The following is a 113848-nucleotide window of genomic DNA, read 5'->3' as shown; positions in this document are numbered from 1 at the left end:
CCTCCTTGTCGGTGCCCCTGTGCGGGTCGTCGCCGCCGAAGGTGCGGTTGCCGACGAGGAGGGCGCCGATGTCGCCGATGAGCTTCTCCACCGTCGGGTTGGGCCCGAGGTGCTCGGTCAGCCAGGACATGTCCCCGCCCGGGCCGGCGATGAAGCCGTCCAGCGACATGGTGACCGAGTACAGCATTCTGCCCATGAATTACCTCCGTCGAGATCGATGCGGTCGCACCTGTTGAGACGACGGACCGCGCCCGAACTCATCGGTGCGTCGGCGGCGATCGCGGGCGCGGGCACCACGGACACCTCCGATCCGGTCCCTCGGTCCGTGTGGCCGCACGCGCTCCCTCCCCGCCGATCGGATGCGTGATCCCAGGTCCGGACGAGGGCGAGGTCGACCACCCGGCGCCCGGCGAGAGGGCCGAGCGTGCGGATCAGCCGGTCGGCGCGCTCCTCGGAGAGCGGGCCGTTGAAGCCGAGGTCGCGGTGCATCGGGGGATCTTGGGCGTGACCATCCGGACAGGGTCTCGCGGCGGCAGGAGCGGTGTCCACGGTTGTTTCGCGGATCGCCGTCCTACCGGACGATCATCAATAGTTGAGAAAACTCTTCATTGACTTATTCAATCGTTGCTGTTTCACTGTGATCTGCGGCATGGTGGCGCATGCGGAGCACCACGCCCCTGCGTCGGCGGGTCGCTATGAGCCAACCGCGCTTGATCGAGTGGACGGCGCGCAGTACGAGAGGACGGCCATGGATTCGGTCTCCCTGCAACGGACGGTCTTCGACGAGGACCACGACGTGTTCCGCCAGACCGCGCGGGCCTTCGCCGAACGCGAGGTCGCCCCGCACCTGGAGAGGTGGGCCGAGCAGGGACACGTCGACCGCGGGGTCTACCGCCGTGCCGGGGAACTGGGCCTGCTCGGCATCAGCGCCGAAGAGGAGTACAACGGCGGCGGGATCGACGACTTCCGGTTCAACGCCGTGCTGATCGAGGAGCTCGCCCGAGTCGGCGCGACCTCGGTGGCGATGAACCTCAGCGGATTCAACGACCTGGTGGCGCCGTACCTGGTCTCCCTGGCCGACGACGGGCAGAAGCGGCGCTGGCTGGCGCCGCTGTGCTCCGGGGAGATCATCAGCGCCATCGCGATGACCGAACCCGGTGCCGGCAGCGACCTCGCGTCCATCACCACCACGGCGACCGCGGACGGCGGCGACCTCGTGCTCAACGGCGCCAAGACGTTCATCAGCAACGGCATGGTCGCCGACGTCTTCCTCGTCGTGGTCCGCACCGACCCTGCGGCCGGACGCCGGGGCATGAGCCTCGTCCTCGTCGACGCCGACACGCCCGGCTTCACCCGCAACGGCCCACTGCGCAAGATCGGCCTGAGCGCGCAGGACACCGCCGAGCTCGTCTTCGACGACGCCCGCGTGCCCAGGGCCAACGTCCTCGGCGTGGAGAACGCGGGATTCGGCTACCTGCGCCACAACCTGTCGCAGGAGCGCCTCAGCGTGGCGGTCACGGCGATGGCGGCCATGCGGCGCACCTTCGAGCAGGCGCTGAGCCATAGCTGCGACCGCACGGCCTTCGGCCGGCGCATCGCCGACTTCCAGGCCAACCGCTTCTACCTCGCCGAGCTCGCCACCGAGATCGAGATCGCCCAGGTCTTCGTCGACCGCTGCGTCCTCGACGCGTCCACCGGAGACCTCGACGAGGCCAACGCGGCGATGGCCAAGTGGTGGGTGACCGAACTGCAGCAGAAGGTCGTCCAGCGATGCCTGCAACTGCACGGCGGCTACGGCTTCATGAAGGAGTACGACGTCGCCCGGGACTACCTCGACTGCCGCGGCGGCACTCTCTACGCGGGCACCACCGAGGTCATGAAGGAGATCATCGGCCGCAGGCTGACGAGGCAGTAGACCGCCCTCTACCTCTAGGAGACACAGGCCATGCTGAACGAAGGCGTGGGGTCGTGGCCCTACCGGCGCGTCCGCCTGGAAGCCGAGAAGACCGCGATCGCGTTCCGCGAAGAGCGCTGGACCTACGTCCGGCTCGACGACCGGGTGACGCGCCTGGCCCACGCGCTGCGCGGACTCGGCGTCGGCAGGGGCGACCGCGTGGCGCTGCTGAGCGCGAACCACCCCGCCTACCTCGAGGCCCTCTTCGCGTCGGGCCTGCTGGGGGCGGTCTTCGTCCCGCTCAATGCGCGCCTGACGGTCCCCGAGGTCGCGTTCTGCCTGGAGGACTCGGGAGCCTCGGTGCTCATCCACTCCGCCGAGACGGCCGAGGTCGCCGTCGCGGCCGCCGAGCGCGCCGGAACGCGTCAGCGGGTCGTGGTCGGCGGTGCGTCCGACGCCGGGGCACCGGACTACGAAGCGGTCATCGCGGGCGCCGACACGGCGCGGATCGACGAGCGGGTCACCCACGACGATCCCTGCTTCATCATGTACACCTCCGGCACCACCGGCCGACCCAAAGGCGTCGTGCTGACCCACGGCAACATCGTGTTCGCCGTCCTGAACCCGGTCATCGACCTCGACCTGGCCGGCGACGAGGTGGCGCTGGTCTGCGCGCCGCTGTTCCACACCGCGGCCCTGGACTTCGTCTCGCTGCCGACCCTGCTCAAGGGCGGCACCGTCCGCATCGAGGAGGGGTTCGACGCCGAGCGCGTCCTGGACGTGATCGAGCGCGAGGGCGTCACCTACATGTTCGGCGTGCCGACGATGTACGACGCCCTCAGCGCCCATCCGGACTGGGAGTCGACGGACCTGTCCTCACTGCGCCGCGTGGTGGTCGCCGCCGCCCCGGTTCCGCGGCGAACGCTGCGCGCCTACGCCGACCGCGGGATCAGGATGTGCCAGGGCTACGGCCTCACCGAGACCGGTCCCGGGGCGCTGATCCTCACCCCCGGCAACGTCGAGCGGAAGCTCGGGACCGCCGGTGTGCCGCACTTCTTCACCGACGTCCGCGTGGTCGACTCGGCCGGCGGTCCGGCCGGCGTCGGGGAACGGGGCGAGATCCAGATCAGCGGCCCCAACGTCATGAAGGAGTACTGGCGGCGTCCGGAGGCCACCGCCGAGGCCTTCGCCGACGGGCGCTGGTTCCGATCCGGCGACGTCGGAGTCGCCGACGAGGACGGTTTCGTCGCCGTCGTCGACCGGACGAAGGACATGATCATCTCCGGTGGCGAGAACATCTACCCGGCCGAGGTCGAGAGCGTGCTGCTCGACCTCCCCGGCATCGCGGGCTGCGCGGTGTTCGGCGTCCCCGATGAGAAATGGGGCGAGGTGGGACGCGCGGCCGTCACCTTCGTCGACGGCGTCTCCCTGTCCGAGGAGGACATGGCGGGCTTTCTGCGGGAGCGCCTCGCCAAGTACAAGATCCCGAAGTCGTTCGTCGTTCTGGACGAAATTCCCCGCAACGCGAGCGGGAAGATCCGCAAGAACGAACTCCGCGACAAATACGCCGACTAGCGCTCCGCGCCCGTTCGCCCCCCCGTGATCCGCCGCACCGGATCCCCGGCGCGCACGAGAGGGAACCACCTCCGCGCCCTCCCGTCCAGCGCTCCGCCGCAGCCGGAGCCATCCCCCTGACCTCTAGGAGCACCGATGACGGCCGCCGAAGCCGCCGCAGAAACGCCGGCCACGCAACGAAGAAGAGAGATACGCCGGGTCATCCTGTCGAGTTACCTCGGCAGCACCATCGAGTACTACGACTTCCTCCTCTACGCCACCGCCGCGTCGCTGGTCTTCGGGCCGGTCTTCTTCTCCGGCCTCGACCCGCTGGCCGCGACGGTCGCATCGTATGGGACGTTCGCCGCGGGCTACATCGCCCGCCCCGTCGGGGGAGCCGTCTTCGGCCATTTCGGTGACCGCATCGGGCGCAAGAAGATGCTGGTCGTCTCGATGACCGTGATGGGCGTCTCCTCCTTCCTCATCGGCCTCATCCCATCGCCGGAGGTCATCGGCTCTTGGGGGGCGATCATCCTCGTCATCCTCAGGATGGGGCAGGGCATCGCCGTCGGCGGCGAATGGGGCGGCGCCGCGCTGATGTCCCTGGAGCACTCCGAGAAGGGACGGCGCGGATTCGCGGCGTCGTTCACCAACGCCGGAGCCCCCTCCGGCGCGGTTCTGGGGACGCTGATCATGGGGATCTTCTCCGCGCTGCCAGAGGAGCAGTTCCTGTCCTGGGGCTGGCGCGTCCCGTTCCTGCTCTCCGTGCTGCTGCTGGTCGTGGGGCTGTTCATCCGCTCCCGCGTGTCGGAGAGCCCGATCTTCAAGGCCGCGATGGCCCGCTCGACCGAGAAGAAGCCGCCGGTGCCGATCCTGCAGGTGCTGCGCCGACCCAAGAACCTGGTCCTCACGGCGTTCGGATGCAGCGGAAGCTTCGCGATGCAGGTCCTGTTCGCGACGTTCGCGATCACCTACGGCGTGGCCCAGGGATCCGACCAGCAACTGCTGCTGCTCTGCTTCAGTCTGGCCTCCTTCAGCCAGATCTTCACCGTCGTCGGGCTGGGGCGCCTGTCCGACACCCTGGGCCGGCGCCCGGTCATGGTCAGCGGCCTGCTCCTCTTCGCCGTCCTGCTGTACCCGATGCTCCAGTGGCTGGCGTCCGGGAGCGCGCTGCTCATCTTCCTGGCCTTCTTCACCGGCCTGACCTGCCACGCCATGACCTATGGCCCGATGGCGGCCTTCATCTCGGAGCAGTTCGGCACCAAGGCCCGCTACACCGGCGCCTCCCTCGGCTACCAGATCGCGACGCTCGTCGGCGCCGGTCTGACCCCGTTGATCCTGGCCTCGCTGTACGCGTCGTCCGGGCGGGACATCATGTCCGTCGTATGGTTCCTGGTCATCGTCAGCGCGGTCAGCGGCGCCTTCATCCTCGCCACGCGCGAGAGCAAGGACAACGACCTCACCGCGGAGAGCCTCTGATCCGGCTCCGGCGGCCCGGAGCTCCGCGGCGCGGCCTCTGGGCCGCCCCGGGGCTCCGGGCCGTCACGGGCCGTCACTCCGGCGCCGTCGAGGGCTCGGACTCGTGTCCGACCGGCAGGTCATCGGGGAAGGCGATCCGTCGCAACGCGTGTCGGAGCTCGTCCAGACTCTCGTGCGGCACCCGGTCGAAGTAGTCGTCGTGCGCCTGGTCCACGCGCTGCTGCGCGTCCTCGCGGACCCGGTGGCCCTCGTCGGTCGCGGTGATCAGTTTGTTGCGGCGGTCGGCCGGGTCGGGGGTGCGGGTGACGAGGCCGCGCGTCTCCAGGTCGTCGACGAGGGCCACGATCTGGCTGGGGTCCAGCCCCATGGTGGCGGCAAGGCGCCGCTGGGTGACGCCGGCGGTCCCCTCACCCGCGAGCATCAGGACCGAGTAGGAGCGGACCCGCAGCCCCAGCGGCGCCAGCGCCTTGCTCGCAGACCGCGCCACCGCACCGCTCGCTCGTGACAGCAGAAAGCCGATGTCGTCGGTCAACAAACGCTTCGCGGCCATCCAACGTCCTTCCGTTCGTGATGCTCAGTAGATTAGCAACCATAAACCATTGACATCGTCAATAGTATATGTTCACATCTGATTTGGACAATTCCCCAGCTCATCAGGGACTCCCATGGATCTCAGCAACAAGGTCGCGATCGTCACCGGCAGCGGCCAGGGCCTCGGTCTGGCCTACGCCCGCGAACTCGCCCGCCGCGGCGCATCGGTCATCGTCAACGACATCAGGCGGGAGACGGCCGACGCCGCCGTCGCCTCGATCACCGAGGCGGGCGGAAGCGCCCACGCGGTGGTCGGCGCCGTCGGGAGCACGGAGACCGCGCAGGCCCTGGTCGACGGCGCGGTCGAGAGGTTCGGCCGCCTCGACGTCCTCGTCACCAACGCCGGCATCCTCCGCGACAGAGTCCTGTGGAAGATGACCGACGACGACTTCGACGAGGTGATCAACGTCCACATGCGCGGCACGTTCACCTGCGTGCGCGCCGCGGCCGTCAGGATGCGCGAGCAGGGCGAGGGCGGCCGCATCATCTGCGTCGGCTCCCCGGCCGGTCAGCGCGGCAACTTCGGCCAGACGAACTACGCCGGCGCGAAGGCCGGCATCCTCGGCATGGTGCGCACCTGGGCCATGGAACTCGGCCGGGCGGACATCACCGTCAACGCGGTCGTCCCGGTCGCGGCCACCTCGATGACCGAGACCGTCCCCTTCCTCAAGCCCTACGTCGAGGCCATGGACAACGGCGACCCGCTGCCGCCGTTCGCCCGCCGCGAGCTCGGCTTCGGCGGTCCGGAGGACGCCGCGGGCGCCGTGGCCTTCCTGGCCGGCGACGCGGCCGCCGGCGTCACCGGCCAGGCCGTCGGCGTCGGGGGCGACCGCCTCGCCCTGTGGTCGCACCCCGACATGACCGTCAAGGCCTACCACGACGGCGGCTGGGACGCCGGGACGATCGCCGACGAATGGCCGTCCACCTTCGCCGACCACCTGGAGTCGGTCGGCGAGGAGCTCCCCGAGGAGGCGACGGCGCGATGAGCCGGTACGAGTACGGCATCGACTTCGACGCCATCACCGCGCTCGACGTCCACGCCCACGCCGAAATCGACGCCTGCGGCCACAGGTCCCTCGACGACGAGCTGATGGCGGCGTCGGAGAAGTACTTCAAGTCCGGCGCGGAGCGCACGCCCTCCCTCGACGCCATCGCCGGGCACTACCGCGACCGCAACATGGCCGCGATCGTGTTCACCGTTGATGCGGGCGCCGCCACCGGCCACCCCGTCAACTCCGTCGAAGAGATCGCCGAGGGCGCCGCCCGGCACAACGACGTGCTGATCCCCTTCGGCTCCGTCGACCCCTGGCAGGGCAGGGCCGCCGCCGGGCGCGTGCGCACGCTGGTCGACGAATACGGCGTCAAGGGCTTCAAGTTCCACCCCAGCCTGCAGGGGTTCGAGCCCAACGACCGCGCCTTCTACCCCGTCTACGAGGCCGTCGCCGAAGCCGGCGTGCCGGCCCTGTTCCACACAGGCCAGACCGGGATCGGAGCCGGGCTCCCCGGCGGGCACGGCATCAAACTGCGCTACTCCGACCCGATGCTGCTCGACGACGTCGCGGCCGACTTCCCCGAGCTGACGATCATCATGGCCCACCCGTCGGTGCCGTGGCAGGACGCCGCGATCTCCAGCGCGACACACAAGTCCAACGTCTACATCGACCTGTCCGGGTGGTCCCCCAAGTACTTCCCGCCGCAGTTGGTCCGCGCCGCCAACTCGATGCTGCGCCACAAGGTCCTCTTCGGCTCGGACTTCCCGGTCATCCAGCCCGACCGCTGGATGCGCGACTTCGACGGCCTGGAGATCAAGGACGAGGTCCGCCCCCTGATCCTCAAGGGCAACGCGCTCGAGGTCCTCGGAATCCGGCGCTGACGCAGCAGGCGGCAGCACCCCAGACCCACCCGCACGCTTGGAGGAACCGTGTCCGCCGACACCACCACGCTCGGCACGCTCGCCGAACTCAAAGAACTCGAGGGCGAGTCCCTCGGCACCAGCTCCTGGATCCGGATCGCCCAGGACCGCGTCGACACCTTCGCCGACGCCACCGGCGACCACCAGTGGATCCACACCGACCCCGAACGGGCCAGGGCCGAGAGTCCCTTCGGCGGCCCCATCGCCCACGGCTACCTGACCCTCTCGCTGATCATCCCCATGTGGAACGAGGTGCTCACCGTCAGGAGTGTGAGCACGGCGGTCAACTACGGGCTCAACAAGGTCCGCTTCACCGCCCCGGTCCCCGTCGACGGCCGCGTCCGCCTCAACGCCGCTCTCAAGAGGTACGAGGAGCTCCCCAAGGGCGGGGTCCAGGTCACGATCGACGCCGTCATCGAGCTGGAGGGCAGCCAGCGCCCGGCCTGCGTCGCCGAGGCCGTGTACCGGATGTTCGAGTGACACCGGCCGCGCGGCCACCGGTGTGAGCGCACCGCCGGCCCCGCGCCGCCCCGCCACCGCCGGGCGGCCGCGGGCCGCCCGGCGGTGGTACGGGGACCGGTGCGCCGGGGGACTCCCGTGCCGGATTCGGCCGCGACCGATGAGTTCGCGGTGCGGGATCGGTCGGTACAGGTGGACATGCTCACCAACGAGGAGGCGGCGATGGCCACCGACGGATTCACCACGTGCCTGTGGTTCGACGACCAGGCCGAGGAGGCGGCCGACCACTACGTCTCGATCTTCAAGGACTCCGGGATCGGAAGGATCGGCCGCTACACCGAAGCCGGGCCGGGCCCCGCCGGGTCGGTCCTGGCCGTGGAGTTCGAGGCCAACGGCCAGAAGTTCGTCGCGTTGAACGGCGGGCCGGCGCCCTTCGCGTTCAACGACTCCATCTCGTTCCAGGTCCGCTGCGCCGACCAGGACGAGGTGGACTACTACTGGAGCAGGCTCTCCGAAGGGGGCCAGGAGGTCCAGTGCGGCTGGCTGAAGGACAAGTACGGCGTGTCCTGGCAGATCGTGCCGGCCGTGCTCTTCGACCTGATCGGCGACCCCGACCAGGAGAAGGCCAAGCGCACCACCGAGGCGATGCTCTCGATGACCAAATTCGACATCGCCGCCCTCGAAAGGGCGCACGCGGGGGAGTAGACGCTAGGAGATCGGCGTCTTCCGCTCATTCCGATGCGCCGAGGACGGGGCGCGGAGCCGTCGGTCGCGCCGCGCCCCGTCGGGCCGGACGCCGTCCACCGGACCCCCTTGGCGCGCGCGGCGGACGATCGGCACGGCGTTCGCCGACGCATCGCTGTGATGCTCGGCCGCACGGCGGGTGCCTCACGCGTCGCAGGTCTGGCAGCGTTTCGTGGCGTAGCGGGCCGTGTTGCCCTCGGTGGCGTGGACGGGGTGCTCTTCGCTGAGGCGGGCCCACAGGTGCGGGTCGGGGTCCGATATCCAGCCCCACACCGGCGGGGTGATGTCGGAGATCGAGAGGTGCGTGCAGCCGGGCCGGTGGGCGTGGCGGGTCGGCGAGATCAGCATCGAGGCCCCGGAGAAGCGCGTCCCCGACGGCCCGACGAACTCCTTCGCCTCCCGCTGTGCGGGCCTTGAGCACGCGCATCCCGCGCCGATGAGCAGATCGCAGTGGTCACAACGTCGCATCTCCATGCCTGGATTATGGCGGCGGGCGGTGACAGGCGGGCCCTTTCGCCGCCCGATGGCCCCATACGGTCCTCGCCCCCACTGCCCACCGGCCTGCAATCGGCGGACCACCGGTTCTCCACTTCCATCGGCGGCCCACCCGCCTCCCGCGCCACCAGGCTCACAGGACAGAACAACTAGGGCCGGGGCTCGGCGTACCAGCGCCATGAGGTGAGGCGGGGACGTCCGGGCAGTTCGGCGCGGCCGGTGGCCCACAGCAGGGCGGGCCAGGGGGCGGTGTCCCGCGGGGCGTCGGGGAACAGCCGGGCGAGCGCGCGCGAGCACAGGTCGGCGGGCGGGGTCCAGGCGAGCCCGAGCCCTTCGGCCAGGTCGTGGGTGTGCACCAGGGTCTCCACGATCCCCATCGCGGCGAAGCCCTCCGGGTCCGACACCCCGTAGACGTGGTGGGCGCGGACCCGCGGCGGCGTCGTGCGCACCATGGCGGCCAGCAGCGCGCCGCAGGCCTCCAGCACCTGCAGCAGCCCGGCGGGCCCCGCCGCGCGGTCGGCGTGGACGGCGCTGGCCGGACCGCCGGACCTGCGGCTCTCCCACGCGAAGGGCACGTCGCCGTCCAGGGGCGGTGTCCTGGGACCGAGTTGGACGGCGTAGGCGAAGAGGTCGTCGCCGAGGTGCTCGGCGGTCTCCCAGCAGTCCCACTCCAGTGAGCCGGCCCTGCGGTCCCAGGCCGCGGAGGGCGCCTCCCGGAGGACGGCGAGGGCAAGCTGGACGGCCCGGTCGAGGTCGTCGGCGGTCACAGGGGACGCGGCGGCGTCGGCTGATCGGGACATGGCAGGACCGTACCGCGAGCACCGGGAGCCGGATCCGCCGGAAGGCGGCGGGGGAGCGCTTCCCGGCGCGGCATGGGAGGGCGTCTGACGAGGGACGCGGTCGGCATCGGTGGGGGACGGGGACGACCGCCCGTGGCGGTCGGGAGCGCGGCGACGTCCCGCGGCCGAGTCGTTCCCTGTGGTTTTCCGCAGCCGATGTGGAGGGCCGCCCCCATGGCGGCGGCCGCCGGGGGCGCGTAGCTTCACGTGGATGCCCACACCTGAGCCCCCGCGTCACCGCATTCGCCGACCGCTGCGCACCGCAGGCCGCCTCGCCGCGGTGTGCACCGCCCTCCTCGCCGCCGCCGTGCAGCCGCCGAGCGCGAGCGCCGACGGCGCGGCACGGGTCACGCCCGCATCCGTCGACGCCGTTGTGCAGGGGTACCGAGAGGCCACCGGACTGCCCGGCGTCGCGGTGGCCGTCACCCGCGGGACCGAGGTCGTGCACGCCGATGGCTATGGCAGCACGCCCTCGGGCGCGGCCGTCACCGCCCGGACCCCGATGGCCGTGGCCTCGGTGAGCAAGTCCTTCACCGCGCTGGCGGTGCTGCAGCTCGTGGAGGCGGGGGAAGTGGAGCTCGACGCGCCCGTGCACGAGCACCTGCCCGAGTTCACGATGGCCGACCCGCGCGCGGCCGACATCACCGTTCGCCAGCTCCTGAACCAGACCTCGGGCATGTCCGACAGCACGTTCCCCGCGTTCAGCCGTCCCCAGCCCGCCACCCTGCGCGAGGCGGTGCGGGGAATGCGCACCGCGGAGCCGGCCGCCGATCCGGGCACGCACTGGGAGTACCACAACCCCAATTTCCAGGTCGCCGCGCGGCTGGTCGAGGTGGTCGGCGGCAGGCCGTTCGCCGACCACCTGGAGGCCCGCGTCTTCGAGCCGCTCGGCATGGAGCACAGCCTCACCGTCGACACCGACCGCGACCTGCCGCCCAGCGCGCACGGTCACCTCAAAGTCCTCGGGCGACCCGTGGCCGTGCCCGAGCCGAGCGCCTTCGGCAACGGCTCCGGCGGCGTGGTCAGCACCGCCGATGACATGGCCGCCTGGCTGATCATGCAGAGCAACGAGGGGCGGGGGGCCGACGGCGCCCGGATCGTCTCGGCCGACAGCATCACGCAGATGCGCACCCCCTCACCGGCCTCCGGCTCCTACGCGCTGGGCTGGTCCGTCGACGAGACCGAATCGGGGGCGCCGATCGTCGAGCACAGCGGGGACCTGTTCACCTCGACCGCCCACCAGGCGCTGCTGCCCCGGTCCGGCTACGGTGTCGCGGTCATGGCCAACACCGGGATGGCCTACGGGGACGCCCAGGCCGTCGCCGAGGCCCTGATCGCCGTGATCGAGGGCCGGGAGCCGCCCGCGCCCTCCCGGAATCCGGTGCTCCCGGCGGTCGACGCGGTCTTCCTGGTCCTTTCCGCGGCCACCGTCCTCCTGGCCGGGCGCGGCGTGCGGCGTTCACGCCGCTGGGCCGCGCCCCGGACCGGGCTGCCGCCGTGGCGCACGGCGGCGCGGCTGCTGCCCTTGGCGGTGCCGCCGGTGCTGTTCGCGACGGTCGACCAGGTGGTCGGCTTCCTCTACCGGGGCCGGGACGTGGCCTGGCCCCAGGTGTCCTATCTCTATCCCGCCTTCATGGTCTTCCTCGGCGCAGCGGCACTGGGCTGCACCGCCGTCGCGGCCGCGCGCATCATCGGACTGGCGCGGGTGGGCCGTGTGGGCTCGGCACCGTCTTCCGCCGACTGACTGTGAGGATGTGTGGCGGCTTCTCCGGTGGATCCGACCCGCCGACTGACCGACGTCGCGACTGCCTTGCTCGGGACTCGTCGGCCCGCCCGGGGAAGCCGCCACACGTGACCGGACGGGTGCTTGCGAGCTCATAGGAGCTTGGTCGAAAAGCCCAGCCACAGTCAGTCGAGGTCGGCGGCCGCGAGGAAGCGGTGCAGCACCGCGCGGTCGCCTTGCACCCGCACCGCGTCGGCGTCGATTCGGCGCCACAACAGCAGCAGCAGGTCCGAGGCGGTGGCCTCGACCGCGGCGTCGCCGGTGCCGGAGGGCGGTGCGGCCCGCCAGGCGCCGTCGTCGCAGCGGGCCGACCAGCGGCCGGTGTGGTCGGTGGCCGCGAGTCGCACCGCCCCGTCCCGCTCGTCCTGCGACGGCGGGCCCGCGGTGAGCATGAACTCCAGGAACTCCTCGATGCCGTCGGCGGCCAGGGATCGCTCGACGGGCTCGGGGCGGCCCGCGGCGGCCAGGGCGTCCCAGCAGTGCACGGCCGTCTCCTGGGCCATCCTGCGCTGGATGAAGGCGGCGTCCTGCTGCGCCGCCCAGGTCCACATCGGCGTGGCGGGGTCGAGGCGCTCCAGCACCGAGGCGGTCTCCTCGACGCCGGCGCCGAACCACTCCACCAGGGCCGAGTCGTGCGGCCGCTGCGGCTCGACGTAGCCGTCGGGCCCGTCGATCTCGCCCGAGGCGATCGACCGCCAGAAGCAGTGCACCTCCCCGGTGTGCCAGACCAGGTCGGCGACGTTCCATTCCGGGCAGCTCGGCACCGGGAGGCTGAGATCGGACGCGGCGCTGTCGGCCAGCTTCGCGCCTTCCCGGCGCAGCGCGGCACTGTAGTGGGCGGGATTCATGGAGTGAGACGCTAGCAGCGCGCACATGCCGGGACGCGGCCGTGGCCACATGCGGAATCCAGGCCGCGGTCTCCGGGGGAGCCGACGGCGCGGCAGCGGACGAGGATCCCGCTCCTCTCCGGACCCGGTCGGCCCGCCGGCGGGCGTCCGGGCTCTTCGGGGGCGTGTTCGGCCGGACCCCGACGGCGGCCGCGGGGAAGCGCTCACGGGCGCAGGGCCCGGGCGAAGGCGGTGGTGATGGCGCCGGGGGCGGTGATGGCGGTTCCCACGACCACGGCGAAGGCGCCGGCGTCCAGGGCGCGGCGGGCCTGGTCCGGCGTTGAGACGCGGCCCTCGGCGAAGACCGGCGCGGACACCCGGTCGGCGATCCGCGCGACCAGGCCGAGGTCGGGCCCGTCGGGGCGCGGGGCGCCGCCGACGTATCCGGACAGCGTCGTGGAGACGACGTCGGCGCCGGCGTCCAGGGAGGCCAGGGCGTCGTCGAGATCGGCCACATCGGCCATGGCGAGGCGCCCTGAGGCGTGGACCGCGCCGATGACCTCCTCCAGCGCGTGGCCCCCGGGGCGGGGGCGGCGGGTGGCGTCGACGGCGACGATGTCGGCGCCGGTGGCGGCGACGGCCGCCGCGTGCTCGGGCGTCGGCGTGATGTAGACGCCCTCGCGCCCGACCTTCCACAGGCCGATCAGCGGCAGCTCCACCTCGGCCCGGATCGCGCGGAGGTCGTCGATCCCCTCGGCCCGGATGCCCACGGCCCCGCCGTTCGCGGCGGCGAGCGCCATCGCGGTCATGAACCGGGGCCCGTGCAGAGGGTCCCCCGGCGGCGCCTGGCACGAGACGACGAGGCCGCCCCGCAGGGCGTCGAGAATGGTCCGGACGGGCATTGCTTCCCCCTAATCGTCCACGGTGTCGTCGAAGGCGAGCGCGGCGGCCCCCACGATGCTCGCCCTCGACCCCAGTTGAGCCGGCACGATCGGCGTGCCGGCGGCGGCGACATGCGGCTCGTCGTGGAACGCCGATCGCAGCGGCTCCCAGTACTGCTCGCCGATCTCGGCCACGCCGCCGCCGACCACGACCGCCTGCGGGTCGAGCACGGCGGCCAGGCCGGCCAGCGAGCGGCCGAGGATCCGCGCGCCCTCGGCGATCGCCCTGCCGGCCGCCGCGTCGCCCTCGCGGGCGCGGGCGGCCACGGCGCGCAGGTCCAGGGGCGCACCGCCGAACCGCCGGTAGCGCTCGGCGATCGCGGGCCCGGCGGCGCCGGCCTCCACGTGGCCGGTGCCGCCGCAGCTGCACCGGAGCCCCTCCGCCCCGGGGGCCGGCAGGTGCCCGATCTCGCCGGCGGTGTGGTGCGGACCGCGTCGCAGCGCTCCGCCGATGGCCAGGGCGCCCCCGACGCCCGTTCCGACCGCGGCGAAGAGGACGTCGTGCAGCGTGCGCGCCGCGCCGAACCGGAGCTCGCCGAGGGCGTGGGTGTTGCCGTCGTTGTCCACCGCCACCGGCAGGCCGGTGCGCCGCCTCAGCCGGGGGCCGACGTGCGTCCCGGCCCAGCCGGGCAGCAGGTCGGTGGCGCTCGCCACGCGTCCGCGGGCGTGGTCGATGACGCCGCCGGTGCCCACGCCCACACCGCATATCGGTGCGGACCCGCTCCTGCGCAGTTCGGCGACCAGGTCGGCGATCGTGTCCAGCAGCGCTTCGGGACCGCCCGTCGTCGGTGTGGGGGCGACCAGGTGCCCGCGCACCTCCCCTTCGCGGTCGACGACCCCTCCCGCGACCTTGGTTCCGCCCACGTCGATGCCGATCGCCTGCGTGCCGGGCGACTCCGACGGCCGGTGGGCGGGGGGCGTCTCGTTCACGTGGCCTCCCGGTGGATGGTGAACCGGATCTCGTAGCGGTCGGCGCGGTAGAGGCTGACCGTGCTCTCCACCGCACTGCCCCGCTCGTCATAGGCGACCCGCTCCATCCGCAGCGCCGGCGCCCTCGGCGCCAGTCCGAGCAGCGCGGCCTGCTCCTCGCCGGCCGCGACGGAGCGCACCGCCTGGTCCGCCCGAACGAGGTTGACGCCGTAGCGCTCGGCGAGCACCTGGTAGATCGAGCCCGTGAGCTCCAGGTCCAGCAGTCCGGGCACCCGTTCGGCCACCAGGTAGGTCGTCTCCAGGCACATCGGGGCGGAATCGGCCAGTCGCACCCGCACCAGGCGGATGAGCGGTGTCCCCGGGCTCAGGCGCAGCCTGCCGCCGCTGTGCTCGTCGGCCGGGGTCTCGTCGGCGACGAGCACGCGCGAGTCGGGAACGAGGCCCTTGCGGCGCATGTCCTCGCTGAACGAGGTGAGGGACAGCGTCTTGGACACCGTCTGCTCCGCGACGAACGTTCCGGCCCCCTGGACGCGGTAGACCAGGCCGGCCGCCTCCAGCGCGTCGAGCGCCTGGCGCACCGTCGCCCGGCTCACGCCGTAGCGGGTGGTGAGCTCGCGCTCGGTGGGCAGCGGTGAGTCGGCGGGCAGCCGATCGATGTGGTCGGTGAGGCGGCGCCGCAGCCTCTCGTACTTGGGGACCCGCTCGGTTCCCGACACGCAGCCCCCTTAGTGGAATATTGGTACGTACCAAAGTCGATATTCGTCCGGTTGACACCGGTACAATAACCGATAAATCTAGCAAGAAGTTGCTCAGATCATACTATTGGTACAGTCCATTTCAAATGGGTGTTCCAGGGAGGGGGACCCATGACCATGCCAGGCGGACCGGCCGGTTCCACCAGGCCGTCCGACCGCGCCGGCTCCGGCGTCATCGTCATCGCCGCGCTCGGTGGCCTGCTCTTCGGCTACGACACCGGTGTCATCTCCGGAGCCCTGCTCTTCATCGAGCAGGACTTCGAGCTGAGTCCGCTGACGTCGGGCATGGTGGTCAGCTCCATCCTGATCGGCGCCATGGCCGGGGCCCTGGGATCGGGCACCCTGGCCGACCGCTGGGGACGCCGACCGCTGCTCATCGCGGCGGCCGTCATCTTCGCCGCCGGTGCGATCGCCGCGGGGGCCGCACCGAGCGCCGGGGCGCTCATCGCGGCGCGCGTCGTGCTGGGCCTGGCCGTCGGCATGGCCTCGACCCTGGTGCCCACGTTCATCTCGGAGATGGCCGCGCCCCGGTCGCGCGGCAGGATGGTCGCCGTCAACCAGCTCATGATCACCATCGGGATCGTGCTGGCCTATGCCGCCAACTACGCCTTCGCCGACTTCGGCGGCTGGCGGGCGATGTTCCTCGCGGCGCTGCTGCCCTCCGCCGCTCTGGGCATCGGCATGCTGTTCGTGTCGGAGACCCCGCGCTTCCTCGTGCGCAGCGGCCGGATCACCGAGGCCCGCGCGGTCCTCGCCCGGCTGCGGCGGGACGAGGACGTCGAGGCCGAGATCGCCCAGATCGCCGAGGTCCGCCCTGAGGAGCAGGGCGGTCGGCTGCGCGAGCTGGTCCGGCCGTGGGTGCGCCCGGCTCTGGTCGCCGGGATCGGGCTGCAGATCCTCGGCCAGGCGAGCGGCGTCAACACGGTCATCTACTACGCGCCGACCATCTTCCAGGAGACCGGGTTGGCGGCCTCCGGCGCCATCCTGGCCACCGTCGGCATCGGCACCGTGAACGTGCTCATGACCTTGGTGGGCATGGCCGTCGTCGACCGGATCGGGCGCAAGCGGCTGCTGCTGGCCGGCGCCACGGTCATGGCCGTCTCGCTGGCGCTGCTGGCCACCGCGCTGAGCCTGACCGGCTCCGGCGCCTCCGTCCTGGCCTTCGCCGCCGTGGTGCTCTACATCGTCGCGGTGGCCACGAGCCTCAACGTCGTGGTCTTCATCATCCCCTCGGAGCTGTATCCGCTGCGGGTGCGGGGAACGGCCATGAGCGCGACCCTGTTCGCCAACTGGGGCATGAACTTCGTGGTCTCACTGACCTTCCTGTCCCTGCTGGAGGCGCTCGGCGGAACGGCCACCTTCTGGATGTACGCGCTGCTGTGCGTCGTCCTGGCGCTCTTCACCGCGCGCTTCATCCCCGAGACCAAGGGCCGCACCCTCGAAGAGATCGAGGCCGACCTGCGAGGGAGCCGCTCCTGAAACAGGGGTCCCGCATCGCGGAGGGCGGCCCGCCTCGCCGGCCTCCCCGTTCGCCTGAGGCGAACGGGGAGGCCGCGCCGATCCCGGGCTCGGGTCAGTTCTCGGCGGGGATCTCCAGGGCCGTTCCGTACAGGCGGGAGACCTCGATCCTGATCACCACGCGCCGCTCCGCCACCATCTGTTCGAGGAAGGCCGCCTCGTCCGAGGAGTCCGGGCGGTCCGGCATCAGGGCCAGCAGCTCCCGCCCGACAGCGTCACCGGGCACGGCCGTCACCTCAGACACCTCCGCCTCGCCCTCGGCGACGGCGAACGACCACACGTCCGGGCCGCTGACGTGCAGGGCGGCGTGCGGGTCGCGCCGCAGTTGGCGCACCTTGAGGCGGCCGGCCGTGCTGGGAACCCGCAGCACGCGCTTCTCGGGGTCCCAGTGGTAGAGCACCGTGGACATGTGCGGGTGTCCGCTGCGCCGGACACCGGCCAGCGTCCCGAACCGCTGCTCGCTCAGCAGGCGGGACAGCTCCTCCTCTGCCAGGGCCCGGGGCGCCGGCCCGGCTCCCGGCCTCTGACGCTCTTCCTCGCTGCTCGGCGCGGCCTTGTTCCCGCCCGCGTTCACCGGACCGTCCTTCTCGATCGCGTCCATCGGGTCGTCCTCTCGCTGGTCGTGCGGAAGCGGACAGCACCGTGACGTCCATGGCCATGCCGATCTACCGGGTGGTGCTGAAAGGTCCGGAGACGAGCCCGGCGCGGAAGGAGCGGAGGCGGCGGACGCGGACACGGCGGTCTCCCCGGTGGATGGGGCGACAAGAGAGACCGTAGCAGATGGTTTTGCAGTAGACGATATTTCTGTTTCCGCTACCTCTCCCGCCGGCGCGCCCGCCGCACCGTCCCGGAGTCCTCGGCCGGCGTGGCCAGGTGCCCGGTGGCCAGGCGGTCCAGGGCCCGCAGGAAGACCTTCCGCTCGTCCTCGGGGAGCGCCGCCAGCGCCTGCTCGTGCACGCGGTCGACGATCTCCTGGCTCCGTTCGGCGACCCGCGCGCCCTCTTCGGTGACGGCGATGATCCGGGCCCGCCGGTCCTTCGTGGAGGGGCGGCGCTCGGCGAGGCCGGCCTTCTCCAGGGCGTCGACCGTCACCACCATCGTGGTCTTGTCCATGTCGCCGATCTCGGCGAGTCGGATCTGGGTGCGCTCCTCCTCCAGGGCGTGGACCAGTACGCAGTGCATGCGCGCCGTGAGCCCGATCTCGGCGAGCGCCGCCGACATCCGGGTCCGCAGGACATGACCGGTGTGGTCCAGCAGGAACGACAGGTCCGGTTCGGTGCGAGCGGGGGCCATGGCGGTCATGCCCGCCAGCATAGCGATCCGGTCCGTTGCGGATCATCCGCAAGAGTGCTCGGAGCGCGCCCTGGGGGAGGGGCGGGCGTTCGGCCTGGCCTCGGCGGCGGGAGGCGGCGGCTCGGCCCCCCGGCGATGATCCCGCTGATCGGATCCCCTTGACAGGAGAAATGTGGGATGTCTTGATTATAACGGTTAACATAAAATGCTCGCATTGTGACGGATGGTCATGAATGTGAGCCCGACGAAGGGACTTTGATGCGTCGACCTCGTCACCTGGCCGCTCTGGCCGTTCCGGCCGCTGCGGCCCTCGTCCTCCCCGTCCTGATGGCCTCACCCGCGTCGGCCGAGCCGACCAACGCGAACTGCGGGACGCAGACCGGTGACACCGGCACCGCGTCCTGGACCGACCACGCCGAGCTGGAGCGTGAGCTCACCGGCCTGGAGAAGCGCTCGGACGGAGTCCTGCAGGTCGACGTCATCGGGCAGTCCAACCAGGGCCGTGAGATCTGGTCGGCCCGGGTGGGGGAAGGCGACAAGGTCATCCTGGTCCAGAGCGAGATCCACGGCAACGAGAAGACCGGCACGGAGGCGCTGCTGAATCTGCTCCGGACGATGTCCGGCCGCACGCCGCAGGCTCAGGAGTGGCGCGAGGCGGTCACCCTGGTCGCCGTCCCGAAGATGAACCCCGACGCCGCCGAGCTCGACCGCCGCGGCAACGACCGCTCGTGGGAGGAGGTCGTCGAGGACTTCCCGCAGCTCGCCGGCTCCCAGCCCGCTTGGAACTACTACGACCGCGCCCGCCAGGGCGATGACTACGCGGCCGACCCCGGCTTCGACGTCAACCGCGACTTCCACCCCGATCTGGACTACGTGCCCCGACCGGCGGACTTCCCCGGCTCCTCCAGCGAGCCGGGCTGGTACATCCACCCCGAGTCGCAGGCCGTCCGCGACCTCTACGTGGACCTGCACGGCGAGTTCGGCTCCGTCGACACATTCGTCGACCTGCACCACCAGGGGCCCTGCTACGAGGTCGAGGGCGGCGACGACCGGGTGACGATGTCGCTGTCGGGCAAGTTCGTCGACATCGGGAACCACGCCGAGTACGCCGAGGACTACGACCTCGACTACTCGAAGCAGCTCACCCTCGCCGCCTACGACGAGCTGCAGCGCGGCGAATCCCCCTTCGGCAACCTGACCCTCTACCCCCAGGACATCGACCTGCCGGGGACGGCGCTGGGCTCCTTCGCGCTCAACGGTTCGGGAACGGTGCTGTTCGAGGTCCGCGGCCAGACGCAGAGCTGGGGGGCCAAGATGCGCGGCCAGCTCGTGTCAACGGTCGAACGCGGCCTGGTCGGGATGGTGGACGCCGTCGCCGACGGCTCGGTCGAGCAGGCCGACCCGGCCCGCTACGACGACATCCCCGAGACGGTCCGGTGAGTCGGAACGGAACGGTCGAGGAGTGATCTCCCGCCCGCACCGGCCCGTTTGAAGTCCTGACGGGATGGCGTGCCCCGCAGCGGGGCACGCCATCCCGTCCACCCCCGCCGCCCCTCAGCAGCGGTGCGGGGAGCCCCGCTCCGACTCACCGTGCCACCAGTACCGGTCGTCGGCGGCCGACGCCAGGGGTTCGCGCACCGACGTTCCTCCCGGACCTCCGGTGGTCCGCGCGCCCCGGGTGGGTGCGGCGCCGCCGCCGAAGGGCTCCATCAGCTCCTCGACCGTGTGCACCTCGCCGTTGGCCACCACCATCCGCACCGCCGCGACCGCCGCGATGTCGGAGAGCGGATCGCCCTCGACCAGCGCGAGGTCGGCGAGCCGCCCCGATTCGACCGTGCCCAGGTCATCGCCCAGCCCCAGCCACCGCGCCGTGGCGCCGGTCGACACCATCAGCGCCTCCCTGGGGGTGAACCCGTGGCGCACCATCGCGCGCATGTTCTGGTGCAGGCTGATCGCGATGTTGTCCAGCGGCGCGTCCGTCCCGCCGATCACCGTCCCCCCGTTGCGGTGGATCTCCAGCAGCATGGCGACGTTGCCCTTCAGCGCCTCCTCGACCCGCCTGGCGGCGGGCGTGCCGCTCCCGGCGGCCTCGACCTTGTCCCGCAGCGACCGGTACTCCCACTCCGGGAAGAACGCGCGCGTGCGCTCGTCGTCGGCCAGCGAGGTGTCCTCGGCGTACATCGCCTGGGAGGTGAAGAGCGTCGGGGTGATGGACATCCCCGACTTCGCGAACAGCCCCGTCGCATCGGCGTAGGACCGCCCCAGCAGGCTGACGGTGTGGGAGTAGCCCAGCCGGTTGGTCGCGCCGGTGTGCTCCATGCCGTCCATGCCCAGCCGCACCGCCGGGTAGAGGTAGTGCGAACTGAGCGGCAGGTCCTCGGCGTGCGACTGGGCGACCGCGCTCCTCTGCAGCGCCACGGGCAGCCGGACATAGGTTTTGACCAGGTCGTAGTCGAGATCGACGGCGCGGCCGAGCTCGAGTCCGAGCTGCTCCTCGTCGCGGGTGGGGCGCATGAAGTTGTAGTAGACGCGGGTGCCGTCGATCGCCTCGCCGGTCGCGAAGTAGCGGGGGCCGCGGACCCTCCCCGCGTCGAGCGCCTCCCGGGTCTCCAGCATCTGGTAAACCGGATCGCCGGGCGAGCGCACGGTGGTGACGCCGTAGGCCAGCCACAGCGGTCCCTGCCGCGAGCCCCATTGGCGGCCGCGCAGGTGCCAGTGCACGTGCCCGTCGATGAGTCCGGGCATCGCCGTCAGGTGCGCGGCGTCGACGACCGTCGTGCCCTCCTCCCCGGTGCGGTCGGCGCGCTTCTCGACGGCCGCGATGCGGTTGCCCTCGATGACGATGTCGACGTCGCGGCGGAGCCTCTTCGCCTCGCCGTCCCACAGCGCGCCGACCTGGACGACGGTCCGCCCGCGCGGGCGGTTCCGCTTCCAGGTGAGCGGAACGGCCACCGTCTCGGGCTCTCCGCCCGCGGCCGCGATCCTGCGCAGCCGCCCGTTGTTCAGATACAGCAGCGCCGCGGAGTCCCCGCTCCAACTGGGGGCGTCCGTGGCCTCGGCGGTCAGCCGCCGGGCCTCGCCCGTGAAGGAGCCGTCGGCGGCCACGTCGACGGTCCACAGCACGCTCTCCATGACGAAGGCCATGCGGGAGCCGTCCGGGGACCACACCGGCCCGTCGTCGCCGCGGGTGGACAGGGACCGGTACGGGGCGGGCTCGATGTAGCGGGTCTCCCCGGATTCGAGGTCCACGGTGAGGATCTGGCTGGTCCCCTCGCGGAACCGGTCCGAGCGCGGTTTCACCGCGGCGAGCGCCAGTACCCTCCCGTCGGGCGACCACGTGGGCCGGCCGGGCTGGAAGAGGGCGGGCAGCACCTGCTGCGCGGAGTCGTCGTCGAGATGGTGGATCCAGGTGGCGCCGTCCTGGTCCTGGTAGGCGATGCGCCGCCCGTCCGGCGCCCATCGGGGCGTGATCTGGGCGCCGTCGAGATCGGTCAGCCGCTCGTCGGTGCCGTCACCGAGACGGTGCCGCCACAGCGCGGGGGCGCCCCCGCGGTCACTGGAGTAGACGAGTGAGCCGCCGTCGGGGTGCCAGTCGGGGTCGGAGGCGAACGAGCCGTCCTCGACGATCGCGCGCGGCCGCCCGCCGATGGGCATGACCCACAGCGCGCCCAGAGCGCGGAAGGCCACCTGCGTGCCGTCCGGGGAGAGCACCGGACCGGCGATTCCGCGCACCGGGTGGCTCGCCGTGTCGTCGGGGTCGCGGCGCGGGCCCCGGACCTCGGGCCGGCGGTAGGGCACGGAGGCCCGGAAGCCGATGTCGGAGGTCCGGCCCGAACCGACCTCGTGGACGCGCACGCGGCCGTCGGCGGTGTAGAGCACCCGGTCGGCGGCGGTCCAGGTCAGAGCGCCGACGAACACGTCCTCATCGCCGCTGACCGCCTCCCCGCCGACCATCAGCCGCACGGTGTCGGCGCGGGCCCGCACGTAGGCCAGGGTCTCGCCGTCCTCGGCCAGCACCGGGGAGAACACGGTGGTGTCCTCCTCCGCGGCGACCAGCTCGCGCGTCGCTCCGTCGAGGGAGGCGGCGTGCACGCTGTTCCCGCCGAGGGTGTGGACGACCTCCGCGCCGTCGGGGGACCAGCTGGGCGCCGCCGCGTCGGCGCCGGTCCCGGTGAGCTCGGTCAGCTTCTCGGATTCGAGGTCGTAGAGCCAGATGCCGTAGCCGTCGCCGCGGTCGGCGGCCAGGGCGATGGTGCCGCCGTCGGGTGAGAACCGCGGTTCGCGGTGGTCGTGGGGGCCGTCGGTCAGCCGGCGCGGCCGCCCGTCGGGGAGGTCGAGGACGTACAGGTGGTAGTTGCCCTCGCGGTAGCCCTGGAAGACCAGGCGCCCGGAGTCGGGCGCGAAGTGGGGCCGGGTGGCGTCCTGCAGGTCGCCGGTCAGCCTCCTGGCCCGGCCGCCGGTCGCCGGAGCCAGCCAGATCGAGGCGTACAGGTCGAAGGCGATCCACCGGCCGTCGGGTGAGGCGGTCGCGGAGATGTTCGTGCCCTCTGAGACGGTGAGTTTCGGCTCGCCCTCCGCCTCGGCGGGCAGCGGTGCGGCCGCCGCGGCGGGGGCGTCGAGAAGCCAGACGGCGCCGCCGGCCAGCGCGGTCCTGCCGGTCGCCGCGAACAGCTCGCGGCGGCCCAGCGGCCGCAGGGCGGCGCCGTGGTCGGCGGCGGGGTCGGCGGCGGGCTCGGGGGAGGGGTCGGGGGAGGGCGAGGTGTCGGGGGAGGGCGAGGTGTCGGGGGAAGGGGCGGGGGACGTCGGACGACGCATTCGGGCTCCGCAGGTTCGCCGGGCGATCCGTTACCCGAAAACCATCACCCAAGAGCGCTCCGTAATCAAGGAGGTCGCGCGCTCCGGCTCACCGACCGGCCCTCGCGCCCGCCGCCGGCCGGTGGGCTCACGGAAGCCGCAGTTCGCCGTTCACCCTCCTCGGGACGTCGAGCGGGTTCCCGTCGCGCAGCACCTCCGGGAGCAGGTGCTGGGGCACCTGCTGGTAGCAGACGGGACGCAGGAACCGCCGGATCGCGGTGCCGCCGACCGAGGTGTGCAGGACCGAGGTCGTCGCGGGGTAGGGGCCGCCGTGGTGCATGGCGTGCGTGACCGAGACGCCCGTGGGCCATCCGTTCCACAGGACGCGCCCCGCGCGCCGGCGCAGCCGGTCGAGCAGCGGCGCCGCCACCCCGTCGGATTCCTCGCCGTGAACGGTCGCGGTGAGCTGGCCCGGCAGGGCGTCGGCGATGCCGAGCAGTTCGGACTCCTCGGAGTAGGTGACCACCAGCGAGACCGGCCCGAAGCGCTCCTCCAGCAGGTCGTCGAGGTGCTCCAGGAACCGCCGCGCCGAGGTGTGCACCAGCGACGGCGTCCACGCGGTGCCGCCGTCGGCGCCGTCGGTGTCGACGGTGTCGTCGGAGGGGCCGCCCTCGACGAGCACCTCGACCGCGGGGTGGTCGGCCAGCGACCGCAGGCCCGCGGTGAAACCGCGCTCGATCCGCTCGTTGAGCAGTGCCGCGGCGGGGCGCCGCCGCACCGCTTCGGCCAGCGGTTCGAGGGCGGCGCCCTCCGGCAGCAGCAGGACGCCGGGCTTGGTGCAGAACTGGCCGGCGCCGAGGGTGAAGGAGTCGGCGTACTCCGCGAAGAGGCTCTCGCCGCGCGCGGCCGCGGCGGCGCGGGTGACGAAGACGGGGTTGGTACTGCCCAGTTCGCCGTAGAACGGGATCGGATCGGGGCGGCCCGCGGCGAGGTCGTGCAGGGCGCGGCCACCGGGGATCGAACCGGTGAAGCCCACGGCGCGGGTGCGCGGGTGCACGACGGCGCGCCGCCCGGTCTCCTCGCCCAGGACCACGGCGAACGTTCCCGTCGGCGCGCCGGCCTCCCGCAGCGCGCCGGCGACGATCTCGCCGGTGCGCACGGACAGCTCCGGGTGGCCCGGGTGCGCCTTGACGACCACGGGGTTGCCCGCGGCCAGCGCCGAGGCGCTGTCGCCGCCGATGACGCTGAAGGCGAAGGGGAAGTTGCTCGCGCCGAACACCACCACGGGGCCGATCGGCTCCAGCACGCGGCGCAGGTCGGGGCGGGGGCCGACGGGCCAGTCGGGGTCGGGTCCGTCGATGGCGGCCTCCAGGTAACCGCCGTCGTCGAGCACGTCGGCGAACAGCCTGAGCTGGAAGCCCGTGCGGGCGAGCTCCCCGCGCAGCCGCGCTTCGGCCAGGCGGGTCTCCTGCTGCGCGATCGGCACGAGTTCGTCGGCGGAGGCGTCGACGGCGCCGCTGACGGCGCGCAGCACGGCCGCCCGGTCGCGCGGGGCCAGTGCGCCGAACGGCTCGGCGGCCTCCGCGGCCGACTCCAGGACGCGGTCCAGTTCCGCCTCGGTCGTGTCCCGAGTGCTGGTCTCCGTCATCGTCGTCTCCCTTCGGGGTGGCGTGCGGTGGTCGCGCGGCGGCCTCACCCGGCGGCCCCGGTGGCCACGGGGAGCTCGAAGCGCGACGCCGCCGGCTGCCCGCGCTCTCCCAGCGGGGACATCTTCGGGGGTGCGGGGGTGCGGGCGAGGACGTCCAGTCCGATCCTGGCCCGGCGCACCCGCTCGCGGGCCGAGGCCACGACGGTGGCGCCGAGGTGCTCGCCCGACGGGTAGACGTCCGGGGCGTTGCGCAGTCCGAATTTCACGTAGACCGGTGCCGCCGCGCGGATGATCTCGGCGATCTCGTGGTGGCGCACGAACCCGCCGATGTTGTCCGGAGCCTCGACGTAGAAGTCCAGCGCCACCGGGCTCGACGCGCGCAGCTCCGCGAGCTGGTGCAGCGTCAGGTCCGATGGGACGTTCACCGTGTCGGCGCCGAGGAGCTCATGGACGCGCAGCGCCGCCGGGTTGGCCGGGGCCGCCATGACCGAGACCTTGAGCTGCAGGTCGGCCGGGAGGTCGCCGCGGCACCGCAGCCGGTGCAGCACCCACAGCAGGCCCTCGTCGGCCACCAGCAGGCTGCGCACGCCCAGGCCCGCGGCGCGCTCGGCCTCGGCCACGCCCGCGGCGAGCTGCGCGCCGCCCCTGCTGCGGGCCGAGACCGACCCGGCGGCGCTGGCGTGCGCGCCGCCGATGTCCCAGTTGGCGCCGGGACGCGCGAACAGGCACAGCTCGATGCCGGTCTCCTCGGCGGTCTGCACCATGGCCGTGATCTCGCCGTCGGTCAGCATGGTCACCCCCGACCCCTGGGAGACCCGGTGCACGGGCACCTCCCACTCGGCGGCGGCCTCGATGACCGCCGCCATCGCCCGGGGGCCTTCGACGCTGGGGATCTCCAGGCGCCAGGCGCCGCCGTCGGGGAAGGAGCGTGCGGACCCGGGCGGGTCGGCGGCGATGCCGGACACGCCGAGCGACTCCAGCGCGGAGCGGCCGGCGACGAAGGGGGAAGAGGCGTCGGTCATGATGTCCTAAATGTCGAACACAGTTCTTTATTTCGGATGTCAGCCTACGGCGACGCGCGGATCAGGGTCAACGCCGAGTGGTGCTCCACTGCCGGGAACCGGCCGGTGCGCACCCGGTCGAAAGGTGGTGATCTGTGCCACTTGTCGGCTTGACCCGCGCCGTGCGGCCGCTCTAGGCTACCGAAATAACAGACATAGTACGAAATATCGAACACATTGAACGCGTCGTGTTCGACCGTCCGCGCGAGCACCGGCGCCGGCCGCGTCGCCGCCCCCTCGGCGCGAACGGCCGGGCCGGCGCCGGGAAGCCCCCTCATCCCCGACCACGCCGCAGCCGCGAGGCGCCGAGCCCGGGCTCCGGACTCCCCCCCGATCGGGCGCGCCGACGCCGCGTCCCCAGCCCCAGACAGGTCCGTATCCATGGCAGACACCGCGAACCTCTCCGTGGGGTGGCTGATCGCCATCGCCGCGATCTCGATAGCCGTCCTGCTCTTTTTGATCATCAGAGTCCGCCTGCACGCCGTTCTGGCACTCATCCTGGTGAGCGCGGGGACGGCGCTGGCCACCGGGGTTCCGCCGGACGAACTGGTCCCCCTGCTCGTCTCGGGACTGGGCGACACGCTCGGGTCCGTCGTGCTGCTGGTCGGCTTCGGGGCCATGCTCGGCCGCCTCGTCGAGGTCTCCGGGGGTGCCAGGGTCCTGGCCGACGGGCTCCTGCGCCTCTTCGGGGAGAAGCGGGCGCCGCTGGCGCTCAGCGTCACCTCGCTGCTCTTCGGGTTCCCGATCTTCCTCGACGCCGCCTTCGTCGTGATGCTCCCGATCATCTTCTCGGTCGCCCGCAGGCTCGGCGGATCGGTCCTGCTCTACGCGCTGCCCGCGACCGGTGCGTTCCTGGTCATGCACTCGCTGCTGCCGCCGCATCCGGGTCCGGTCGCCGCGACCCAACTGGTCGGCGCCGACGTGGGCGTCGTGGTGCTCACCGGCCTGCTGGTGGGGGTGCCGACCTGGTACGTCAGCGGGTACCTGCTCGGCCGGTGGCTGGGGCGGCGCGTCGACCTCCCGGTCCCCGCGATCCTCGGCGGCTCCTCGCCCGAGGAGGACGACGAACTGGGGCCGCCGCCGCGGATCTCGGTGCTGCTGTTCCTGCTGCTGCTGCCGCTGGTGCTGATCTTTCTGAACACCGGCATGTCGACGCTGGCCGTGGCCGGCGCCGTCGACCCCGAGGCGGTGTGGGTCCAGGTCCTGCAGGCGGTCGGGCAGGCCCCGGCCGCGCTGCTGATCACGGTCCTGGCGGCCCTCTGGCTGCTGGGATGGCGCCGGCGGCACGGCGGGGACGTGCTCGAACGGATCATCGACCAGGCGCTCGCGCCCGTCTGCACCATCATCGTGCTGACCGGCGCCGGCGGGATGTTCGGGGCGGTGCTGAGCGAGAGCGGCATCGGCGACGCGCTGGCGCAGAGCCTCGACCGCATGGGCCTGCCGGTGATCCTCGCGGCGTTCCTCATCTCGGTGGCCATGCGCGTGGCCCAGGGGTCGGCCACGGTGGCCGTGACGACCGCGGCGGGGCTCATCGCCCCGGCGATCGAGGCGGCGGGCGGGTTCTCCCAGTTCGAGCTCGCGCTGGTCGTCCTGGCGATGGCGGCCGGGTCCATCATGCTCTCACACGTCAACGACTCCGGGTTCTGGCTGGTGCGCGGCTTCCTGGAGATGGACACCAAGACCACGCTGAAGACCTGGACCGTCCAGGCGACCGCGGTCGGCCTGATGGCCTTCGCCCTGGTCTGCGTGCTCTACCTGCTGTTCTGAGGCCGGAGGGGCTCTGCGCGGGCGCGCTCACCCGCGGGAGCGCCAGCCCAGCGCCGAGGAGAACCGCCGCGCGCCGTCGGCGACGAGTTCCTCCAGCTCCCCCCGGAGCGCGTCGGACCAGCGGTGCAGGGGCACGGAGATGCTGAGGGCCGCGACCACCTGGTCGGTGCGGTCGCGCACGGGCGCGGCCACGCAGCACACGTCGGGGTTGGACTCGCAGATCTCGACGGCGGTCCCCGAGGCGCGGACCCCCTCCAGCTCCTCCAGGAGCCGGGGGAGCCCGGTGATGCTGCGGGAGGTCATGGCCTCCAGGGGCGCGTCGCCGAACCGGTCGCGCAGTTCGCGTTCGGGCAGCGCCGACAGCAGGGCCTTGCCCAGCGCGGTGCAGTGCGCCGGAACGCGCGCGCCCAGGGCCGAGACCATGCGCACCGCGTGCGAGCTCTCGACCTTCGCGATGTAGACCACGTGGACGTGGTCGAGCACGGCGACGTGCACCGTCTCGTTGCACGCCTTGACCAGCTCCTGGGCGACCTGGTGGCCGACCTTGGCGGTGTCCAGCCGCTCGGCGTAGGCGCTGCCCAGCCGGAAGAGCTGCAGGCCCAGCTGGTAGCGCCCGGGGACCTCGGACTGGCGTAGGTAGCGGCGGTCGACGAGCGTGTGCAGGAGCTCGTGCGCCGTGGTCCTGGGCAGGCCGAGCTCCTCCACCACCTCGGGCGCGCTGATCGACTCCCGCCCGTCGGTGAAGAGCTCCAGGATGTCCAGACCCCGCAGGAGGGCGGGTGTGCGGCGGGCCATCTGCTTGCTGTCCTCCCCATGGGCGCGGCGGATCGCTGACCAAGGCTAGCCGGTGCCCCGGCCTGTTGACGCCGGACGTCGCGCGTTCCCAATCTATGCGAAAAATCGAACAGAGCCCGATATTTCGAATCATAACATGGGAGCGCGAATGAAGATCACCGAAGCCGAGACCTTCGTCCTCGGCACCCCGTGGCGGGATCTCACCCACGTCCGCGTCGCCACCGACGAAGGGCTCACCGGCGTCGGTGGGACCCGGACGCCGGGCCACACCCGGGCGCTCCTCGACGTCGGCGGCCGCGACCGACTTCAAGGTCCAGGAGAACTTCGACTTGGGTTTCGACCTCGATCGCCGGGTTTGAGGCTCAGCCCAAGGAGGGGGCGCGGCGGCCGGCCCCCTGCACACCCGATCCTCGAATATCGATGAGGCGCCCGCGGCCCCGCGGCCGGGGCGCGGCCGCATCCGGTGCCCGTACTGCCGGATGCGGCCGCGCCCCGTGCCGCGTCAGTGCGACTCGCGCGGGACCTCGTGGCCGCTCGACCCCACGAGGAAGTCCAGGTCGGCCCCTCGGTCGGCCTGGAGGACGTGGTCGCAGTACAGGCGGGTCCAGCCGCGCTCGGAGTGCGGCCGCGGCGGGGTCCAGGCGGCGCGGCGGCGGTCGAGCTCGGCGTCGTCGACCTCCAGGGTCAGCCGGCGCGCCGGGACGTCGAGGGTGATCTCGTCGCCGTCGCGCACCAGGGCCAGCGGGCCGCCGACCGCGGCCTCCGGCGCCGTGTGCAGCACCACCGTCCCGTAGGCGGTGCCCGACATGCGCCCGTCGCAGATCCGCACCATGTCGGTCACCCCCTGCGAAAGGAGCCGGGACGGCAGCGCGACGTTGCTGACCTCCGGCATCCCCGGGTAGCCGACCGGGCCGCAGTTGCGCAGGACCAGCACGGTGTCGGCGTCGACGTCGAGGTCGGGGTCGTCGGCGACCGCGTAGTACTCCTCCGGTGAGTCGAACACCCGCGCCCGGCCGCGGTGGACGAGCAGGTGCGGGCTCGCGGCGGACTGCTTGACGACGGCCCCGCCCGGAGCGAGGTTGCCACGCAGCACGGCGGTGCCGGTCCCGGCCGGCTGCAGCGGGTCGTCGAAGGGCCTGATGACCTCCCGGTCGTGGCACTCGGCGGCCCCCGCGCGCGCCGCGGCCCCGATGGGCTCGCCGGTGACCGTGGGCGCCTCGGTGTGCAGCAGGTCGCCCAGTTCGGCGACGACGGCGGGCAGGCCGCCCGCGTAGCAGAAGTCCTCCATCAGGAAGCGCCCGCTGGGCATCAGGTCCAGCAGCGTGGGCACCTCCCGCACCAGCGCGTCGAAGTCGTCGAGCGCCAGGTCCACGCCCAGGCGCCCGGCGACGGCCAGCAGGTGGATGACCGCGTTGGTCGACCCGCCGATGGCCGCGTTGATCCGGATGGCGTTCTCGAACGCCTCGCGGGTCATGATGGAGGAGGGCCGCACGTCCTCCTCGACCATCGCGACGATGCGCCGGCCCGCCCGCTGGGCCGCGGCGTAGCGCCGCGCGTCCACCGCGGGCCACGTCGCGGCGAACGCCGGCTGCATCCCCAGCGCCTCGGCCATGCAGGCCATGGTCGAGGCCGTCCCCATCGTCATGCAGTGCCCGTTGGAGCGGGACATGCACGACTCGGCGAACGCGCAGTCGGCCTCCGACATCCGCCCCGCGCGCACCTCCTCCTCGAACTTCCAGACGTGGGTGCCCGAACCGATGTCCTCCCCGCGGAACTTGCCGTTGAGCATCGGCCCGCCGGTGATCATGAGGGAGGGGAGGTCGGTGCTCGCGGCCGCCATCAGCAGCCCCGGAGTCGTCTTGTCGCACCCCGACAGCAGCACCGCACCGTCGAGCGGGTTGGCCCGCATCAGCTCCTCGGCCTCCATCGCCAGCAGGTTGCGGTAGAGCATGGCGGTGGGGCGCAGCACCGTCTCGCCCAGTGCCATCACCGGGAACTCCAGTGGGAAGCCGCCGGCCTGCCACACCCCGCGCTTGACCGACTCGGCCACCCGGGACAGGTGGGCGTTGCACGGCGCCAGCTCCGAGCCCGACACGGCGATGCCGATGACCGGGCGGCCGTCGAAGACCTCGTCGCTGAAGCCCTGGTTGCGCATCCAGGACCGGTAGATCATGCCGGAGCGGCCGCCGGCGCCGAACCAGTGGGCGCTGCGTCGGCCGGAGCCGTTCTCCGGTGCGGTCGTCATCGTTGATCTCCTCTGCGGCATCGCGCCGTGTCGGGACGGGCGCGGGCGTCGGGCCCGCGAGGGGCGTCGGGCCCGCGGCGGCCCGATCTGTTCAGTATGTTGAATCCGGAATGAGGTTCTGAATGGAGAGAGGGGCGATCGTGGAAAGCGAGCGTTCGCTGGCGCCGGCCGTGACCCGGGCGGCGGCCATCCTGGACGTGCTCGCCGAGCAGCGCGGCCAGGCGGTCGGACTGGCCGAACTGGCCCGCAGGCTGGGGGCGGCCAAATCCTCGGTCTCCAACATCTGCAACGCGCTGGTCGACTCCGGGCTGCTGCGCCGCACCCCCGAAGGGTTCGGCCTGGGGCGGCGGCTGGTCGGCTACGCCGAGGCCTACCTGGCGGGCGTCGACATCGTCCGCGAGTTCCAGGACGTCTGCCGCTCCCGCGGCGCTTCGGTGGACGAGACCGTGCAGCTCGCGGTCCTGAGCGAGGCCGGTCTGGAGGTCGTCTACCTGGCGCGGCGGGACGGCCGCCGCCCGGTCGTCCTGGCCTCGCAGATCGGCCGCCCGCTGCCGGCGACGACGACCGCCACCGGCAAGGCGATGCTGGCCGAGCTCTCCGCGCCGGAGCTGGCGGCCCGGCTGGAGGGCGCGGCCCCGCTCCCGCGCCTGACGCAGAGGTCGATCACCGACGCCGGCGAACTGCGGCGCGACCTGGCCGCCGTCCGCGACCGCGGCTACGCCCTCGACGAGGGGGAGACCGTCGAAGGGCTGCTGTGCCTGGCGGCGACCGTGCCCGGCACGGCGTCCCGGGGCCAGGCGGCCGCGGTGAGCTTCACCGGCCTGGCGGCCGGGTTCTCGGCGCGGCGCCAGGAGGAGCGCGCCGCCGAACTGCGGGCGCTGGCCCGTGAGCTGGGCGCCAGGATGGGGGCGCCCGACGCGGGGTGAGGCGGTGCGGCCCCGCCCGTTCACGGGGCCTCCGAGGCCGTGGCGTCGATGGTCGCGGGGATGCTCGGCGTCATCGTCTGGGCACCGTCCTGATCCAAGTCGTTCAGTATGCGGAACGGTAGACAGCATGCTGAAAAGGACGGTAGGCCGGAAACGTGACATGGGTCAAGTTCTCGCGCAATACGGATGTACGCGGGCGCGGCGCGGATGTTACGTTCAGCATCATGGTCGGTGTTCTGCATGTTGTACGCGAAGTGGAGGAGGTGCCCCGGCGCCTCGCCCCGTGCCCCGCACGCATCGGCGGCTCCGCCGCGCCCGGTCCGGCCCGGGCCCGGCTCGGTGGCGCGCCGGCGCGGGCGGCCTCCGCGGCGCCGATGGGGCGGGCCGGCCTTCGACCGGAACAGACGACGGACTTCTCCGGTCCCTCCGGGATCCGGGACGAAAGGTGCTGACCGTGGACGGGATCCTGCGCTTCGCCGACGCCGAAGGACGCGTGCGCGTCGGACTGTGCGACGACGAGGAAGGCGCGCTCCGCGCGGTCACCGGCGTGGACAGCGTGGCCGACCTGCTCAGGTCGCCACTGGCCGAGCTGCGGGAACGGGTCCTGGCCGCGTCCGGGCAGCGGCCTGTCGGGCGCCTGGAGGACGTCGCGGTGCTGCCGCCCGTCGACGGCGACACCGAGGTGTGGGCCGGCGGCGTGACCTACGAGCGCTCCCGTGAGGCCCGGGGGGAGGAGAGCGACAGCGCCGACCTCTACGATCGGGTCTACGCGGCGGAGCGCCCCGAGCTGTTCTTCAAGTCGGTGGCCTGGCGGGTGGTGACCGACGGCGAACCGATCGCGGTCCGTGCCGACTCGGTGCTCGACGTCGCGGAACCGGAACTCGCCCTGGTGGTCAACGCCCACGGAGAGGTCGTCGGCTACTGCGTGTGCGACGACGTCAGCTCGCGGTCCATCGAGGGCGAGAACGCGCTGTACCTGCCGCAGGCCAAGGTGTACGCGGGAGGCTGCGCGCTGGGGCCGGTCATCCGACCGGTGTGGGAGGTGCCCGACGTCCGCGCCGAGCGGGTGCGGATGCGCATCGACCGCGGCGGGGAGAGCGTGTTCTCCGGCGAGGTTCCCCTGACCGCCATGCGCAGGGACCCGGCGGAACTGGTGTCGTACCTGTTCCGCTGCCACCCCTTCCCCGACGGCGCCGTGCTCGCGACGGGCACCGGGATCGTCCCGAGCATGGAGTTCTCCCTGCAGGCCGGCGACGTCGTCGAGATCGGCATCAGCGGGGTGGGCTCCCTGCGCAACCCGGTGGTGCGGGGATCGCAGGCTCTGGACTGGCTGGTCGAGGCCCGGCGGCACCCCGCCCTGCGCCGGCGCGCCGAGCAGACGGCCGGGTGAGGCCACGGCGGTGGCCGGGGCGGTGCGGGCCGTGGCACCGTGAAGGCGCGGGGGTCTTCGGGTCTCTGCGCCACCGCGCGAACGCCGTGCGCGGTCCGGTCCGACGTGGGGAGTCCTGATGCATGCTCGCGCCCGGCGGGGGCGGCCCGATGTCCGCAGGGGCGGCGGGGCCGGGCTCGCGCTCACCGCCCTGTGCGCGCTGACCGCGTGCGGCGCGGCGGCGGGCTCCGGTGTCGGGTGCACCATGCCGGCGGCCGTGGTGGGGGTGTCCCTCGACGTCGAGGAGTCCGACGCCGCCGGGGTGGCCGAGGCCGCCATGGAGGTGTGCTGGGACGGTCGATGCCGGGAGCCCGAGGTCCTGCTCTCCCCGGCCACCTCGGCGCAGCCGGAGGAGTGCGAGGAGGGCCCGGACGGTGCGTGCGGCGCGTCCATGGTGCCCACCGGCGGACTGCACGGCATCGCCCAGGTGCCCGACCTGCCGGCCGAACCGGTCGAGGTGCGGGTCGTGCTCTCCGACCACGGCGGCCGGGATGTGCTGGACGAGCGGATCACGGTGACCCCGGAGATGATCCACAACGGCCCGGACTGCGGCGCGGACGGGCCGCAGGCGGGCGTCGTCGTCGAGGACGGCGGCCTGCGGGAGCGGGAGTAGGGCGCGACGCGGAAGGGGCGGCGAGCGCACTCGCCGCCCCTCCTCCTGCCCGACGCCGCGGTCCCTTATTTCACCGCGCCCATGGACAGGCCGCGCACCAGTTGGCGCTGGGCGATCCAGCCGACGATCACGATCGGCAGGGACGCCAGCGTGGCCGCCGCGCAGAGCTGGGCGAGGAACAGGCCCTCGCTGGTGATGAACCCGACCATGAACACCGGCACCGTCGCCGCCTGCACCGCGGTGAGGTTGACCGCGAAGAAGAACTCGTTCCACGAGAAGATCATGCAGATCAGGGCGGTGGCGGCGACGCCGGGCGCCATGACCGGCAGCATCACCGACCACAGCACCCTTGGCAGGCTCGCGCCCTCCAACTGGGCGGCCTCGATGACGCCCTTGGGGACCTCCAGGAAGAACGAGCGCAGCATCCACACCGCGATCGGCAGGTTCATGGCGGTGTAGAGGACGACGAGCGTCCAGATGTTGTCCAGCATCGCCACCTCGGCGGCAGCGACGTAGAGCGGCACCACCACGGCGACCACCGGCAGCATCTTGGTGGAGATGAAGAAGAACAGCACGTCCTGGGTGCGCTTGACCGGGCGGATCGACAGCGCGTAGGCAGCCGGCACGCCCAGCACCAGCACCAGGGCGGTGGAGGCCAGCGTCGCGATCACCGAGTTGCCCAGGTAGGGCAGGAAGTCGGCGGCCAGCACCGCCTCGAACTGCTCCAGGGTGGGCTCGAAGAACAACTTCGGCGGGGTGGTGGCCGCGTCGCCCTCCTGCTTGAACGCGGTCAGCACCAGCCACAGGGCGGGCGAGACGAACACCAGGCCGATGGCCCAGGTCAGTACGGTCAGCGCGATGCCGCGCGCGCCACCGGAGCGGCGGCCGCGCTCGGGCCGGCGGGGCGCGGGACGGGGCGCCGGCGCGGGGCCGCCGCCCGGGCGCGCGGGGGCTGCGGTGGTCACGAGATCCCCTCCTGGGCGGTCATGAACGAGCGGAAGATGAGCCGCAGCGCCAGCGTGGCCACGACGATGGTGCCGACGACCACGACGACGCCCATGGCGGCGGACTGGCCGATGTCGAAGCCGAGGAAGGTCCGCTGGTAGATGTAGAACGGCAGGTTGGCGCTTGCCGTGCCGGGACCGCCCTGGGTCATCATGTAGATGGTGTCGAAGGTGTTCACCACGTAGATCGATCCCAGCAGCACGCCCAGCTCGATGTAGCGGCGCAGGTGCGGCAGGGTGATGGCGACGAACATCTGCCACCGGCCGGCGCCGTCGACCTGCCCGGCCTCGATGACGTCGCGGCCCTGGCTCTGCAGGCCGGCCAGCACCAGCAGCATCATGAACGGGGTCCACTGCCACACAAGGGCGGTGACGACCGAGACCACCGGGTACTGCGACACCCAGTCGACGCCGCCCAGCCCGAACGGGGTGAGCAGGAAGCCGATCAGCCCGAACACCGGGTCGAACATGGCGTTCTTCCACAGCAGCGCGGTGGCCACCGGCAGCACCAGGAACGGGGTGATGAGCAGGGTGCGCACCACACCGCGGCCGAGGAACCTGCGGTCCAGCAGCAGCGCCAGCCCGATGCCCAGGGCCATGGCCACCAGCACGCACGCCGAGGTGATCAGCACGGTGTTGAGGGCCGCCGTGAGGAACTGGGCGTCGGTGAAGACCGCGGCGTAGTTGGCCAGCCCCACGAACGACTGGGAGCCGGGCCGCAGCAGGTTCCACGACTGCAGCGAGTAGAACACGGTGAACAGGAACGGGAGCTGGGTGACGAGCACCGTGAACACCAGTGCGGGCAGCAGCGGGGCACGGCGGGCCCAGCCCTGGGCGCGCTCCACCGCTTCGGGGCTGCGCCGGCGGGCGGCCGTGGCTGCGGCGCTCATCGGCTCTCCTCCTTGTAGGTGTCGCCCACGCTCTGGGCGTAGCGCTGGCTCTGCTCCAGCGCCTCCTCCACACTGATCTGTCCGGCGATGGCGGCGCTGAGCTGCTGGCTGACCCGGGTGCCCAGGTCCTGGAACTCCGGGATGGCCAGGAAGCCGATGCCGGTGTAGGGGACCGGCTGCAGCGTGGGGTTCCGCGGGTCGGCCTCCTCGATGCCGCGCCGCATGGGCTCGGCGTAGGCCTCGGCGGCCTCCGCGTACTCGGGGATCTCGAACGTCGACCGGCGGCTGCCGGGCGGCACCCGCTCCCAGCCGTAGGTCTCGCCGACGGTGCGGATGTAGTCCTTGTCGGTCATCCAGGAGACGAACCGCCAGGCCTCCTCCTTGTGCGGGGAGGAAGCGGGGACGCCCAGGGACCAGGTGTAGAGCCAGCCGCCGTAGTCGCTCTCGGCGACCGGGGCGGCGACGTAGCCGCTCTCGCCGACGACCGTGCTGGCATCGGGGTTCTCGGTGGTGCTGACCATGGCGGTGGAGTCGTAGAACATGGCCGTCTGGCCCTGGCTGTAGCGGTTCAGGCAGTCGCCGAACCCGCTGTTGGCCGCGCCGGGCTGGCCGTGCTTGCGGACCAGGTCCACGTAGAACTCCGCGGCCTCGCGGAACTCCGGCGAGTCGAGTCGGGCGTTCCACTCCTGGTCGTACCAGCGCCCGCCGAAGGTGTTGAGGACGCTGTTGAAGGGGCTGAGGACCTCGCCCCATCCGGCGAGGCCGCGCAGGCAGATGCCGGCGACCCCCGGCTCGACGCCGTCGAGCTCGGCGGCCAGCGCGGCGATCTCGTCCCAGGTGGGGTCGGCCGGCATCTCGACCCCGGCCTGCTCGAACAGGTCCTTGCGGTAGGCGACGAAGGACGACTCGCCGTAGAACGGCACCGAGTACATGTCGCCCTCGTAGGAGAGGTCCTCGCGGATCGAGGGCATGAAGTCCTCGTCGTCGTAGCCCTCGGTGGCGTCGATGCGCGGCTGCAGGTTCTCCAGCCAGCCGAACTCCGCCCACTGCTTGGTCTCGTAGTTGCTGATCATGACCACGTCGAACTCGCCGCCGCCCGTGGCGATGGACGTGGTGATCTTGGCGCGGGCCTCGTTCTCGGGCAGGGACACGAAGTCCACGTCGATGCCGGGATTGGCCTCCGTGAACCGCGACTGCAGTGATATGGCGTCCTGCATCTGCGGGTTGGAGACGATGGCGACGACCAGGCGGGTGCCTTCGTCGCCGCTCGCCGTCGCTCCGGCCCCGGCGCAGCCGGTGAGCAGCAGCGCCGCTGTGCTGAGCGCGGCGATCGGACGCAGTGGAATGCGCATCGGGTCGGTCCTCCTCGGCGAGGGCTTCGGGGGGCGGATGGTCACCGGCCGGCCCCGTCGGAGGGCGCGACCTGCACCTTCACGCCCGCCCCCGCGCGCATGAGGTCCAGTGCCGCGGGGAACTCGGCGAGCGGCAGGGCGTGGCTGAGCAGGGGCCCGGTCTGCACCGCGTCGGAGGCGAGCAGGTCGAGGGCCGCGCCGTAGCTGTTGAGGACCGCCATGGAGCCGACCACGGTGATCTCGTCGTTGTAGATGCGGAACGGGGACAGGTCGACGCGCGCGTCGTCGGCCGCGACCCCGAAGATGAGCAGCCGTCCGCCGCGCCGCAGCGAGGCGAAGGCGGCCTCGATGGCGGGCGGGGCCCCGGTGACGTCGACGGCGGCGTCGAAGCGCTCGTCGCCGAGGTCGGCGGTGTCGGTGGCGGTGGCGTGCGCGCCGAAGCCGGCGGCGATCTTCAGCCGGTCGGCGTTGCGGTCGACCATGGTGACCCGGGCCCCGCCCTGCTGCAGCAGCTGCTGCAGCAGCAGGCCCATGGTGCCCGCCCCGATGAGCAGGAACCGCTCGCCGGGGAACACCCCGATGCGGCGCACCCCGTGCACCGCGCAGGACAGCGGCTCGACGATGGCGCCCTCCCGGAAGGTCATCCCCTCGGGCATCCGGTGGCAGTTCGCGGCGGGGGCCGCCACGTACTCGGCGAACGCGCCGTCGACGGTGTCGCCGATGGCGCCCCAGTTGGCGCACAGGTTGCCCCGCCCCGCCCGGCAGAAGGAGCAGTGCCCGCAGAACAGTGACGGGTCGACGGCGACCCGGTCGCCCACCCGCAGCCCGCCGGGGGCGGCCGAGCCCACCGCGACGACCTCGCCGGCGAACTCGTGGCCGGGGACCAGGGGGTAGGGGCTGGGCGGGAACTCGCCGTCGGCGATGTGCAGGTCGGTGCCGCAGATGCCGCAGGCCCCGACGCGGAGCACGACCCCGTCGGGGGCCGGGGTCGGATCGGGGCGCTCTCCGATGCTGATCGTCCCTGGCTGCTCGATGATCGCTGCGCGCACGGTCGCTCCTCGCGGTTGGGCTCTCCACCGGCACGCCCATCGTGCTCATCTGAGCGGTGCCGGACACATCTGATTAACCTCATTGAAGACGTATCGGAAACCCGATGTCAACGTATGATTTACAAATGAGCATGGTGGCAATCACATGAGCGAAGCGGTGGACGGGCGTCCGGGCGCCGCCTCGGACGCATCGGCGAACGCCGAGAAGGCACCGGTCAAGGGGCCCGCGGAGCTGGTCCTGGTGTCGGCGATCGCGCGGCGCTTCTACCTGGACGGGCGCTCCAAGGTCGAGATCGGGGAGGAGTTCGGGCTGAGCCGGTTCAAGGTCGCGCGCGCCCTGGAGACCGCGCGCGAGACCGGCATCGTGCGCATCGACATCCGGCTGCCCACCCAACTGGACGCCGAGCTGTCCGACCGGCTGTGCGAGGCCTACGGACTGGACCGCGCCATCGTCGTGTCGACCCCCGAGGATCCCGGCGACACCAGCCGGCAGCTCGGCGCGGTCGCCGCCGACCTGCTCGGCGAGATCGTCGTCCCCGGCGATGTCCTCGGCCTGGCCTGGGGCAGGACGCTGCAGGCCATGGGGGCCGGGCTGACCAGGCTGGCCCGGTGCACCACCGTGCAGCTCAACGGGGTGCTCTCGGCCCGGGCCGACAGCGTGGGCTCGGTCGAGACGGTCCGCCGCGCCGCCCAGCTCTCGGGCGGTCCGGCCTACCCGATCTACGCCCCGCTGATCCTGCCCGACGCCGGCACCGCCCGCACCCTGCGCGCCGACCCCGGCATCGCCGAGGCCTTCGCCCACTTCGACCGGTTGACCAAGGCGGTGGTCGCCATCGGCGGGTGGGACGGGCGGTCGTCGACCGTCTACCAGGCCCTCACCCCGGACAAGCGCGAGCAGTACGCGTCGCTGGGGGTGCGCGCCGAGATGTCGGCGCAGCTCTTCGACGCCGACGGCGAGCAGGTCCGCACCGACCTGGACGACCGGGTGCTCAGTATCAGCGCCGCGCAGCTCCGGCGGGTGCCCGAGGTCATCGCCGTGGCCGGCGGCGAGCACAAGACCGAGGCGATCGGCGTGCTGCTGCGCACCGGGCTGCTCTCCACCCTGGTGACCGACTCCGCGGTGGCGCGCGGCCTGCTGGGGTGAGAGGGGCGGCTCCGCGCCTCCCCGGCGGGCGCAGAGCCCCGATCCGGCACGCACCGCGCGGGCGCGGGCGGCGGGAGCCCGGGTCAGCGCTGCGAGGCGGTGTTCCGGGTGTGCCGCACGACGCCGTCGCGCATCACCAGGCGGAGGTGGTGCTCGGGGTCGGCGAGCACGGAGACGTCGGCGAGCGGGTCGCCCTCGACCGCGATCAGGTCGGCGTGCGCGCCCGGGCGCAGCGTGCCGATCCGGCCCTCCAGGCCCAGCAGCCGGGCGGCGGTGCCGGTGGCGGCGCGCAGAACGTCCGGCGCGGGCTGCACCTGCGCGCGGATCGCGAACTCCTCGTTCTGGTGCGCCTGCATGGCGCCGAGCAGGTCGGTGCCGAAGACCAGGTTCACCCCGGCCTCGTGGGCCAGGCGCAGCGCGTCCAGTCCGCGGGTGAGGACGGTGTCGACCTTGGCCTGGCTCTCCGGCGGGAGCCCGTTGCGCGCGCCCTGCCGGGACAGCTCCCGATAGGTGACCAGGGTGGGGACGAGGTAGGCGTCGTTGTCCACGAACAGCCCGACACTGCTCTCGTCGATGAGGTTGCCGTGTTCGATGCAGCGCACGCCCAGGCGCAGGCCGCGGTTGACCGCCCGCGCGGTGTAGGCGTGCCCGGTGACGTAGCGGTTGGCGGCCTCGGCCTCCTCGACGACGGCGCGGATCTCGTCGTCGGCGGACTGCGTGGAGTCGATGCGGTCGGTGGGGGAGGCGACGCCCCCGGACAGCATGATCTTCACGTGGTGGGCGCCGGTGCGAAGCTGTTCGCGGGCGGCCCGGCGGAACTCGATCGGGCCGTCGCAGACGAGCCCGGCCCCGGGGCAGCACCCGTGCGCGTCGCGGCCGTGCCGGCCGCGGGGCCGGAAGTCGCCGTGGCCGCCGGTCTGGGACAGCGCCTTGCCCCCGAACAGCAGCCGCGGGCCGTCGAACAGGCCGTCGGCGATGGCGTCGGCGAGGCCGTGGTCGCCGCCGCCCACGTCGCGCACGGTGGTGAAGCCGCGGTGCAGCATGTCGGTGAGGGAGCGAGCGGCGTAGGCGGCCACATAGGAGGGGGACCGGTCGGATACGGAGCCGAGGTCGGCGCTGAGCGCGGTGGCGTGCACGTGCGCGTCGACCAGCCCGGGCAGCAGGCTCGCGCCGCCCAGGTCGATCACCTCGGCGTCGGCGCCGGGGGCCTCGCCCCGCCCGTGGTCGGCGATGAGCCCGTCCCTGACCAGGAGCCAGGAGTCGCCCCGGGTGGTCCCGGCCTCGGGGTCGACGAGGTTCGCGTTGGTGAACAGGGCGGATCGGGTGGTCATTGGCATACCTCCGAACGAAGTGCGCGTGGACGGCGCGGTGCGTGAGCGGCGCCTCATTTGCAATATATGTTGCAGGATGTGCGGGCGACCGACCGGGCGGTGGTATCGCTATGGGCGGAGGGCCCGACGAGGGGCCGACGAGGGGCCGAGGAGGAGGTCGGGATGCCGGACTGGATCGAGGAGGCGCTGGCCGGGGGCCGGCTGGGGCGGGCGAGCGAGCGCGTGATCCGGGTGCTGCGCGACGAGCCCAGGTTCGCCTCCTACGCCAGCACCGCCGAGCTGGCCGAGCGCGCCGACGTCAACGTGGCCACGGTGGTCCGGGCGGCGCAGCAGCTCGGCTTCTCCGGCTGGCCCGCGCTGCGCATCGAGCTGCGCTCGCGCTACCTGGCGTCGCTGAGCGCGGGCGAGGTGCTGGCCGAGCACGCCTTCTCCGACGCCGACCCGGTCCAGGCCGCGGTGCGCTCCGACCGCGAGAGCCTGCGCATGCTCTCGGCGACGCTCGACGCAGCGGCGGTGCGCGCCATCGCGGCCGGGATCCACGGCGCCCGGCGCACCATCGTGCTGGGGTCGGGTACGTTCGCAGCGCCCGGCCTGCAGCTCTCGCACGCCGCGGGGATCATGGGCTACGACGTGGAGATGCGCCAGGGCGGCGGGACCGGGCTGGTCAGCGACCTCTCCCGGATGGGAGAACGGGACCTGCTGGTGCTGTGCGACCTGTGGCGGCTGCCCCGGGCGATCCGCTCGGCGGCGCAGATCGCGGCGCAGCGGTCGGTGACGACGGCCGTCGTCACCGACCGCCGGGACTCCCCGCTGGTGGAGGGGGCCGCGCACGTGGTGCTGGTCCCCAGCGAGGGGGTGGGGATGTTCCCGTCGCTGACCGCGGTGATGGCGGTCGTGCACGCGGTGCTTGCGGAGCTGGCCCGCGTGGGCGGGGAGTCCGCCCTGCGCGCGGTCCGGGAGACCGAGCGGCTGTGGGAGCAGGCGGAGCTCTTCTGACCGATGTTCGACGATCGGGTCCGTACAGGGGTCGGCTGTCGAAGTGCGCGCAGCGCCGGCGGCACAGCAGGTCCGATTCCTGGAAGCCCCACCCCGCTCCGCGAACGCGGCGGTCAGAGTTCGATGAAGTGGAGTGATCTCCATCACAGCAAATGCAATAAGTGTTGCATGACGTGGCGCACACCTGCTTTCATCGACCGCGTTCAGCCGCCGTTCCCCTCCGACCCCGTTCCAAGGTGGTCCCCGTGCAAGCAGTCCATCTCGTCATCTTCGCCGTCTACCTACTGGCCATGGTGGGGGTGGCGGTGTATTTCAGCCGCTCGGCCAAGGTGGGCGGCGGCGACGACTTCATGTTCGCCGGCCGCAGCCTCTCGCGCCCGGTCATGATCGCCACGATGCTGGTCACCTGGGTCGGTTCGGGCACGATCATCGGCGGGGCGAACTTCGCCTACACCTACGGCCCGGTGGCCGGAATGATCTTCTTCGCCGGGACGCCCTGCGGCATCCTGGTGCTTCTCCTGGCCGCGCGCCGCATCCGGCGGGCCTCCCGCTACACCATCCCCGAGCTGCTGGAGGCGAGGTTCGGGACGGGGGTGCGCACGGTCGCCGCACTCGTCACGACGGTCGCCTACCTGGGCCTGGTCGCCTCGCAGTTCATCGGCGGCGGCTACGTCGTCAGCCTGGTCACCCCGCTGAGCGCCACCCAGGGCACCGTCCTCGTCGCCGTCGTGGTCACCCTGCTCACCGTCACCGGCGGCCTGTTCTCCGTCGCCTACACCGATTTCCTCTCCGCCATCGTGATCGTGCTCGGGCTGTTCGTCGCGCTGCCGCTGGTCTTCGCGGCGGTCGGGGGCCCCGGCGCGTACTGGGAGGGGCTGCCCGAGCAGGCGGCCACGGTCAGCGGCGGGCTGACCTGGCTCCAGATGCTCGGCTACTTCATGCCGCTGTTCCTGCTGCTGCTGGCCGACCAGAACATCTACCAGCGGCTGACGGCGGCCCAGGACGAGCGCACCGCGCGCTCCTCCACGCTCGGGATGTTCTTCTCCAGCTTCCTGGTGATCGTCCCCGTCGTCCTGCTGGCCTCGGCGGCGGCGGTGCTCATGCCCGGGATCAACGGCGACCTGTCCATCCTCAGCCTGGCCTCCGAGGGCCACCTCCCGGCCGTACTCGGCGGCCTGATCCTGGCGGGCGCCGTGGCCTTCGTGATCACCACAGGGTCGTCGTTCATGCTCTCCTGCGCCTCCAACATCACCTACGACCTGTGGGTGCGCTTCGCCCGCACGGAGGTGGGCGACCGTCAGCGGCTGCTCGTGCAGCGCGGGTCGGTGCTGGCCATCGCGCTCGTCGCGTTCGTGCTCGGGTTCTTCTTCCCCACGGTGCTGGACCTGCAGATGTACAGCTACACCGTCTACGGCGCGGCCATCACCCCGGTCGTGTTCGCGGTGCTGTTCTGGCGGCGTGCGACAACGGCCGGCGCGGTGGCGGCCCTGCTGGCCGGCGCGCTGACCACCATCGGATGGGAGGTCGCCGGCACCCCGGGGGAGCTCAACGGCGTGATCGCGGCGCTGCCCGCCGCGGTCGTCGCGCTGGTCGCGGTCAGCCTCTGCACCAGGGCGCCCGAAGCGGCGCGGCCCGCCCCCGCCCGATCGCGGGGGTGACCGCGGGCGGGGCCGGTCGGCCCGCCGCCCGGCGGTCCCGGATCAGCCCGACTCCCGGACGATGAGCTCCCACGGCGCGGCGAGCACCGCGTCGGGGAGCGGGGAGGCGGATTCGAGGCGGGCGAAGAGCCGCGCGACCTCGCGGGAGAAGTCCAGGACGGGCGCCCCGACGGTGGTCAGGGCCGGGGAGATCACCAGCCCCTCGGGGATGTTGCCGATCCCGATGACCGCCAGCTCCTCGGGGACGGCGGCGCCGAGGTCCCGCGCGGCCCAGATGGCGTCGATGGCGGCGCGGTCGGTGGCCGAGAGCAGCGCCGTGGGAGGGTCGGGCCGGCCCAGCAGCTCGCGCACCGCCGCGTAGGCGTCCGGGCGGGAGTCGGCCACCGGGCGCACCAGGTCGGGGTCGACGCCGATCCCGTGCTCGCCGAGCACCCGCCGGTAGCCGTGCAGCTTCACCGACCGCGCGGGCGCCCATTCGCTCTCGCCGGGGTGGGCGAGGTAGCCGATCCTCCGATGGCCCAGCGCCACCAGCCGCTCCACCGCGGCGCGGCAGGACCGGGCGCGGTCCTGGCGGACCACGTCGAAGCCGTCGGGGCGCAGCTCGTCGTCGAAGACCACCAGGGACAGGCCCTGCCGCGCCAGCGCGGAGAGCTCGGCGCCGCCCAGCGGGCAGTCCGGCAGCAGGATCGCGCCGTCGACGTAGCGCTCGCGCAGGACGCGCAGGAGCGCGTCGCTCGGCGTGCTCTCGCTCACCGGCAGCGCGACGACCGCCAGGCCGCGCTCGGCGGCGGCCGCCTGCATCTGCTCGGCCAATCGGTCCGACCACGGGCTCGACGGCGCCGGGTACATCAGTCCGACCAGGTCGGTGCGGCGGCGGCGGAGGCTGCGGGCCGAGTGGTCGATCTGGTAGCCGATCTCGGCGACGGCGCGCATGACGCGCTCGCGCGTCTCCTGCGGCGGGGGCTTGGCTCCTCCGCGCCGGCCGCTGAGGACGTAGGAGACGGTGGCGGTGGAGACTCCCGCGCGTCGCGCGATGTCGCGCTGCGTCGGACGGCGCGGAGGCTCGGTCGCTGCCACTTTGTGAACGTTATCCGGGGTTCGCCCCGGTCGCAACGTCGCGCGCTTGTCCGCACCGGTCTGGACGTGTGGCGAACGAGGCCCTAACGTCTGACGTTAATCGAATAACAGCCCGGCTCACCCGGCGTCGCACCCGCCCGCCGCCGGCCGAGCCGGTCATCCCCGGAGCGGACCGCCCGGAACCGCGCCCGCGGTTCCCGCACCGGATCCGCCGTCCCCGTTCACAGCGGCGCCACCACCGAAAGGTCGAGGATGACCCACCAACCGAACGGATCCCCCGCCCAGCCGATGCCCAAGGTCGTCGCGGCCAGCCTGTCCGGCGCGATGCTGGAGTGGTACGACTTCAACCTCTACGGGATATCGGCGGCCCTCGTCTTCAGCAGGCTGTTCTTCCCCGACATCGACCCCGTCCTCGGGACTCTGGCCTCCCTGGCCACGTTCGGCGTGGGGTTCGTCTCCCGCCCCATCGGCGCGCTGGTCTTCGGCCACCTCGGCGACCGGGTCGGACGCAAGCAGGTCCTCGTCACGACGATGATGATCATCGGCGGCGCCACGTTCCTGATCGGCCTGCTCCCCGACTACCACTCGATCGGGCTGTGGGCGCCGGCCCTGCTGGTGCTGCTCCGCCTGGTGCAGGGACTCGGGCTGGGCGGTGAGTTCGGCGGGGCTTCGCTGCTCACGGTGGAGCACGCCCCGCGTGCCCGCCGGGGCTTCTGGGGCAGCCTCCCGCAGACCGGCGGGGCCATCGGCTACCTGATCGCGGTGTCGGTGGTGAGCCTCTTCGCCGCCCTCCCCGACGATCAGTTCCTGAGCTGGGGGTGGCGGATCCCGTTCCTGCTGAGCGCGGTCCTGCTCGCCGTCGGCCTCGTCGTCCGGCTCAAGATCCAGGAGACCCCCGCCTTCGACGAGGTCAAGAGGACCGGGCGGCGCGAGCGCATCCCGCTGTGGACCGCGCTGCGCAGGTACCCCAGGAGCATCGCCGTGGCCTTCGGCGCGCGCATCGGCGAGGCCGGGAGCTCCCAGATCTATCAACCCTTCGTGATCAGCTACGTCACCACGAGCCTGGGCTACGGCGAGAACGTCGCCCTCACCGGGGTGGTCCTGTACAACGTCATCGCGCTGGCGCTCATCCCCGTCGCGGGCGCGATCTCCGACCGCGTCGGCCGCAGGCCGCTGTATCTGGCGGGCGGCGTCCTCGTCGCGCTCACCGCGTTCCCCTACTTCTGGCTGCTCAACTCGGGCTCCACCTGGTGGGCGTGGACGGCGATGGCGCTCGCGGCGCTCGGCAGCGCCGTGTGCATGTCCAGCCTCCAGGCCACGCTGTTCACCGAGATGTTCGGCGTGCGGGTCCGCTACTCCGGGATGTCCTTCGCCTACCAGACCTCCGCCATGGTCGCGGGCTTCGTCCCGGCCGCGGCGACGTCGCTGCTCGTGGCCTCGGGCGGCGCGATCTGGCCCGTCGCGGCGCTGGTCGCCGCGCTGGGCCTGGCGTCGGTCGTCTCCACGGCCTTCATGCGCGAGACGCGCGAGCTCGACGTCTCCGAACTGGAGTCGCGGGGGACGGGCGCCCGCACCGCGGCCGGCGACCCGTGAGGCGTCCCCGGGCCCGCAGCGGCGCACGCAGCGAACGGACGAATCCGCCGACCGTCCCCGACGAAGACGAGGTGACAGCGTGAACGACCGGCGATCCGCGAAGAACGCGGTCGTGTTCCTCACCGACCAGCAGCGCTGGGACACGACGGGTCTGCACGGCAACCCGCTCGGCCTGACCCCGAACCTCGACCGGATGGCCGAGGAGGGGGTGCACGTGGCGAACTCCTTCACCTGCCAGCCGGTGTGCGCCCCCTCGCGCGCGTCCCTGCAGACCGGCAGGTACCCGGCCGGCATCGGCTGCTTCCGCAACGGGATCCCCCTGCCGGACGACGTCCCCACCCTGGCCGACCGGTTCGGCGAGGCGGGCTACGAGACGGCCTACATCGGCAAGTGGCACCTCGCCGACGACGACGTCGCCGGCCCGGTGCGGCCCGAGCAGCGCGGCGGGTACCGGCACTGGCTGGCCTCGAACCTGCTCGAGTTCACCTCCGACGCCTACCGCACCACCCTCTACGACGAGCACGGGGAGCCCCACGACCTCCCCGGGTACCGCGCGGACGCGATCACCGACGCGGCGATCGACTACATCGGGCGGGAGCGCGACGCCCCGTTCTTCCTGTTCCTGTCCTTCCTCGAACCCCACCACCAGAACCAGCGCGACGACTACCCCGCGCCCGACGGCTACCGGGAGCGCTACGAGGGGGCCTGGACCCCCGGTGACCTGGCCGCTCTCGGCGGGAACTCCGACGAGCACCTGGCGGGCTACTACGGGATGGTCAAGCGGGTGGACGAGTGCCTCGGCAGGTTCACGACCGCCCTCGGGGAGCTGGGGCTCGCCGACGACACCGTCGTGCTCTTCACCTCCGACCACGGGTGCCACTTCAAGACCCGTAACGGCGAGTACAAGCGGAGCTGCCACGACGCCTCGATCAGGGTCCCCACGGTGCTGTCCGGGCCGGAGCTGGGCGCCGGAGCGGCCCCGTCCCGGCTCGTCAGCCACGTCGACCTGCCCCCGACGCTGCTGGAGGCCGCCGGGCTCCCGGTCCCCGAGGACATGGACGGGCACTCGCTCGTGCCCCTCCTTCGGGGGGAGGCCGACACCCGGCCCAACGACGTGCTGGTCCAGGTCAGCGAGTCGGAGGTGGGCAGGGCGCTGCGGACGGAGCGGTGGAAGTACGGGGTCGTCGCGCCCGGCGCCGACGCCTGGAACACCCCGTCGGCCGACCGCTACGTCGACGCCTACCTCTACGATCTCGAGGCCGACCCCGACGAACTGCACAACCTCGTCGGCGCGGCGTCGCACTCGGGGGTCGTCGAGCGGCTGCGCGAACGGCTCGTCCGGCGCATGGTCGAGGCGGGGGAGCGGCCGCCGCTGATCGAGGCCCCGGGGTGACGGCCGCGGGCCGGGTCCCTTCGCGGGGACCGCTCCGTACGCGCCAGCCCGGCGCGGCAGCGGTCCGCGGTCGCGGCCTCCGAGGCCGGCCGCGCCGGCCCCGATCTCACCCGGCGGGCCCCGGAGCGCCGCCGGAGCGGGCCTCGCGGCGGCGGCGCTGCTCGGCGGGGTCGGGGACCGGGGCCGCCATGAGCAGCCTCCGGGTGTAGTCGTGCTGCGGGGCGGCCAGAACGGAAGCGGTGGCGCCTGTCTCGACGAGCTCGCCGCCGCGCATCACCGCGACCCGGTCGGCCAGCAGTTCCACCACCGCCAGGTCGTGGCTGATGAACAGGCAGCCGAACCGCAGCCGCCGCTGCAGGTCCAGGAACAGTTCCAGCACGTCGGCCTGCACCGAGACGTCGAGGGCGCTGGTCGGCTCGTCGGCGATGAGCAGCTTGGGGCCCAGCACCAGCGCACGCGCGATGCTGACCCGCTGCCGTTGGCCGCCGGACAGCTCGTGCGGGAACCGGTTGCGCAGGTCGGGGGCCAACGACACCTCCTCCAGCGCCGTGGCCACCCGATCGGCCAGTTCGCTCCCGCGGCACAGCCGGTGCGTGCGCAGCGGTTCGCCGACGGAGGCGCCGATCGTCATCCGCGGGTCCAGCGACGAGGCCGGGTCCTGGAACACGATGCCGAACTCCCGGCGCAGCGGGCGCATCCTGCGCCGGGAGAGTCCGGTGATGTCGTGCCCGGCGATGGCCACGGTGCCCGACGCGGGGCTCTTCAGCCCCGCCGCGCACCGGCCGACCGTGGATTTGCCCGACCCCGACTCGCCGACGAGGCCGAACACCTCGCCCGGCGCGACCGACAGCGAAACCCCGTTGACCGCGGTCAACGCCCCGTAGGTCGCGACGAGGTCGCTGATCTCCAACGCCGCCGACGCGTCGGCCGCGGCCTCGGCGGCCTCGGTGGTCCCTGCGGTCCTTTTCTCCTCGGCGTCCCCGCCGGCGTCGGACCTCTTGAGGCCGCCGACGGCAGCGAGGGAGTCCGGGTCCCGCGGCGCCGTCTCGGCCCGGCCGAGGTGCGGCACCGCCGCCAGCAGCCCGCGGGTGTAGGGATGCTCCGGCGCGGCGAAGAGCTCGGCGACCGGGCCGGTCTCGACGATTTCGCCGCGGTACATGACCACGACCCGGTCGGCGATGTCGGCGACCACCCCCATGTCGTGGGTGATGAGCACGATCGCGGTGCGCAGCCGGTCGCGCAGGTCGCGCAGGAGGTCGAGGATCCCGGCCTGGACGGTGACATCGAGCGCCGTGGTCGGCTCGTCGGCGACGAGCACCTTGGGTTCGCAGGCCACGGCCATGGCGATCACGACGCGCTGGCGCTGGCCGCCGGAGAGCTGGTGCGGGTAGGCCCCCAGCCGCCGGGCGGCGTCGGGGATTCCGACCAGCTCCAGCAGTTCCCTTGAGCGTTCGCGCGCCGCCGACCGCGACATCCCCTTGTGGCCGCGCAGCACTTCGGCGAGCTGCCAGCCCACGGTGAACACGGGGTTCAGCGAGGTCATGGGCTCCTGGAAGATCATCGCGATCTCGTTGCCGCGGATCCGCCGGAGCCGCCGCTCGCCGACTCCGATCAGCTCCTCGCCGGCGAGGGCGGCCGATCCCTCGACCGAGGCGCCGTTGGGCAGCAGGCCGAGCAGCGACATCGCGCTGACGGTCTTGCCGGAGCCCGACTCCCCCACCACGGCGACCACCTCGGCCGGGCCGACGTCGAAGGTGACCCCCGAGGCGGCCCGCACCGGGCCGCCCTCGGTGTGAAACCCCACGGACAGATCGCTGAACCGCAGGACGGGGGGCGCCGCTGCCGCGGTCTCGGCGCCCGTGGTCTCCGTGCTGCTCATCGGGGCCGTCCCTTCGGGTCCAGGGCGTCGCGGAGTCCGTCGCCGAGCAGGTTGAAGGCGAGCGTCGCCACGACGATCACCAGTCCGGGGAACACGGCGAGCCAGGGGGCCAGCGCGAAGAACGGCTGCGCCCCGGAGAGCATGGTGCCCAGTGAGGGAGTGGGCGGCTGTACGCCCAGCCCCAGGAAGGACAGCAGCGACTCGCCGATGATCGCGGCGGGGATGCCGACCGTGATCTGGATCAGCAGCGCGTTGACCGAGTTGGGGAGGATGTGCCGGACGAGCACGGAGGCGTCGCTCGCGCCGACCGCGATCGCCCCTTCGACGTAGTTCTCGTTGGCCAGCCGCAGCGTCTCGCCGCGGACCACCCGGACCATGTTCGGGACCTGCGACACCCCGATGGCGATCGCCGCGTTGAGCAGCGACGGTCCGAGGATGGCCGCGAGGCCGACCGCGAGCACCAGGAACGGAAACGACATCAGCGCGTCGTTGAGCCGGGACACGATCGGGTCGCCCCAGCGCCGGTAGTAGCCGGCGACCAGTCCGAGCGGGACCGAGACGGCGGCGGCGATCAGCACCGCAAGGAGTCCGACCGCGAGCGAGGAGCGCAGCCCGTACAGGACGCGCGAGAGCTGGTCGCGGCCCAGTTCGTCGGTGCCCAGCCAGTGGGCCCACGACGGCGGTCGGCGCAGCGTGCCGAAGTCGACGGCCTCGGGGGCGTGCGGGGCGATGACCGGGGCGAGCAGCGCCGCGCCGACGAGCAGCGCCGCCAGCACGAGCCCGAACATCCCGGCGGGGTTGCGCAGCAGCCGGCGCATCGCTCGGCCGCGCGCCGCGGGTGCGTCGGAGGTCGCCGTCTCGCGGGGCCGCGTGGCCTCGGCCGTCATCGCGTTCCTTCCTGGACCCGGATCCGCGGGTCGACGACCGAATAGAGCAGGTCGACCGCGAGGTTGACCGCGATGTAGCCGACCGCCGTGACCATCACCGCGGCCTGGATGATCGGGAAGTCGCGGGTGAAGACCGACTCGACCATGAGTCTGCCGAAGCCCGGCAGCACGAAGATCTGCTCGGTGACGACCGTGCCGGAGATGAGCGCGCCCAGTTGCAGGCCGAGGATGGTCAGCACGGTGATCATGCTGTTGCGCAGCGCGTGCACCAGGACGACCCGCCGCCGCGACATGCCCTTGGCGCGCGCGGTGCGGACGTAGTCGGAGCCGAGCCCCTCGATCATTGACGAGCGGGTCTGGCGCATGATGACCGCTGCGAGCCCGGTGCCCAGCACGATGGCGGGCATGGCCAGGCTGGTCAGGTTGCCCGCGGGGGAGTCGAGGAGCGGCACGTAGCCCGATGCGGGCAGCCAGCCCAGCGCCACGGCGAAGACCAGGATCCCCATGAGCCCCATCCAGAAGTTCGGGATCGACAGCCCGAGCAGCGCGACCGCGTTGGCCGCCCAGTCGGCGGGCCGGCCCTGCCGGACGGCGGCGACCACGCCCGATGCGATCCCGAGCACGGCGGCGACCAGCAGGCTCAGCAGCGCCAGCTCCACGGTGACGGGGATGCGGGTGAGGATGACGTCGGTGACGGGCAGCCCGGAGCGGATCGACTCGCCGAAGTCGAACCGGGCCATCTGGACCAGCCAGATCAGGTACTGCACGAGCAGCGGCCGGTCCAGGCCGAGCCGTTCGCGGATCTCGGCGACGGTGGTCGGGTCGGCCTCCTCGCCCGCCAACAGCAGCGCCGGATCGCCCGGCATGGACCGGACGCCGACGAAGATCACGATCGACACCAGGAACAGGGTCACCAGCGACTGCAGCAGCCGCCCCGCGAGGTAGCGTCCCATCGGCTCACCCGCCTTCCGCCACGTAGCCGGCGGTGCCGAGCCGCAGCAGCCCGTCGGGGTAGACCTGCAGGCCGGCGACCTCGTCGGTGTGCGCGACGTAAATCTGCTGCCGGTAGAGGTAGATGATGCTGTTGAAGCCGCGCAGCCGCGGCACCAGGTCGGAGTACAGCTCCTTGCGTCGTTCGGGGTCGTTCTCGGCCGCGGCCTCCCGGATGAGCCGGTCGGTCTCCTCGGTCGCGTAGCCGCTGTAGTTGTTGCTGCCGCCCTCGGTGAAGAACTGGGCGATGTTGCCGTCGGGATCGGGTCGGCCGGACCAGCCGACCACGTAGGTCTCGAAGTTGCCGGCCTGGCCCTCGGCCGTGGACGAGGCGAACTCGGTGGGGCGCAACCGCACCCGGAACCCGGTCTCGGCGGCCATGGCCTGGACCACCTGGCCCAGGCGCAGATTGGTGGGGTCGTTGGGGATCATCATGTCCACCGGGACCGGTGTGTCGGCTCCCGACTCCGCGACCAGCTCCCTCGCCCGGTCGGGGTCGAAGTCGGGGCAGGCCTGGGTCTCCTCGGTGGCGTACTCGCTGGTGGGTGGAATGGGGCCGCACGCAGGGGCGTAGAGGCCGCTGAAGACCACCTCGTTGATCATGGCGCGGTCCAGCGACAGCGCGAACGCCTCGCGCAGTTCGTCGCTTCGGGCCAGTTCGCCCTCCACCTGGCCGGGCTCCTCGCCGACCCCGTCGGAGTTGCGGATGTTCACGGTGATGCCCATGTACTGGGTGGAGGGCTGGCTGAGCAGTTCCAGCCCGTCCTCGGTGGAGACGGTGGCGACGTCGTTGGGGTTGATCTGCAGGGCTGCGTCGAGTTGGCCGGAGCGCAGGTTCGCGAGCCGGATCGAGTCGTCGGTGATGGCCCGGTAGGTGATCCGGTCCAGTTCGACCTCGTCGGCGCCGTAGTAGAGGTCGCTCTTCTCGACCACGATGCGGTCCTGGGCGACCCGCTCCACGAACGAGAACGGGCCCACGCAGACCGGGTGCCGGCCGAAGTCCTCGCCCAGTTCGTCGAGCTGCTCCGGCGACATGATCATCCCGGCGCGGTCGGCGAGCACCGATGTGAGCGGCGCGTAGGGGCGCGACAGCTCGATGCGGACGGTGTGGTCGTCGACCACCTCGACGTTTCGCACCGCGGAGAGCTCGGTGCCGCGCGAGGAGCCGGAGAGCTCCCGGTGTCGGTCCAGGCTGGTCTTCACGGCCTCGGCGTCGAACTCGGTGCCGTCGTTGAACACGGCGTCGGTGCGCAGCGGGACGGTCGCCACGAGCCCGTCGTCGGAGAGCCGCGGCAGGTCGGCGGCGAGCTGGGGGACGAGCGACAGGTCGGTGCCGGTGTCGTAGAGCTTCTCGCACATGCTCGCGAAGACCTGCCGGCCGACCAGCGTGCCGGCCAGCGTCGGGTCCAGCGCGTCGGGCTCGGCGTCGAGCCCGACGACCAGCTCGCCGCCGGAGCGGGTGGGGGCCTCGACCACGCTCTGCTCCGGCGCGGTCGCCTCCTGCGGGGTGACAAGCGGAGCGCAGCCGCCGATCGCGACGGCGACCGCGGACCCCGCCGCGAGGACCGCTCTCCCCGGCCGCGCGCGCCGCGGCCGCTGCGGTGTCATATGCGCTTCACCCTGAGTTCCTCCCGTGCCCCGGTGCCTCGCCGTGCGGGGCGGCACCAACGGCCGGGGGCCCTGCGACGAATCATTGGCTACGGTATGCAGCCGCCGAGAAATGTAACAAAGCGGCGCCGGAGCGTAAAGACCAGGAGCTCCGCGCCCTCCGCCGACCCTGAAGCGCCTCCCCGCGAACAGGGACGGGGCCTTCCGGCTCCGGTGACTTCAAGGTCGGCGGGTCGGGTGCCGGTCAGCCGGCCGGGGTCACCGTGATGTCGCGCCACGAGGCCGCGGTGCCGAACGTGCGGACCCCGATCGCTCCGGAGGCCGCGCAGCCGGGATCGGTCTCCTCGAAGGCGACCGGTTCCCCGCTGCCGTCGGCGGGTTCGGCGCGGACCGCGAACGTGCAGCCGGAGGCCGTCACCGACACGTCGTACCACGCGCCCCGCTCGATTCCGCCGGGCATGGGGCGCACGTCGCCCAGCCGCGTCCAGTCGTGGCTCTGCCGGCCGATGAACGCGCCGCCGTCCTCGTCGCTGATGCCGACGTAGTAGCCCTCGTGGGCGTCCGGGCCGACCTCCGGATCGCTGACCCGCACCAGGAGCCCGGCGTTTCCGGTGCCGTCGAGCCGGACCCGCCCCTCCATCGTGTAGTCCGTCCACGCGGTCGAGCCCGCGACCGACTTGTGGCCCGGGCCGCCCTCGCTCTCGGAGTAGACCTCGTCGGCCACCGACCAGTCGCCGCCGAAGGTGTCCCAGCCCAGGTCCGTTCCGTCGGCGAACGCGGTGTCGTAGGGCAGGACCCCCGCGTTGGAGCTGCCGTGGACGACGCGGTTGCGCTCGGTGTCGCCGCCCACGTGCGAGGCGGTGAGGAACAGCAGGTCGCCGCCGTCGTCGATGGGGAGGACGGCATTGCGGTAGCCCGACTGGTAGCCGCCGTAAGTCGTGGGCATCGGGGCGGTGAGCTCGTGCCACTCCCCTTCGCCGTTGTCGTGGTTGACCAGGAGGGTCTGCCCGTGTCCGCCCGCCTCGGTGTGCGGCTGGTCCAGGCTCTCGATCAGGGCGCCCGCGGTCAGGATGACGGTGCCGTCGGGGCCGCCGGCGGGGGACCAGGCGACCATCGGGTTGCCGTGCAGCAGGTGTCCGGTGCCGGTCTGCGGCCGCGTCCCCCAGTCGGTGGGATCGCCCCAGTCCAGCCCGTCGTCGGAGGTCTTGAACCGGACCCGGCAGTAGTCGACGGGGGCGTTGGCGTTGCCGCAGAACTCCACGCTCATGATGTAGCGGCCGTCGCCCATCCGGGCCACGGTGGACATCCCGGGCCGGTCGTCGGGGCCGGTGGGGTTCCACGCGTCCACCGGCGCGCTCCACGTCAGGCCGCCGTCGTCGGAGGTCTTGTAGGCGATGTTCTGCTCGCGGCCGGGGACGATCTCGTCGGAGTAGTAGACCACGAGGCGGCCGTCGTCGAGCTGGACCGGGAACGGCTCCCAGATCCGGCGCTCCCCGTCGGTTCCGGGACGGGTGCGCTCCGGCGTGCTGAGGTAGTTCCAGGTCTCGCCCTTGTCGGTGCTGGTGAAGAGCTGGACGTCGAACCCGCCGTCCTGGCCCGTCTCCGCGGCGAGCACGACCGTCCCCGCTTCGAGGTCGCCGGTGTCGGTGTGCAACTCCATCAGCGCGGGTTGCAGCGCGTTGGTGGCCTCCGGCAGCCCGTGCGGCTCGACCCGGGCGATCCGCTCGAAGGTGGCGCCCCGGTCGGTGCTGCGGTAGATGAGCCAGCCCCTGCCGGGGTCGCTGCCGGTGCTGAGTTGGCGCTCGAACGTCGCCAGGATCGTGCCGTCGGAGAGCTGGATCGCGTGTTCGTAGGACGCCCTGTCGTCGCTGTTGGTCACCGGGTCGGGCTCGTAGAGCACGTGGCCGGGGTGGGCTGACGCGGGGACCGCCGTCGTGGCCAGCGCGAGCGCCGCTGCGGCGACCGCGGTCGCCGCGCGCCGGACCGAGCGGCGGGACCGTCGGCGGGGTGGGGGAGCCATCGCATTGCCTCCAAAGGGGTCGGTCAGCGGAGAATACGATTTCTCAGACGTATTTACAACGATAGAAATGCGCCGGGGTGAGGCGGCGGTGTTGCATGTTCGGGAATAGCAGCAGGTCAATGCGGGTGTTTCTGTCCGGAGAAGGCCGGTTGGCCGGTCCGTGCCGAAATGGATATTTCGGGTATCGCCCGGTTCTCGGCTCTTTGGGGTGGCGGATCCTGTTCCCCGGCCCGGTGCGTCCGCGCCGGATCCGCGCGGCGGGCCTCGGCTTCCCCCGATGGGCGCGCCACGGCGCAGCGGAGGCGGAGACGTCGAAAAAGCGCTGTGAGCAGCGGAAATATGCCGCGCCAAAGCGGCCGTCCGACTCGGTGCGGACTCTCAGGGATTTTCGCGACCGCCTGTTGACATTGCCAGGGAGGTGTTGAAAGAAAGGGGGAATCGATTTCTCGGACATGGGAGCGAGCATGCGAGTCAGCGACGACGGCAACCCCCGTCCGGCAGCGGCGGCCCCGCCTTCCGGGCGGGCGGGCCCCTCGATGAACCGGTCGGCGTTCCTCAGGACCGCCGCCGGAGCGGTCGTCGGTTCCGGTCTCCTGGCCGGCGCGCCGATGGGCGGCGCGGCCGCGGCGCAGACCCGAACCCCGGGCGCAGCGGCCTCCCAGGCGCTGGAGGTGACCAAGATCGCCGACCTCACCGGCCCCGGCCTGACGACGCGGTTCCGGATGGAGGCGACCGACCTGGGCGTCCCCGCCGTCACCCCCGACGGCCGGATGCTGTTCGTGTTCGGCGACACCTTCGAGGAGGCGAGGGTGGGCGGCGGATGGTGGCGCTCACCGGTCGCCCTCTACTCCACGACGACCGACCTCGACGGCGGCGTGCGGTGGTCCGGCGCCGTGGGCGGGGACGCGGCGCAGCAGTTGTGGCCCTACGAGCACGACAACCCGGTCTTCTCCACCGTGCTCCCCTCCGACGTCATCACCATCGGCGGCACCATGTACCTGCACGCGATGGTCAACCAGGGCCTGGGCAACGTGGTGTGGACGGAGATCTGGCGCTCCGACGACTCCGGCGCGACCTGGGTCCACACGGGGGCGAAGTTCCCCAGCGACCTGCACGGCGGCCTGTTCCAGCTGCTGACCTGGGGCCTGGGCAACGACGGCTACGTCTACGTCTACTCCACCGAGTTCACCCGCAGCAAGCCCATCATCCTGCACCGGGTCCGCAGTGAGCGCATCGCCGACCCGGCGGCCTACGAGCCGTGGGGGTACCGGGACGGCACCTGGGCCTGGGGCAACCCGCCGACGCCGATCCTGGACGGCGCGTTCGGCGAGCTGTGTCTGCGCCCGCTCGACGGCAAATGGATGCTGACCTGGTTCAACGCCGGTGACTACCGGATCGACGGCATCGTGGTGGACACGCCGACCTCCAACCTGCACACCGCCTACCGCCGGACCCTGATCTGGGGAGGCGAATGGGGCGCGGAGGACGACTCCCACGTCGCGCAGCTCTACGGCGGCTACATCATCCCCGGATCGACCCTGGACGATCTGCACCTGTCCGTCAGCCAGTGGAACACCGACAACGACTGGCCCTACCGGGTCATGCAGCACCGGATCCGGGGGTTCGGCGCCTGAGCCCGCCGACCGCCGGCGGCCCCGGGAGCGCCCGGGGCCGCCGACGGTCGGGGAACCGGGCGGCGAGCTCGCAGGCCCGCTCCGGGCTCTCGCAGTCGACGATCCAGTAGCCGACCAGGAACTCCTTGGTCTCGGGGTCGGGGCCGCCGGTGACGACGGGGGCTCCACCCCCCGGCCCGCACGGTCCTGGCCTGCCCCGGATCCGCCGGCCCTATTGTGGGGCCATGACTGGACCGTCCGAACGGCCGATCATCATCGTGGGGTGCCCGCGGTCGGGCACCACGCTGCTGCAGCTCATGCTGCACGCACATCCGCGCATCGCGATCCCGCCGGAGACCCGGTTCCTCCTCGACGCCTACCGGCGCAGGAGGGAGTTCGGCGATCTGCGGGAGGCCGCCAACCGTCGTGCGCTGGCCGAGCGGATCGTCCGCCCGGCCGGGACCCGCTTCGCCGACCTGAGGCTGGACGCGGAGCAGACCATCGCCGAGATCGTCGAGGCCCCGCCCACCCTGGGCTCGGCGCTGGGCACCGTGTTCCGCGGCTACGCCCGCAGATTCGACAAGCCCAGGTGGGGCGACAAGCGTCCCGGCTACTACCAGTACATCGACGAGCTGCTCCGGTTGTTCCCCGACGCCCAGATCGTGCACCTGGTCCGGGACGGGCGCGACTGCGTCGGCTCGCTCAAGCGGATGCCGTGGTACCGCCTGGACTCCTACCACGCGATCTCCACCTGGGCCGAGGCCGTCGACTACGGTCGCACCGCGGCTCGCCGGCTGCCCCCGGACTCCTACCACCGGCTCCGCTACGAGGACCTGATCGAGGACCCGCAGGGGGAGCTGTCCGACCTGTGCGCCTTCCTCGGCGAGGAGTTCCACCCCGCGATGTGCGAGCCGAGGCGGGTCGCCGGAGACGTCATCCCCGAGCGCAAGACCTGGCACGGCAACACCCGCCGCGACATCAACCGGGCCGGCTCCGGCGCCTGGAAGGAGCGCCTGGAGCCGTGGGAGATCCGCCTGGCCGAGACCGTGCTGGCCGGGCGGCTGCGCGAGAACGGCTACGAGCCGTCCGGGGCGCCGCGCGCGGCGCCCCGCCACCTCGCCCGCTACGCCAAGGTCGCCGCGATGCGCCGGCTCGCCCGCCGCAAGCGCCGGCTGCACGACCGCTGGTGGCGGATGAACGAGCCGACCCCGGACATCGGCGCCGCCCAGGACGGCGGCGGAGCCCCGTGACCCGGCCGCCGGTCCCGCGGCGGCCGGGTCGCCGCCCGCGCTGACCCCGGCCTCGGGGCCGCGGGTACGCTGGCCGGCTCGGCCCTTCCCATTTCCGACCGCGGAGAGTCCGTGTGAGCATTCCGACGGAGGCGGGGAAGCGTACGCGTGGTTTCCTGGGGCACCCGCGGGGCCTCGCGACGCTCTTCTTCACAGAGGCGTGGGAGCGCTTCTCGTACTACGGGATGAGAGCGCTCCTGCTCTACTACATGTACGACCGGGTCGCCGACGGCGGCCTGGGGATCGACAACGGCACGGCGCTGTCACTGGTCGCCGTGTACGGTTCGGCCATCTACATGGCCGCGATCGCCGGCGGGTGGGTGAGCGACCGCCTCCTGGGCGTCCGCCGCTGCACGCTGTACGGCGGAATCCTGATCATGTGCGGGCACGTGTTCCTGGCGCTGCCCGCCGGGACCACCGCCCTGTACGTCTCGATGATCTTCATCGTCCTGGGCACGGGCCTGCTGAAGCCCAACATCTCGATCTCCGTCGGCGACCTCTACGCCGACAAGGACCTCCGCCGGGACTCCGGATTCACCATCTACTACATGGGGATCAGCATCGGCGCCCTGCTCGCGCCCCTGACCGTGGGGACGCTCGGCCAGAGGTACGACTACCACCTGGGGTTCGGCCTCGCGGCGATCGGCATGGCCATCGGGCTGCTCGTCTACGTCCGGGGGCAGCGCCACCTGAGCGAGGCGGGCAGGCGCCCGGCCAACCCGCTCCGCGCGTCCGAGATCCGCTCGTCGCGCACGGCGTGGCCGATAGCGGCGGCCGCGGCCCTCACCGTGCTCGCCGCCGCGGCCGCGGCCGTCTCCGGACGCCTCACCGCCGACCTCGTCGTCGACGCCGTCAGCGTGCTCTCCATCGCGCTTCCGGTCACCTACTTCACGATGATGCTGCGGAGCGGGCGGACCACGCCGGAGGAGCGTTCCCGGGTCCTCGCCTACATCCCGCTGTTCATGGCGGCCGTCTGCTTCTGGATCATCCAGGAGCAGGGCGCGATCGTGCTCGCCCAGTACGCCCGGCAGAGCACCGACCTCGACCTCTCCGGCTTCGAGATCCCTTCGTCGTGGTTCCAGTCGGTCGGCTCCCTGGTCCTGATCGTCCTGGCCCCGTGCTTCGCCGCCATGTGGCTGGCGCTGGGCAGGCGCTCGCGCCAGCCCTCCACCCCGGCGAAGTTCGGAATGGGCCTGCTCTTCGCCGGAGCCTCCTACGCCCTTCTCGTCATCCCGGCCCTGGGGGAGCAGAAGTCCGGGCCTCTGTGGCTGGTCGCGAGCTTCGCCCTGGTCACGGTGGGCGAGCTCTGCCTGTCCCCGATCGGGCTGTCCGCGACGACGAGGCTGGCGCCGGCCGCGTTCGCGACGCAGACCATGGGGATCTGGCTGGCCTCCGGAGCCGCGGGGCAGGGGATCTCGGCGCAGATCGTCGGTTTCTACGACCGGGGCGACGCGGCCCTGTACTTCGGAGTCATCGGCGCCTGCGCCGTGCTCCTCGGCCTGCTCTTCGTCATCGCCCCGGCCGTCCGGACCAGGACGGAGGGCGCCGAGGCCGACGCCGATAGCCGGGAGAGGGTCCAGGAGCGCCCGTGACGGCACCCCGGCGGACGGCGGGACGTGGCATGCCGCCTCCATGACCGCGGACACCGATGAGGCCGGCGAGGCCGCCGAGTTCGAGGCCCACCGGCCCAGGCTCTTCGCCGTCGCCTACCGGATGCTCGGCTCCGCGAGCGAGGCCGAGGACGCGGTCCAGGACGCCTACCTGCGCTGGCACGCGGCCGACCGCTCCGCCGTCGCCACGCCCGCGGCCTGGCTGACCACGGTGCTCACCAACCTGATCACGCCCGAGCACGAGATCCGCGTCGTCGAGGTCAACGGCGCCCCCGCGATCCCGGGGCTGCTGCCGGGCACGCCGGTCGCGGTGATCGTGCCCGAGGTCGGCGACGGTGGGATCGTGGCGCTGCGCAACGTCGTCAACCCCGACAAGCTCGCCTTCCTCACCGGTCAGCTCGCCGTCACCCGGCGCACCTCCATGTGAGCCGGGTACCGGGCCCGGGGACGGCGTCCTTCCGCAACGCCGCGGCGGAGGACGCCGGAGCCCGGGGAGTCCAGGCCTGCCGGGGGCGAGGGCGCCTTCCACATCGTCGACGACGGCGGCAACCCGCCGCCCAGATCCCGAAGTCCGAGGTCCGCGCGGCGTGAGCGGCGCGGCCGGCCGGGGGAGGCGAGTGCTGCGCTCCCGGCCGGTTTTGTTCGAGCGTTGTCGAAATAACCGCGGCGGCGGCGATGTTGCCCATAGCGCGTCCGGGCAGCGCCGGGGCGCCCGTTCCCGTCTCCGCAACGAAAGGCTCGTCCCACCATGACGGTCCCGCTCTCCATCCTTGATCTGGCACACATCGGCGAGGGGGACGCGGTCGGCGACAGCCTGAGCGCCAGCGTCACCCTGGCCCGGCGCGCCGAGGAGTGGGGCTACCGGCGGATCTGGTACGCGGAGCACCACAACATGGCCACCATCGCCTCCTCGGCGACCAGCGTGCTCATCGCGCACGTCGCCGCGCACACCCGGACGATCCGCCTCGGGGCCGGCGGCGTCATGCTCCCCAACCACGCCCCGCTGACCATCGCCGAGCAGTTCGGGACCCTGGAGACGCTGCACCCGGGCCGCATCGACCTGGGGCTCGGGCGTGCGCCGGGCAGCGACCAGCAGACCATGCGGGCCCTGCGCCGCGACCCGATGTCCGCGGAGAGCTTCCCGCAGGACGTCCTGGAGCTGCAGGGGTACCTGACGGGGGAGTCCCGCGTCCCGGGCGTCGACGCGACGCCGGGCAAGGGCACCGACGTGCCGCTGTACATCCTCGGCTCCTCGCTGTTCGGGGCCAAGCTCGCCGCCGCGCTCGGACTCCCGTACTCCTTCGCCTCCCACTTCGCCCCGGACGCATTGGAGGAGGCCGTCGCCGTCTACCGGCGCGAGTTCACGCCGTCCGCGCAGTTGGAGCGGCCCTACGTCATCGCCGGCGTCAACGTCATAGCGGCCGACACCGCCGACGACGCGCAGGAGCAGTTCCTGGCCGCCAAGCGCAGCAGGGTCGGCCTGCTGTTCGGCCGGGGCCGGACGTTCACGCCGGAGGAGGCGGACGAGGTCCTGCGATCCCCGGCCGGGCGTCAGGTGCTGAACATGACCAGGTACTCCGCCGTCGGCACCCCGGACGAGGTGAAGGACTACCTCGACCGCTTCGCCGAGCACGCCCGGGCCGACGAGCTCATCGTCGCCTCCCCGGTCACCCGCAGGCAGGCCTGGCTGCGCTCCTTCGAGCTGCTGGCCGACGTCAGCGGGCTGGTCCCCGCGTAACCCGCGCGAACGGCGGGGACGGGGGCGCGGACGGAGCCCGGCGGCGACCGCCGCCGGGCTCCGTCGATTCCGCACCCGCACGCCACCGGGAGCCGCCCGCCGGGCGGCTCCCGGTGGCCATTGGGGCGTCGATCCGCCACCGCCTTCGCTCCAAGTATTGACTTATCAAAACGGGGATTGGTTAACTCAAATAATGGAGCTCGCACTCTACGACAGGATCCGCAGCGATCTGGAGACCGAGATCGTCTCCGGCGCGTGGCCTCCGGGCACCCGAGTGCCCACCGAGGCCGAGCTGGCGCGGACCTACGGTGTGAGCCGGGTGACGGTGCAGCGGGCCGTCCAGGAGCTCGTGCAGCGGGGACTGGTCGTCCGCTACCGCAGGCGCGGCACGTTCGTCGCCAGGGCGGCGCCCGAGCGCAACCTGCTCCGCCTCGCCGGCCCGCTGAGCACCGGCCCCGAGATCGAGGGCCGCCACGTCGTGTCGGAGGCGCGGGTGATCCCCGCACGGGACGCGGCGGCCGACCTGGAGGGCATCGAGCCCGACACCCCCGTCGTGCAACTGCGCAGGGTCAAGCTCGACGTCGCCGAGCGGCCCATCGCCACCGAGCTCGCGGTCATCCCGTTCGCGCTCGTTCCGCGGCTGCTCGACGAGCCGCTGGAGGACCTCACGACGATCGGTTACTTCCGGCGGACCGGCGTCCCCGTCCACAGCTCCCGGATGTACGTCGAACCGCGGCTGCTCTCGGAGGAGGAGGCAGCCCTCCTCGACCGGCCGCCGGGCATCCCGGTGTTCCGGCTGCGGCGCCACATCCGGCTCGCCGACGGACGGCCGGCCGAGGTCTTCGAATCGACTCTCCTGCCCGACCACAGCCCCTTCTACATCGAGCAGTCACTCGTGGAGAGCCCTCCTGACCCCGACTAGGAGACGGTCATGCAGCCTCCCTCCGCACCCCGCGTCGGCATCGTCGGCGCCGGAACCATGGGAACCATGGCGGCCTGGCGCCTCGCCGACCGCGGCGCCGACGTCATCGCGTTCGACCGGTACGCCCCCGGACACGACCGCGGAGCCGCCGGCGGCGAGTCCAGGATCTTCCGCACCGCCTACATGGAGGGCGGCCGCTACGTCCCGCTCCTGCGGCGCTCCGAGGAGCTCTGGCGGGAGCTGGAGGAGCAGACGGGGCGGGACCTGCTGCGGATGTGCGGCGGGCTGACGATCGGTCCGCCCGGCCACCCCTCGATCAGGGAACTGCGCTCCGGCGCCGAACGGCACGGCCTCGACCACGCGGTGCTCACCCCGCGCGAGGCCGCCGAGCGGTTCCCGCAGCACCCGCTGGGGCCGGGGGAGATCGCCGTCCTCGACCCGTGCGCCGGGGTCGTCAGGCCCGACATCGCGCTGTCGGCCGCCGCACTGCGGGCTGAGGAGCTCGGCGCCCGCATCCGGCGCTACGCCCCCGTCGAGGCCTGCGAACGCCGCGGCGGCCGGTGGGTGCTGCGCGCGGGCGGCGACGAGCACGAGGTCGACCACGTCGTCCTCGCGCCCGGGCCGTGGAGCTCCGCGCCCGGCGCGCCCGCCGCGGACCTGCTGTCCGCCTTCGGCCTGCGCGGCAGGCAGATCACCCTGTGCTGGTTCCCCGCCAGGGACCCCGCGGCCCTGACGCCCGACCGCAACCCCGTCGTGATCCGCGTCGGCGACCTCGCCTACTCGTGCTTCCCCGTCATGGACGGGGTCTCGGTCAAGGTCAGCTCGCACACGGCGGCCCGGGCGGCCGTCACCGACCCGAGCGCCCTGCCCAGGAGCGCCACCGCCGAACTCCTCTCCGTCGTCCGCGACACCGTCCGCGTCCACCTGCCTGAGCTGCACCGCGACCCCAACCGCATCGCCACCTACGCCGACGCCTTCACACCCGACGGCCACGCCCTCCTCGGCCCCGTCCCCGGCCGGCCCGGCCTGGTCCTCGCGACCGGGTTCTCCGGGCACGGATTCAAGCTCTCCCCACTGTTCGGCGAGGTGATCGCCGACCTCGCCCTGGACGGCCGGACGCGGCACGACATCGCGCACCTGGACCCGGCGCGCCTGCTGTGAACCGCCGCTGACCCGTCCACCGCACGATCCGGCGCCGACGTCGGCGCCGGATCCCCGCGGGACCGCCGCGCGCGGCCCCGTCCCCTCCCCATCGCGCCATGCCGTGGTTTTCGGCATGCCTGAAACCGGGTGGAACCATGTCAGAAAACGGACTCACCATCGCCCTCGTCATCGGCTCGTGCGTCCTCGTGACGGGCGCCGGCGCCCTCATCGCCCTCCACTACGGCCGCCGCGCCAAGACGTCCGAGGACTGGATCGTCGGCGGCCGCGCCCTGCCGCTGCGCGTGGTCGTCTTCAGCCAGTTCGCCACGGCCTCCGGCGGCGGCGTGCTCGTCGCCCACGTCGGGATCGGCTACGCCTGGGGCTGGTCGGTGCTGCTCTACGAACTGGCCTGCATGATCGGGTTCCTGCTGCTCGCCGTGCTCGCGAACTGGCTGCGCAGGCAGGAGTTCGACACCGTCCCGCAGATCCTCACCCGGCTGTTCGGCCGGGACCGGCGGCTCATCGCGATCGCCGCGCTGTGCACGGTCGTCGTGCCGTTCGGCTGGCTGGCCACCCAGTTCGTCGCGTTCGCCCGGCTGTTCTCCCAGATCACCGGCGTGCCCCTGCCGACGCTCATCATGGTGATGGCGGTGGCGTCCCTGCTGTTCGTGCTCCCGGGCGGACTGCTCTCGGTGGCCTGGTCGGACTACATCTTCGGCGTCTTCATGCTCGTCGTGACGGTGTTCGTGGTGGCCTACGCCCTGTACATGGTCGGCGGCTGGGACGGCATCACCGCCAGCGTCCCCGCCGAACTGTGGTCCCCCGGATCGATCACCCTGGTGGGCTGGGAGACCATCGTGCTGTGGGCGTTCGCGATCATTCCGGGGACCCTCACCAACCAGCTCTACTACCAGCGGGTGTTCGCCGCGAAGGAGGTCGGGCAGGTGCGCACCGGCCTGGTGGTCAGCGGGCTGATGATGCTCATCGCCGGCGTGTACGCGGGGATCCTCGGACTGGCGGCCCGCGCCATGGGCGCCGACTTCACGGTCGGGGAGCGCGAGCTCGCCGCCGGCTGGTTCATCGGCCAGCTCCCGCTGTGGGTCATGCTGATCTTCGCCGGCTTCCTGGTGGCGACCATCGTCTCGACCACCTCCAGCGCCCTGCACTCGGTCGTGACGAACCTGGTGCGCGACCTCTACCAAGGGGTCCGCGGCGGCGCGCGGCCCGAACGGGAACTCGTGCGGATGTCGCGGGCGCTCACGGTGGTCGTCACGGTCACCGCCGCGGCGCTCGCCGTCGCCTTCCCGAAGGCGCTCGACTGGCTCGTCGCGACCTACGCCTACTCCGCGGCCTCGCTCGCCGTGCCCGTCTTCGCCGGATTCGCGCTGCGCGACCGGATGCGGCTCACGCCCGGCGTGGCCGTCACCACCATGCTCGGGGGCATGGCCGGCTGCGCCGCGGCGCAGCTCGCCGGGACCACCGTGCCCTACGCGGTCTACGGCATGGGAGCGTCGCTGATATGCATGGCCGCCGCTCTCGCGGCCACCCGGGTCTCGAACCGCTCGGGGCGCGACCGCGCTCCGGCCGCCCACGAATGATCCGAGCGGGCCGCCGCGGACCGCTCTCCACAGGAAGGAAGGGAAACGCAGTGCGCATCGCCGTCGTCGGCGCAGGGGTCATCGGACTCTCCCTCGCCCGCGAGTTCGCCGGCCAGGGGTGCCGGGTCACCGTCTACGAGCAGGACCGGCCCGGGGCCGGGACCAGCGGGACGTCCTTCGCCTGGGTCAACTCCCACGCCAAGGAGCCCGACTCCTACCACGGGCTGAACCTCGCGGGCGTCCGGGCCCACCACGAGCTCCACCGGAGCCTCCCCGACGGCCCCCGTTGGTTCCACCCCACCGGCAACCTGGAGTGGGCCACCGAGCCCGGGCACGCACGGGTGCTCGAACGCTCCGTGGCGCGACTGCGCGGGCGCGGCTACGCCGCCGAGTGGATTCCCGCCGAGGAGGCCCGCGCCATGGAGCCGGGCGCGCGCATCCCCGACGGCGTGCGCTCCGCGGCGTTCTTCCCCGACGAGGGCTACGTGCTGCCGGCCGAGTACCTGGCCCGCTTGCTCACCGACGCGCTCGCCTCCGGGGCCGAGATCGCCTGCCCCGCGCCGGTGCGCGCCGTCGTGCCGCACGCCGACGGGGCCGACATCGCGCTGGCCGACGGATCCACGGCGACGGCCGACGCCGTCGTCACCGCCGCGGGCCGGTGGACCGAGCCGCTCCTGGCCACAGCGGGGTGCCACGTGCCGATGGCCGATCCGGACGCGGCCGGCTCGGCGACCACCGGCTACCTCGCCTACACCGAACCGGCGCCGGTGCGCCTGGAGCGCGTGCTCACCACCTCGCACCTGAACCTGCGCCCCGACGGCGGGGGACGGCTCGTGCTGCAGGGGCTCGACCTCGACGCCGACGCCGATCCGGCCCGCCCGCCGGGGGCCGACGCGCCGCTCGCCGAGGAGCTCCTCCGGCGGCTCGCCCGGGTGCTCCGCGGCGGCGAGCACGCCCGCATCGCCGAGGTGCGGGTGGGGCAGCGGTCGCTGCCCGCCGACGGCCTCACCGCGTGCGGGTTCGCCGACGGCGGTCGGCGCGTCTACGCGGTCGCGACGCACAGCGGGATCACGCTGGCCCCCGCGCTGGCCCCGCTGGTGGCCGACGAGGTGCTCCGCGGCACCCGCTCCGAGCTGCTCGCCGACTTTCGGGCGGACCGCTTCACGCCCGGCGAGCGCCCGGACGTGCACCTGTCGCAGGTGCGGCTGCCCGGCCGGCAGTGACCGGCCGGACGCGGCCCCGGACCCGGTGGCCGGGGCCGCGTCCGGCGGGGCGCGCGGCGGGGGGCCGCAGGGCCGGGACGGCGCGGGCGTCGGCACCGGGACGGCCGGCACCGCCGCGCTACCGGGCGGCGGCCTCGGTCAGCTCCGCGCGCAGCAGTCCGGCGAGCTCGGCGGGGCGGGACAGGAACGGCGAGTGCGAGGCGTCCATGCGCAGCACGCGCTGCGCCCGCTGGGCCATCGCCTCCTGGGCGAAGGGCGGGATCCCCGCGTCGCGCTCGCAGACCACGTAGGTGCTGGGGATCGTCCGCCACGCGGCCTCCCGCAGCGGCTGCGTGACCGAGGCGAGGGACTGGTGGCCGAGCGCGCCGATCGCCGCCCGCGCCGTCTCCGGGGCGACGTCGCCGTAGAACACCGCTGCGGGGTCCAGCGCGTCCACGTAGCCGTCCGCCTCGTGCACGTCCCACCACTCCGGCGGGGTGCCGCCCACCGAGCCCAGCAGCGACTCGCCGGCGTCGAGCTGGAAGGAGCACAGGTAGACCAGGCGCCGGACGTCGCCGACCCCGGTGAGCGCCTCGGTCACGGGCAGGCCGCCGTAGGAGTGCGCGCAGACCACCACCGGCCCCTCGATCCCGGCCACAGCGGCCCGGACGGCCTCGGCGTCGTCGTACAGCCCGCCCAGCGCCGTCGGGTCGGCGCCGCTGGAGGGGAGCGCGACCGGGTGCACCGCGACGTCCGGGAGCCGTTCGATCAGCGGGCGCCAGCACCACGGGCCGTGCCAGGCGCCGTGGACCACTACGAGGGCGGGAAGCGGCATCGTGATCTCCTTCGGTGATCGGTACCGGCGGCGGCGCTCGGGTCGGGGCCCCGGCGGACCGCCGGGGCCCCGACCCGAATTCCTAGCACGGCTCCCACCGCTGCCGCGCCGGGGGCCGTACGGCGGGATCAGTGGCCGCCGTGCCCCCCGTCCTCCCCCTCGGAGTCGCCGTCGGCGCCGCTGTCGCCGAGCATGCCGGTCATCTGCTCGATCTCACTCTGCTGGGCCTCCACGACGGCCTGGGCGAGCTCGATGGCCTCGGGGTTGACGCCGTTGTCGAGCTCGTTCTGGGCCATTTCGACCGCGCCCTCGTGGTGGGCGACCATCATGTCCAGGAACATCATGTCGAAGGCCTCGCCCTCGACCTGCTCCAGTTCGGCCATCTCCTCGCCGGTCATCATGCCGGCCATGCCGTGCTCCATGCTCTCGCCGTCGCTCATGGGCTCCTCGCCCCAGGACTCCAGCATCCGGGTGAGCTGCTCGATCTCGGGGCCCTGGGCGGCCTCGATCTCGGCCGCGAGCTCCTTGACGTCGTCGCCGGCCCGGTCCTCGGCCAGTTGCGACATCTCCACGGCCTGCTCGTGGTGCGGGATCATCATCTGGGCGAACATCACGTCGGAGTCGTTGAACTCGGCCGCGGCCTGCTCCGAGGACTCGGGCGCGGGCGCGGCGGAGTCCTCCTCGCCCCCGCCGCAGGAGGCGAGGAACAGGGCGGCGGCCAGGGCGGCCGGAGCCAGCAGGAGCGCGCGCTTACGGGTGTCGGTGGTCATATCATCGGTCCTTTTCATGGCGGTGTCCGCGCACGGCGCATGGGCGCCACGGCGTGACGGTGTGCTGAACAGGTGCGGAGCCGGATCCGGGCGGCGCCGGGGCGCGCCGGTGCCCGAAAGGGGCATCTAGAGCCGTAACACCTGCAGTTTCGCCAGAGAAGGCGGATCCGGCGGCGCGGTGCGCAGCAGCGGCCACCGTATCCGCGCCGGCGGCGGCACCAGCACACCCGGCCAGGGGGTGAACACCGCGGCGGCCAGGCCGAGCAGCGCGATCGCCATCCCGCCGATCGCCAGGCACACCGACGTCGGATCCATGGCGGGGAGCCCGGAATCGGCGTGCGCAGCCACGGGATCGGCGTGCGCGGCGGCCGGAGCGGGCCCGTGCCCGTCCGCCTGCGGATGCCCGAGCGTGTGCATGGCCGCGACGCCGAACAGCAGCGCCCCCAGCAGCAGCATGCGCACCCAGGCCGGGCCCAGATGCCCGATGCGCTCGTCCGCCCCCGTTCTCACAGGCATCAGCATAGGGGCCCTCGCGGGCCGCGGCGCCGGTGGATCAGGAGTCTCGGACGCCGGGCCTGCCGGGGCCGCGTCGGCGGGCTCCTCCGCGTGGAGCCCGCAGCGAGGGATCCCCACCGGACCTTCCGGGACGCCCGTAGAGCCGGTTGCGGGCGGCCCGGCGGCGCATGTCCCACATGTAGGCGTTCTTGGGCAGGGACCGCACCGCGAGCGGCAGCCGCGGGTAGACGGCCCGGGTGAGCGCGATCAGCCGGTCGAACCTGCGCTGCTGGGACGGTCGCCACTCCAGGCCGAGCTGCTCCCGGATCCGCGGCGGCAGCAGGCCCGCGGCGAGGAAGCGCTGCAGTCGGGCCGCCGCGCGGACGGCGGGGTTCGGGGGATCGAACAGCGCGTCGGCGATGCCGCGTGCGGTGTCGGTGACCTCGATCGACGCGACCATGTCGGCCCAGTAGGCCTCGAAGGAGGCCCGGTCGGCCGGCCAGCGCTCCGCGGGGCAACCGAGGGCCGTCGCGAAGACCGCGGCCTGCTCGTAGACCTCGTCCTTCTCCCGGGGGGAGAGTGCCCCGACCGTCATCTCATACATCCGCACGCCGCCCTGGTAGAGCGTTGCGGCCACCCATACCTGCAGTTCGGGGTCGAGCGCGTGGTAGCCGGGGCCGGTGATCCGCTTGTGCATGGCGCGGACGATCCGCGCGATGCGCTCGGCCTCCTCCTCGGTGCCGAAGACCATGCCGTAGACGAAGGTGAGCGTGCCGCGGAGCCGGTCGAGGGGGCGCTGGGCGAAATCGCTGTGGTCGCGCACGCCCTGGCCCACCCCGGGGTGGCAGACCTGCAGCAGGATCGAATATCCGGCCGCTCCCAGAATGACGGCCTCGCGGTTGATCCGGCGGAGCTGGGCGTCGTCCGGGAACAGTCCTGCGTCCATGCCCCAATCGTAGAACCGGGCATCCGTCGCTCCCGCCCCATCGCTCGCAACGGGTGTCGGCCGCACCGCTTGCGCGGCCATGGACCGGACCGGGCGGAAACGGGGGAGCGGCCCGGGATCCGTGGTGGTCGGGGTCCTGAAACGCGCGGGAGGGGCGGCCGGGTGGGCCGCCCCTGCCGCGGGTGGGGTGGTGCTCAGTCGGTGTTGGTTGCGGCCTGCTCGACCCGGGGGGTGTCGGGCACCGCCTCGGGCTTGGGCACGCCGCGGAAGGTGAAGGCGGCCTCGGCGCCTTCGCCGGCGGTGTCGACGATGATGATCTGGCCGGCCCTGACCTCGCCGTAGAGGATCTTCTCCGAGAGCTGGTCCTCGATCTCGCGCTGGATGGTGCGCCGCAGCGGCCGCGCGCCCAGCACCGGGTCATAGCCGCGCTCGGCCAGCAGGCTCTTGGCCGCGGGCCGCAGCTCCAGGCCCATGTCGCGGTCCTTGAGCCGCTCGTCGAGCTTGTCCACCATCAGATCCACGATCGAGACGATCTCGTCCTCGGTGAGCTGGTGGAACACGATGGTGTCATCGACCCGGTTCAAAAACTCCGGGCGGAAGTGCGACTTGAGCTCCTCGGTGACCTTGGCCTTCATCCGGTCGTAGTTGGTCTTGGAGTCGTCCTCCTTGGCAAAGCCCATCGCCTGGCCCTTGGAGATGTCGCGGGTGCCCAGGTTGGTGGTCATGATGATCACGGTGTTCTTGAAGTCGACGTTGCGGCCCTGGGCGTCGGTGAGCCGGCCCTCCTCCAGCACCTGCAGCAGCGAGTTGAAGATGTCGGAGTGGGCCTTTTCGATCTCGTCGAACAGCACCACCGAGAACGGCTTGCGCCGCACCTTCTCGGTCAGCTGACCGCCCTCCTCATAGCCCACATAGCCGGGCGGCGACCCGAACAGCCGCGACACGGTGTGCTTCTCCATGAACTCGCTCATGTCGAGCTGGATCAGCGCCTCCTCATCACCGAACAGGAACTCCGCCAGCGTCTTGGACAACTCGGTCTTGCCCACCCCCGACGGCCCGGCGAAGATGAAGGAACCCCCCGGACGCTTGGGGTCCTTCAACCCCGCCCGGGTGCGCCGGATCGCCTGCGACAGCGCCCGGATCGCGTCCTCCTGGCCGATCACCCGCTTGTGCAGCTCCTCCTCCATCCGCAGCAGCCGCGAGGACTCCTCCTCGGTGAGCTTGAACACCGGGATCCCGGTCGCGGTGGCCAGCACCTCGGCGATCAACTCCTCGCCGACCTCGGCCACCACGTCCATGTCCCCGGCCTTCCACTCCTTCTCCCGCTGGGCCTTCCGGCCCAGCAGCTGCTTCTCGTCATCACGCAGCGAGGCGGCCTTCTCAAAGTCCTGGGCGTCGATGGCCGACTCCTTGTCCCGGCGCACCCCGGCGATCTTCTCGTCGAACTCGCGCAGATCCGGCGGCGCCGTCATCCGCCGGATCCGCATCCGCGAGCCCGCCTCATCGATCAGATCGATCGCCTTGTCCGGCAGGAACCGGTCGGAGATGTAGCGGTCCGCCAACTGCGCCGCGGCCACCAGCGCCGAATCGGTGATGGAGACCCGGTGATGGGCCTCATAGCGGTCCCGCAGCCCCTTCAAAATCTCGATCGTGTGGGCGATCGTGGGCTCATCGACCTGGATCGGCTGGAACCGGCGCTCCAGCGCCGCGTCCTTCTCCAAATGCTTGCGGTACTCATCCAACGTGGTCGCCCCGATGGTCTGCAGCTCCCCCCGGGCCAGCATCGGCTTCAGAATCGAGGCCGCATCGATCGCGCCCTCGGCCGCCCCCGCCCCGACCAGGGTGTGCAGCTCATCAATGAACAAGATGATGTCGCCGCGGGTCCGGATCTCCTTGAGCACCTTCTTCAGCCGCTCCTCAAAATCCCCCCGATACCGCGACCCGGCCACCAGCGCGCCCAGATCCAGGGTGTAGAGCTGCTTGTCCTTCAACGTCTCCGGGATCTCCCCCTTGACGATCTTTTGGGCCAGGCCCTCCACCACCGCGGTCTTGCCCACCCCCGGCTCACCGATCAGCACCGGGTTGTTCTTGGTGCGCCGCGACAGCACCTGCATCACCCGCTCGATCTCACTGTCGCGCCCGATCACCGGATCCAGCTTGGACTCACGCGCCGCCTGGGTCAGGTTGCGGCCGAACTGATCCAGCACCAGCGACGTCGACGGCGCCGACTCCGAGGCCGCCCCCGCCGCCTGAGGCTCCTTGCCCTGATAACCGTGCAGCAGCTGAATCACCTGCTGACGCACCCGGTTCAGATCAGCCCCCAACTTCACCAGCACCTGGGCCGCCACACCCTCACCCTCACGGATCAGACCAAGAAGGATGTGCTCGGTCCCGATGTAGTTGTGCCCCAGCTGCAGCGCCTCCCGCAACGACAGCTCCAGCACCTTCTTGGCCCGCGGCGTGAACGGAATATGCCCCGAAGGCGCCTGCTGGCCCTGCCCGATGATCTCCTCAACCTGCTGACGCACCGCCTCCAGGCTGATCCCCAGACTCTCCAACGCCTTGGCAGCGACGCCCTCACCCTCATGGATCAGACCCAGCAGGATGTGCTCAGTCCCGATGTAGTTGTGGTTCAACATCCTGGCCTCCTCCTGGGCCAGAACCACCACCCGCCGCGCGCGGTCGGTAAACCTCTCGAACATCTCTCGTCGCTCCTCACATCGGCCCCCACAGGAGAAGACCTCCCAGGCGCAGCCTGATCTTTCCCCCATGGCCGGGGCTTTCTCCCCATCCAACTACCGAACGGGTCTGAGAAGTCCCGCGTACGCCGCAAGCGAACGCATTCCCGGCGGACGCCTCCGGTGAGCGGCGTCACCGCGCCCATTGACTCATTCGCCCCTCTTTATCTACCATCTCTTGGAAAACGCTTTCATTGCGGGGTGGGCGCCATTCGCGCCGCCCGCGATTTCCAGGTCCGCGGACCTCGCTTCAGCGGTGAAGCGCTCCATTTCCGGCGTGCGGACATCCCCGTATCCCCCCATGCTCTGACGCGCTCGTCGAGCGCCACCCCTCACGGAGTACCGAATGGACATGAACCCGCCCACGCTCTCGGCACGCCGACCGGCACCGCTCCGGCGGGCCCTCCTCGTGCTCGTCTCCACCGCCGCGCTCATCGCGGCCTTCCTCGTCACCGGCGCGCGCACCGCCGAGGCGGCCGACATCGACACCGACGCCTACTACGTGCTGGTGAACCGGCACAGCGGAAAGGCGGTGGACGTCTGGGAGCACTCCACCGAGAACGGCGCCGAAATTCGCCAATACACCAACACCGGCGCCGTCAACCAGCAATTCCGTTTCGTGGACGCCGGCGGCGGATACTACGCGCTGATCAACCGCAACAGCGGAAAGGCGGTGGACGTCTGGGAGCGTTCCACCGAGGACGGCGCCGAAATCCGGCAGTACACCGACAACGGCGGCACCAACCAGCAGTTCCGGGTCGAGGACTCCTCGAACGGAGACGTCCGGTTGATCAACCGCAACAGCGGAAAGGCCCTGGAGGTCTGGGAATGGTCCACCGCGGACGGCGGCCGGATCTCCCAGTTCACCGACCTCGACGGCGCCAACCAGCGCTGGCAGCCGGTCAAGGTCGCAGACGGCGGCGATGACGGCGGCGACGGCACCTGCGGCACCGGTTCCTTCAGCGCCGAGGTGGTGCAGAACGGCGGTACGTGGACCGCGCGCAACGGCGGCAGCACCGTCTACACCGGCGACGACATGCTCCAGGCGATGCGCGCGGCCGTGGACAGCCTCACCCCGGGGCGCGGTTCGAAGGAGCGGGTCGTCGTCCGCGGTTCGGGCACGATGAGCGCCGGCTCCTCGCTGGACCTGCCGAGCCACACCGCCCTGGAGGTCTGCGGCACCGTCGACGTGACCGGATCGCCCTCCGGGGACAACGCCGTCGTCCGCGCCCGCAACGTCAGCGACATCGAGGTCTCGCACCTGAGCGTCACCGGGGCCCCGTACTTCGGGATCTTCGTCCGCAACGCCACCGACGTCCACCTCGGCCAGATCGACCTGCGCCTGTCCGGCGGTCTCGGGGTGCGCATCGACAACCACGGCGACCGCAGCGTGCACACGCGCGATGTCCGGATCGACCACGTCTACGTCGAAGGAACGGGCAACCACGGCGTCGAGACCTACGGCGTCGACGGCCTTACGGTCGGCACGGTGGTGGCCCGCGACACGGCCTACTCCGGGCTGCTCCTCAACGACACGATCAACGCCGAGGTGGGTCTGGTCGACGGGGTGGGGACCGGTACGGGCACCGGCTACGCGGCGTTTCGCATGGCCAACCGCAACGGCCGCGTGGGCGGCGGCTACCCCGCGAACATCCGCGTCGGCGAGGTGCGTGCGCGGGGCGGCGGCCGCGGCGTCTTCTGCGTCTCCGAGAGCGGCGGCGCCGTCATCGACCGGCTGGACATCGCCCAGACCGGCAGCAACGCCATCCTGATCGAGAACTGCCACAACGTGACCCTCGCCGCCGAGTCGGGCAGTGTGGCGGGCCCCGGTGACATCCGGCTCGCCGCGCGGTCGGAGTTCGCCAACAACTCCGACATCACCGTGCAGAACCTGACGGTGACCGATTCCGCCGTCACCGAGAACCCGTGCGGGAACAACACCGTCTTCCGCAACATCACCCGGGTCAACAGCAGTCTCGACGTCTGCTAGATCGTTTAGATCGGTGATGGGAGAGGGTCGGCGTTGTTTTCGGGCCCTGCCGCGGTGAGCGGGAGGCTGCGGCCGCAGCCTCCCGACTCCCGTCAGCGATCTAGCGGCCGATCGCGTCGACGACGAACCGGAGCCGCTCCTCAACGGATGCGCGGGGGAGCGGCACCGGTTCATAGCCGTACTCCGGATAGGTCGCGACCATGGCCTCGTAGGTCCGCTCGGCCTCGTCGAGGGACTGCCTGCGCTCGGTGTCCCGCCGGTAGATCTCCGGCCACGGGGGCGCGACGAACACGCGGCGGTGGTAGCGGAACGCCCGTGCCGCGGCGTGCACGTGGGCCGGGACGGGGCGGCCCTCCAGCCGCAGGTAGCCCACGACGTCGGGGACCCCGCGGTCGAAGAAGACGGGACCGGTCCGCGCCGCGGCCAGCCGGTGCGAGCGCAGCTCCCAGGAGAGCATCATCTCGGCGAACAGGTCCGGATCGACCCAGGGCAGCGCGCGCCCGCCGATCGCGGCCTGGTCCCGGATGACGCCCCGGCCGGCTTCGTCCGAGCGCGCGAAGCCCGCCTCCTGCAGCCGGTCGATCAGGGTGCTCTTCCCCGATCCCGGTCCTCCGGTCACGACGATGAAGCGCTCCGGATCCGATGGCATGCGCGACCTTCCTTCTCCCCTGCTTCCCTGCTCTCCGGCTTCGGCGTTCCCCGCTTCGGCGCACGGATGCCCGAGCCCCCGCGGCGAGGAGCGGCGCCGGAACCCTCCCGAGGCGGACGACCCGGGCATCCCATCATCGCGGAGCAGGAGTGCGGAGGAATCGACCGGTGGGCCGGGGGAACGGTGGGATTTCTTCCCGGTGCGGATGTTCGTTCCGGTGGTTGTTGGGCAGTTGAGTCCGTCAACGCAGGCGCCCCTGTGGCGCACCGGCCGCATCCGAAGGAGGACCCGTGTCCCAGACCGAGCAGAGCCCCGACCTGATCGGCGTGATCGTCTCCGACCACCGCGACGTCGAACGCGTCTTCACCGAACTGGAGCAGGGCGACCTGGCGCCCGAGCGCCGCAAGGAGCTCACCGACCACGTCATCACCGAACTGGTGCGCCACTCCGTGGCCGAAGAGCAGTACATGTACCCCGCCGCCCGCAAGGCCCTGGCCGACGGCGACCGCATCGCCGACCACGAGGTCCAGGAGCACGCCGAGGCCGAGCGCGTGATGAAGGACCTCGAAGGCCTGGACCCCGGCGACGCCCGCTTCGAGGAGCTGCTGGCCACCCTGATCCGCGACATCCGCCACCACGTCTCCGACGAGGAGAACGACCTGCTGCCCCGGCTGCGCGAGGCCTGCTCCCAGCAGGAGCTGGCCGAGCTGGGCCAGAAGGTGCTCCAGGCCAAGAAGAGCGCCCCCACCCGCCCGCACCCCAGCGCCCCCGACACCCCGCCGGCCAACCGCATCCTCGACCCCGGCGCCGGCATGATCGACCGCATGCGCGACGCCCTCACCGGACGCCACACCTGATGCCGGCCCCGGCCACGGCGGCTCCGCGCGGACGCTCCGGCGTCGCCCGGGCCGCAGTGGCCCTGCCGTGACGGGGGCGCGCAGCCGCGGACGAGCGGCACCCGGCGCGCGGCTCGCGGCCGTCCTGCTGCTGATCGCGGCGGTCGCGGGGTGCATGCCAGGCCCGATCCTGACCGAGGAGGGCTACCTCGAAAGCGCCAATCTGAGCGCGGGGTCCCTCCTCTCCTCGGTGCGCACGGGCGTCCTCGTGGCCCAGACCATCGAAGGGGAGCGGTCGCTGGACCCCTACGCCGAGGTCACCGTCAGCGATGTGGAGAACGTCGCCCTGTCGGTCCGTGAGTCGTTCGCGACGCGGCAGCCGCCCTCACGGGACCTGGACCCGCTGCGCGCGCGGCTGATGGCCCTGGCCGACAGGGCGACGGAGGGCCTCGCCGACCTGCGGATCGCCGTGCGCCGCGACGACATCGCCGGGGTCCGCGCGGCCGAACGGGACCTCGGCGCGACTGCGGGGAGTCTGGAGAAGATCGAGGAGAGCACTCGATGAAGCGGCTCCTGGCCTTCACCCTCGGCTTCCTCACGGCGATCGGCGGGTTCCTCGACATCGGCGACCTGGTGGCCGGCGCGCTGGTCGGAGCCAGGTTCGGCATGTCGCTGGCCTGGGTGATCGTCGTGGGCGTCATCGGGATCGTGCTGTTCACCGAGATGTCGGCGCGCGTCACCGCGGTCAGCGGGCGGGCGACGTTCGACCTCGTCCGGGAGCGGCTGGGCGCGCGCACCGGGCTGGCCAACCTCATGGCCTCGTACTTCATCACGCTGCTGACGCTGGCGGCCCAGCTCGGCGGCGTCGCGCTGGCGCTGGAGCTGGCGAGCAGCATCCACTACCTGCTGTGGGTGCCGGTGGTCGGCGTCCTGGTCTGGGTGGTGATCTGGCGGCTGCCGTTCGAGAAGATGGAGCAGACCTATGGGCTGCTCGGCCTCGCGCTGATCGTTTTCGCCGTCGCGCTGTGGCGGCTGGGGCCGGACTGGGGGGCGCTGCTGAACGGCGCGGCGAGCCCGGCCCCGCCACCGGGGGAGGACTGGTCCACCTGGTGGTACTACGGGATCGCGCTGTTCGGCGCGTCCATGACCCCCTACACGGTGCTGTTCTTCTCCTCCGGCGGCGTCGAGGAGCACTGGTCCAGCAAGGACCTGGGGCAGGCGCGGTTCAACGTGTTCTTCGGCTTCCCGGTCGGGGGCCTGCTGGCGCTGGCCATCATGGGCTGCGCCGCGGTGCTGTTCTTCCCCGCCGGAGTGCAGGTGGAGCATCTCAGCCAGGTGGCGCTGCCGGTCTCGGTGGCACTGGGCAAGATCGGGCTCATCGTGGTCATCGTGGGCTTCTTCGTCGCCACGTTCGGCGCGGCCCTGGAGTCGGGCCTGGCCGCCGGCTACAGCGTCGCCCAGTACCTGGGCTGGCCGTGGGGCAAGCACCTCCAACCGGCCGATGCCACGCGGTTCCACACGGTCGTGCTGCTCACCCTGCTGGCCGGGCTGGCCCTGATCCTGACCACGCTCGATCCGATCAAGGTCACCGAGTACAGCATCGTGCTCTCCGCCGCGGCGCTGCCGCTGACCTACCTGCCGATCTTCATCGTCGCCAACGACCGCGACTACCTCGGCGACCGGGTGAACTCCAGGTTCACCAACATCATCGGCACCTGCTACCTGGTCCTGCTGGTCGTGGTCTCCATCGTGACCATTCCACTGATGATCTACACCAAGGCGGGGCAGTGACCGTGCGACACGACTCATCCGAGGTGTTCCGGATCGGGTTCACCGTTCTGGACCGGCAGATCGCCGACCGCGACGGTCGCCTCACCGGAAAGGCCGACGACATCGAACTGTCGTGGGAGGAAGGGGGCCGGCCGGTCATGAGCGCGCTGCTGACCGATTCGGCGGCCCTGGGGCCCCGGCTGTCGGGGCGGCTGGGCCGGGCGTGGCAGACGCTGCTGCGGCGGCTGCGGCCGGGCGAGCCCGAGCCCGTACGGATACCGGTGGCCGACGTCACCGAGTTCGCGCCGACGACGCGTCTGTCGACGGCCGCGCCCGAAGAGGTCTGGGCGCTGGAGGACTGGCTGCGGCGCCGGTTCATCGGACACTTTCCCGGAGCAGACGATGCCGACGATACGCGTCAGTGACCTGCTGGGTCGCCCGGTCTTCGACAACCATGGCGACAACCTGGGCAAGGTCCAGGACGTCGTCGTCCGGCACACACCGGAGGGCCGCTACGAGGTCCTGGGGCTGATCGCCGGCCACAGCGCCGTGGCCGGCCGCTTCGGCTACGGAGGGTCGCTGGAGCCGCCGACGCCCCTGCGCCCGATCCTGCACTGGCTGCGCCGGCACGAGCGCTACCTGAGGTGGGAGGGCATCGAGGACCTGGGGGACGACGCCATCCGGGTCTCGGTGGAGTCGGCGGAGCTCACCCGCGAATGGCGTGAGGACACCCGGGGCTGAGCGCCCGGGCGCTCAGCCCCGGGCGCCGCCGGAGGGATCACTCGCCGACCGCGGTGATGACGGCGAGCAGGACCCCGTAGAGGACCAGGCCGACGGTGAACCAGGCGAGGCTGCTGCGCCGGGCCGAGGGCAGCTCCTCCTTGAAGACGTTGAGCAGGATGCTGCCGCCCAGGAACGCGGTGAGCAGGCTGACGACGAGTGTGCTCGTGGGCGCGGCGACCAGCGCCAGGAGCCAGCCGAGGAGGAGGGCCGCGGCCAGCAGCAGGCGGGTGCGCAGGCCGAACCGGTCGCCGTGGTAGCGGACCAGCCCGCGGTCGGTCAGGACGAAGTGCAGACCCATCGCCCGGCCGCGTGCAGCCCGATCAGGGCGGCGGTGACGGCGAGGGCGGCGAGCAGCGAGGTCGACGTCGACGCTTCCATGGCGCACCGGCTACCCGGAAAGGCCTGCGGATACCCGACGGCCCGCCCCGGTGCCGCGGCGCGCTCCGGGGAGTGGCCGGTCGGCGTGCGCGGCCGGGTGATCGGGGCTTCTCGGCCGTGGTGTGCCCCTCATCATTCTTTCTCTGATAATAGTTATATGGTTAAGGCTGAAGTCGTGTCGTGCGTCGCCGGGCCCCGGTGGGGGTTTGAGGGGTTGACCGTCGGCGCGTCGATACTATGATGATGATTACTAGGAAAGTGTGCGAGGTGGGTGCTCGACGCCGGTTGCGGGGACGCACCACCGCCGCCCGGACCGACCCGCCGGACGGGGCGGTCCCGAGCAGGAGGAGCAGCATGGACCTCGGCGCTGACACGGTGCACGACTACACGGCCGAGTATGTGCCCGGCCTGCCGAGGAGCCGCTGATGCAGCCCTACCGCTCCGTGCTCTTCCTGCCGGGGCACCGTCCGAACTGGGTGGACAAGGCGCTGCGGGCCGGCGCCGACGCGATCGTGCTCGACCTCGAGGACTCCGTGCCCGAGGGGGAGAAGGCCGCGGCCAGGACCATGGTCGCCGAGTCGGTCCGGCGCGTGCGCGCCGGCGGCGGCGAAGCGGGAGTCTTCGTCCGGGTCAACCCGCTGAGCACCAGGCTCACCGGCGCCGACCTGGAGGAGGTGGTGGTCCCGGGGCTGACCGGGATCTTCGCGCCCAAGATCGAGTGCGCCACCGACGTCCTGCGCTACGACGCGCTGCTGGACCACTTCGAGGCGCGCAACGGCGTGAGCGGTCTGGAGTACATCATCCCGGTGGAGACGGTGCGGGCGATCCACGGCTGCCTGGAGGTGGCCACCGCCTCCCCGCGGGTGGGCGCCATGATCGGTCCGACGGCCGAGCACGCCGACATCGCCAGGGCCGTGGGCTATGAGTGGTCCCCGGAGGGCACCGAGACGCTCTACCACCGCAGCCGGATCCTGCTCGCCTGCCGCGAAGCCGGGATCCACGCGCTCACCGGCCTGTGGGAGGCGCTGGACGACCTCGACGGCCTCGGGGAGTTCGCGCGGCGCGGCCGACGGCTCGGCTTCCGCGGGATGATCGCGATCCACCCCGGCCACGTCGGGGTCATCAACGACGTCTTCACCCCCTCGGACGGCGACGTCGCCTTCTACCGCGGCCTGGTCGCGGCCTATGAGCAGGCGGCGGCAGCGGGCACCGGGGCGCTGCGCTACCGGGGGGTGCACATCGACAGGGCCCACTACGACAAGGCGCTGGAGTGGCTGGAGCGCGCCGAACGCCTCGGCGCGAGCGGGAGCGGACGGCCGGGGGACCGGCGACCGGGGCCGTGAGCACCCCGGGCCCCACCACATCCAGTGGGCGCGTCCGGCGCCCGCTGGCCATCGGATCGGCACGGCCGTCGAAAGGCAGGCGAACATGGCAGGCAACAGGCCCGGTGCGGACGGGCCCCTCGCGGGCGTGCGCGTGCTCGAACTCGGTTCGATGTACGCCGCGCCCACGGCGGGACGGATGCTGAGGGACTTCGGCGCCGAGGTGGTCAAGGTGGAGGACCCGATCGCCGGGGACTACGCCCGGCAGTGGGTGCCGCAGAAGGACGGGCTGTCGCTGGGCTTCTCCCGGATCAACGCCGGCAAGCGCTCGGTCGGGATCGACCTGCGGGAGAAGGACGGCCGCGAACTCGTCCGGCGGATGGCCTCCGGCGTCGACGTCGTCGTCGAGTCCTTCCGGCCGGGCCGGCTGGAGAGCTGGGGGCTGGGCTACGACGTGCTCGGCGCGGACAACCCCGGGCTGGTGCTCGCCCGGGTGTCCGGCTTCGGCCAGACCGGGCCCTACCGCTCGCGCCCGGGGTTCGGCACCGTGGCCGAGACGGCCGGCGGGTTCGCCCAGATCAACGGGTGGCCGGACTCCCCGCCCACCTCGCCGCCGTTCGGCTTCGCCGACTCCATCGCCGGCATCTCGGCGGCCATGGGCACGGCCATGGCCCTGTACCGGCGGGAGCACACCGGGTGCGGGGACGTGGTCGACGTGGCGCTGTACGAGCCGCTGATGTTCATCATCGGCGACCTGGTGCTCAAGTACACCGCGCTCGGCGAGGTGCAGGGCCGCGTCGGCAACGGGACGGGCGCGGCGTCGCCGCGGGGCATCTACGAGGCGGCCGACGGCAGGTTCCTTTCCATCGCGGCCTCCAACCAGTCGATCGCGGCGCGGCTCTTCGCCGCGATGGGGCGGCCCGAGCTGGTCGAGGACCCCAGGTTCGCCACCAACGCCGCCCGGCTGCGCAACAACGACCTGGTGCAGAAGCAGGTCTCGGACTGGGTCGGCTCGCTCCCGCGCGACCGGGTGCTGGCCGTGCTGGAGGAGGCCGAGGTGGTGTGCTCCCCGGTCAACGACGCCGGTGACATCGTGGCCGACCCGCACTTCCTGGAGCGGACCCTCGTGAACATCACGGGCAGCGACGTGCTCGGGCCGTCGGTGCTGACGCCCGGCCCGGTGCTGCACATGGCGGGGTATTCGGGTCCCGTCTACGACGGTGTGCCCGCGGTCGGCGAGCACACCCGTCAGGTGCTCGCCGACGCGCTGGAGCTCTCGGACGGGGAGCTCGCCGAGCTGGCCGGCCGCGGAGTCATCGGCGGCGTGCCCACCGGGTGAGCGGCCGGCCGCGCGCCGCCCGCCGAACTTGAGAGAACGGGATACATTTCTCAATTCGAGCTCTTTTCTCCGCCGGAGAATCCGCTCTAAGATCGGCGCGCTGAAAAGAGCGGTATGCTGCCGAGCATTATGAGTGAAACCGGATCAGCAGCGGGTGCCGCGTGGGAACGGCGCAGTGAGAAGGTCTCCGAGATCATCGCGCGCGAAATCGTCCGCGACATCGCGAAGCGGGGTCTCGCCCCGAATTCCACGCTCGAATCCGAAAGCGCCATGCTGGAGCGCTACCAGGTCGCGCGCGGTTCGCTCCGTGAGGCGCTGCGCATCCTGGAGGTGCACGGGCTGATCCGGATGAAGCCGGGGCCGGGCGGCGGCCCCGTCGTCTCGGAGGTGGACAGCCGCGACTTCGGTCGGATGGCCACCCTGTTCTTCCAGGTGCTCGGTATCCGGTTCGCCGAGCTCGTCGAGGCCCGGCTGATCCTGGAGCCGCTGGTCGCGCGGTTGGCGGCGGAGCGCCGCGATCCGGAGGACAACGACGACCTGCGGGCCATCGTGCAGCAGGGCTTCGACGCCGAGGGGACCGCCGAGTGGCTCCGGGCCACCGACGCCTTCCACGCGAAGGTGCTGGCGATGTCGGGCAACGGCCTGCTCACCCTGGTCGCCCGCGCGATGAAGGACGTCTTCACCGAACGCGCCTCCAGCGTCTACGTCGCCCACGAGGGCGACCACGTCCGGCGGGCGCACGCCGACATCGCCGACGCGATCATCGCCGGCGACGCCGAGGCGGCGGAGCGGCTGATGCGCGAGCACATGGACGAGTACGTGAAGCGGGTCGCCGAGCGTGAGCCGTACCTGATGGACGAGGTCGTCGACTGGCGCTGACCCCGGACCGGGGCCGCCGGAGCAATGGACCACTCGGGAGCGGCCCCCGTCTCCTGCCCGCCCCTTCTGCGTCGATGCGGCCTTGTTCACCGTCGGGCGTCGAGCGGCCTCGGGCGGAAAAGCGGCAGCGGGCGCACACGGTGGTTCTCTCGGCGGTCTTGGCCTTGTCGGGATTATCGCGACGTTTTCAGGCCCCACAGGGTCAACGTGACAAGGTCAACGTGAGTTTTGACCTTGGCCACTGGGGGGCTTGAAGCCTCAGCCCGAGGACGCAAGCCCGCGGTGGTTGGGTGATGGTGCATGCCGCCCCCGGCCACTGGGGGTCGAGGTGGAGAGGACCCACCCGCGCGCCTGCTCCGTCCCGGGGGCCGAGGTTGAAACTCAAGGCCAAGAAGCGTCGGCGGGCAGAGGTGGGCTCCTCGTCCCCTCTTTCGACGGTGGGTGTTGACAAACCAAGAGTATAATTACCATTATCATCAATTGTACGGCGTTGGGTCCGCGATGAACGTGTGAGCCCGCGCCGTCGCCGTCCGGCCGAGCACCGCTTGCGTTCCGCGGCGCCCCGCACGGGGCGCGCCGCCCACCGGAGGAGGAGTCCGTGGAATCCGCCGTCATCGTCGACGCCGTCCGCACACCGATGGGCAGGGGCAGGCCAGGGGGCGCGCTGTCCGGCGTCCACGCCGTGGAACTGCTCGCCCGGCTCTTCGCCGGGCTCATGGACCGCAACGACGTCGACCCCGGTCTCGTGAACGACGTGATCATCGGCTGCGTCAGCCAGGCCGGCGAGCAGGCGGCCACCCCCGGACGCATGGCGTGGCTGGCGGCGGGCCTGCCCGAGCACGTTCCGGCGGTCACCGTCGACCGGCGGTGCGGGTCGGGCCAGCAGGCGATCCAGTTCGCGGTGCAGGGCGTCATGGCCGGCGCCTACGACGCCGTGGTGGCCGGCGGGGTCGAGTCGATGAGCCGGGTGCCGATGGGCTCGGCCCGATTGGGCGCCGACCCCTACGGGCCCGGGGTCGCCCGGCGCTACGCGCCGGGGCTGGTGCCCCAGGGCGTGTCCGCGGAACTGGTCGCGCAGCGGTGGAAGCTCACCCGCGCGGAGATGGACGCCTACGCCGCGCGCTCGCAGCAGCGGGCGGCGGCCGCAGCGGCCGACGGGCGCTTCGCCGCAGAGATCGTGCCGGTGCGCACCGGGGAGGGGGAGCCGCCCGTCGAGCGCGACGAGTCGATCCGACCCGGCACCACGGCGGAGCGGCTGGCCGCACTCGCCCCGGCCTTCGCGTCGGACCAGGCGCGCGAGCGCTTCCCCGATCTCGAATGGGGGGTCACCGCCGGCAACTCCTCGCAGATCACCGACGGCGCGTCTGCCCTGCTCGTCATGGCCGAGGGGCGAGCCAGGGCCCTGGGGCTGCGGCCGCGCGCCCGCTTCCACGCCGCGGCGGTGCGCGGCGACGACCCGCTGCTGATGCTGACGGCCCCCATCCCCGCCACCCGCGACGTGCTCGCGCGCGCAGGCCTGACCGCCGCCGACATCGACCACTTCGAGGTCAACGAGGCCTTCGCCTCGGTGCCGCTGGCCTGGCAGCGCGAGACCGGGGTCGACGACGCCCGGCTCAATCCGCGCGGCGGCGCGATCGCGCTCGGCCACCCCCTGGGGGCATCCGGGGCCCGGCTCATGACGACCATGCTCACCGCGCTGGAGGGCACCGGCGGCCGCTACGGCCTGCAGGTGATGTGCGAGGCCGGCGGCATGGCCAACGCCACGATCATCGAGCGCCTGAGCGAGTAGGCGACCGGACGACCACCGCGGCGCGCGCCGCGGACGAGCGAGGAGGACACGCATGCTGGTGCCAGGGGCGACCTTCGTCGTCACCGGAGGGGCGTCCGGCCTGGGCCGCGCCACCGCGACCCGGCTGGTGAAGGAGGGCGGGAAGGTCGTCGTCCTCGACCTCCCCGGCTCCCCGGGGGCCGAGGTGGCCGAGGAACTGGGGGAGGGCGCCGCCTTCTCGCCCGCCGACGTCACCGACCCCGAGGCCGTCGGCGCCGCCATGGACGCGGCCGAGGCCATGGGGCCGATCCGCGGGCTCGTGCACTGCGCCGGCCGCGGGGGAGCGGTGCGGCTGGTGGACAGGGCGGGCAACGCCGGTTCGCTGGAGGCCTACGAGTCGGTGGTGCGGACCAACCTGATCGGCACGTTCAACGTCCTGCGCCTGGCCGCCGAGCGCATGGCCCGCAACGAGCCGGTCGACGGCCAGCGGGGCGTCTGCGTGCTCACGGCCTCCGTCGCCGCATACGAGGGCCAGATCGGCCAGATCCCCTACGCCTCGGCCAAGGCCGGGGTCGTGGGGATGACCCTGGTCGCGGCGCGCGACCTGGCGAGCCGGCTCGTCCGGGTCTGCACCATCGCGCCGGGCCTGTTCGACACCCCCATCCTGGCCCGGCTGCCCGAGGAGGTCCGGGCCTCCCTCGGCGGATCGGTGCCCAACCCCGCCCGGCTGGGCGAGCCAGAGGAGTACGCCTCGCTGGCGCTGCACATCATCGCCAACCCGATGCTCAACGGCGAGACCATCCGGCTGGACGGCGCGATCCGCATGGCCGCCCGCTGACAACGACGACGACAGGAGGCGCGTGATGAGCGCTGCGGTGAAGACGCGGGAGCAGGACGGGGTGCTGGTCGTCACCATCGACCGGCCCGAGGCGCGCAACGCGGTGAACGGCGAGGTCGCCGAAGGGGTCGCGGCGGCGATGGATGAGCTGGACGCCCGCGACGACCTGCGGGTGGGGGTCCTGGCCGGGGCCGGAGCGACGTTCTGCGCCGGCATGGACCTCAAGGCGTTCCTGCGCGGCGAGCGGCCGGTGCTGCCCGGCCGGGGCTTCGCCGGCCTGGTCGAGCGGCCCCCGGCCACCCCGGTGATCGCCGCGGTCGAGGGCTACGCGCTGGCCGGGGGGTTCGAGCTCGCGCTGGCCTGCGACATGATCGTCGCCGCCGACAACGCGAAGTTCGGCCTGCCCGAGGTCAAGCGCGGGCTCGTCGCGGCGGCGGGCGGCCTGTTCCGGCTGCCCGACCGCATCCCCTACCACCTGGCCATGGAGTTCACGCTCACCGGAGCGATGGTGCCCGCCGAGCGCGCGCACGCCGCCGGACTCGTCGGCAGGCTCGCGCCCGCGGGCCGGGCGCTCGACGCGGCCCTGGACCTGGCGCGGGAGATCGCCGCGAACGCCCCGCTGGCGGTGGCCGCGAGCAAGCGCGTCATCGCCGAGTCCCGCGACTGGCCGAGAGAGGAGTCCTTCGAGCGGCAGGCGCCGATCGCCGACGCGGTCCGCTCCTCGGAGGACGCCCGTGAGGGGGCGCGCGCGTTCACCGAGAAGCGCGCACCGCAGTGGCGGAACAAGTGAGCATCGGCGTCCCGCGCCGATGTCGACCGGTGTCCCACAGGTCTCCCTGTACTCGAGCAGGGCTGCCAGGGCCGCGGTCAGCGCGCCGGCGGTGGCCGCCCGAGAGGTCTCGCCCGGCCTTCTACGCGCCGGAGCCCGGCCACAAGACCCGCACAAGCTGACACCGCGGCCTTTCGCGCCGCCGTCGCCGGCGCGCTGACGACAGCCCGACCCCGCAGGCTTCGGCCGAGGGAGCACCGGACCGGCGGAGACTCTCGACGCCCCCGCCCGTTTCCCGACTTCACGGCATCGCACTTCCAAGGTCCACGGCGTCGAGGTCGGCGCGGAAGGGCCGTACCGGGATTTTCCGGTACGGCCCTTCGCGTTGCCGGCGCCGCGGGGTCAGCCCCCGACGCCGATGATCTCGGCGAGGTTGCCGCCGAGGATCGCGGCCTCGTCGTCCTCGTGCAGTTCGAGCCGGCGGATCGCCTCGATCTCGGCGGCCGGGTCGACCATCGGCCAGTCGGAGCCGAAGACCATCCGCTCGGGCCCGTGGCGCCGCACGATCCTGCGCAGCCGCTCGGTCGGGATCTCGGCCAGGCTCGGCGGCCAGGAGGTCTCCAGAACCACGGGCAGCCCCACCACGTACCGCTCCGCCTCGTCCAGCCGCCGGAAGCCGCCGAAGTGGCAGGCCATCAACCGCAGCCGCGGGAAGTTGCGCACCACGTCGGCGAGCATCTGCGGCGTGGAGTTGTCGTTGGCCGAGCCCTCCCCGCCGAAGCCGACGTGGGCGATGACCGCGATGTCGGAGCCGAAGGCGTCGAACAGGGCCCACAGCCGCCGGTCGTCCAGGGCGAACCGCTGGAACAGCGGGTGCAGCTTCACCCCCTTGATCCCGTGCCGCGCCAGCGAGTCCATGTTCTCCTCCACCGAGAGGTCGAGGTGGACGGTGCCGAACGGGGTGAGCCGGTCGGTGGCCCGGGAGGAGATGAACTCGTTGGCGCGTTCGACGTGGCGGGCGTGGTCGGCGATGCCGAAGGCGACGCAGTGGTCGACGCCGGTCTCGTCCATGGACCGCCTGAGCCCGCTGATCGTGCCGTCGCCCAGCGCCTCCATGCCGGGGACCCGCCCGGCCAGCGCCTTGGCGGCGATCCGGTCGGGCCAGACGTGGGTGTGCGCGTCGATGATCATCCTCTGCCTCACAGCTTTCCCGACTCGCCGCCGTCGACGACGAAGACCGATCCGTTGATGAAGTCGGATCCCGGCGCGGCCAGCAGGCAGGCCAGCGGCACCAGTTCCGAGACCTCGCCCATGCGCCTGGCCGGGATCCGGCGCACCCGGCGGGCCAGCAGGTCCGGGGACTCCAGCACCGCGCGCTGGGCGTCGGTTCCGAACGCGCCGGGGGCGATGCAGTTGACCTGGACGCCGTGCCGCGCCCACTCCGCGGCCAGCGACTCGGTGAAGCGCAGCACCGCGCCCTTGGAGGCGGAGTAGCCCACCAGGCCGGGCTTGCCGCGCACACCGGTGGTCGAGGCGATGTTGATGATCTTGCCGCCGCCCTGGGCGATGAAGTGCCGTCCGGCGGCCTGGGCCAGCGCCATCGGGGCGATCACGTTCACCGCCAGGGTGTCGCGCCACTGCTGGACCGGCTCATGAACGAAGTCGGCCGCCGGGGCGACGCCGGCGTTGTTGACCAGGACGTCGATCCGGCCGTGCCGCTCGACGACCAGGTCGACCAGGCCCGACAGCGACGCCTCGTCGCGCAGGTCCACCGCGGCGGCGAAGATGTGCTCGGGGTCCTCGGCGGCCAGCTCCTCCAGTTGGTCCTTGGAGCGGGCCGCGCCGACCACGAGCGCCCCGCGCTCGGCGAACCCGCGGGCGATCGCGGCCCCGATCCCCCGGCCCGCGCCGGTGACCAGCGCCACCCTGCCTTCGAGCTCCCCGGTCATCAGGCCTCCCCCTTGGCCAGGGTCTTGGCGAGGGAGTCGAGGATGACCTCGGTACCGCCCTCGTAGACCCGCATGGGCCGCGCCGTACGGTAGAGCCGCTCGATGACCGACCCCCGGACGAGGCCGAACCGGCCCATCGCCTGCACGCTGCGGTCGACGACCCTGCCGGCGGTCTCGGTGGCGCCGACCTTGGCCATGGAGGACAGGTGCAGCGCCGCCCGGGCGTCCCGGCCGGCCTGCCAGGCCGCCCGGTAGGTGAGCGAGCGGGCCATCTCGATCTCGGTCCAGGACAGGGCGAGCATCTGTCCGACGGCGCCGATCCCGATGAGCGGCCTGCCGAACTGCTCGCGCTCGCGGGTGTGGCGGACCGCCTCGTCGAGTGCGGCCTGGGCCAGGCCGACCGCCGCACCGGCCACGGAGACGCGGAAGGTGCTCAGGGTGGCCAGGACCGGGGCGAAGCCGCCGCCGGGCGCGCTGAGGCGGTGGGACTCGGGGACGGCGACATCGGCGAACTCGATGTCGCCGAGCACGTGCGGGGCCATGATCTGCGGGCTGGGCCGCACCGTGACCCCCGGCAGGCCGGCCGGGACCAGCACCAGGGAATGGCCCTCGTCCTCGCGGCAGAGCACGGTGAAGAAGTCGGCGTCGGCGCCGTTGGAGATGAAGGTCTTGTGCCCGGAGACGACGAGCTCGCCGCCCTTGGCCCGCACCCGGGTGCCGATGTTCTTGAGGTCGGAGCCGGCGTCCGGCTCGGTCAGCGCCAGCCCGGCGATCGCGTCCAGGCGCGCGACCCGGGGCAGCCATTCGGCGGCCAGGGCCTCGTTGCCGCTCACCGCCAGCGCGTGGCCGCCGATGCCCTGGAGGGCGAAGAGCGAGTCCAGGTGCGCCGAGACGGCGCACAGCGACTCCCTTGCGACGGTCACGGCGAGCGGGTCCACGCGCTCGTGGCGGCCGCCGTGGCGCAGCGGGACGGTCAGCCCGCACAGCCCGCTCTCGCGCAGCGCGGCGGCCACGTCCGCGTCGACCCGGTCGGCCTCGTCGGCCCGGGCGGCGATCGGGCGCAGGGAGTCGGCCAGCCGCGCGGCCTCGTCCTTGATGCCCTGGTGGTCCGGAGGTAGATCGAACACCGGTGACTCTCCTTGCTCGTGCCTTGCTCGTGGACGTGTGCCGCTACCGCTGGCCGAACCGGCGCCCCAGCATCTGCGAGGCGATCCGGACGCGCTGCATCGCGGGGGTGCCTCCGGCGATCGCCCAGCCGTGCGCGTCGCGGTGCAGGCGTTCCAGGCCGAACTCCTCGGTGTAGCCGTTGCCGCCGTGCAGTTGCATGCCGAGGTCGCTGACCCGCTTGGCCATCTCGTTGGCGTGGCACTTGGCCAGCGACGCCTCCAGCGGGTCGGGCAGGCCGGTTCCGGCGTTGGCGGCGGCCCGGTGGATCAGCAGCCGGGCGCTCTCCACCTGGATGAGCATGTCGGCCAGGATGGACTGGACGGTCTGGAACTCGGCGAGCGGTTTGCCGAACTGCTCGCGCTCCCGCACGTAGCGCGCGCTGCGGTCGAGCGCGGCCTGCCCGATGGCCAGGCTCATCGTGGCGTTGCCCAGCCGCTCGATGGAGAACGCGCGGAACAGGTCGCGGAACCCGCCGGGCTCGACGACCATGTTCTCCACCGGTACCCGGGCGTCGTCGAAGATCAGGTCGCATGAGGGGATGCCGCGGAAGCCCATCAACTGCTCCTGCGGGCCGAAGGTCAGGCCCGGGGTGTCGGCCTCGACCACGACGGCGCCGATGCCCCGGTGGCCGGGGGCCTCGTCCATGCGGGCGTAGAGCAGGTAGTACTCGGCGTGCCCGCCGCCGGAGATCCAGCGCTTGGTCCCGTTGACCACGAACTCGCCGCCGACCTTGCGGGCGCTCGTGGTCATGTCGGTCGCCGCCGATCCGGCGTCGGGCTCGGAGATGCCCACCGCCATGGTCGCCTCGCCGCCGGCGATCCCGGGCAGGAAGCGCTGCTTCTGCTCCTCGGTGCCCATGAGCGCGACGACCCGCGCCGGCCCGGTGTTGGCCTCGAAGACCTGGAAGGCGGCCGGCCGGCAGACCTTGGCCAGCTCCTCCACCACGATCAGGGCGTCCATGAGGGGAGCGCCGGAGCCGCCGTACTCCTCGGGCAGGGCGATGCCGAGCAGTCCCAGTTTGCCCAGGCGCAGGCGCTCCTCGGCGGGCAGGAAGGTCCGCTCGCGGTCCCATTCGGCGGCGTGCGGGGCGTAGACGTCCGCGGCCAGGCGTGCGGCCGTCTCCTTGAGGTGCTGCTGTTCCTCGCTGAGCTCGAAGGCGCTCACCGGCGTCCCCTTTCGGAAGCTTTTCATATATTGGTATTCATGATTATCATGAGATGCCTTTAGGGATGCGGTGGCCTGGCTCGCTCGGGCGGGTGAGGTGTGCGATCTAATCTATGAATATGATTATACGGTAGAAAGCTGGGGGTGTCATGGGAGATCCAGAGGAAGACGTGCGGATCGAACGGCGCGGCCGCGCCGCCTGGATCCGGCTGAACCGGCCCGAGCGGCGCAACGCCTTCGACGGCGCGATGGCGCGATCGGTGGTCGCGGCGATCGAGGACTGCGCCGACAGTGGCGTCATCGTGCTCACCGGAGAGGGCAGGAGCTTCTGCGCCGGCGGCTACCTGGCCCGGATGGAGGACCCCGACCCGCGCGAGGTGCGCGCCATGTACGAGGGGTCCCTCGACCTCGTCGACGCGGTCCGCACCTCCCCCCGGCCGGTGATCGCCGCCGTCAACGGGGCTGCGGCCGGCGGCGGCAACGAACTGGTCGTGGCCTGCGACCTGGCGATCGCCTCCAGCAGGGCCACCTTCGGCCAGACCGGTCCCCGCGTCGGCAGCGCCCCGGTCCTCGGCGGCACCAACGTCATGTCGGTGCAGATCGGGGAGAAGCGCGCCAAGGAGCTGTCCTTCCTCTGCCGGCGCTACACGGCCGCCGAGGCCCTGGACATGGGGCTGGTCAACGCGGTCGCCGACCCCGACGAGCTGGAGGCCGTGGTCGAGGAGTGGGCGGCGGAGCTCCTCGCGCTCAGCCCGCGCTACCTCGAGATCGCCAAGATCAGCTCCAACCTGTGGTGGAACAGCGCCCGCGACTCGTTCCGCAGCGGGATCGGCATGCTCGCCCAGGCCGTCGGCAGCGCCGACATGCTCGAAGGCGCCCGCGCCTTCATGGAGAAGCGGCCGCCCCGCTTCGAGCCCCCGTTCACCGGCCCGAGGGAGCACTGATGCGCGTCTACGAGGACCTCCGGCCCCGGTTCCCCGACCGCGCGGACTGGGCGCTGCCCACGGTGCTGCGCCGCCGCGCCGAACTGGCCCCCGGCGACGTCTACCTCGACGTCCCCGAGGAGGGACGGCGCTGGACCTACGCCGAGACCCTGGCCACCGCCGAGAACGTCGCCCGCGCGCTGCTCGCCGACGGCGACCCCGGCGACCGGGTGGTCATCATGGCCCGCAACTCCTCGGCCTTCGTCTTCAGCTGGCTGGGCAGCGCCCTGGCCGGCATGGTCGAGGTGCCCGTCAACACCGCCTACAAGGGCGACTTCCTCACCCACCAGGTGCGCACCTCGCGGTCGCGCTGGGCGGTCATCGACGACGAGCACGCCGCCCGCTTCATCGAGACGGCCGAGGAGTGCGCCGGGATCGAGCGGTTCTGGGTGATCGACCACGGCGGTGCCGACGAGGCGATCGCCGCGCTGCGCGCCGCCGGCCTGCGGGCCGAGCGCTGGGACGGCCTCACCGCCGCCCGCGACGGCGAACTGCCCGAGGTGTCGCCCCGCTCACTGGCCTCCATCTTCTTCACCTCCGGCACCACCGGCCCCTCCAAGGGCGTGGCGATGCCGCACGCGCAGATGTTCTTCTTCGCCGCGGAGACCGCCTGCCTGACCAGGCTCACCGACGCCGACGCCGCCATGGTGACCACCCCCTTGTTCCACGGCAACGCCCAGTTCATGTCGGCCTACCCCGCGCTGGTGGCCGGAGCCCGGTTCGTCCTGCGCACGCGCTTCAGCGCCAGCCGGTGGATCGACCAGATCCGCGAGTCCGGGGTCACCGTCACCAACTTCATCGGCGTGATGATGGACTTCGTGTACAAGCAGCCCCCGCGGCCCGACGACCGGGACAACCCGCTGCGCTGCGTCTTCGCGGCCCCCACCGCCACCTCGATCCTGGACGACTGCAGGAAGCGCTTCGGCGTCGACGCCTTCGTCGAGGTCTTCGGCCTCACCGAGACCTCGGCGCCGATCCTGTCGCCCTACGGCGAGGACCGCCCCGCCGGCGCGGCCGGGCTCGCCGCGGCCGAGTGGTTCGACGTGCGCCTGGTGGACCCCGAGACCGACGAGGAGGTCCCGGTCGGCGAGGTGGGCGAGCTGGTCGTGCGGCCCAAGGTGCCCTGGATCACCAGCATGGGCTACTACGGCATGCCCGAGCGCACCGCCGAGGCGTGGCGCAACCTGTGGTTCCACACCGGTGACGCGCTGCGCCGCGACGCCGAGGGCTGGTACTACTTCGTCGACCGCTACAAGGACGCGCTGCGCCGGCGCGGCGAGAACATCAGCTCCTACGAGGTCGAGCAGGCGGTGCTCGGCCACGGCGCGGTCGCCGAGTGCGCGGTCGTCGCCGTCGCCGCCGATGTCGACGCCGGCGAGGACGAGGTCATGGCCTGCGTGGTCACGCGCGAGCCGGTCGGCCCCGAAGAGCTGTGGACATGGTGCGACTCCCGGCTGCCGGCCTTCGCCGTCCCGCGCTTCCTGCGCGTCGTGGAGAGCCTGCCCAAGACGCCTTCGGAGAAGGTGCGAAAGGCGGTCCTGCGCGAGGCGGGCGTCACCGCCGACACCCACGACCGGCTGGCCGGGCGCGAACGCGCATGAGAACGCGGGGTCCCTCCGGCGGGGCCCCGCGGCCCCGGAACTCTCCGTGTGCGATTTCGACGCGTTAGCCTACGCACAGCAGCGGGCACCTATACTTGTTGATGATATGCATGGATTTTCGTCCCGGGGTTTCCCGCTGGTCTGCAAAGGAACGATGACGTGGTAGTTGCGAACCGGGCGCGACCCCAGAAGACGGCGATGATCATCGCGCAGCGCATCGTCGCCGACATGAAGGACCAGAGCCTCACCGCCGGCGACAAGCTGCCGTCGGAGCGCATCATGCTCGATGAGTACAACGTCGGGCGGGGGACCCTGCGGGAGGCCCTGCGCTATCTGGAGCTCCAGGGGGCCCTGACCCTCAAGCCGGGGCCGGGCGGCGGGCCGGTCGTGGCCAGCCCCGACTCCACCCACCTCGCGGCCAACCTGATGCTGCTTCTGCAGTTCGCCCAGGCGCCCTACCGGGTCATCATGGAGGCCCGCAGCGCCTTCGAGCCGGTGATGGCCACCCTCGCCGCCGACCGGATGGACGACGACGCCGTCGCCCGCCTGGCCGACTCCGTCACGACCATGCGCGACAACATCGAGGACCGCGTGATCTTCCTGGAGGCCAACAAGGGCTTCCACGACATCATCGCCTGGTCCTCCGGCAACGCGCTCTTCGGGCACCTCGTCGATGCCATCCTGGGCATGCTCGACGGCACGGTCCTGGGCATCGACTACCCCGCCCACCGCCGCAGCGCGATCCTGGAGGCCCACGAAAGGGTCTACCGGGCGCTGAGCGCGCGCGACTCCGCCCAGGCCGGCGAGGCGATGCGCGACCACATCCTCGAATACGTCCGCTACGCCGAGGTGAAGTACCCCGACCTGCTCACCCAGGAGGTCTCCTGGAGCCAGGTGATGGGCTAGACCCTCCCTCCACCGGGGAGGGCCCGCCGGGGCTCAGCGGAACGCGGGCAGCACCTCGTTCCTGAACGTCTCCAGCGTCCGGAGCACCTGCTCCTGGCCGAGGTCGTACCACTGCATCCGCAGGATGACGTAGGTCAGGCCCCGCCGTTCCAGCTCCTTCAGCGCCGCGACGGCGCCGGCGGGGTCGGTGAAGAGGTAGGAGGCGTCCGCCACCTCCTCGGCGGCCTTGTCCGTCTCCAGGTGGCGGTAGTTCCCGCCCTGCTCGGGCGGGTTGAAGGCGGCGTACCTGCGGGTGAGCGCGCCGCGCGCCCGGATCCCGATGGCGCGGGCCCGCTCGGCGTCCTCGTCGAGCACGAGCTCCCTGCGCACGACGAGCTCGGAGGCGCCGCGGCCGAGGCGTTCGCGCTCGGCCCGGTAGTGCCCGAGGACGGCCTCCAGCCGCTCCGGCGTGACGTGCGGCGGAACGATCCACGCGTCGCCGAGCCGCGCCGCGCGGTGGGCTCCCGTCCGGTGCGGCCCCGCACCGACCCAGATCGGCGGCCCGCCCTGCTGGACCGGTTCGAGGCCGATGCGCTGGTCCTCGACGCGGAAGTGCTTCCCTTCGAACGTCGTCGGCTCTCCCGACCACAGGCTCCGGATCAGGCCGACGCCCTCCTCGTAGCGCTGGATCCGGTCCTCCAGCGCCACGCCGAACGACGCGAACTCGTTCTCGCGGTAGCCCATCCCGAACCCGGCGACGGCGCGCCCGCCCGTGATGTGGTCGAGCGTCGCGAACTCCTCGGCCACCTCGACCGGATGCCGCAGGGGCAGGATGAACATGTTGGTGCCCAGCGCCATCTCGCCGGCGTCCCGGGCCAGTGCGGCCAGCAGCGGCACCGGCTGGAGCGTGGGCATGTTGCCGAGGTAGTGCTGCAGCACCCAGACGGAGGAGATGCCCGCGTCGCGGGCGGCCCGCACCTGCTCGCGCAGCGCCGCGATGCGGTCGGCCGGCACCACGTCCGGCGGGAAGTCGTTCATGACGGCGAGGCCGAACTTCAGGGACACGTCACTCCCTCTTTTCAGTGCTATTGATAATCATGAACCTACTGCACTGAAGTCCGCCGGACAATGCCCCGCGTGCCGCGTACCGCGTTCCCGGGCCGGGGGCGCCGACGGCGGGGCGTCACGGGGCCGCCCGGCGCGAGACGGTCTCCCCGGCCGCGGCGACGAGGGCCGCGAGCCGCCGGTGGTGGGCGCCGGGCCAGTAGAGCCGCCCGCAGTCGCGGCACTGGGCGAAGGTGTCGTAGTTCGCCCGGGTGCCCGGCTCCAGCATGTCGGCGACGTCCTCCTTGCGCACCGGGAGCACCGCCCCGTTGCAGGCCGTGCAGCGGCTCCACGGGGCCAGCGGCGGCGCGAAGCGGTCGAGGACGTCGTCGAACTGCCGGTCCGGGTCGGCGCCGCGGACGTAGGCCCCGGCCCGCAGGCGCCTGCGGTGCAGCAGCCGGCGGTCCTGGGTCAGCAGCACCCGCTGCTCCTCGTTGGCCTGGTCGACCAGGGCGTCGTCGTCGCGGTCGTTGCGGTAGGCGGTGTCCACGCCGACCAGCCGCAGCCTCCGCGCCAGCGCGCCGAGGTGGACGTCCAGGACGAAGCGCGGCGCGGAGAACGGCACCTCCTGCGGCCGCCGCACCGCGTGGACGTCCACGGTGGCGCCGGGACCGGGCCGGTGCGACGGCGGGACCTCCTCGCCGTCGACGAGCATGCGGCCGACCTCGGGGAGCGGGACGCCGGCCGACTCGACCACGTGCCCCAGCGACGACGTCGCGTCGTGGGCGACGCGCAGGTCGACGCGCCGGTGCCGCGGCGGAAGGAAGAACCGCAGTTCGGCGGCGAAGCGCACGCGCAGTTCCGGTTGGTCCATCCCTCCAGGATGCCCGCCCGCCGACGGGCCTATTCGGCTCTCCGGACCCGGTCGGCGACGGGGCACCGGCCCGTTCCGGGGCGCCGGTGCGTACACTTGCTGACAATTCCTGGGTCGTCCAGCAGGGTGTCAGCGCACCGGCGCGCTGCCGGGCGCCGCCAGGCGTCCGTGCCGACCGCCCGCTCCCCGCGCCGGCCCGGACGCCGATCGCGGCGCCGGTGTCCCCGCGGCCGCCCAGCCGAGAACGCTCCCGAAAGCGGAGGTGGATCGTGTCCGTTGATCCCGAATCCCACCGGCAGCCCTCGCCGCAGGGCTCGCGCATCGACCCCTACGTCGGCGCCTACGCCGCACGGGCACAGGGCATGGTGGCATCGGAGGTCCGGGCACTGTTCGCCGTCGCGTCCCGCCCCGAGGTGGTCTCCCTCGCCGGCGGCATGCCCAACGTCAGCGCGCTGCCGCTGGAGTCCATCAGCGAGATCGTGCGCCAGGTCGTCACCGACCAGGGGGCCACGGCCCTGCAGTACGGCTCGGCCCAGGGCGACCCGGTGCTGCGCGAGCGGATCTGCGAGGTCATGAGCCTCGAGGGCATCGAGGCCGCCGCCGACGACGTCATCGTCACCGTCGGCTCCCAGCAGGCGCTCGACCTGATCACCCGCGTCTTCGTCGACCCGGGCGACGTGGTCCTGGCCGAGGCGCCCACCTACGTCACCGCCATCAACACCTTCGCCGCCTTCCAGGCCGACATCCGGCACGTCGCCATGGACGACGACGGCGTCATCCCCGAGGCGCTGGAGGAGAACCTCGCCGACCTGACCGCCGCCGGGCACCGGGTGAAGTTCTTCTACACCGTCCCCAATTTCCAGAACCCCGCCGGCGTCACGCTGACCGCCGAGCGCCGGCGGCGGGTGCTGGAGATCTGCCACAGGTACGGGCTGCTGGTGCTGGAGGACAACCCCTACGGCCTGCTGCGCTACGAGGGCGAGCCGGTGCGGGCGCTGCGCGCCGACGCCCCCGACAACGTCATCTACCTGGGATCCTTCTCCAAGACGCTGTCGCCGGGGTTCCGGATCGGCTGGGCGCTGGCCCCCTCGGCGGTGCGCGCCAAGCTCGTGCTGGCCGCCGAGTCGGCGATGCTCAGCCACTCCACCTTCAACCAGATGGTCGTGGGCCGCTACCTCGCCGCCCACCCCTGGCGGGAGCAGATCAAGGACTTCAACGAGATGTACCGCGGGCGCCGCGACGCGATGATGGGCGCGCTGGAGGCGCTCATGCCGGCCGGCACCACCTGGACCCGGCCCCAGGGCGGCTTCTTCGTCTGGGTGACGCTGCCGGAGGGGCTGGACGCCAAGTCCATGCTGCCGCGCGCGGTCAACGAGCGGGTCGCCTACGTGCCGGGGACCGGCTTCTACGCCGGCGACGACGGCCACCGCAACATGCGCCTGTCGTTCTGCTACCCCACGCCCGAGCAGATCCGGGAGGGCGTGCGGCGCCTGGTGGGCGTCATCGAGGCCGAGACCGCGCTGCGTGATACGTTCGGCAGCGCCTCCGCGCCGCCGACCGGCGGCAGCGACGTGCCGGCCCCCGATCTCCCTTGAGGCGCGGGGCGCGGCCGTGACAGTCGACGCAGGACAGAAGGAAGGCAGGACCGTGGCCGATCTCGACCGGGTGCTCGTGCTGGCGGGCGGGATGTCCCCCGAGCACGAGGTGTCGCTGCGCTCGGGGCGGCGGGTGGCCGAAGCCCTGCGCCGTCTGGGTATCGAGGTGCAGATCGCCGACGCGGGTTCGGGGCTGCTGGGCAGGCTCGCCGGCGATTCGCCGCAGGTGGTGTTCCCCGTCCTGCACGGCGCCTCCGGCGAGGACGGCTCCATCCGCGAGATCCTGGAGCTCAGCGGCGTGCCCTATGTGGGCGCGCGGCCCCAGGCGTGCCGGGCCGCCTTCGCCAAGCCGATCGCCAAGGCGCTGGTCGCCGAGCGCGGCATCGCCGTGCCGCGCGGCGTGGCGCTGCCCAAGTCGATCTTCCACGACCTGGGCGCGCCCGCGGTGCTGGAGCGCGTCGTCGACGCGCTCGGCCTGCCGCTGTTCGTCAAGCCCGACCAGGGCGGCTCGGCGTTCGGCGCCACCGCGGTGAACACGGCCCAGGAGCTGTCGGCGGCGCTGGTGAGCTGCTTCGCCTACAGCGACACCGCGCTGATCGAGGAGCGCGTGGACGGCACCGAGATCGCCGTCGGCGTGCTCGACCTCGGCGAGGGGCCGTTCGCGCTGCCGGCCGTGGAGATCGTGCCCGACGGCGGGGTCTACGACTACTCCGCGCGCTACACCGCCGGCCGCACCGAGTTCTTCAGCCCGGCGCGGCTGGGGGAGGAGGTCGCCGCTGCGGCGGCCGAGGCGGCGATCACCGCGCACCGGGCGCTGGGCCTGCGCGACGTCTCCCGCACCGACCTGATCGTCGGCGCCGACGGCCGGGTGCGGTTCCTGGAGGTCAACGTCGCCCCCGGCATGACCGACACCTCCACCCTCCCGCTGGCCGTGCAGGCGGCCGACCTCGACTTCGCGGTGGTCTGCCGCGAACTGGCCCACCGGGCCCTGCTGCGCGGCTGAGGCGGCGCGGCCCGGATGTGGCACGATATGGGCGCACGGGGCCGGACAGCCGGGTGAGTACGTGCGCGACCTCGCTGGGCTGGTTGGGCGGGTGTCATACCAGTCGCGCGCGTCGCCCCGTCACCGCGCGTGCGGTCATGGACGGCGACGGCCGCGCCGCCCTCCACGTGGAGGGCGGCGCGGCCGTCGCCGCGTGCGGCGGGGCGTCTCAGCAGGCCTTGGCCGCCGCGTTCGCGGGGCGAGGCGGGAAGTCCAGGGTCCGGGCCCGCTGTACCGCCGGCGCTGCGCGCACCGCGACGGCCGACTCCCCTGTGCGAACCCGATCGCCGGACGCCGGTCAGACGCCGAGCAGGTGCTCGACCCCGGTGATGCCGAAGTGCACCGCGAAGACCCCCGTCAGGACCCACATCAGCCAGCCCACCTCGCGGTGCCTGCCGACGGCGCTCCTGAGCACCGTGTAGACGACGATGCCGGCGCCGATGCCGTTGGCGATGTCGAAGGTGAACGCCATCAGCGAGATGGTCAGGAACGCGGGGATCGCGACGGTGATGTCGTCCCAGCCGATCCGGCCGACGCCCATCATCATCATCGCGCCGACCAGCACCAGGGCGACCGAGGCCGCCTGGGCCGGCACCATGCCGAAGACCGGGGCGAACAGGATCGCCACCAGGAACAGCCCGCCGGTGACGACGCTGGCCAGCCCGGTGCGGGCGCCCTCGGTGACCCCCGCTGTGGACTCCACGAACACCAGGGTGGCCGAGGAGCTGGTGAGGCCGCCGGAGACCGCGCCGACGCCGTCCATGGCCAGGATCTCGTTGGTGCGCGGCATCTGGCCGTTGCGGTCGGTCAGGCCGGCCTTGTCGCCGACGGCCAGGATGGTGCCCAGCGCGTCGAAGAAGCCGGCCAGGACCAGGGTGAACAGGATGACCCCCGCGCTGGCCACCCCGGCGGAGGACCAGGCGCCGAACATGTCGACCTGCAGGAGCAGCCCGAAGTCGGGGGCCACCAGGAGCTGGTCGGGCGGCTCGGGCACGCCGCCGCCCCACGCCCCGGGCTCCAGGCCGAAGACCTGGTGCACGACGACGGCGATGACGGTGGCGGTGATGATGCCGTAGAAGATGGCGCCGGAGACCCTGCGCGCCAGCAGCACGCCCGAGACGAGCAGCCCGATGATGAACACCGTGATCGGCCAGCCGGAGAGGTGGCCGTCGGCGCCGAGCTGCAGCAGTTTGCCGTCGCCCGCGCTGAGGAAACCCGCGTTGTCCAGCCCGATCAGGGCGACGAACAGGCCGATGCCGACGCCGATCGCCACCTTCAGGTCGTGCGGGAGCGCGTTCATCACGGCGGTGCGGATGCCGGTGACCACCATCAGGATGATGATGATCCCCTGCCAGACCACCAGGCCCATCGCCTCGGGCCAGGTCATCAGCGGCACGGCCTGGTAGGCGACCACGGCCATCACGCCGAGTGCGGCGGCCAGGGCGATGGGGGCCCGGCCGATGACGCCCATGAGGATGGTGACGATGCCCGCCGAGAGCGCGGTCATGGTGGTGAGCTGGGCCGCGTTCAGGCTGTCGCCGTTGATGTCGGTGGCGCCGCCCAGGATGATCGGGTTGAGGACGATGATGTAGGCCATCGCCATGAAGGTGGTGAGGCCGCCGCGGACCTCTCGTCCGATGCCGGAGCCGCGCTCGCTGATGAAGAAAAACCGGTCGAGCCAGGATCGATCCGATCGGTCCCGCACCTGCGGGCCCGTTTCGTCGAGTTTCGTCATGGTCCCCTCCTGGAGGGATATGAGGGCGGGCGCGTCGCGGCCCGTCGCTTTCGGTGGGGGGTCGGTCGCTCAGGGTGGCCATTGTCGGCCGTGTATGCCCGAAAGGCCGCACGGTGCCGGCCGACCGGTGACCGCGTCCGCGTCCAGTGCCACATCGGGGGATGAAGGTGACATTACCGACGTAACAGGCATGAGGCGAACGGAGGCCGCCCGCCCCGGCGCCGAGGGCGCCGGCGGCACGGGGCGGGCGGGGACGGGGCTTCGCCCGGGGTGCGGGGCGAAGCCGGTCTAGGGGACCTCGATGCCCACGATGTCCTCCGGGCGGACCGGTGCGTGGGTGAGGGCCATGCCGGTGGCGTCGCGGACGGCCGCGACGATGGCCGGTGTCGACGACAGCGTCGGGGGTTCCCCTGCGCCGCGCAGACCGTAGGGCGAGTGCGGGTCCGGGTGCTCCAGCACCTCGATCCGCATCGGGGGCGTGTCGAGGATGGTCGGGATCAGGTAGTCGGTGAACGACGGGTTGCGGATCACGCTGTCGGAGACCTGGATCTCCTCCATCAGCGCCAGGCCGAGGCCCTGAGTGGAGCCGCCCTGGATCTGGCCGAGCAACTGCTGGGGGTGCAGGACCTTGCCGACGTCCTGGACCGCGTCCAGCGCCACGACCTTGACCAGCCCGAGTTCGACGTCGACGTCGACCACCGCGCGATGCACGCACATCCCGAACTGGGTGTGGGAGGAGCCCTGGCCCCGGGTCGGGTCGAGCATCTCGGTGGGCCGGTGGTGGTACTCCCTGGTCTCCTCGATGTGGGAGTCGCCGAGCAGGTCGGCCAGTGCGGCGAGCGCGCCGTCGGTCTCCGAGACCAGCTTGCCGCCGACCAGGCTCAGCAGCGCGTCGGGGTGCCCTGCCGGGACCAGGCCGCGCTCGCGCGCCAGCTCGAAGACCCGCTCCCGGACCGCCTCGCACGCCGTCTTCACCGCGCCGCCGGTCATGTAGGACTGCCGCGACGCCGAAGAGGACCCGGCCGAGCCGACCCGGGTGTCGGCGGGCTGGATCGTCACCCGCTCCACGCCCAGCTCGGTGCGGGCGATCTGGCCCTTGATCGTGACCAGTCCCTGGCCGACCTCGGCGGCGGCGGTGTGCACCATGACGGTCGGCTCACCGCCGATGACCTCCATGCGCACCCTGGCGGTGGAGTAGTCGTCGAAGCCCTCGGAGAAGCACAGGTTCTTCAGGCCCACGCCGTAGCCGACGCCGCGCACCACGCCCTCGCCGTGGCTGGTGTTGGCCACGCCCCCGGGCAGGGTCCGCAGGTCGGAGGGGTCGGGCAGGGCCGAGCGCTCCGGCGGCATCGGCAGCTCCCTGCACCGCCGCAGCATGTCGGCCATCGGCAGCGGCATGTCGATCACCTGGCCGGTGATGATCGCCGAGCCCTCGGCGACGGCGTTCTTGATCCGCAGCTCGACCGGGTGCATGCCCAGCTCCGCGGCCAGCCGGTCCATCTGGGACTCGTAGCCGAAGCACGCCTGCACCGCGCCGAAGCCGCGCATCGCCCCGCACGGCGGGTTGGTGGTGTAGACGCCGTAGGCGTCCACGCTGACGTTGGGGACCTCGTAGGGGCCGATGCCCAGGGAGGAGGCGACGCCGACCACGGCCGGCGTCGCCGAGGCATAGGCCCCGCCGTCGACGATGATCTCCAGCGTGGCGTAGACCAGCGTGCCGTCGCTCTTGGCGCCGTGCTCGTAGCGCATCTTGGCCGGGTGCCGGTGCACGTGGCCGAAGAACGACTCCTCGCGGTTGTAGACGATCTTCACCGGCTTGCCGGTGTGCAGCGCCAGCATGCACGCGTGGATCTGCATCGACAGGTCCTCGCGGGCGCCGAACGCGCCGCCGACGCCGGCCAGGGTCAGCCGCACCTTGTCCTGGTCCAGCCCGAGGCAGGGGGCGATCTGGCGCTGGTCGACGTGCAGCCACTGGGTGGCGATGTAGAGGTCGACGCCGCCGTCCTCGGCCGGTACCGCCATGCCCGACTCCGGGCCGAGGAAGGCCTGGTCCTGCATGCCGACCTCGTACTCACTGGTGACGACCACGTCGGCCAGCGCGCGCACCTCCTCCGGGGACGCGCCCTCGGCGAAGGCGCCGGTGCGGATCGGCTGGTGGCGGACCCGGTTGCCGCTCTGGTTGTAGTCCTCGTGCACGGGCAGCGAGCCCTCCTCGTGCACCAGGGGGCACTCCGGGTCGAACGCGGCGCGGCGCGAGTCGCTCACCGGCTCCAGGACCTCGTAGTCGACCTTGATGCGCTCCAGGGCCCGGCGCGCGGTCTCGGGGTGGTCGGCGGCCACGATCGCCACCGGCTCGCCCTTGTAGCGGACCTTGCCGAAGGCCAGCACCGGCTGGTCCTGGTACTCCAGCCCGTAGCGCTTCTCGCCGGGGACGTCCTCGTGGGTGAGCACGGCGTGCACGCCGGGCAGCTTCAGCGCCTCGGTGATGTCGATCCCGCGGATGGCGGCGTGCGGGTGGGGGCTGCGCAGCGTCATCCCCCACAGCATGTCCTCCATCCACATGTCGGAGGAGTAGGCGAACTCGCCCGTCACCTTCAGCGTGCCGTCGGGGCGGCGGGGACTGGCGCCCAGGCCGTCCTTTGCCACGCTGGACAGGTCGGACGGGGCGCGGGTGGTCGTGGCGGCCATCAGCGCGTCACCTCCTTGAGCAGGGTGCGGTGGGCCGCGCGGCCGGCGCGGGCCGCCGCATCGGCGGGAACGGTGCGGAGCTCGCCGCGCTCGACGACGGTCGCGCCGCCGACGAGGAGCCGCTCCAGCGGGGCGGCGGGCCCGAAGACCAGGGACACCACCGGGTCGTCGATCACGTCGTGGCCGTAGCCGTCGACCCGCCACAGCGCGATGTCGGCGAGCCTGCCGACCTCCAGGGAGCCCAGCTCCTCCTCGCGGCCCAGGCAGCGGGCCCCGCCGAGGGTGGCCATCTCCAGGGCCCGGCGGGCGGTGAGCGCCTGCGGGCCCTTGCGGGCGCGGGCCATGAGCAGCGCCTGGCGCATCTCGCCCGACAGCGAGGTCAGCTCGCTGGAGGCGGGCCCGTCCACGCCCAGGCCGACGTTGGCCCCGGCCTCCAGCAGTTCGGTCACCCGGCAGATGCCGGCGCCCAGGCGGGCGTTGGAGGAGGGGCAGTGCGCGATGCCGGTGCCGGTCGCGGCGATGCGCGCGATCGCGGCGTCGGAGAGGTGCACGGCGTGGGCGAACCACACGTCGGAGCCGAGCCAGCCGAGCTTCTCGGCGTACTCCACCGGGGTGCAGCCGAACTCGGCCAGGCACTGCTCCTCCTCGTCGACGGTCTCGGCGAGGTGGGTGTGCAGCCGCACGCCCTTGGCGCGGGCCAGCCGGGCGGCCTCGGTCATCAGATCGCGGCTGACCGAGAACGGCGAGCAGGGGGCGACCGCGACGCGGGTCATGGACTCCGGCGACGCGTCGTGGTGGGCGTCGATCGCGGCCTCGGTGGCCGCGAGCGCGCCCTCCAGCGTCTCCACGACGCCGTCCGGCGGCAGGCCGCCCTGCCCGCGGCCGCGGTCCATGGAGCCGCGTGCCAGGTCCAGCCGGATGCCGACGGCGCGGGCCGCCTCGACCTCGGCGGCCGCGATGTCGCCGCGGCCGGAGGGGAAGATGTAGTGGTGGTCGGAGGCGGTGCTGCAGCCCGACAGCGCCAGCCAGCCCAGGCCGGCCGTCGTGGTGCCGGACACGACCTGGGCGTCCAGGCGGTTCCAGATCTCGTAGGAGCCGGTCAGCCACTCGAACAGCGTGCCGTCGGCGAACAGGCCCTGCGTGGCCCACTGGTAGAGGTGGTTGTGCGTGTTGACCAGGCCGGGCGTCGCCAGGCAGCCGTCGGCGTCGATCCGCCGGGCCCCGGGCGTCCGCGGCGCGGGGCCGGGACCGACCGCCGCGATGCGGCCGTCGGCGACCACGATGTGGCCGTCGGCGTACTCGGCCCCGCCGACCGTCGCGATGTGGGCGCCCTCGATGACCAGCGTCTCGCTCACCGGGCCCCCTCCGCCTTCTCGGCTCCGGCGCGCCCGGCCGCGAGCCGCACGGCGTCGATGATCTTCTCGTAGCCGGTGCAGCGGCACAGGTTGCCGGCGAGGGCCTCGCGGATCTCGGCCTCCTCCGGTACGCCGCCGCCCCGGCCGACCGTGCGCTCGATCAGGTCGTCGGTCTGCACCAGCAGCCCCGGGGTGCAGAAGCCGCACTGCACCGCGCCGGCCTCGACGAACGCCTCCTGGACGTGGCCAAGCCGCTGCTCGCCGGCCGCGTCGGACTCGGCGAGCCCCTCGACGGTGCGCACGCTGCGGCCGTCGGCCTGCCCGGCGGCGACCAGGCAGGAGCAGGCGGTCACGCCGTCGAGGTAGACCGTGCACGAGCCGCACTCGCCCTGCTCGCAGGCGTTCTTGCTGCCCGGCAGGCCGACGCGCTCGCGCAGCACGTAGAGCAGGCTCTCGCCGGCCCAGACGTTGTCAGCGGTCACTTCCCTGCCGTTGACCTCGAATGTCACGCGCATCGTTGGGTTGCCTTCCGGTAGTCGGTGACGGCCCAGCTCAGGGTCCGGCGGGCCATGACCGAAAGAGCGTGCCTGCGGTAGTCGGCGCTGCCGCGCACGTCGTCGATCGGCCGGGCGGCCGAGGCCACCAGCTCGCCGAACCTCGCCACGGCGGCGGGGGACGGCGCCGTACCGCCCTCCCAGTCGAACTCCGCGGCCAGGAACTCCTCGGCGCGCGTCGCGCGCAGCGGCGTCGGCCCGGCCGAGCCGACGCCGGTGCCGATCTCGCGGGTGCGGGCGTTGAACGCGATGGAGAACGAGGTGACCGCGATCACCATCGCGTTGCGGGTGCCGATCTTGGCGAACTGCTGCGGGCCGGCCGGGGCGGGCAGCAGGACCGCGGCGATCAGCTCGTCGCTCTGCCGGGCCGTGCGCCGCGGGCCGAGGTAGAACTCGCGCGCGGGGACCCGCCGCACGCCGCGGACCGAGGCCAGCTCGATGACGGCGTCGGTGGCCAGCAGCGGCGGGTGGGCGTCGCCCGCGGGGGAGGCCCCGCCGAGGTTGCCGCCGACCGAGCCGCGGTTGCGGATCTGCGGCGAGGCGACCGTGCGGGAGGCCAGGGCCAGGGCGGGGGCGCGCTCGCGCAGCCGGGTGGTGATCTCGGTGTAGCTGACGCCGGCGCCCAGTCGCACGCCGTCGCCGTCGGGTCGCCATTCGCGCAGCTCCGCGATGCGCGTCAGGTCCAGCAGCGCGGGCGGCCGGTGCTTGTCGAAGTTCAGCTCGACCATGACGTCGGTGCCGCCCATGATCGGCACCGCGTCGGGATGCTCGCTCTTGGCCGCGAGCGCCTCCTCCCATGTGGAAGGGCTAAGGAATTCCATGTTCGTCCTCGTCGGTCGCCGTGCTGCGAAAAGGCCGCCGCGCGAAGGCGCTCCCCGGCGCTCGTCGGCCTCTGTGTGAAGTACAACACTCGTCCGGTTCCGGTCTCCAGTACGCGATGACATGAAGTGCCGCCCCGGTTACCGCCTCCCATTGGTGTTTTCCTACAACCGCGGGTCCGAATTGGCGTTCCCGGCACGCCGTGCCGCAAAATATGGCGAACCGACCGGTCCGAAACCCGGCCTCTCCGCACGACGAAGGACGGCCATGCTGATCAGCGAACTGCTCGCGGTCGCACGACTGCGCCTGCGGTTCCTCTCGGGCGTCGAGCACGCCGGGCGCCGGATCCGCTGGGCCTACACCACCGACCTGCTGGAGCCCAAGCGCTACCTCAAGGGCGGCGAGCTGGTGCTCACCGGCATGATGTGGCGTCGCCGCCCCGAGGACTCCGAGACCTTCGTGCGCTCGCTGGTCGACGCCGGCGTGGCCTGCCTCGGGGCGGGGACGGCGCTGGGCGCGGTGCCCGCCGACCTGATCGAGGCGTGCGAGCGCCACGGCATGCCGCTGATCGAGGTGCCCACCGAGACCTCATTCGGCGCGGTCACCGAGGAGGTGCTGCGGCTGCTGACGAGTCGGCGGTTCAGCACCATCACCGAGAACCGCGACCGCCACCGCCGCCTGATGGCCGACCTCGCCGCGGGCGGCGACCTCGCCGGGGTGTTCGGCGACGCCGCGCAGAAGGCCGGAATCGACGCCTGGATCCTCTCCAGCACCGGCCGGTGCGTCGCGGCCGCCGGTCCGCCGCCGGGCCCCGCGGGGCGCGCGTGGCTGGCGGCGCGCTTCCTGGACTCCCCGCGGCTGCCCCGCGCGGTCGAGCCGCCGGCGGAGGGAAGCGGCGGGGAGGAGCGCGAGGGCGCGCCGCACACCGTGACGCTGCTGCCGGTGCGCACCCGCGATTCGCACCCGCTCGCCGGCTGGTTCCTGGTGTGCGCCGGCGACCACGCGGCCTGGCCGGAGGAGACGCACGAGGCCGTCGCGGAACTGGCGTCGATCGCGGTGCTGGCCCGCAGCCGCGACGAGGAGCGCGCGCTCACCGACGCCCGGCAGGCCGAGGAGCTGCCCCGCCTGCTGGCGGCGCAGCGCTTCGACGAGGCCGCGGCGCTGCTCAAGGCGGTCGGGCGCACCGGCCCCGCGCGGGTCGGAGGCACCGGCCACGTAGCCCTCAGCGCGGCGCTGCTGCCCGCGGCCCGGCCGCCCGACCTCGCCCGCAGGATCGTCGCCGAGCTGGCCGCCGCCTGGCCGGGGGCGGTGGTGACGGGGGAGGACGACGTCCTGGCGGTCGTGCCGGTGACCGGCGCCGACGAGCCCGCGGCGCAGGCCTCGGCCGAGCTGCGTCGGGAGCTGGCCCGAAGCGCCCAGGCGCTGGAGCCCGGCCTGACCGACCACCGCCTGGCCGTGGGTGTCAGCTCGACCGCCCGCGCCGTCCCCGAGCTGCGCGGCGCCGCCGTCGAGGCCCGGCACGCCCGCCGCCTCGCCGAGCTGCGCGGCGGCCGCTCCCGCGTCATCGCCGGCGCCGAGATCGACTCCCACGAGCTGCTGCTGGCCTCGGTGCCCGAGGAGGTCCAGTCCTCCTACCGCGACCGCCTGCTGCGGCCCCTGCTCGACTACGACCGCGACCACCGCTCCGACCTGGTGGCGACCCTGGAGATGTTCCTGGAGCACTCCGGCTCCTGGCAGCGCTGCGCCGCGGCCATGCACGTCCACGTCAACACGCTGCGCTACCGCATCGGCCGCATCGAGGAGCTGACCGGCCGCGACCTGAGCGCCCTGGAGCACCGCGTCGATCTCTTCCTGGCCCTGAAGCTGCGGGGCTAGGCGCAATGCCGTGGAGTTCAGTGGTGGGCGGGGGTGTCGAGGGGCGTTGCGGGTCCGTTGCTCCCCTTGGCCGGAGTCCGCGAAACCAGGCTGTCGTCAGCGCGCCGGCGTCGGCGACGCGGAAGGTCGCGGTGTCGGCGCGTGTGCGGGTCTTGTGGCCGGGCTCCGGCGCGTAGAAGGCCGGGCGGGACCTCTCGCGCGGCCACCGTCGGCGCGCTGACCAGGACGGTGCCGACGTCGGGCCGGGCGACGTCGGGCAGGGGATCGGGCAGGCGGCCGTGGGCCGCGGCGTTCTCCTCCTCGGCTGCGCGCGCTGTCGAACCGATCCCGCACTCCGGCGGCGGACGCGGGCAGTCGGGTGGACCCGTTCCGGCCGGGCCGGGACGGTGCCCCGCCTCCGGGGCGGGCGCCCCGCGTCGCACCCCCTCGCTACGATCGGGCCCGGCACGAGGCGATCGATCGGGGGAGTGGCCATGGCGGAGCGGGCGGACGGCGAGACCGATGCGGTCCTGGCCCGGGGCGGCGAGCTGCGCGGCGCCGACCTGTCGGAGCGGGACCTGCGCGCGGTGCTCGCCGGACGGCCGCAGGAGCCGCGGGTGTTCGTCGACTGCGACCTCACAGGGGCCGACCTGCGGGAGGCCGACCTCGTCGAGGCGGCCTTCACCGACTGCCGATTCGCGGGGGCGAGGCTGTCCGGCGCGGTCATGGACGGGGCGGTGTGGAAGGGCGGGACGGCGGCCGGGGCGGTCCTCGCCGACGCCGAGTGCGCCGAAGCGGGGTTCCGCGACGTCGACCTCGCCAACACCCGGTGGCCGGGCGCGCTGCTCACCGACACCGCGTTCACCGGCTGCCGGCTGACCGGCGCGAACTTCGACGGCTGCCGGGGGATCGGCTACGCCTTCGTCAACTGCAACCTGATGCTGGCCCGGCTCAAGGGGATCGACCTGCGCGGCCGGGAGCTCACCGGGCTGCGCATGGACGAGGCCGACCTCTCAGGCGCCGACCTGCGCGGCACCGTGTGGCGCGAGTCCCGGCTGCGCGGGGCGGTGCTGCGCCGGGCCGACCTCACCGGCGCGGACCTGCGCGGCGCCGACCTCGGCGAGATCGGCCTGCCCGACACCGAATGGCTGCGCGGCGCCGTCATCTCCCCCGACCAGGCCACCCAGCTCCTCGCCGCCACGGGGATCCGGGTGCAGACGTGACCGCGGCACGATACGGGTCTACGCCGTAAAGGAGGGGGTTCGACCGTCCTCTCTTACCGGCCCGGGCACGGCCGCGTTCCCAAGGCAGGGAGGGCTTACCGGCGCCCCGCCCCGCTGACCGCGCGCACGGCCTCGACGACGTCGGACCAGGCCGGCGGTTCGTACTCGTCGGCCTGGTCCGCGTCGTGCAGGACGGTCACCCCCATGCCCCGCAGCGTCTCCAGGGCGGTCCGGAAGGCCGGGTGCGAGGCGAGTTGGGGCTTGCAGTGCGGCACCACCACCATGGGGACCCCGTACCCGGCCATTTCGCACAGCAGGCCGACGGCGAAGTTGTCGGCGTGGCCGTGCGCGAACTTGTTCACCGAGTTGAAGGTGAGCGGGCACGCCAGCACGGTGTCGGGCGGTGGCAGGCTCCTGCCCGTGCCCGGCATCCGGTAGTCGACGCGCACCGGCTCGCCGGTGAGCCGCTCCAGCTCCGCGAGGTCGTGGAACCGGGCCCCCAGGGGCGTGGACAGCACCGTGACCCGCCGGCCGTCGTCCTGGAGCAGCCGGACGAGCGCGGGAACGCCCTCAGCGGCGGACGCGGCGGACACGACGAGGTACAGCGCACGAGAACCCATGGCCGGGAGTCTAGGCAGGCCCATCGGGGATGCGCGCTGCGGACCCGCACGGCGGGAGGGCCGGTGGCGGCGCGATCGGGGCATATTGCTGATCTACGTTGTAAATGCGGCTGCTGTCGATCGTTCATCCGGTGTCCGGATCTCCCTCCCCGCCCTCCCTCCTGAGGGGGAGGGCGGGGGCGCCGGTCCCCTCCTCAGCGGGACGTTTCCGGTCGGCTTCTCCGTGATCGTGGTGGGCACGGTCCGGGGGACGGGGTCCGCGCGAAGGGCGCGGGCGCCCGGGCCGGCGAGGAGTGGAGCATGCGAGCACGGGAGAACACCGCGCCGGCCGCCCCGGAGCGGCCTCGGGCGGGCCGGCCGGGGCGGTGGCGGGTGTGGGCGCCCTACGCGGCGCTCGCCTGGTCGATCGGGTACGCGCTGATCGCGGCCTACTGGGCGTGGAGCGGCACGGGCTTTCCCTACACGGGGGAGACCGCGCGGCTTCCCGGTGCGGCGCTGCTCGGCCGCTTCGGGCCGTCGGCGGCCTGGACGGCCGTCGTGCTGCTGGGCCTGCCGATGGCGGTGGTGGCCGCGGCGATGCTGCGCGGCGCGCGCACCGGCCGTCCGGCGCTGACGGCTGCGGGGTGCGCGGCCTCGGCGCTGCTGTTGCTCGCGATGACCGACGTCAACCTCCTCGCTGCGCTGGGCTACGTCCCCTACGGCGTCTACGGGCTGACCACCGGCGCCCCGGTGGGCGAGGTCTTCGTCAACGCCGTGGTCGCCTGGCCGATACCGCACCAGTACCTGTGCGTGGTCGGCGGGTTCCTGTGGCTCATGGCCACCGTGGCCTACGCGCGCCGCACCGGCGACGCCTGCATGGCGTGCGGCCGCCGCTCCGGGACCCAGGGGTGGACCGCCCCGGCCTCGGCGGCGCGCTGGGGCCGCGTGGCCGCCTACGTCGCCGCGGTGATCCCGGTGCTCTACGCCGTCAGCCGCTACGCCTGGGCGCTGGGCATCCCGCTCGGCATCAGCGAGGACTTCCTGCGCCAAGGCCGGGAGCAGGGCGCGTGGACCTCCGGTGCGTTCCTCGCGACGTTCGGCGTCGTCGGCGCGATCCTCACGCTGGGCCTGGTGCAGCGCTGGGGCGAGGTCTTCCCCCGCTGGATGGTCGGCCTGGCCGGCCGCAGGGTGCCGATCTCGCTGGCGGTCGTCCCCGCCTCGATCGTCTCGGTTCTGGTCACGGTCGGCGGCATCGGGATGTGGAGCGGCTTCGCCCGGACGGTGACCACGGACTCGGCCGACTGGATGGCCGTGGCACCGGCCCTGCCCTGGCCGCTGTGGGGCGTGGCCCTGGCCGCGGCGACGCTCGCCTACCACCTGCGCCGCCGAGGCGCCTGCCGCACCTGCGGCCGCGGCGGCGAGCAGGCGGAGGCGGCCGTGCCGGACGAAGCGGCCGTGTGAGGCCCGCTTCCGTCCGGGGTGTCCCCGCCGGCCGCGGCCGGCGGGGACACCGGTCCCGAAGAGGAGCGGGGGCCGGCGGACGGTGCCGCCCCCGCTGGAGCGGTCCCCGCGGCCGGTCCCACACCGAGGGTCCCGGAGGGCGGGGCCCCCGAGAGCACGGTTTTCCGGTCGCCCAGAGGAGGACGCGATGGTGAACGCGGCGGACGGCGGGGCGCGGTCGCTGCCCCCGGGGCAGAGGCAGGCCCCTCTGCGCAGGTTCGGCCTGCCGGAGTTCGCGGCGGTGCGCCCGGTGGTCCCCGACCGCCCGGTGGTCCGGGTGGGCGGCGCGGTGCGCGGCCCCACGCAGATCCCGGTCGGCGAGCTCATGGCGCTGCCCGGGCGGCGGGAGGCGAGGAGCGACCTCCACTGCGTGACGACCTGGAGCGCGACCGGACTCACGTGGGGCGGCGTCCCCTTCCGGGCGGTGCACGAGTCGCTCGTCCAGCGGGTCGCCGCCCATCCGCGGTGCTCGTGGGTCGTGTTCGTCGGCCTCGACGGCTACCGCGGCTGCCTGCGGCTCGATGACGCCCTCAGCGAGGACGTCCTGCTCGCCGACACCCTCGACGGCGTCCCGCTCACGGTCGAGCGTGGAGCGCCGCTGCGCCTGGTCGCCCCCGCGCACTACGGCTACAAGAGCGTCCGGCACGTGTGCGCGGTGGAGTACCGCCTCCGCCACGCCTCCGGGTCCGCCGGCTGGGCGGAGCACCCCCGCGGCCGGGTCCGGCGCGAGGAGCGGAGCCGAATCCTGCCCGGCCGCGTGTGGCGCCCGCTGTGGCGCATGCAGGTCGCGCCGGTGCGGCGGCGCTACGCGCGCTACGCCGGCTCCGAGTGGCGCCCTCGCGGCGGCCGCTACGGCGGGGTGTAGACGACCGACCACGGGCGGGGGGTCGAGGGGGAGGTGAGCGGGACGGTGGCCGTCTCGTCCCGGCACAGCACATCGGCGGCGATCGCGGCGAAGCGGGACGCGGTCGGGTGCGGGGACTGGTCCGGCCAGACGGCCGTCACGCGGCGGAGCAGCGGGGTCCCGGCGAGGGGCCGCCACGCCACCCGCGGTTCCCTGCGGGCCATCCGCTCCTCCTCGAAGGCCACCCCCTGGCCGGCGAGCACGAGGCCGAGCACGAACTCGGGGTTGCGGGCGTGCCGGACCCGGGCGGGGGAGAAGCCCCCGTCGCGGCAGAGCGCGAGCAGGCGGTCGTAGGCGCCGGGCGCCGCCGCGCGCGGGAACGCGATCAGCTCGTGGCCGGCCAGGTCGGCCAGCTCCAGTTCGCGGGCGCGCGCCAGCGGCGACGTCCGCGGCAGCACCGCGCCCAGCACGGTCTGCACGGCGGGGCCGGCCCGCAGATCGGTGGCGTCGACCGGGGCGTGTACGAGGCCGACGTCGAGCTGGCCCGAGGCGAGTCCGCGCACCTGCTCGGCGGTGGTGAGCTCCGCCAGGTCCACGGTGAGCTCCGGCGCCCGCTCGGCTAGGCCCGCCATCAGCGCGCGCAGCGTGACCGCCGAGGTCTCGGGCGGCACCCCGGCGCGCAGCGTGCCCAGCTCGCCGTCGCGGGCCTGGCGCATGAGTGCCCGCAGCCGCTCCTCGCGCGCCACGAACTCCCGCGCCTCGGCCACCAGCAGTTGCCCGGCCGTCGTCAGCTCCACCTGCCGCGCGCCGCGGTCGAACAGGGCGACGCCCAGCTCGCGCTCCAGGCGCCGGATCGACTGGCTCAGCGGCGGCTGCGCCATGCCCAGCACCTCGGCGGCGCGGGTGAAGTGCAGCTCCTCGGCGACCGCGAGGAAGTTTCCGAGATGGCGGGACAGATCCACGGTGCGACGATATGCGACGGCCTATGACCGTCCGGACGCCGGCGCGGATAACGTTGCGCGCGTGTCGATCGAGGAACGGATCCGGGCGATCTTCGCCGAGGCCGGCGTGCACGGCCGCCTGCACGTGACCGATGTCGACGACGGCCGCGCCGTCGGCGTCGGCTCCGGCGAGCAGGTGGTCATCGCCTCGGTGTTCAAGATCCTGCTGGTGCTGGAGTTCGCCCGCCAGGCCGCGGCCGGCCAGGTCGACCCGGCCGAGCGGGTGCTGGTGACCGCCGCCGACCGGTTGGGCGGCTGGGGGACGGCGGGCTGCGCCGACGACGTCGAGCTGTCGCTGCGCGACTGCGCCCGCTTCGCTATGGCGGTCAGCGACAACACCGCCGCCGACCTGCTGATGCGCCGCATCGGCTCCGACACCGTGCAGTTGCTGGCCGCCGAGCTCGGGCTGGAGCGCACGCGGGTCGTCGGCGGCCCGCGCGAGCTGCTGGAGTCGATGCTGGCCGACGTGGGCGCGCGCGACGACGCCGAGTTCGCCCGGATCTTCCCCACCCTCACCGAGGAGCGGGTGCACGGGCTGCGCGTGCTGGACCCCGCGCACACCACCTCCAGCACGGCCGGGGAGATCGCCCGGCTGCTGGAGCTGATCTGGCGCGACGAGGCCGGGCCGCCCGAGGCGTGCGCGGCGGTGCGCGCCTTCATGGCGGGCCAGATCTTCTGGACCCGGCTGGCCTCGGGCTTCGACCCCGGCGTGCGCGTGGCGGCCAAGACCGGGACGCTGCCGAGCCTGCACATCGAGGCCGGTGTCGCCGAGTACCCCGACGGCCGCCGCTACGCCATGGCGGTGTTCGCCCGCGCCCGCCGGCTGCACACCCGGCGGCTGGAGGTGGACCTGGTGATGGGGCGGGCGGCCCGGGCGGCCGTGGAGGCGCTGCGGGACGGATGAATTCCCGGGCGCCCGGCCGGGCCGCTCCGCTGCCACCTGCGGGAATACGTGAACGCATATCCTCGGATGCCGCCGATGATCTTGGACGCGGCCGCTCCGGCGGTGCTTGGCTTTCCGGTGTCGCCCACCAGTCCCACGGGCCCACACCCCAAGGAGTGCCTTCGTGTCCGATCTCCGTTTCAACCGGCGCGGGTTCTTCCGCACCGCCACCGCCGGCGCCGCGCTCACCACCATGGGGGTCGCCTCGCCCCCGGCCGCGGGTGCGGCCGCGGCCGCGCCGGCCAGGGGAGGCGGCGGCGCGACCGCCGACCTCACCTGGCTGGGCACCTCGGGATGGCGCATCGAGATCAACGGCCGCACCGTGCTCTTCGACCCCTACGTCTCCCGGTTCAAGACCGGTCTCTACGACGGGGCGTTCGACGCCGCGACGCCGCTGACGGTCGACACCGCGGCCGTCGACGCCCACGTGGGCGAGCCGGAGCTGATCCTGGTCTCCCACTCCCACTGGGACCACTTCGCCGACGTGCCCTACATCGCCGCCAGGCACGGCGCCCGCATCGTCGGCACCGCGACCACCTGCAACCTCGCCTCGGCGTTCGACCTGACCGAGCACGGGCTCGACCCGGTGCCGAACTCCCGACTCAGCGGGGTCAAGGGCGGCGAGGTCTTCGACTTCGGCGATTTCACCGTCGAGGTCGTGGCCAGTCTGCACAGCCGCAACAAGAACTACGCCGTGCTGTTCTCCGGCGTGCGCCTCACCCCGCCGAGCGCCCCCGCCACGATCGCCGACCTGCCCGAGGGCGACACCCTGGCCTACCAGGTCACGGTCAAGGGCGGGCCGTCGATCTTCCTCATGGGCGCCAGCGACTTCGTCGAGCGCAACCTGAGCGGCCTGGAGCCCGACGTCGCGATGATCGCGCTGCCCGCCGCCTCCTCCACCTACGACTACGTGCCCCGCCTGGTCAAGGCGCTGGACGGGCCGGCGACCGTGGTCCCGGTCCACTGGGACGTGTTCGAGGGGGAGCTGGCCAACCCGCCGACGCCCGACACGGCGATGTCGATGAGCCTCGAGGAGTTCACCGCCGAGGTGCGCGAGGCGAGCAGGCGCACGAAGGTCACGACGCCGGAGTACCTGACCCCCTGTACGTTCGGTTGACGGCGCGGTTTACCCGCTCGGCCGACGGCACGGTGTGCGCGTTCGTCTGACGGGGACGGCCGGCGGGGGTCCGGTCGGCCTCTACGCGACGTAGACCGCGCCGCCCTCGGCGCGGGCGCGCAGGGCGCCGGAGAGTCGGGGCGCGATGGCCGGGTGCAGCATGGCGACCGCGCGTTCGGGCTCGGTCCAGGCGTAGCCGTCGAGCTCCTCCTCCTGCAGCACGATGGGGGTGCCGGCGGCGACGGTGCCGCAGTCGAAGACGAAGGACATGAACGGTTTGGGCCGCACGCCCCGCGGCGCGCTCCAGTGGCAGGACAGCAGCGGGCCCGCGGCCACGGTGAGCCCCACCTCCTCGGCGACCTCGCGCTCGCACGCCAGGTGCGGGGGCTCGCCGTTCTCGACCACGCCGCCGGGCAGCGTCCAGTGCTCCCGGTAGTTGGGGTCGACCAGCAGCACGTTGCCGGACTCGTCGGTGATGAGGGCCGAGGCGGCGAGGTAGGCGGTCGGCAGCGAGGCGAACCACTGCTCCGCCGGGAGGATTTGCGCCATGCCCGCAGGCTAGCCCAGCGGCCGGGGCGGGCGGGCCGAGCGTTCGTTCCCGGTCGAAAAATAAATCTACGCTGTAAAGGTAGTGGCTGTGTTTACATAAAAGATCCGACGGCTCCCGATACCGGAAATCCGCACCCACGGCGCGCGCGGCCCGACCATCGAGGCGGAAGCACCCCGGACTTTGCAAAACCCAGCCGAAAACCCCGTCACATTGGTTGCTTCACGGGTGTTTCCGGTCAGCACGCTCCGAGTCTTCGTTACGATCGCAGGGGTTCCTGACATGAGTTCGTGGCACGGCGGAAGCGGAGGTTGGGCGTGGGTCCACTGGAGAACGGTGACCCGGAGCGGATCGGCCGGTACCGGCTGATCGGTCGGCTGGG

101 protein-coding genes (2 of these 101 running past the window's edge) are annotated in these 113848 nt (G+C 72.6%); 53 read left to right on the top strand and 48 right to left on the bottom strand.

What is annotated here, in order from left to right; genetic code table 11:
- Positions 1-196 carry the 5' end (the start) of a dihydrofolate reductase family protein gene (locus tag HDA32_RS14455; RefSeq protein WP_179643684.1) on the bottom strand. 347 nt of this gene lie to the left of the window's left edge, so only the first 196 of its 543 coding nucleotides appear in the window; it begins with the start codon at positions 194-196; its stop codon lies beyond the left edge, outside the window.
- Positions 197-748: 552 nt separating this feature from the next.
- Here HDA32_RS14455 and HDA32_RS14450 point away from each other — a divergent pair.
- From HDA32_RS14450 to HDA32_RS14440, 3 genes are all read left to right on the top strand, one after another.
- Positions 749-1915 (top strand): acyl-CoA dehydrogenase family protein, encoded by a 1167-nt coding sequence (locus tag HDA32_RS14450; protein ID WP_179643683.1) that lies wholly within the window; start codon positions 749-751, stop codon positions 1913-1915.
- A 30-nt stretch (positions 1916-1945) separates the two neighbouring features.
- Positions 1946-3469, top strand: a complete 1524-nt coding sequence (locus HDA32_RS14445; protein WP_179643682.1) for an acyl-CoA synthetase — start codon at positions 1946-1948, stop codon at positions 3467-3469.
- 135 nt (positions 3470-3604) lie between these two features.
- Entirely contained in the window at positions 3605-4927 is a 1323-nt protein-coding gene (locus HDA32_RS14440; RefSeq protein ID WP_179643681.1) for an MFS transporter, read from the top strand.
- 73 nt (positions 4928-5000) lie between these two features.
- On the opposite strand, the gene HDA32_RS14435 is transcribed toward HDA32_RS14440, so the two are convergent.
- Positions 5001-5477 (bottom strand): MarR family winged helix-turn-helix transcriptional regulator, encoded by a 477-nt coding sequence (locus tag HDA32_RS14435; protein ID WP_179643680.1) that lies wholly within the window; start codon positions 5475-5477, stop codon positions 5001-5003.
- A gap of 115 nt (positions 5478-5592) precedes the next feature.
- On the opposite strand from HDA32_RS14435, the gene HDA32_RS14430 reads away from it, so the two are divergent.
- The 4 genes from HDA32_RS14430 (at position 5593) to HDA32_RS14415 (ending at position 8594) form a co-directional block, all read left to right on the top strand.
- On the top strand, positions 5593-6504 hold the full coding sequence (locus HDA32_RS14430; RefSeq protein ID WP_179643679.1) for an SDR family NAD(P)-dependent oxidoreductase: 912 nt from the start codon (positions 5593-5595) through the stop codon (positions 6502-6504).
- The gene (gene couO, locus HDA32_RS14425; protein ID WP_179643678.1) at positions 6501-7391 is read left to right on the top strand and encodes a 4-hydroxyphenyl-beta-ketoacyl-CoA hydrolase; all 891 of its coding nucleotides are present in this window, start codon (positions 6501-6503) and stop codon (positions 7389-7391) included. The genes HDA32_RS14430 and couO overlap by 4 nt, the downstream gene beginning before the upstream one ends.
- 48 nt (positions 7392-7439) lie before the next feature.
- Positions 7440-7910, top strand: a complete 471-nt coding sequence (locus HDA32_RS14420) for a MaoC family dehydratase (protein ID WP_179643677.1) — start codon at positions 7440-7442, stop codon at positions 7908-7910.
- Positions 7911-8027: 117 nt separating this feature from the next.
- Entirely contained in the window at positions 8028-8594 is a 567-nt protein-coding gene (locus HDA32_RS14415) for a VOC family protein (protein ID WP_312863191.1), read from the top strand.
- Positions 8595-8777: 183 nt separating this feature from the next.
- Here the strand turns inward: HDA32_RS14415 and HDA32_RS14410 are convergent, their stop codons facing one another.
- Both HDA32_RS14410 and HDA32_RS14405 read right to left on the bottom strand, forming a co-directional pair.
- On the bottom strand, positions 8778-9107 hold the full coding sequence (locus HDA32_RS14410; protein WP_312863190.1) for a hypothetical protein: 330 nt from the start codon (positions 9105-9107) through the stop codon (positions 8778-8780).
- Positions 9108-9277: 170 nt separating this feature from the next.
- A complete protein-coding gene (locus HDA32_RS14405; protein WP_179643676.1) occupies positions 9278-9928 on the bottom strand; it encodes a maleylpyruvate isomerase N-terminal domain-containing protein in 651 nt (216 codons plus the stop codon).
- A gap of 250 nt (positions 9929-10178) precedes the next feature.
- Here HDA32_RS14405 and HDA32_RS14400 point away from each other — a divergent pair, with 250 nt between their 5' ends.
- The gene (locus tag HDA32_RS14400) at positions 10179-11711 is read left to right on the top strand and encodes a serine hydrolase domain-containing protein (protein ID WP_179643675.1); all 1533 of its coding nucleotides are present in this window, start codon (positions 10179-10181) and stop codon (positions 11709-11711) included.
- A gap of 164 nt (positions 11712-11875) precedes the next feature.
- On the opposite strand, the gene HDA32_RS14395 is transcribed toward HDA32_RS14400, so the two are convergent.
- The 4 genes from HDA32_RS14395 to HDA32_RS14380 form a co-directional block, all read right to left on the bottom strand.
- Positions 11876-12598 (bottom strand): maleylpyruvate isomerase family mycothiol-dependent enzyme, encoded by a 723-nt coding sequence (locus tag HDA32_RS14395; protein WP_179643674.1) that lies wholly within the window; start codon positions 12596-12598, stop codon positions 11876-11878.
- A gap of 203 nt (positions 12599-12801) precedes the next feature.
- On the bottom strand, positions 12802-13479 hold the full coding sequence (locus HDA32_RS14390) for an N-acetylmannosamine-6-phosphate 2-epimerase (protein WP_179643673.1): 678 nt from the start codon (positions 13477-13479) through the stop codon (positions 12802-12804).
- A gap of 9 nt (positions 13480-13488) precedes the next feature.
- A complete protein-coding gene (locus tag HDA32_RS14385; protein WP_218882456.1) occupies positions 13489-14448 on the bottom strand; it encodes an ROK family protein in 960 nt (319 codons plus the stop codon).
- Positions 14445-15164 (bottom strand): GntR family transcriptional regulator, encoded by a 720-nt coding sequence (locus HDA32_RS14380; protein ID WP_179643672.1) that lies wholly within the window; start codon positions 15162-15164, stop codon positions 14445-14447. The genes HDA32_RS14385 and HDA32_RS14380 overlap by 4 nt, the downstream gene beginning before the upstream one ends.
- A 150-nt stretch (positions 15165-15314) precedes the next feature.
- Here HDA32_RS14380 and HDA32_RS14375 point away from each other — a divergent pair, with 150 nt between their 5' ends.
- Positions 15315-16682 (top strand): sugar porter family MFS transporter, encoded by a 1368-nt coding sequence (locus HDA32_RS14375; RefSeq protein WP_246334344.1) that lies wholly within the window; start codon positions 15315-15317, stop codon positions 16680-16682.
- A gap of 94 nt (positions 16683-16776) precedes the next feature.
- Here the strand turns inward: HDA32_RS14375 and HDA32_RS14370 are convergent, their stop codons facing one another.
- Both HDA32_RS14370 and HDA32_RS14365 read right to left on the bottom strand, forming a co-directional pair.
- On the bottom strand, positions 16777-17322 hold the full coding sequence (locus HDA32_RS14370) for a pyridoxamine 5'-phosphate oxidase family protein (protein ID WP_179643671.1): 546 nt from the start codon (positions 17320-17322) through the stop codon (positions 16777-16779).
- A gap of 212 nt (positions 17323-17534) precedes the next feature.
- Positions 17535-18023 (bottom strand): MarR family winged helix-turn-helix transcriptional regulator, encoded by a 489-nt coding sequence (locus tag HDA32_RS14365; RefSeq protein WP_179643670.1) that lies wholly within the window; start codon positions 18021-18023, stop codon positions 17535-17537.
- Positions 18024-18272: 249 nt separating this feature from the next.
- Here HDA32_RS14365 and HDA32_RS14360 point away from each other — a divergent pair, with 249 nt between their 5' ends.
- Positions 18273-19454, top strand: coding sequence for a M14 family zinc carboxypeptidase (locus HDA32_RS14360; protein WP_179643669.1), 1182 nt, complete (start codon positions 18273-18275; stop codon positions 19452-19454).
- 114 nt (positions 19455-19568) lie between these two features.
- Here the strand turns inward: HDA32_RS14360 and HDA32_RS14355 are convergent, their stop codons facing one another.
- The 3 genes from HDA32_RS14355 to HDA32_RS14345 all read right to left on the bottom strand — a co-directional run bounded on the left by HDA32_RS14355 (position 19569) and on the right by HDA32_RS14345 (position 25478).
- Complete coding sequence (locus HDA32_RS14355; RefSeq protein WP_179643668.1) at positions 19569-22829, bottom strand: amidohydrolase family protein; 3261 nt, start codon at positions 22827-22829, stop codon at positions 19569-19571.
- Positions 22830-22956: 127 nt separating this feature from the next.
- Positions 22957-24456, bottom strand: a complete 1500-nt coding sequence (locus HDA32_RS14350) for an aldehyde dehydrogenase (NADP(+)) (protein ID WP_179643667.1) — start codon at positions 24454-24456, stop codon at positions 22957-22959.
- A gap of 44 nt (positions 24457-24500) precedes the next feature.
- Positions 24501-25478 carry a U32 family peptidase gene (locus HDA32_RS14345; RefSeq protein ID WP_179643666.1) on the bottom strand — a complete coding sequence of 326 codons (978 nt, stop codon included), beginning with the start codon at positions 25476-25478 and terminating at the stop codon, positions 24501-24503.
- A gap of 420 nt (positions 25479-25898) precedes the next feature.
- On the opposite strand from HDA32_RS14345, the gene HDA32_RS14340 reads away from it, so the two are divergent.
- A complete protein-coding gene (locus HDA32_RS14340) occupies positions 25899-27284 on the top strand; it encodes a GntP family permease (protein WP_179643665.1) in 1386 nt (461 codons plus the stop codon).
- Between the two features lie 27 nt (positions 27285-27311).
- Here the strand turns inward: HDA32_RS14340 and HDA32_RS14335 are convergent, their stop codons facing one another.
- Both HDA32_RS14335 and HDA32_RS14330 read right to left on the bottom strand, forming a co-directional pair.
- Positions 27312-28079, bottom strand: a complete 768-nt coding sequence (locus HDA32_RS14335) for an IclR family transcriptional regulator (protein ID WP_179643664.1) — start codon at positions 28077-28079, stop codon at positions 27312-27314.
- Positions 28080-28581: 502 nt separating this feature from the next.
- The gene (locus tag HDA32_RS14330) at positions 28582-30324 is read right to left on the bottom strand and encodes an IlvD/Edd family dehydratase (RefSeq protein ID WP_179643663.1); all 1743 of its coding nucleotides are present in this window, start codon (positions 30322-30324) and stop codon (positions 28582-28584) included.
- A gap of 140 nt (positions 30325-30464) precedes the next feature.
- On the opposite strand from HDA32_RS14330, the gene HDA32_RS14325 reads away from it, so the two are divergent.
- The 3 genes from HDA32_RS14325 to HDA32_RS14315 all read left to right on the top strand — a co-directional run bounded on the left by HDA32_RS14325 (position 30465) and on the right by HDA32_RS14315 (position 33292).
- Positions 30465-31250 (top strand): IclR family transcriptional regulator, encoded by a 786-nt coding sequence (locus HDA32_RS14325; protein ID WP_179643662.1) that lies wholly within the window; start codon positions 30465-30467, stop codon positions 31248-31250.
- A 454-nt stretch (positions 31251-31704) separates the two neighbouring features.
- A complete protein-coding gene (locus tag HDA32_RS14320) occupies positions 31705-32640 on the top strand; it encodes a fumarylacetoacetate hydrolase family protein (protein ID WP_179643661.1) in 936 nt (311 codons plus the stop codon).
- A 118-nt stretch (positions 32641-32758) separates the two neighbouring features.
- Positions 32759-33292 carry a hypothetical protein gene (locus HDA32_RS14315; RefSeq protein ID WP_246334342.1) on the top strand — a complete coding sequence of 178 codons (534 nt, stop codon included), beginning with the start codon at positions 32759-32761 and terminating at the stop codon, positions 33290-33292.
- A 65-nt stretch (positions 33293-33357) separates the two neighbouring features.
- Here the strand turns inward: HDA32_RS14315 and HDA32_RS14310 are convergent, their stop codons facing one another.
- The 4 genes from HDA32_RS14310 to HDA32_RS14295 are packed head-to-tail and all read right to left on the bottom strand — an operon-like array spanning position 33358 to position 37587.
- Positions 33358-34257: a carbohydrate ABC transporter permease gene (locus HDA32_RS14310; protein ID WP_179643660.1), complete on the bottom strand. Its 900-nt coding sequence runs from the start codon at positions 34255-34257 to the stop codon at positions 33358-33360.
- Positions 34254-35186, bottom strand: a complete 933-nt coding sequence (locus HDA32_RS14305) for a carbohydrate ABC transporter permease (protein WP_179643659.1) — start codon at positions 35184-35186, stop codon at positions 34254-34256. The genes HDA32_RS14310 and HDA32_RS14305 overlap by 4 nt, the downstream gene beginning before the upstream one ends.
- Positions 35183-36538, bottom strand: a complete 1356-nt coding sequence (locus HDA32_RS14300; protein ID WP_179643658.1) for an ABC transporter substrate-binding protein — start codon at positions 36536-36538, stop codon at positions 35183-35185. Before HDA32_RS14300 ends, HDA32_RS14305 begins: the two co-directional genes overlap by 4 nt.
- A 41-nt stretch (positions 36539-36579) precedes the next feature.
- On the bottom strand, positions 36580-37587 hold the full coding sequence (locus HDA32_RS14295; protein WP_179643657.1) for a zinc-dependent alcohol dehydrogenase family protein: 1008 nt from the start codon (positions 37585-37587) through the stop codon (positions 36580-36582).
- Positions 37588-37819: 232 nt separating this feature from the next.
- On the opposite strand from HDA32_RS14295, the gene HDA32_RS14290 reads away from it, so the two are divergent.
- Positions 37820-38731: a sugar-binding transcriptional regulator gene (locus HDA32_RS14290; RefSeq protein WP_179646695.1), complete on the top strand. Its 912-nt coding sequence runs from the start codon at positions 37820-37822 to the stop codon at positions 38729-38731.
- An 83-nt stretch (positions 38732-38814) separates the two neighbouring features.
- Here the strand turns inward: HDA32_RS14290 and HDA32_RS14285 are convergent, their stop codons facing one another.
- Positions 38815-40068, bottom strand: coding sequence for a metal-dependent hydrolase family protein (locus HDA32_RS14285; protein WP_376766962.1), 1254 nt, complete (start codon positions 40066-40068; stop codon positions 38815-38817).
- Between the two features lie 156 nt (positions 40069-40224).
- On the opposite strand from HDA32_RS14285, the gene HDA32_RS14280 reads away from it, so the two are divergent.
- Together HDA32_RS14280 and HDA32_RS14275 are read left to right on the top strand one after the other, a co-directional pair.
- A complete protein-coding gene (locus tag HDA32_RS14280; protein ID WP_179643655.1) occupies positions 40225-41058 on the top strand; it encodes a MurR/RpiR family transcriptional regulator in 834 nt (277 codons plus the stop codon).
- A 245-nt stretch (positions 41059-41303) separates the two neighbouring features.
- Entirely contained in the window at positions 41304-42716 is a 1413-nt protein-coding gene (locus HDA32_RS14275; RefSeq protein ID WP_179643654.1) for a sodium:solute symporter family protein, read from the top strand.
- Positions 42717-42758: 42 nt separating this feature from the next.
- On the opposite strand, the gene HDA32_RS14270 is transcribed toward HDA32_RS14275, so the two are convergent.
- Positions 42759-43793 (bottom strand): LacI family DNA-binding transcriptional regulator, encoded by a 1035-nt coding sequence (locus HDA32_RS14270; RefSeq protein WP_179643653.1) that lies wholly within the window; start codon positions 43791-43793, stop codon positions 42759-42761.
- Between the two features lie 252 nt (positions 43794-44045).
- On the opposite strand from HDA32_RS14270, the gene HDA32_RS14265 reads away from it, so the two are divergent.
- Together HDA32_RS14265 and HDA32_RS14260 are read left to right on the top strand one after the other, a co-directional pair.
- Positions 44046-45386: an MFS transporter gene (locus tag HDA32_RS14265; protein WP_179643652.1), complete on the top strand. Its 1341-nt coding sequence runs from the start codon at positions 44046-44048 to the stop codon at positions 45384-45386.
- Positions 45387-45465: 79 nt separating this feature from the next.
- Entirely contained in the window at positions 45466-46779 is a 1314-nt protein-coding gene (locus HDA32_RS14260; protein ID WP_179643651.1) for a sulfatase family protein, read from the top strand.
- Positions 46780-46885: 106 nt separating this feature from the next.
- On the opposite strand, the gene HDA32_RS14255 is transcribed toward HDA32_RS14260, so the two are convergent.
- The 5 genes from HDA32_RS14255 to HDA32_RS14235 form a co-directional block, all read right to left on the bottom strand.
- Complete coding sequence (locus HDA32_RS14255; protein ID WP_179643650.1) at positions 46886-48658, bottom strand: ABC transporter ATP-binding protein; 1773 nt, start codon at positions 48656-48658, stop codon at positions 46886-46888.
- Positions 48655-49545 (bottom strand): ABC transporter permease, encoded by an 891-nt coding sequence (locus HDA32_RS14250; protein WP_218882453.1) that lies wholly within the window; start codon positions 49543-49545, stop codon positions 48655-48657. Before HDA32_RS14250 ends, HDA32_RS14255 begins: the two co-directional genes overlap by 4 nt.
- The gene (locus HDA32_RS14245; RefSeq protein WP_179643649.1) at positions 49542-50498 is read right to left on the bottom strand and encodes an ABC transporter permease; all 957 of its coding nucleotides are present in this window, start codon (positions 50496-50498) and stop codon (positions 49542-49544) included. The genes HDA32_RS14250 and HDA32_RS14245 overlap by 4 nt, the downstream gene beginning before the upstream one ends.
- Before the next feature lie 4 nt (positions 50499-50502).
- Entirely contained in the window at positions 50503-52143 is a 1641-nt protein-coding gene (locus HDA32_RS14240) for an ABC transporter substrate-binding protein (RefSeq protein ID WP_179643648.1), read from the bottom strand.
- 244 nt (positions 52144-52387) lie between these two features.
- Positions 52388-54163: an exo-alpha-sialidase gene (locus tag HDA32_RS14235; protein WP_179643647.1), complete on the bottom strand. Its 1776-nt coding sequence runs from the start codon at positions 54161-54163 to the stop codon at positions 52388-52390.
- A gap of 464 nt (positions 54164-54627) precedes the next feature.
- On the opposite strand from HDA32_RS14235, the gene HDA32_RS14230 reads away from it, so the two are divergent.
- A complete protein-coding gene (locus HDA32_RS14230; RefSeq protein ID WP_218882452.1) occupies positions 54628-55797 on the top strand; it encodes a glycoside hydrolase family 183 protein in 1170 nt (389 codons plus the stop codon).
- On the opposite strand, the gene HDA32_RS30210 is transcribed toward HDA32_RS14230, so the two are convergent.
- Entirely contained in the window at positions 55763-55915 is a 153-nt protein-coding gene (locus tag HDA32_RS30210; protein WP_246334964.1) for a hypothetical protein, read from the bottom strand. The genes HDA32_RS14230 and HDA32_RS30210 overlap by 35 nt on opposite strands.
- Positions 55916-56021: 106 nt before the next feature.
- Between HDA32_RS30210 and HDA32_RS14220 the strand changes: the two genes are divergently transcribed.
- From HDA32_RS14220 to HDA32_RS14185, 8 genes are all read left to right on the top strand, one after another.
- On the top strand, positions 56022-57026 hold the full coding sequence (locus tag HDA32_RS14220) for a sulfotransferase family protein (RefSeq protein WP_179643646.1): 1005 nt from the start codon (positions 56022-56024) through the stop codon (positions 57024-57026).
- Positions 57027-57139: 113 nt separating this feature from the next.
- Positions 57140-58657 carry a peptide MFS transporter gene (locus HDA32_RS14215; protein WP_179643645.1) on the top strand — a complete coding sequence of 506 codons (1518 nt, stop codon included), beginning with the start codon at positions 57140-57142 and terminating at the stop codon, positions 58655-58657.
- 40 nt (positions 58658-58697) lie between these two features.
- Complete coding sequence (locus HDA32_RS32065; protein ID WP_179643644.1) at positions 58698-59102, top strand: sigma factor; 405 nt, start codon at positions 58698-58700, stop codon at positions 59100-59102.
- A gap of 321 nt (positions 59103-59423) precedes the next feature.
- On the top strand, positions 59424-60413 hold the full coding sequence (locus HDA32_RS14205; protein ID WP_179643643.1) for an LLM class flavin-dependent oxidoreductase: 990 nt from the start codon (positions 59424-59426) through the stop codon (positions 60411-60413).
- A 193-nt stretch (positions 60414-60606) separates the two neighbouring features.
- Positions 60607-61335, top strand: a complete 729-nt coding sequence (locus HDA32_RS14200; RefSeq protein ID WP_179643642.1) for a GntR family transcriptional regulator — start codon at positions 60607-60609, stop codon at positions 61333-61335.
- Between the two features lie 9 nt (positions 61336-61344).
- Entirely contained in the window at positions 61345-62496 is a 1152-nt protein-coding gene (gene solA / locus HDA32_RS14195) for an N-methyl-L-tryptophan oxidase (protein WP_179643641.1), read from the top strand.
- Positions 62497-62633: 137 nt separating this feature from the next.
- Positions 62634-64076, top strand: coding sequence for a sodium:solute symporter family protein (locus HDA32_RS14190; protein ID WP_179643640.1), 1443 nt, complete (start codon positions 62634-62636; stop codon positions 64074-64076).
- Between the two features lie 50 nt (positions 64077-64126).
- Positions 64127-65299 (top strand): NAD(P)/FAD-dependent oxidoreductase, encoded by a 1173-nt coding sequence (locus HDA32_RS14185; protein WP_179643639.1) that lies wholly within the window; start codon positions 64127-64129, stop codon positions 65297-65299.
- 118 nt (positions 65300-65417) lie between these two features.
- On the opposite strand, the gene HDA32_RS14180 is transcribed toward HDA32_RS14185, so the two are convergent.
- From HDA32_RS14180 to HDA32_RS14160, 5 genes are all read right to left on the bottom strand, one after another.
- Positions 65418-66113, bottom strand: a complete 696-nt coding sequence (locus HDA32_RS14180; protein WP_179643638.1) for an alpha/beta hydrolase — start codon at positions 66111-66113, stop codon at positions 65418-65420.
- A 128-nt stretch (positions 66114-66241) separates the two neighbouring features.
- Positions 66242-66883: a DUF305 domain-containing protein gene (locus HDA32_RS14175; protein ID WP_179643637.1), complete on the bottom strand. Its 642-nt coding sequence runs from the start codon at positions 66881-66883 to the stop codon at positions 66242-66244.
- Positions 66884-67009: 126 nt separating this feature from the next.
- Complete coding sequence (locus tag HDA32_RS14170) at positions 67010-67399, bottom strand: DUF6153 family protein (RefSeq protein ID WP_179643636.1); 390 nt, start codon at positions 67397-67399, stop codon at positions 67010-67012.
- Positions 67400-67436: 37 nt separating this feature from the next.
- Entirely contained in the window at positions 67437-68324 is an 888-nt protein-coding gene (locus HDA32_RS14165; RefSeq protein WP_179643635.1) for an oxygenase MpaB family protein, read from the bottom strand.
- Positions 68325-68518: 194 nt separating this feature from the next.
- Entirely contained in the window at positions 68519-71026 is a 2508-nt protein-coding gene (locus tag HDA32_RS14160) for an ATP-dependent Clp protease ATP-binding subunit (RefSeq protein ID WP_179643634.1), read from the bottom strand.
- A 382-nt stretch (positions 71027-71408) separates the two neighbouring features.
- Between HDA32_RS14160 and HDA32_RS14155 the strand changes: the two genes are divergently transcribed.
- Complete coding sequence (locus HDA32_RS14155) at positions 71409-73052, top strand: RICIN domain-containing protein (protein ID WP_246334340.1); 1644 nt, start codon at positions 71409-71411, stop codon at positions 73050-73052.
- Between the two features lie 100 nt (positions 73053-73152).
- Here the strand turns inward: HDA32_RS14155 and HDA32_RS14150 are convergent, their stop codons facing one another.
- Positions 73153-73701, bottom strand: a complete 549-nt coding sequence (locus HDA32_RS14150; protein ID WP_179643633.1) for an AAA family ATPase — start codon at positions 73699-73701, stop codon at positions 73153-73155.
- 290 nt (positions 73702-73991) lie between these two features.
- Here HDA32_RS14150 and HDA32_RS14145 point away from each other — a divergent pair, with 290 nt between their 5' ends.
- From HDA32_RS14145 to HDA32_RS14125, 5 genes are all read left to right on the top strand, one after another.
- Positions 73992-74558 (top strand): hemerythrin domain-containing protein, encoded by a 567-nt coding sequence (locus HDA32_RS14145; protein ID WP_179643632.1) that lies wholly within the window; start codon positions 73992-73994, stop codon positions 74556-74558.
- A 67-nt stretch (positions 74559-74625) separates the two neighbouring features.
- Complete coding sequence (locus HDA32_RS14140) at positions 74626-75102, top strand: hypothetical protein (protein ID WP_179643631.1); 477 nt, start codon at positions 74626-74628, stop codon at positions 75100-75102.
- A complete protein-coding gene (locus HDA32_RS14135) occupies positions 75099-76328 on the top strand; it encodes an NRAMP family divalent metal transporter (protein WP_179643630.1) in 1230 nt (409 codons plus the stop codon). The genes HDA32_RS14140 and HDA32_RS14135 overlap by 4 nt, the downstream gene beginning before the upstream one ends.
- Entirely contained in the window at positions 76325-76732 is a 408-nt protein-coding gene (locus HDA32_RS14130) for a hypothetical protein (RefSeq protein ID WP_179643629.1), read from the top strand. Before HDA32_RS14135 ends, HDA32_RS14130 begins: the two co-directional genes overlap by 4 nt.
- Complete coding sequence (locus HDA32_RS14125; RefSeq protein ID WP_179643628.1) at positions 76710-77048, top strand: PRC-barrel domain-containing protein; 339 nt, start codon at positions 76710-76712, stop codon at positions 77046-77048. The genes HDA32_RS14130 and HDA32_RS14125 overlap by 23 nt, the downstream gene beginning before the upstream one ends.
- Positions 77049-77085: 37 nt before the next feature.
- On the opposite strand, the gene HDA32_RS14120 is transcribed toward HDA32_RS14125, so the two are convergent.
- Positions 77086-77388 (bottom strand): hypothetical protein, encoded by a 303-nt coding sequence (locus HDA32_RS14120; RefSeq protein WP_179643627.1) that lies wholly within the window; start codon positions 77386-77388, stop codon positions 77086-77088.
- Positions 77389-77735: 347 nt separating this feature from the next.
- On the opposite strand from HDA32_RS14120, the gene HDA32_RS14115 reads away from it, so the two are divergent.
- The 7 genes from HDA32_RS14115 to HDA32_RS14085 all read left to right on the top strand — a co-directional run bounded on the left by HDA32_RS14115 (position 77736) and on the right by HDA32_RS14085 (position 84404).
- Entirely contained in the window at positions 77736-77894 is a 159-nt protein-coding gene (locus HDA32_RS14115; RefSeq protein WP_179643626.1) for a hypothetical protein, read from the top strand.
- Positions 77894-78811 carry an HpcH/HpaI aldolase/citrate lyase family protein gene (locus HDA32_RS14110; RefSeq protein WP_179643625.1) on the top strand — a complete coding sequence of 306 codons (918 nt, stop codon included), beginning with the start codon at positions 77894-77896 and terminating at the stop codon, positions 78809-78811. Before HDA32_RS14115 ends, HDA32_RS14110 begins: the two co-directional genes overlap by 1 nt.
- Positions 78812-78896: 85 nt before the next feature.
- Entirely contained in the window at positions 78897-80129 is a 1233-nt protein-coding gene (locus HDA32_RS14105) for a CaiB/BaiF CoA transferase family protein (RefSeq protein ID WP_179643624.1), read from the top strand.
- 129 nt (positions 80130-80258) lie between these two features.
- Positions 80259-81008 carry a FadR/GntR family transcriptional regulator gene (locus tag HDA32_RS14100; protein WP_246334338.1) on the top strand — a complete coding sequence of 250 codons (750 nt, stop codon included), beginning with the start codon at positions 80259-80261 and terminating at the stop codon, positions 81006-81008.
- Positions 81009-81606: 598 nt separating this feature from the next.
- Positions 81607-82797 (top strand): thiolase family protein, encoded by a 1191-nt coding sequence (locus HDA32_RS14095; protein WP_179643622.1) that lies wholly within the window; start codon positions 81607-81609, stop codon positions 82795-82797.
- Between the two features lie 52 nt (positions 82798-82849).
- Positions 82850-83614 (top strand): SDR family NAD(P)-dependent oxidoreductase, encoded by a 765-nt coding sequence (locus HDA32_RS14090; protein ID WP_179643621.1) that lies wholly within the window; start codon positions 82850-82852, stop codon positions 83612-83614.
- Positions 83615-83639: 25 nt separating this feature from the next.
- Positions 83640-84404, top strand: coding sequence for a crotonase/enoyl-CoA hydratase family protein (locus HDA32_RS14085; RefSeq protein ID WP_179643620.1), 765 nt, complete (start codon positions 83640-83642; stop codon positions 84402-84404).
- A gap of 381 nt (positions 84405-84785) precedes the next feature.
- Here HDA32_RS14085 and HDA32_RS14080 read toward each other — a convergent pair whose 3' ends face one another.
- From HDA32_RS14080 to HDA32_RS14065, 4 genes are read right to left on the bottom strand one after another with little or no spacing between them, the layout of a single operon-like run.
- Positions 84786-85574, bottom strand: a complete 789-nt coding sequence (locus tag HDA32_RS14080) for an amidohydrolase family protein (RefSeq protein ID WP_179643619.1) — start codon at positions 85572-85574, stop codon at positions 84786-84788.
- 8 nt (positions 85575-85582) lie between these two features.
- Entirely contained in the window at positions 85583-86332 is a 750-nt protein-coding gene (locus HDA32_RS14075) for an SDR family NAD(P)-dependent oxidoreductase (protein WP_179643618.1), read from the bottom strand.
- The gene (locus HDA32_RS31805; protein WP_179643617.1) at positions 86332-87459 is read right to left on the bottom strand and encodes an acyl-CoA dehydrogenase family protein; all 1128 of its coding nucleotides are present in this window, start codon (positions 87457-87459) and stop codon (positions 86332-86334) included. The genes HDA32_RS14075 and HDA32_RS31805 overlap by 1 nt, the downstream gene beginning before the upstream one ends.
- 43 nt (positions 87460-87502) lie before the next feature.
- The gene (locus HDA32_RS14065) at positions 87503-88663 is read right to left on the bottom strand and encodes an acyl-CoA dehydrogenase family protein (protein WP_312863188.1); all 1161 of its coding nucleotides are present in this window, start codon (positions 88661-88663) and stop codon (positions 87503-87505) included.
- 149 nt (positions 88664-88812) lie between these two features.
- Between HDA32_RS14065 and HDA32_RS14060 the strand changes: the two genes are divergently transcribed.
- The 3 genes from HDA32_RS14060 to HDA32_RS14050 all read left to right on the top strand — a co-directional run bounded on the left by HDA32_RS14060 (position 88813) and on the right by HDA32_RS14050 (position 92153).
- Positions 88813-89607: an enoyl-CoA hydratase/isomerase family protein gene (locus HDA32_RS14060; RefSeq protein WP_179643615.1), complete on the top strand. Its 795-nt coding sequence runs from the start codon at positions 88813-88815 to the stop codon at positions 89605-89607.
- Positions 89607-91247, top strand: a complete 1641-nt coding sequence (locus HDA32_RS14055; RefSeq protein ID WP_179643614.1) for an AMP-binding protein — start codon at positions 89607-89609, stop codon at positions 91245-91247. The genes HDA32_RS14060 and HDA32_RS14055 overlap by 1 nt, the downstream gene beginning before the upstream one ends.
- Positions 91248-91406: 159 nt before the next feature.
- The gene (locus HDA32_RS14050) at positions 91407-92153 is read left to right on the top strand and encodes a FadR/GntR family transcriptional regulator (RefSeq protein WP_312863187.1); all 747 of its coding nucleotides are present in this window, start codon (positions 91407-91409) and stop codon (positions 92151-92153) included.
- Positions 92154-92186: 33 nt separating this feature from the next.
- Here HDA32_RS14050 and HDA32_RS14045 read toward each other — a convergent pair whose 3' ends face one another.
- Together HDA32_RS14045 and HDA32_RS14040 are read right to left on the bottom strand one after the other, a co-directional pair.
- Positions 92187-93197 (bottom strand): LLM class flavin-dependent oxidoreductase, encoded by a 1011-nt coding sequence (locus HDA32_RS14045; RefSeq protein ID WP_179643613.1) that lies wholly within the window; start codon positions 93195-93197, stop codon positions 92187-92189.
- A 118-nt stretch (positions 93198-93315) separates the two neighbouring features.
- Complete coding sequence (locus HDA32_RS14040) at positions 93316-94050, bottom strand: Mut7-C RNAse domain-containing protein (RefSeq protein ID WP_179643612.1); 735 nt, start codon at positions 94048-94050, stop codon at positions 93316-93318.
- 269 nt (positions 94051-94319) lie between these two features.
- Here HDA32_RS14040 and HDA32_RS14035 point away from each other — a divergent pair, with 269 nt between their 5' ends.
- On the top strand, positions 94320-95645 hold the full coding sequence (locus HDA32_RS14035) for an aminotransferase-like domain-containing protein (protein WP_376766961.1): 1326 nt from the start codon (positions 94320-94322) through the stop codon (positions 95643-95645).
- 52 nt (positions 95646-95697) lie between these two features.
- Entirely contained in the window at positions 95698-96648 is a 951-nt protein-coding gene (locus HDA32_RS14030; protein ID WP_179643611.1) for a D-alanine--D-alanine ligase family protein, read from the top strand.
- Between the two features lie 337 nt (positions 96649-96985).
- Here HDA32_RS14030 and HDA32_RS14025 read toward each other — a convergent pair whose 3' ends face one another.
- The 5 genes from HDA32_RS14025 to HDA32_RS14005 form a co-directional block, all read right to left on the bottom strand.
- On the bottom strand, positions 96986-98422 hold the full coding sequence (locus HDA32_RS14025; RefSeq protein WP_179643610.1) for an NCS2 family permease: 1437 nt from the start codon (positions 98420-98422) through the stop codon (positions 96986-96988).
- A gap of 288 nt (positions 98423-98710) precedes the next feature.
- Positions 98711-101110: a xanthine dehydrogenase subunit D gene (gene pucD, locus HDA32_RS14020; RefSeq protein WP_179643609.1), complete on the bottom strand. Its 2400-nt coding sequence runs from the start codon at positions 101108-101110 to the stop codon at positions 98711-98713.
- Positions 101110-102465: an 8-oxoguanine deaminase gene (locus HDA32_RS14015; protein WP_179643608.1), complete on the bottom strand. Its 1356-nt coding sequence runs from the start codon at positions 102463-102465 to the stop codon at positions 101110-101112. Before HDA32_RS14015 ends, pucD begins: the two co-directional genes overlap by 1 nt.
- A complete protein-coding gene (locus HDA32_RS14010; RefSeq protein WP_179643607.1) occupies positions 102462-102980 on the bottom strand; it encodes a (2Fe-2S)-binding protein in 519 nt (172 codons plus the stop codon). The genes HDA32_RS14015 and HDA32_RS14010 overlap by 4 nt, the downstream gene beginning before the upstream one ends.
- A complete protein-coding gene (locus HDA32_RS14005) occupies positions 102971-103840 on the bottom strand; it encodes an FAD binding domain-containing protein (protein ID WP_179643606.1) in 870 nt (289 codons plus the stop codon). The genes HDA32_RS14010 and HDA32_RS14005 overlap by 10 nt, the downstream gene beginning before the upstream one ends.
- Before the next feature lie 265 nt (positions 103841-104105).
- Here HDA32_RS14005 and HDA32_RS14000 point away from each other — a divergent pair, with 265 nt between their 5' ends.
- The gene (locus HDA32_RS14000) at positions 104106-105713 is read left to right on the top strand and encodes a PucR family transcriptional regulator (protein WP_179643605.1); all 1608 of its coding nucleotides are present in this window, start codon (positions 104106-104108) and stop codon (positions 105711-105713) included.
- A 473-nt stretch (positions 105714-106186) separates the two neighbouring features.
- Positions 106187-106915 (top strand): pentapeptide repeat-containing protein, encoded by a 729-nt coding sequence (locus tag HDA32_RS13995; RefSeq protein ID WP_179643604.1) that lies wholly within the window; start codon positions 106187-106189, stop codon positions 106913-106915.
- 95 nt (positions 106916-107010) lie between these two features.
- Here HDA32_RS13995 and HDA32_RS13990 read toward each other — a convergent pair whose 3' ends face one another.
- Entirely contained in the window at positions 107011-107535 is a 525-nt protein-coding gene (locus HDA32_RS13990; RefSeq protein ID WP_179643603.1) for a flavoprotein, read from the bottom strand.
- A gap of 300 nt (positions 107536-107835) precedes the next feature.
- On the opposite strand from HDA32_RS13990, the gene HDA32_RS13985 reads away from it, so the two are divergent.
- Positions 107836-108975: a hypothetical protein gene (locus tag HDA32_RS13985; RefSeq protein WP_179643602.1), complete on the top strand. Its 1140-nt coding sequence runs from the start codon at positions 107836-107838 to the stop codon at positions 108973-108975.
- Positions 108976-109162: 187 nt separating this feature from the next.
- Positions 109163-109879: a molybdopterin-dependent oxidoreductase gene (locus HDA32_RS13980; RefSeq protein ID WP_179643601.1), complete on the top strand. Its 717-nt coding sequence runs from the start codon at positions 109163-109165 to the stop codon at positions 109877-109879.
- Here the strand turns inward: HDA32_RS13980 and HDA32_RS13975 are convergent.
- Positions 109864-110820: a LysR family transcriptional regulator gene (locus tag HDA32_RS13975; RefSeq protein ID WP_179643600.1), complete on the bottom strand. Its 957-nt coding sequence runs from the start codon at positions 110818-110820 to the stop codon at positions 109864-109866. The two genes, HDA32_RS13980 and HDA32_RS13975, sit on opposite strands and share 16 nt — an antisense overlap.
- Positions 110821-110881: 61 nt before the next feature.
- Between HDA32_RS13975 and HDA32_RS13970 the strand changes: the two genes are divergently transcribed.
- Complete coding sequence (locus HDA32_RS13970) at positions 110882-111763, top strand: serine hydrolase (RefSeq protein WP_312863186.1); 882 nt, start codon at positions 110882-110884, stop codon at positions 111761-111763.
- Positions 111764-111926: 163 nt separating this feature from the next.
- A complete protein-coding gene (locus HDA32_RS13965; protein ID WP_312863185.1) occupies positions 111927-112919 on the top strand; it encodes an MBL fold metallo-hydrolase in 993 nt (330 codons plus the stop codon).
- A gap of 81 nt (positions 112920-113000) precedes the next feature.
- Here the strand turns inward: HDA32_RS13965 and HDA32_RS13960 are convergent, their stop codons facing one another.
- Entirely contained in the window at positions 113001-113468 is a 468-nt protein-coding gene (locus HDA32_RS13960; protein WP_179643598.1) for an NUDIX domain-containing protein, read from the bottom strand.
- A 315-nt stretch (positions 113469-113783) separates the two neighbouring features.
- On the opposite strand from HDA32_RS13960, the gene HDA32_RS13955 reads away from it, so the two are divergent.
- Positions 113784-113848: the 5' end (the start) of a serine/threonine protein kinase gene (locus HDA32_RS13955; RefSeq protein ID WP_179643597.1), read on the top strand. Its footprint extends 1669 nt past the window's final position; 65 of the gene's 1734 nt are visible here — the first part of the coding sequence; its start codon is at positions 113784-113786; its stop codon lies beyond the right edge, outside the window.

The sequence above is a fragment of the Spinactinospora alkalitolerans genome (assembly GCF_013408795.1).
In the GTDB taxonomy this organism is placed as follows: domain Bacteria; phylum Actinomycetota; class Actinomycetes; order Streptosporangiales; family Streptosporangiaceae; genus Spinactinospora; species Spinactinospora alkalitolerans.
Note: the sequence above shows the minus strand (reverse complement) of the source record. Positions and strands in the feature narration are given on the sequence as shown.

Coding starts and splice junctions, on each gene's coding strand:
- HDA32_RS14300 (WP_179643658.1), bottom strand. CDS start 36,538: ATGCGCATTCCACTGCGTCCGATCGCCGCGCTCAGCACAGCGGCGCTG.
- HDA32_RS14265 (WP_179643652.1), top strand. CDS start 44,046: ATGACCCACCAACCGAACGGATCCCCCGCCCAGCCGATGCCCAAGGTC.
- HDA32_RS13995 (WP_179643604.1), top strand. CDS start 106,187: ATGGCGGAGCGGGCGGACGGCGAGACCGATGCGGTCCTGGCCCGGGGC.
- HDA32_RS14165 (WP_179643635.1), bottom strand. CDS start 68,324: ATGGACGCAGGACTGTTCCCGGACGACGCCCAGCTCCGCCGGATCAAC.
- HDA32_RS13960 (WP_179643598.1), bottom strand. CDS start 113,468: ATGGCGCAAATCCTCCCGGCGGAGCAGTGGTTCGCCTCGCTGCCGACC.
- HDA32_RS14080 (WP_179643619.1), bottom strand. CDS start 85,574: ATGATCATCGACGCGCACACCCACGTCTGGCCCGACCGGATCGCCGCC.
- HDA32_RS14160 (WP_179643634.1), bottom strand. CDS start 71,026: ATGTTCGAGAGGTTTACCGACCGCGCGCGGCGGGTGGTGGTTCTGGCC.
- HDA32_RS14365 (WP_179643670.1), bottom strand. CDS start 18,023: ATGACCGCCATGGCCCCCGCTCGCACCGAACCGGACCTGTCGTTCCTG.
- HDA32_RS14245 (WP_179643649.1), bottom strand. CDS start 50,498: ATGGGACGCTACCTCGCGGGGCGGCTGCTGCAGTCGCTGGTGACCCTG.
- HDA32_RS14440 (WP_179643681.1), top strand. CDS start 3,605: ATGACGGCCGCCGAAGCCGCCGCAGAAACGCCGGCCACGCAACGAAGA.
- HDA32_RS14250 (WP_218882453.1), bottom strand. CDS start 49,545: ATGACGGCCGAGGCCACGCGGCCCCGCGAGACGGCGACCTCCGACGCA.
- HDA32_RS14340 (WP_179643665.1), top strand. CDS start 25,899: ATGGCAGACACCGCGAACCTCTCCGTGGGGTGGCTGATCGCCATCGCC.
- HDA32_RS14405 (WP_179643676.1), bottom strand. CDS start 9,928: ATGTCCCGATCAGCCGACGCCGCCGCGTCCCCTGTGACCGCCGACGAC.
- HDA32_RS14235 (WP_179643647.1), bottom strand. CDS start 54,163: ATGGCTCCCCCACCCCGCCGACGGTCCCGCCGCTCGGTCCGGCGCGCG.
- HDA32_RS14135 (WP_179643630.1), top strand. CDS start 75,099: ATGAAGCGGCTCCTGGCCTTCACCCTCGGCTTCCTCACGGCGATCGGC.
- HDA32_RS14110 (WP_179643625.1), top strand. CDS start 77,894: ATGCAGCCCTACCGCTCCGTGCTCTTCCTGCCGGGGCACCGTCCGAAC.
- HDA32_RS14435 (WP_179643680.1), bottom strand. CDS start 5,477: ATGGCCGCGAAGCGTTTGTTGACCGACGACATCGGCTTTCTGCTGTCA.
- HDA32_RS14445 (WP_179643682.1), top strand. CDS start 1,946: ATGCTGAACGAAGGCGTGGGGTCGTGGCCCTACCGGCGCGTCCGCCTG.
- HDA32_RS14305 (WP_179643659.1), bottom strand. CDS start 35,186: ATGAGCGCCGCAGCCACGGCCGCCCGCCGGCGCAGCCCCGAAGCGGTG.
- HDA32_RS32065 (WP_179643644.1), top strand. CDS start 58,698: ATGACCGCGGACACCGATGAGGCCGGCGAGGCCGCCGAGTTCGAGGCC.
- pucD (WP_179643609.1), bottom strand. CDS start 101,110: ATGGCCGCCACGACCACCCGCGCCCCGTCCGACCTGTCCAGCGTGGCA.
- HDA32_RS14040 (WP_179643612.1), bottom strand. CDS start 94,050: ATGGACCAACCGGAACTGCGCGTGCGCTTCGCCGCCGAACTGCGGTTC.
- HDA32_RS14155 (WP_246334340.1), top strand. CDS start 71,409: ATGGACATGAACCCGCCCACGCTCTCGGCACGCCGACCGGCACCGCTC.
- HDA32_RS14285 (WP_376766962.1), bottom strand. CDS start 40,068: ATGCCAATGACCACCCGATCCGCCCTGTTCACCAACGCGAACCTCGTC.
- solA (WP_179643641.1), top strand. CDS start 61,345: ATGCAGCCTCCCTCCGCACCCCGCGTCGGCATCGTCGGCGCCGGAACC.
- HDA32_RS14355 (WP_179643668.1), bottom strand. CDS start 22,829: ATGCGTCGTCCGACGTCCCCCGCCCCTTCCCCCGACACCTCGCCCTCC.
- HDA32_RS14150 (WP_179643633.1), bottom strand. CDS start 73,701: ATGCCATCGGATCCGGAGCGCTTCATCGTCGTGACCGGAGGACCGGGA.
- HDA32_RS14000 (WP_179643605.1), top strand. CDS start 104,106: ATGCTGATCAGCGAACTGCTCGCGGTCGCACGACTGCGCCTGCGGTTC.
- HDA32_RS14170 (WP_179643636.1), bottom strand. CDS start 67,399: ATGCCTGTGAGAACGGGGGCGGACGAGCGCATCGGGCATCTGGGCCCG.
- HDA32_RS14100 (WP_246334338.1), top strand. CDS start 80,259: ATGAGTGAAACCGGATCAGCAGCGGGTGCCGCGTGGGAACGGCGCAGT.
- HDA32_RS13980 (WP_179643601.1), top strand. CDS start 109,163: ATGGTGAACGCGGCGGACGGCGGGGCGCGGTCGCTGCCCCCGGGGCAG.
- HDA32_RS14395 (WP_179643674.1), bottom strand. CDS start 12,598: ATGAATCCCGCCCACTACAGTGCCGCGCTGCGCCGGGAAGGCGCGAAG.
- HDA32_RS14055 (WP_179643614.1), top strand. CDS start 89,607: ATGCGCGTCTACGAGGACCTCCGGCCCCGGTTCCCCGACCGCGCGGAC.
- HDA32_RS14280 (WP_179643655.1), top strand. CDS start 40,225: ATGCCGGACTGGATCGAGGAGGCGCTGGCCGGGGGCCGGCTGGGGCGG.
- HDA32_RS14375 (WP_246334344.1), top strand. CDS start 15,315: ATGACCATGCCAGGCGGACCGGCCGGTTCCACCAGGCCGTCCGACCGC.
- HDA32_RS14410 (WP_312863190.1), bottom strand. CDS start 9,107: ATGGAGATGCGACGTTGTGACCACTGCGATCTGCTCATCGGCGCGGGA.
- HDA32_RS14230 (WP_218882452.1), top strand. CDS start 54,628: ATGCGAGTCAGCGACGACGGCAACCCCCGTCCGGCAGCGGCGGCCCCG.
- HDA32_RS14025 (WP_179643610.1), bottom strand. CDS start 98,422: ATGACGAAACTCGACGAAACGGGCCCGCAGGTGCGGGACCGATCGGAT.
- HDA32_RS13990 (WP_179643603.1), bottom strand. CDS start 107,535: ATGGGTTCTCGTGCGCTGTACCTCGTCGTGTCCGCCGCGTCCGCCGCT.
- HDA32_RS14180 (WP_179643638.1), bottom strand. CDS start 66,113: ATGCCGCTTCCCGCCCTCGTAGTGGTCCACGGCGCCTGGCACGGCCCG.
- HDA32_RS14205 (WP_179643643.1), top strand. CDS start 59,424: ATGACGGTCCCGCTCTCCATCCTTGATCTGGCACACATCGGCGAGGGG.
- HDA32_RS14120 (WP_179643627.1), bottom strand. CDS start 77,388: ATGGGTCTGCACTTCGTCCTGACCGACCGCGGGCTGGTCCGCTACCAC.
- HDA32_RS14390 (WP_179643673.1), bottom strand. CDS start 13,479: ATGCCCGTCCGGACCATTCTCGACGCCCTGCGGGGCGGCCTCGTCGTC.
- HDA32_RS14190 (WP_179643640.1), top strand. CDS start 62,634: ATGTCAGAAAACGGACTCACCATCGCCCTCGTCATCGGCTCGTGCGTC.
- HDA32_RS14125 (WP_179643628.1), top strand. CDS start 76,710: ATGCCGACGATACGCGTCAGTGACCTGCTGGGTCGCCCGGTCTTCGAC.
- HDA32_RS14255 (WP_179643650.1), bottom strand. CDS start 48,658: ATGAGCAGCACGGAGACCACGGGCGCCGAGACCGCGGCAGCGGCGCCC.
- HDA32_RS14335 (WP_179643664.1), bottom strand. CDS start 28,079: ATGGCCCGCCGCACACCCGCCCTCCTGCGGGGTCTGGACATCCTGGAG.
- HDA32_RS14360 (WP_179643669.1), top strand. CDS start 18,273: ATGCGTCGACCTCGTCACCTGGCCGCTCTGGCCGTTCCGGCCGCTGCG.
- HDA32_RS14315 (WP_246334342.1), top strand. CDS start 32,759: ATGCATGCTCGCGCCCGGCGGGGGCGGCCCGATGTCCGCAGGGGCGGC.
- HDA32_RS14220 (WP_179643646.1), top strand. CDS start 56,022: ATGACTGGACCGTCCGAACGGCCGATCATCATCGTGGGGTGCCCGCGG.
- HDA32_RS14090 (WP_179643621.1), top strand. CDS start 82,850: ATGCTGGTGCCAGGGGCGACCTTCGTCGTCACCGGAGGGGCGTCCGGC.
- HDA32_RS14075 (WP_179643618.1), bottom strand. CDS start 86,332: ATGACCGGGGAGCTCGAAGGCAGGGTGGCGCTGGTCACCGGCGCGGGC.
- HDA32_RS14330 (WP_179643663.1), bottom strand. CDS start 30,324: ATGACGACCGCACCGGAGAACGGCTCCGGCCGACGCAGCGCCCACTGG.
- HDA32_RS14345 (WP_179643666.1), bottom strand. CDS start 25,478: ATGACCGACGCCTCTTCCCCCTTCGTCGCCGGCCGCTCCGCGCTGGAG.
- HDA32_RS14175 (WP_179643637.1), bottom strand. CDS start 66,883: ATGACCACCGACACCCGTAAGCGCGCGCTCCTGCTGGCTCCGGCCGCC.
- HDA32_RS14085 (WP_179643620.1), top strand. CDS start 83,640: ATGAGCGCTGCGGTGAAGACGCGGGAGCAGGACGGGGTGCTGGTCGTC.
- HDA32_RS14060 (WP_179643615.1), top strand. CDS start 88,813: ATGGGAGATCCAGAGGAAGACGTGCGGATCGAACGGCGCGGCCGCGCC.
- HDA32_RS14350 (WP_179643667.1), bottom strand. CDS start 24,456: ATGACGGAGACCAGCACTCGGGACACGACCGAGGCGGAACTGGACCGC.
- HDA32_RS14430 (WP_179643679.1), top strand. CDS start 5,593: ATGGATCTCAGCAACAAGGTCGCGATCGTCACCGGCAGCGGCCAGGGC.
- HDA32_RS14105 (WP_179643624.1), top strand. CDS start 78,897: ATGGCAGGCAACAGGCCCGGTGCGGACGGGCCCCTCGCGGGCGTGCGC.
- HDA32_RS14240 (WP_179643648.1), bottom strand. CDS start 52,143: ATGACACCGCAGCGGCCGCGGCGCGCGCGGCCGGGGAGAGCGGTCCTC.
- HDA32_RS14370 (WP_179643671.1), bottom strand. CDS start 17,322: ATGGACGCGATCGAGAAGGACGGTCCGGTGAACGCGGGCGGGAACAAG.
- HDA32_RS14450 (WP_179643683.1), top strand. CDS start 749: ATGGATTCGGTCTCCCTGCAACGGACGGTCTTCGACGAGGACCACGAC.
- HDA32_RS14010 (WP_179643607.1), bottom strand. CDS start 102,980: ATGCGCGTGACATTCGAGGTCAACGGCAGGGAAGTGACCGCTGACAAC.
- HDA32_RS14200 (WP_179643642.1), top strand. CDS start 60,607: ATGGAGCTCGCACTCTACGACAGGATCCGCAGCGATCTGGAGACCGAG.
- HDA32_RS14400 (WP_179643675.1), top strand. CDS start 10,179: ATGCCCACACCTGAGCCCCCGCGTCACCGCATTCGCCGACCGCTGCGC.
- couO (WP_179643678.1), top strand. CDS start 6,501: ATGAGCCGGTACGAGTACGGCATCGACTTCGACGCCATCACCGCGCTC.
- HDA32_RS14005 (WP_179643606.1), bottom strand. CDS start 103,840: ATGGAATTCCTTAGCCCTTCCACATGGGAGGAGGCGCTCGCGGCCAAG.
- HDA32_RS13985 (WP_179643602.1), top strand. CDS start 107,836: ATGCGAGCACGGGAGAACACCGCGCCGGCCGCCCCGGAGCGGCCTCGG.